Source organism: Campylobacter devanensis, assembly GCF_002139915.1.
In the GTDB taxonomy this organism is placed as follows: Bacteria; Campylobacterota; Campylobacteria; order Campylobacterales; family Campylobacteraceae; genus Campylobacter; species Campylobacter devanensis.
Genome location: NZ_CP018788.1, coordinates 115,344 through 230,686 on the forward strand (window position 1 = coordinate 115,344; position 115,343 = coordinate 230,686).

Consider the following 115,343-nt stretch of genomic DNA (forward strand, 5'->3'; position numbering starts at 1 on the left):
CCCTCCATAGTAGCCATATGGTGAGAGTAAAATGTAGAAAATGTCCCCATAATACCGAATGTTCCGGCTTGTTTGCCTTTATATTCGGCTCCCATTGACTCGCAATTATCTTCTAATAAAATTATATTTTTATCACAAATCATAGCTTTAATAGCATCAAAATCATTTGGATTTCCGAGTAAATTGACACACATTATCATCTTTGTTTTATTGCTTATAGCATTTTTTAACGCTTCTAAATCATAATTTAGTGTATGTAAATCTACATCAACAAATTTGAGTTTAAGGCCATATTGATGAAGTGGGTAATATGTAGTGCTCCAAGATACGGCTGGGACTATTACTTCATCGCCTCTTTTTAGTTTATTATTTTTGGTATAAAATAGCGCTGCAGTTGCGATTAAATTCGCTGTCGAGCCTGAGCTTGTCATAACGGCGTATTTTGATCCGACAAATTTAGCGAAATCTTTTTCAAATTCGGCTACTTTCTTGCCCATTGTAAAGATATCGCTTTTGATAACTTCATTAATGGCGTTTAACTCTTTTTCATCCCAAGTTGATGATGCCAAAGAATACCCTTGCATAAATACTCCTTATAAAAATTAAAAGCTTAATTATATCAAATACTACTTAAAACTAACAAATAAATTTAAATTAAAACCTATAACTCACTCCAAGATATGCCCCCATATCAAGCTGTTTTAGTCTAAATGGCTTATCTTCTATCTTACTTATAGGTTGCGCCACCATAATCAAAGCTTATATCCAAATCTTTACTTTTATACATTGTACGCATAATTTTAGCTCCAAATTCTATATCCATCTATCACCTATTTCATACAAAGCGCTAGCTAGTTCGATATTATAGCTTTGCTACCACTTGATTTGCCGCCATGTTCATATGATATAGAGTATCTGTGTGTATTGTTTATTTGATAGCCAAATTTAGGGGATAATAAGAGATTATTATCAGATTTTAAATCATAATTATCATCATCGACCAAGCTATGATTTAAGCCACCACTAAATCCGATGAAATACCCATTAGCTAGGGCAAATGTAGCACTTAAAAATAGCATAAGAATTGTAGATTTGAATTTAAACATATTTATCCATTTATTTTTTGATTAGGGATTATAATGGCATTTTTATAAAATAAGGCTGAATTTGGTCAGCAATCTAGTTAATTTGGATATATTTTGTATTAAATCTATTTATATCTATTTTATTTTTTATTAGATATAATTGGCGAATTTTATATTTTTGAAGGATTTGGGGTTGCTTAGCTTTATTGTGCCTGTATTTTATAAAGATTATAACTCTTTTATATATAATAGAGCTGTAGAATTGATTAATAAATTTAGCAATCATCCAAAAATTGAAATAGTCATTGCCGATGCTAGTAAAAATCCAAATTTAATAGCTCACGCTAGTAATATCAAAATTATCACTCAAGGATAAATATCATAAAAAATTCTAAATTAAATATGGAGAATAATAAGAAATTTTTATTTGGATTTTCTATTTGGAAGCGTAAATTTATGGTGCCATTTTTGGGTGGAAATTTAAATTTCATAAGCACATTTAGCAAAGATCCACTTCTTTTGGCATTAAAAAAGGGATTAAATCCTAGCTCACTAGTCTATATCTGGGGCAAAAAAGAGTATCCAAAACTACAAAAATGGTGCGATGAAAATGGTGTGAGTATAATAAGGGTAGAAGATGGATTTATCCGATCAATCGGGCTAGGGAGCGATCTTACTAGGCCTTATTCTTTGGTTTTTGATGATGTTGGGATATATTTTGATACTACAAAACCAAGTAGATTAGAAAATATATTAAATTATCATAAATTCAGTGCTTATGAGTTAGAAGAGGCAATAAAATTAAAACAAAATTTGATAAATAGCAAAATTTCAAAATATAATGATGATAAAGATGGTATAATTACGCCTAAAAATAGCAAAAAAATAGCCTTAGTTATCGGTCAAGTCGAAGATGACGCTAGTGTAAAAATCGGTGCTGATGGGATGAAAAATATCGAGCTAATCAAACAAGCTAGATCAAACTCCCCTAAAGCTCATATCATCTACAAGCCCCATCCTGATGTGCTAAGTGGCAATAGAATAGGCCAAGTAGATGAGAGCGAGGCGCTAAAATATTGCGATGAGATCGTAACTGGGGTGAGTATGCCTGTGCTACTTGATATAGCTGATGAGATTCACACGATGACCTCTACAAGTGGCTTAGAGGCTATATTGCGTGGTAAAAGGGTTATTTGCTATGGTAGGCCGTTTTGGGCTGGATGGGGGTTGAGCGATGATAAAAAGCCACTTCCAAGGCGTTGTAGAAATTTAAATATAGATGAATTAATCGCTGGAGCCTATATAATCTATCCTAGATATATCTATCCGGTGAGTTTAGAGACTTGTGGGGCTAGTGATTTGGTTTTGGCTTTACAAGGGCAAAAGCAAGAGCTTCAAAAGCCGATAAATGCGGTTTTACATAAGATCTGGTCGCTATATGCTAGAATAGGGCAGAAAATTTTATATGTAGTTTTATTTGTGGTAAAAAGATGAGATTAGAAGAGAGAATTACTGGTATTAAAGGCAAAAATGTCTTGCTTTTACAAGGTCCTATGGGGGATTTTTTTAATAAGCTTGATAATATTTGTACCAAAAAGGGCGCTTTTGTAACTAGAATTGGATTTAATGCTGGTGATGCCTATTTTTCTAAAAGTAAAAATTATATCGCATATAAAGCCAAACCAAAGCAGTGGCCTAAATTTATAAATAAATTTTATCAAGATAATAATATTGATATTGTCTTTTTATTTGGGGATTGTAGATTTTATCACAAAATGGCTATTAAGATAGCTAGGAATTTGGGGATTAGTGTTTATGTCTTTGAAGAGGGGTATTTGCGTCCTGGATTTATCACAATGGAGTCTTATGGGGTCAATAACCACTCTAAAATGCCTAGAGATAGGGAATTTTATGATGCTTACAAGCCACTAACCAAGCCATTTTCAGCTAAATCCACCTCTACTTATGCCTTGATGGCGTGGTGGGCGGTGCAGTATTATCTCATAGCAAATATATTCTATTTTTTATATCCTAACTACATTCATCATCGTGATTTTTCGCCTATTAGAGAGGGGTTTTATGGGATTCGCAATCTTTTTAGAAAGATTAAATATAAATTTAGCGAAAAAAATTTAAATGAGCGTTTAAATGGGGAGCTAAGTGGGAGATACTATTTTGTAGCACTTCAAACTCATGATGATTTTCAGGTTAGAACTCACTCTAGATTTAAGACTATGGAGAGCTTTATTGAGTATATTATCTCATCATTTTCTAAGAATGCGCCTAAGGATATGATTTTGATCTTTAAGCATCATCCGATGGATAGAGGCAAGAAAAATTATAGCTCATATATTGGCTATTTAGCTCAAATTTATAAGGTTGAAGGGCGTGTGATGGCTGCATTTGATGCTCATTTGCCTACAATAATCAAAAACTCAAAAGCTGTAATTTTAATCAATAGCACCGTCGGGCTAAATGCCCTAAGCTACTCTAAGCCTGTAATTTGCCTTGGAAAATCTATGTATGATATCAAAGGCCTTACTACAAAAGATATAAATTTAGATAAATTTTGGACTATTCAATCTAAGGTTGATAGCGAGCTTTATGCCAAATTTAGGGCATATTTGATAGATAATACACAGATAATTGGGAGCTATTATCTAAAAGATGGGGTGGAATTTAAATAATTTTTGGATTGATTTGTAACTAATCTAAAAAGAAATCCTGATGTATTTTCTAAATGGTGGAATTTAAATAGTTTTTGGGCTGATTTGTAACCTTATTTTGCTATAATTTATCAAATAATTTTGCGGAGGATATAGTGCTAAATGTCATAAGGGCGCTATTTTTTAGAGAGCTAAAAACTAGATTTGGCAAAAATAGGCATCTAGGATACTTCTGGGTAGTTGGTGAGCCACTGATGCAAATCCTTGTGATAACTACTTTAGTAACCTTGATCCGTGAGTATATCACGAATTTATCTATCCCTGGTGGGACGCCTGTTTTTATGTTTTTGGCTTGTGGGATAATTCCTTTTTTTATGTTTAGAAATATTGTTACGCAGCTTATGGGCGGGATAGCTGGGAATTTAACTCTATTTTTTTATAAGCCTGTTAGGCCAATTCATGTATTTTTAGCTAGAACTTTGCTTGAGTTTTATATGTACTCTTTGATATTTTTTTGTGTGATGGTTTTGGCTGGGTGGATAATGGGCTATGATGTCTTGCCTAGGGATTTTTTGGCTATGTTTGTTAGTTTGGCCTTGATGGTGCTATCTGGATTTAGCCTTGGTGTGATATTTGCGATTATTACGCATTTTATGGAGCCGCTTAAGATTGTTTTGACATATTTTACAGCTGCTTTGTATATGCTATCTTGTGTGATTTTTCCCATTTGGATAATTCCATCTAATATATTACAATATATGCTTTATAACCCTATGCTTCATATTTGCGAGAGTATAAAATATTATTATTTTGATGGATATCCGCTAGCTGATGGTGTGAATTTGGCTTATCCATTGGTTTTTAATGTAGTGCTATTATTTATAGGATTTTGGTTTTACTATTATAAAAGAAGAGAATTGGTAGCGAGCAGACCATGATAAAATTAGACAATTTAACCAAATTTTACCCACTAAGCAATGGCGATAAGCACTTTGTCTTTCGTGAATTTACCTTCACATTTCCTGATGATTGTAGTATAGGCTTAATCGGTAGAAACGGCGCTGGTAAATCCACTCTTATGCGACTTTTGAGCGGGGCTGATATCCCAAATGCTGGCAGAGTCATCACGGATAAGAAAATCTCATGGCCGGTTGGTCTAGCTGGTGGATTTCAAAGTTCACTTTCAGCTAGGGATAATGTGAAGTTTGTAGCTAGAGTTTATGGATATAGGGGCGAGGCCTTAGAAGAGAAGGTGCGTTATATTGAGGAATTTGCTGAGATTGGTAAATACTTTGATGAACCGATGAACACCTACTCATCAGGTATGCGATCACGCATAGGATTTGGGCTTAGTATGGCTTTTGACTTTGATTATTATTTGATAGATGAGGCCGGGGCTGTAGGCGATGCTAAATTTAAGAAAAAAAGCGATGCTATATATAAAGAAAAACTAAGCAATTCCAAGGTTATAATGGTATCGCACAATATGGCCGAGATAAAGCAGTGGTGCGATAAGATAATCTTAGTAAATAGCGGAATGACTACAGTTTATGATGATGTAGATGAAGGAATTGAAATGTATAAAAGGATATGCAGTTGAATAAAAGAACTATGATTTTAAGATCTATTAAGGATCTAAAACAACACAAAGAGCGTCTAAATAGACTTGATAGTTTTAAAACTGTGATTTATATAATGATTGTGGTGATATTTTACTATGCCTTTATCGCTGCTGATAGATATGTTAGTAATGTCTCTCTAAGCGTTAAATCCACAGATGGTGGCTCGCCAATATCTTTAAGCGGGATAGAGAGTTTGGTAGGGGTGGCGTCTAGCTCAACTGAAGATATCAAGCTTTTACAAGAGTATATAAAATCCTTTGATATGCTCCAAAAACTTGATGAAAAGATAAATTTAAGATCGCTTTATGAAAAGCAAAAAATAGATCTATTTTTCCGTATCTACTCATCAACTAGCAAAGAGAGCTATCTAAAATATTATAGAGATAGAATCCATATATTATTTGATGATACAACAGGGCTTTTAAATGTCGCTGTAGAGGGCTTTAGCCCTGAAGATGCTCGTAATATCTCGGCCGCTATTTTAGAAGAGAGTGAGAGATTTATAAATGAAATTTCGCATAATATCGCTAGAGAGCAGCTAAGATTTGCCCAAGGTGAGCTAGAGAGTGCTAAACAAAAGTATAAAGATGCCAAAAATGAGCTTTTGGCTTTTCAAAATGAGTATGGAGTCTTTGACCCTCAAAGCCTAGCTAAAACCAAGGCTGGATTTATCACCGAAATAGAGCTTCAAATATCTAAAAAAGAGACTGAACTCAACACTATGAGAAGTTATCTTAATGACAATGCGCCTGAAATTGCAGCTTTAAAAGCTGAATTAAGAGCGCATAAAGAGCAGTTAGAAAAAGAAAAACGCAAGGTAGCATCCAATGCTTCTCAAGATAAATTAAATGATGTTGTAGCGCAATTTGAGGCTTTGTATCTGAATTTAAGCTTTGCTGAGGATGTATATAAAACCGCTATCACAGCTGTTGAGACAACTAGAATTGAGATCGGTAGAAAGGCTAAGCAAGTAGTAGTGATCCAAAGCCCATATGTACCAGATAGCGCTGCGTATCCAAATAAAATGTATAATATCATCACGATTTTTGTGATTTTGACGCTGATATTTGGGGTTGTGAGGCTAGTTCGTGCTATCATCGATGAGCATAGATATTGATAGATGAAAAAACCATATAAAAATGGAATTTTATTAGCAGCGACTAGTAACTCCGCCTTTGCTATCGGGACAATGGTGGCAAATATCGCTGAGGTAATGGGCGGTGAAGTTGATATATTTTATATCGTTCATGATGGATTTACGCAAAGTGAGCTAGAAGCGTTTGCTAGGGTTGCTGGTGGGGCGAAGGTTAAATTTATTAGCTTTACCAAGGATGATTTTGCTAAGAGATTAAAGCCACACACAAATAACCAAAATATCTTAAATTCGCCCTTTTTCTCTCGCTGGACACATATGGCTTATGGGATGTTTGAGCCACTTTTGTTGCTTGATGAGTGTGAGTGTATAGTCTATCTTGATTTTGATATTTTGCTACTTAAAGGAGTTGGTGAGCTATTTAGATTGAAGGGTTATCACTTTAGCGCTCATAGGGGTAAGAGTCTTTTAAATCCAACACTTAGGGATTATAACGGCGAATTTAAAGATTGTAGAGTTTATAGAAGTGGGATTGTGGCCTACTATGATACAATCCCAAACCCAAAAGAGTGCTATAATCAAATCTATAATTATAGCGCAAAATATGGAGCCAATGACCAAGGCGTGCTTAGCTTATTAATCTTAGATAATAAATTTAAAGTCAAAAATCTAGGCTATGAATACACTAGTAGCACATTTTGGCGTAAAAGCATAGGAGCATCGATAATCCACGCTTGGGGGCGAGATGGGCGGTTTTGGAATAATGAGCTAGTTTATCAATTTTGGGGCGAAATTTGGGATAAATACTACCAAAAATGGCTAAAATGCGGTGGCAGCGAGTATAAAGGTGGCTTCATTTGTAAAGCCAATTACGCCATAGAGAGAATAAGATATCACCTAGCTTACAAACTTGGTTATGCGATGATAGAAAATCACACAACTATATTTGGCAAGATTAAATTGCCTTTTATTTTATTAGCTATCGCTTTAAAGCATAGAGGTCAAAAGATAGAGTATCTCCAAATTATCCAAACCAAACCAAATTTAAAAGTCCCACCAATAGAGCATTACGAAGATTATAAACCCGCCCTAGCTGAAAAACAAAGCGCACCATACAGACTAGGCCAAGCCCTTATCAAAGCCACCAAAACTTGGTATAAAGGCGGATTAATAAAATTATATTTTGAAATAAATGAGATAAAAAGGGATAAAAAGGGATAAATTATCAAATTTTAATTATAATTAAAGCGTGAAAATCAAAAAATTTAGCTAAAATTTAAAAATTTCAAACTTAACTTTTAGTGGAGTAAAAAATGTCAAAATTAAACATAGACCAAAAAAAGATTAAACAATTATTTGAAGATAAAAGATCTGATTTTTTAATACCTGATTATCAACGCCCTTATGCTTGGGGAGAAGATGAGTGTCAAACTCTTTGGAAAGATATTTTTGATTTCGCTTTTCCAGATAAAAAACCTGAAAATTTTAATTCTGATGAAGAATATTTTTTAGGCCCTATTGTAACTTTTGAGAATAATAAAAAGCTTGAAGTAATAGATGGGCAACAAAGGCTTACTACTTTAATGCTATTACTTAGGGTTTTTTATAAAAGACTTGAAAAAATGGAAGATGAAAATTCTATGCGAACAAAGCAAAACTTGGCACAATGTATTTGGAAAAGTGATGAATTTGGCAATGAAAACAAAGAAAAATTAAAAATAGATTCTCAGGTAGCCTTAGATGAACATAAGAATGAATTTTTAGAAATTCTAAAAACTGGTGATGCTAAAGATTTTAAAAGCCAGTATGCCATAAATTTTAGGTATTTTGAAAAAGAAGTAGATGAATTTTTAAAAGAATATCCTAATTATTTCGCTTATTTACCAACTAGAATTTTAAATAATTGTATTTTGTTGCCTATTGAAGCAGATAATGAAAAAACAGCACTTAGGATTTTTTCTACTTTAAATGATAGAGGCAAGCCACTAGCTGATGCAGATATTTTTAAAGCACAATTTTATAAATTTTATGTAGCAAAAAATCAAAAAGATGAATTTATAGAAAAATGGAAAAATTTGGAAATTTTATGTAAAGAGGTATTTTCTAAAAAAGATAATACTTCTACTGATGAAATTTTTAATCGTTATATGTATTATCAAAGAGCTTTAAAAGGTAATAAAAATAGCACAACAGAGGGTTTGAGAGATTTTTATGAAAAGGATAGTTATGCTTTATTAAAAAGCGATAGGACTTTTGAAGACTTGCAAAACTTGGGTAGCTTTTGGCAAGCAATTTCTATTCAAGATAAAAATTATTTTGATGAAAATACTTTAAGATGGCTTTTTATTTTAAACTATGCCCCAAATATAATGTGGGCAAATATCACTTCTGTATATTTTATGAAAAATAAGGATGAGCAAAATAAGCTTGATAATATAAAATTTGCTAAATTTTTAGAGAAAATAACAGCGTTTATTTTTGCATATTCTTTTATATATCCTAGCGTCTCTCAGCTAAGAATACCTATTTATAGCGTTATGGTAGATATTATTAACGACAAGGAAATGGATTTTTCAAAGTTTTTGTTTGAAAAAGAAAATTTAAAAACATTTATACAAACTCAAAAATTTAGCAATAATAATTCAATAACTCGTTCTATGCTTACTTGGTGGTTTTTAAAAGATAGTACCCAGAAAACACCGGGATTAACTGAGCAATTTCAAATAGAACATATTTACGCAAAAGAAAGAGCAAAAAGAGAAAATTTTAGTGGCAATGAAATAGAATTTATTGGCAATAAAGTCCTTTTGGAGAGAAAAATAAACATTAGAGCAAGTGATTTTAGTTTTGCTGACAAAGAAAAACATTATAAAAAATCACAAAATAATGAATTAAACTCTATACATAAAAACTATAGTGAATTTAGCAAAACCGAAATAATAGAAAGAAATAATAATATTATAAATGATTTTATTTCTTTTGTAGAAAAAAACAATTTAATTAAAACAACAAGTTAATTTTAGTTGTATTAAAAGGATAAGAAATAAAATCTCATATAAAAACCGCTGAAATCATACTCTCAGCCTTGCCTTATACACAAAAGTTTCGTGGGCAAGTTTTTGTGATAAAATATGGTGGTGCTCAAGCTATGGTTGATGTAGCTGAAGCAGCTAGAAAAACTCTAGACAAGCTAAGAGCTGACCTAGGTTCAGTACAAAATCAATTAGTAGCTACTATAAATAATATTACAGTTACTCAAGTAAATGTAAAATCAGCCAAATCTCAAATAAGAGATGTAGACTTTGCTAGCGAGAGTGCAAACTTCTCTAAATTTAACATACTAGCCCAAAGTGGAAGCTACGCTATGAGTCAGGCAAATGCTGTCCAACAAAATATATTAAGACTACTACAGTAACTTAAATTTACTCGCAATGCTTAGTCATTGCGAGGGTTTATTAAATTCTAGTAATATTTATCAAATAACACTTATGTAAAAAATTACTTTATATTTATTAAAAATTTGCAATGACGATTTAAAGTATAAATTTGATTTAAATCATCCTAATTTTTACTAAACTTAGATAAAATTACCTAAATTTAAATAAAATCAAATTGTATAAAATTCAAAAAAAGGTTATAAAATGAACAATATTTTCACAATTCCAGCCACTGGTTATGCGATGTTATCTAAGGATTCTAAATTCACTCCAATTGAATTTACCCGTCATAGTGTAGGAGATAATGATATATTAATTGAAATTCTATATTCGGGAATTTGCCATAGCGATATTCACACGGCCAAAGATGAATGGGGTGGTACGAGCTATCCATGTATTCCAGGTCATGAGATCGCAGGTCAGGTAATAGCTGTAGGTAAAAATGTAACTAAATTTAAAATTGGCGACTATGCTGGAGTTGGTTGTATGGTAAATAGCTGCGGTGAGTGCGAGGCGTGTAAGGCTAGTCAAGAGCAGTTTTGTCAGCAAGGAAAAACAGTTTATACCTATAATTGCCCTGACTTTTTCCATGGTGGCAAGATAACATTTGGTGGATACTCAAGCAACATTGTAGTAAGTCAAAATTTCGCTATTAAAGTTCGAGCAAACGCCCCATTAGATAAAGTAGCTCCACTACTTTGTGCTGGAATTACTACATATTCACCACTTAAATTTTCTAAAATTAAAGCCGGTGATAAGGTTGGTGTAGCTGGATTTGGTGGGCTTGGAATGATGGCGCTAAAATACGCAGTCAAAATGGGCGCACAAGTTAGCGTATTTGCTAGAAATGAGAATAAAAAGGCCGATGCTCTAGCCCTTGGCGCTACTAGTTTTTATACAAATACAGATAAAAATATCGTTAATGAAAGATTTGATCTGATTATCTCGACAATTCCAACATCATATGATGTTATAGCATATATTGATCTGCTTAAATTTGGAGGAGAGTTAGCTATTGTAGGGCTGCCACCTTATAAAGAAGCACCAAGTGTGAGTATAATTGATCTAGTACATAAGGCTGGTAAGAAAATTTATGGTTCATTAATTGGGGGAATTAAAGAGACCCAAGAGATGTTGGATTTTTCGCTTGAAAATGAGATTTATCCAGAAACTATACTTATTACTCCAAATCAGATTGATGAGGCGTATGAAAAGCTAACAAACGGCTCAGGGCAGTTTAGATATGTGATTGATATGAAGGCAAGTAACTAGAGTGGCGTTTGCGATTTTTGCTATTTCAATGGCGCTAATTTATACTAGGCCGTTTGGACTTCCAGTGTGGGCTAGTGCGGTTGCAGGTGCGATAGCGGCTATGATGTTTGGCGTGGTGAGCGTCTCATCTGCCTTTGGCGTATTAGCAATGGTATGGGATTCTACTTTGGTGCTAGTGGGGCTAATTATCATTGCTATGGCGTTTGAGCAGATGGGATTTTTTGACGCTTTGGCTGGGAGAATTATTGGAAAATTTGCTAAAGGTAGTGGTGGAATTTATAGGATTGCAACGCTTAAATTTTTTGCTCTTATGATGGGATTGGGTCTATTTGTAGCTACATTTTTAGCAAATGATGGAGCAATTTTAGTGCTAACCCCTTTAGTTTTTGCACTATTTTCTAATACTAAAGATGAGCTAAGTATAACCACACCCTTAGTGGCATTTTTATTATTTTTTGGTTTTTTGAGTGATTTTGGTTCTAATGCTTTGATTATCTCAAATTTAACCAATATCATAACTGCAAAGCTTTTTAATCTCTCATTTAAAGAGTATTTTGAGGCGATGGTTTTAGCCCAAATTTTTGCTTTTATTGCTGCGTGTGGGTTGTTTTGGTTGGTGTTAGCTAGGCGACTTCCTGCAGTGCTAGAGTTTAAGCTGCCAGCTAGAAGGATTGGGTCTGGGAGATTTTTGGCGTGTCTATTTTTGCTGATTTTGTTGCCTATTGGGAGTATGATTTTTGAAGAGATGGAGTTGCCAATTAGCCTATTTATCTTGCTGGTTGCACTAATTTCTATAATGATGCAAGATAGTGGCAAATTTGCACTTTTTAAGCGTGCACCTTTTGGCGTAGTAGTCTTTAGCGTAGGGCTTTTTGTGATGGTTTATGGTGTTGGAATGGCTGGGATTTTGGAGTTTTTACGCCAAAATATCCAGATGCTTGCTGGGCTTGATAGATTTAGTTCGCTTCTTGGTATCGCACTTGGTTCAAGTATTGGCTCAGCATTAATTAATAACTTGCCAATGGTAATGCTAGGAGATCTTGCACTTAGGGATTTTGGTGCTGATATGGGGCTGATTTATGCTCATTTACTAGGGTGTAATATCGGTTCAAAGCTTACGCCAATTGGTTCGCTAGCTACGCTTTTATGGCTTGCAAACCTTAAGCTTCGTGGGGTGAAAATATCCCTTTTAGATTATTTTAAATTTACTTTTATTTTTAGCCTTGGCGTGCTATTTGCAGCAGTTTTAGGCTTGTGGATTGGAGAGAGTTTTGACATTTAGAACGCATTTAGCAATTGGAGCCCTTGGAGCGATGGGCTTTGTGGGCGCAGTAGATTTAAGCGGTGTGGCAAATTTAGATAAAACACAAACTGCTTATGTGGTGGGGTTGATTTTATTTGGTTCTGTTTTGCCTGATATTGATGAGCCTAGAAGCTTTATTTCACGCAAATTTCCACTGATTTCGCAGATTACTGCGACATTTTTTAAACATCGTGGACCAACACATTTTTTATTTATTCCGGTGCTGCTTTTTGTAGCGTGGGCGATTTTTGGGCAGATTGCATGGGGGGCGCTAGGATTTGGTATGATTATGCATCATGTCGGGGATATGCTAACACCTAGTGGAATACAGGGATATTTTTATCCATTTAAAAAGCGTTTTGTGGCTCGAATTTTGCCTAAGAAAATAGCAGTAAAGACTGGCTCAACAGTTGAGATGGCCTTAGTTTTGCCAGCTATTTTGGCAGTTGATGGGTTTTTAGGAGCAAAGATTTTGGGCTTTGATATTGATATGGGTAGGATACTTGGAATTTTAAATTTGATTTAAATTTACCTACTTAAATCTAAAGATATATAACAAAAGTAATATAAATAACTAATGTAAATTTAATATATAATTTACCATTAATTAATTATATTTTGCGACAATTTTTCGGTAAATTTAAAATTAGGTTATCTATGATTAGAGTTGTTCTTTTGTGTTGGATTATATTGCTTGGATTTAGTGGTTGTGCTGTGCCAAATGCCCTTTCTATCGCTGTTATGCCTGATGATTATATAAGCAAATTTGGGGTGAATAAATGCGATCAGAGCTACTTTGAAAATGAGATTCAAAAGGCCAAAGATAATAAAGATCCGATATATACTGCTATAAATGCTGCTTCAATAGCTAGAGTTTGTCAGGAATTCGCACTTAGCAATGAGCTTTTGGATATTGCTGAAGATAAGTATAAATATGATGTGGATTTAGAAAGTACAGGCAATAAGATAGCTAGAAACCTTGTAGGGATACTTTTAAATGATACATTTAGTGATTATGATGGAAATTTGTATGAGAGAATAATGGTAAATCTCTATAAGGGACTGAATTTTATGAGTTTAAATGACTTTGAAAATGCTAGAGTGGAGTTTAATCGTGCTTTAATCCGTCAAGATATGGCTAAGGAGTATTTCGCTCCACAGATCCAAGCGGCCAAAGAGGAGCTAGAGAAACAAAAAAGCGACCCAAATTACAAAAAGAATTTAAAAAATACTAAATTAGTATATGATGAGTATTCTAGGCTTTTTAAGGAGTTTAAAACTAGTGAAAATTTCATCAATCCATATGCTACTTATGCGGCTTCTGTCTTTTTCTATTTAGATAAGGATTATAAAAATTCAGCAGATAAATTCCGTGAAATAGCTATCGCTAATCCTAAAAATAAAGCGATATCAGCTATAAACAAAAGATTGCAAACTAGAGCCAAAAATGTAAAATCTAAGGGCAAAAAATATATATTTTTAGCTTATGAAGATGGCCTTGGGACTATAAAAAATGAATTTGCTATAAATATTCCATATATTATTAGCGATGGGGTGGCAACTTTGAGTTTATCTTTGCCGATGCTTAAAAAGCGTGATTTTAGCTATAAAGATATAAGCATAAATGGGGTTAAGGCGACTCAAATTAGTAATTTTGATAATATTTTTGCTACTGAGTTTAAAATAGAGCTTCCTTGGATAATCACTAAATCTATATTATCAGGCACTATCAAATCCGCAACTAGTGCTGTCGTGGCTGATAAATTTGGTGGGGTAGCGTCTTTGGCTACAACTTTTTTGCTTTCAGCAACAAATAAAGCTGATATAAGAGTGTGGCAAACTCTACCGAAAATAGCTAGTATCGCTATGGTAGAAAATAAAGGCTCATATACAATCAAAGATAGTAGCGGTAAAATCATAGCTAGTGATAAGATAGATAAGAGCAAAGATGCGTTGATCTGGCTGAGATCATCAAATAAAGATATGGTAAAATCCATTATAATACAGAGGTGAAATATGAAAAAATTAGCAATGTTTTTGGTATGTGCTATGCTGTTTGGCTGTGCTGGTAATAGCGATATAGTCTTAGGGGATAGTGGCTATAACTCGAATTTAGTTAGCTTAGAGGCGATAGATAGGGATATAGTCCAAGGTATCAATCACAGATTTAATGATCTTGGGTTATTGGAGTTTCAAGTTATTTTAAAAAGTAATTCTGAAATGGATGTGGCGTATAAGGTAGTTTGGCTAGATGAGAGTGGATTTGAGCTTAGGAATTCAATCGATGAGAGCTATAAGATTTTACGTCTCAATGCTAATCGCCAAATCTCTATCAATAAACTAGCTCAAGACAAAAGAGCTAAAAGCTTTAAAATTTATCTAACTACAAAGGGGTTATAAGATGAGAAAATTAACTTTAATGAGTGTGGTGGCGGCGACTTTGTTGCTTAGTGGATGTACTAATCAGCCATTTTATACAGATAATAGCGCCAAGGTCAATCAAGGTGATACTATTACCCTTGGGTTAAGCAATGAGGATTTTGAGTTGGCGGCTGAAACTATGATAAATAGTTTGCTTAGTGATCCGGCATTTGCTAATCAAAAGCCAGGGATCAGAAAAGTTGTAGCAATAGGAAGAGTAGTCAATGATACGGCTCTTAGGCTAGATACTGATAAACTAACTAGGAAAATCACTCAAGCTATGAGAAGATCGGGTAAGTTTATACTCACTTCTGCGGTGGCATCTGGTGGGGCGCTTGATAGTATGAGCGAAGATGTTAGAGAGCTAAGGGGTAATGATGAATTTAATCAAAAAACAATAGCCAAAAAGGGAACTCTAATCTCGCCTGATTTTTCGCTATTTGGTAAAATTCGTCAAGATAATATAAGATTAAGCAACGGCAAAACAAAGGTTGAATATCTATTTTTACTTGGTTTGACTGATCTAAATTCGGGTCTAGTGTATTGGGAGGATGAAAAGACAATCAATAAAGCCGGCTCTAGCGATAGCGTAACTTGGTAAGATATTATAAAGGATAAGAGATGAAAAAGATACTATTATCAATGGCAGTTTGTGCGGCTTTGGCTTTTGGGATGGGGGATAAGGCTAATGAGATAACTCAAGCCGATGTGGATATCCAAAACAAATTAAGCGATGCTAGCACGCAAGATATAACACCTAAAAGCATAGAAGATTTTTTTGATGAGTTTAAGGATGAGTTTGGTATAGAGTATGGTATCACAAAAGATGGCAAGACATTTTATACCGGAGTTAGCGATGTAACGCTAAGCCCAACTGATAAAAGCTTTGCTAAATCTTTACAAAATGCCTATAATAGAGCTCTATTAAATTTACAAGGTGAGTTTGTCAAAGATGCCTTTGGTAGGATAGCTACAAGTAGCATAAGCAGATACAAAGCAGATCAATCAGACAACGCTAGGGAATTTGAAGAGTTGCCAAAAGGCGGGACTATCTCTCAAATTTTTGATCAGCTAACGCAGCTAGCGGGTGCTGAATTAAATAGGGCTTTAAATGATCTAGGTGTAGATAGCCAAGGGCTAGAAGAGGTGAGAAAAAAAGAGCTTTTAAAAGATGAATTTACTAAAAATATCGTTACAAAAGCCTTTGGCAATATGAGTGGATTGGTGCCGGTAAAAACGGTTGTAACACAGACAAAAAGGGGTAATTATAGAATTGGTGTTATCGCTGTAATGAGTGATAAAACTAGACAAATCGCAAAAGATATGAAAAATAAAACCTCTTCACTCATAAAAGCAAAAGGTGGTAAGCCAGTAGTAGAGTATCTACCAAAAGAAAAAGCCGGTTTTATACAAGAGTATGGAATTAGGCTAGTATATGATGAGAATGGTGCGCCTATAATTTTAAGCTATGGAAATTGGGGTTATATCCCAGATGCTAATAGCAAAATAGCAGATAGACAAGAGAGTATAGCCAAAGATACCGCCGCAGCACAAGCTGATGCGGCTATAATAGAGTTTATCAATACTAGTGTATCATTTAGCGATGAGAAAGAGACAGGTGAGGCAATAAACCAAAATATAAAAGAGACAAAAAATATTCTCTCAGGTGATACGCAAATTCAAGAAGAGACATTAGAAAATATGATAGATAGAGTCTCTAAAACCATACAAGCAAAAGCTTCAGGTCAAATCCGTGGGATACAAACGCTAAAAAGATGGGATTATACTGATGAAAATGGCGTGGAATATGTAGGCGTGGTGAGATACTACTCTTATGCTAATTATCTAAATATCACAAACGCCATATCAGATAAAAAGGGCTCAAGCACTACTTCAAATTCCGCTACACCAGCTAAGGCTACTCAAAGAAGCTCAAAAGTGGTAAATACGATAGATGATTTTTAGGATAGAGTATGAAAAAATATCTATTTATATTTGCTTTTTTGGCTTGCGCTTTAAATGCTGAGGTTCTAACTCACACTAGCACTAAAACAGCTATGGGAGAAGGTCATGGCCTTACAAGAGAAGAGGCTATAAATAACGCTATTATAGAAGCTATTGGTAAGATTAACGGGGTGAATATAAACTCTATAAAAAAATCAAATACACAAGCGATAAGCGATAATAGCGGCTCAAATATCGTAGATGCCTATTCAAATGATATCAGCAAAGCCACAAAAGGCAGAGCCGATAGCTATGAGATTATCAGCACTAATCAAGATAGCACAGGCAAGTGGGTAGCAGTAGTCGAGATAAAAAACTCAAAAACCACCAAAAGCTACAAAGCCCCAGGTCTAGATAATAAGCAAAGAAGAAGCTTAGCGGTATTTAATGCTAGTTATGGAGATACTAGAGGGCTTGGCGAAAACCTAAAAACTCATATAATCTCAAATTTAACTAAATCAAGAAAATTTAATATCCTTGATAGAGATAATGGTGGATATTATGAGATGGAAAAGGCCTTAATAGATAGCGGCGATACCAAAAGAGATGAGATTTATAAGCTTAAAAATGTTCTTGGTAGTGATTATCTTATGATTTTTGATATTAAGGCCGCACAAGCTAGAACAAAACAGAGTAATCTAACTGGCCAAAATATCACAAAAGCGGAATTTGCAGTGGATTATCAAGTGATTTTATTTGCCACTAGGGAGGTAAAATATAGCAATACTCTTACAATGAGTGTAAGCGTAAAAGATGATCTAAAATCAAATGAAGCGGCATTCAAAAAAATCGCTGATAAAATCACAAGCGATATATTAAATGCTATTTATCCATTAAAAATCGCTAATGTAAATGGACAAGAAGTGGTATTTACACAAAATTTAAATGTAGGCGAGAGATTTGAGTGCTTTTCTCAAGGCAAAGCTCTAAAAGATAGTTACACCAAACAAAGTACAAGCGATATGAGAGTAGAGAGCAAAGTAGGAGAAGTCGAGATAACAAGAGCTACACCAAAGCTAAGCTATGCTAAAATCATAGATGGCCAAATGAAAGAAGGCTACATTTGTCGTCCATTAGGCGGTGGTTCTGGCCCAGGATATAGCGAAGGTCGTGATGCAAACTACCAATTAAATGATGGCGGCGGCGTGAATTTGGGATTTTAAGCTATTTTACAAACTTTGCGAATTTAAAAAATTGAGTATTAAAAAATTCGCAAAGTTGAGAATTTGAAGTTAATACTTTGCGAATTTACGCAATTGTGCGGAATTTGGCTCTATTTTGAATTTAGCTTATAGAAAATTTTTTGTGTTGTATTTGGTAAATGTCGTTTTCATTTTATAAGCTTTTAGCAAGACGCTTAAAGGGCTCTTTTGATGTTTTCTAGCGTATATTATCATCTCTCCTAAAATACAGCAAAGCCCGAAAATATCATCTGGAATTTCGCTATTTAAATTTAGATTATCTAGTGGTTTATCTATTAAATTTTTTATCACAAAATAGCCAAAAACGCTTTTTAAAGCTTTTAAAATCTCAAAGCCTAAAGTAGCAAAAACCTTATACTCATTTATATCATTTCTCATAGCCATCAGCTCATCTTTAAACTCTGGTGTGCTAGCAGCATACTCCCACCAAATATCATTGATATTTCGATTTTGGCTATCGGTATAGCTTTTTAAAAACCGCCAAGGCTTTTCGCCATAATGGATGATTTTCGGCTCTTTATAGCTTTGCATAAACTCAGCCCTAGAGCAGTTAAGGCGGTGATTTTGCTCATCTTTACAGATCGCAAAACAGAAGCTAATAGATGAAAAATTATAGCTAATAGGTAGCTTTAAGAGCTTATTTGCTGGTATTGTAGCGTTTAATAGATCTTGATCGGCGGCTTTTATATAGGTGGCATTTTGGGCTAGGGATTGGCATTTTTGTTCTATTTTATTCTCTATATAAGCCTTTGTGTTGATGAGTAAAAATCCAGAATTGAAGTAGTCATTTGTAAATTTATGGGTGATTATATTGTTATTTTGTTTGAATTTGATCTTTCGTTTTTTGCTTCCGGGGTCATTGATAGCAGCTAGGATACTCTCTTTTAAATCAATAGCAAAAAGCTCCCTTAAGTCGCAAAGGCAGAGCATATCGGAATCTAGATATAAGCATCTATCCACGCTTGGGTTGAGATAGTTTTTGAGTTTTAATCGGTAATAAGGCAAAAAGTTGCTATGTGCTGCCCCAGAAACTGGAAAATCACTAAACTCATCATCATTTAAAATATGAGTGACAATCAAGCAAGGGTAAATCTCATTAAGGCTCTTTTCTAGGGCTTTTAGCTTATTTTGTGTGGCGGTGGAGATTTGGTCGCTTAATATGTGAAATACATAGCCTTCAGCTCTATTTTCAGCGCTTAAATCATCGAAATTTAAATTTTCATAGCTACTAAATGAGCTATTAGGTGGCATTTGCGGGGTAGGTTTTTGACAAAAATCTTTGAAATTTAGATTTAAATTTGTATTTTTGATAATGCTATTTATAAGCACTGCTGTGTATTTGATATAATTTTCATCTGCGCTAAATACTATATGGAACATTTTAAGCCTTTTTTATGTATAATTGCGCCAAATTATAGCAAAATATGGTAATTTTAGAGGTTTTGGTGTTTGGAGATTTGTCTTGAATAGTGTGAAAATATCTATAATAATACCAGTTTATAATGTAGAAAAATATATCAGCCAATGCTTAGACTCAGCAATAAATCAAAGTTTAAAAGATATAGAGATTATCATAGTAGATGATTGTGGAAGTGATAAAAGCATGGATATCGCCAAAGAGTATGCTAAAAATGATAATAGAATAAAGATTATTAAAAATAGCTACAATCAAGGGCCATTTACTAGTAGAAATAACGCTGTTTTAGCAGCTAATGGCGAGTATTTGGTATTTTTAGATTCTGATGATTTTTTGGATTTAAGGGCTTGTGAGATAGCTTATAATGCCACTAAAGATGGGTATTATGATATAGTTACATTTGGGAGTTATTATTGGAATAATAATAGCGCTAGTGTGTTTAGCGAGTTTGAGAGATCTAGCTTTGATAGTGGGAATGAATTTGGTAGTTGGCTTTTTAGAAGTAAAAATATATCTTGGAATATCTGGGGTAGACTGATTAAAAGGGATATCTATCAAGCGAATTTGGATTTTTTAATGAGTGTTAATGCAAGACTTATAATGGCTGAGGATGTGCTAGCTATGTTTGTGATTTATCATAATTGCCAAAGGCTAAATTTCATATCTGATATGCTCTATTATTATAGATATAATCCAAGCTCAAGCACCAATGACAAAAGTATAGAAAATTTAAAAAATTGTATAGATAGCTTTGAAGTAGCAATTGCCAAGATGAGAGAATTCGCATCAAAAAATCAATGCGATAAGAGATGGCAAAAGCTCTATATATCACTTGGCATACATGAGTGCGATATCCTTAAAAGGAGATTGAAAATCAAAGAGGGCAAATTTGGACCGATGGATAAGATTGGGGCTTTTATAGAGGGTAGGTGGTTTGTGATTAGACGCAAATTAAGAGTTAAATTTGGGATTTAAAGGAAAATAATGTCTAATCCAAAAGTATCAATAATAATCCCTGTATATAATGTAGAAAAATATTTAAGAGAGTGCCTAGACTCAGTAATTAATCAAACTTTAAAAGATATAGCAATAATCTGTATAAATGATGGTTCAACTGATTCTAGTTTAGAAATTTTAAAAGAGTATGCTAAAAACGATAGTAGAATTCATATCGTAGATAAGATAAATGGCGGACTTGGTGCGGCTAGAAATTCAGGTATAAAATATCTAATAGATAGCAATATAAATCCTAAATATATCTATTTTGCAGATTCAGATGATTGGCTAGATATTCAAGCTTTAGAAAAATTATATAATAAATCACAAGAGTCAAATTCAGATATATGCATAATGGAGGTTGCGCGATATATTGAAGCAACTAATAAAATAGATAAAAAAGATCCTTGGTATACAAATAAATGTTATAAGATTAGAAAAAATGATGTATGCAGTTTTGATGAAATTAAATCAGTTTTATTTTCTAGTTGTTGTATGGCATATTGTCATTTGTATTCATATGAATTTTTAATAAATTATCTATGGAAAAATGAAGAATTCTATCCGCAAAATTTACTTTTTGAAGATATATATCCGCATATCAAATCCTTAATACTAGCTAAAAGAATCGCATTTTTAGATGAAGCTTTATATTATTACCGTATTAGAGAAGGCTCTATAATGACATCTAGTGCAAAAAGCAAAAGAACTTTTGATATTTTTAAAACTTTTGATTTAATAGAAAATTTCTTAATAGAGCAGAATTTAATGAATGAATTAAAAATTGATTTTTATAGTTTTATATGCGGTGCTATAGATTCTAAGCTATCTTTAACTAACTATAAGGAGGAGTTTGTCAGAACGTCTAAATATTATTTAGATAAATTTGATGGCTCATTAAATAAAGATAAAAAAATTAAAAAACAACATTTAAAATTAATGCTAAATTTAAATAACCCATATGATAAAAAACTAATTAAAATAAAGAATAAAATTATATATAGATTTAATAGGTTAAAGTGGAGTTTGGGGGTTGAATGAAAAATAAAATATTGATGATATACGATGATATTAGTTATGGAGGTGGTGCTGAGAGAGTTATATGCAATTTTAGTAATTCTTTAATTGCTAGTGGATATGAAGTGATGGTTTTTAGTATTGCACTTAGTAAGCAATGTCCTTATGAATATCACCAAGAAGTTGTAATTAGATTTATTAAAGAAAATGCAAAACCTAAAGGATTAGCAAAGATTTTACACGAGATAAAAAGATTAATAATGCCTATAAAAAAATGGAATGCAATCAAAAAAAGAGCCGTGTTTAAGCAAGCAATAAATGAATTTAATCCGGATTTTATAATATGTCATACTCATTTTGATAACAGTTTGACTAAAATATTTAAAAAAATGCAAGATAAAATTATTAAGGTCGTACATAATTCTTTTGATGCTTATGAAAAATGGCAAATAGATCTAAATATTTATAAAAATATTGTTTTATTATCTAATCATGATATTAATAAATTTAAAACAAAATACCCAAATTCTAATTTTTATATAATCCCAAATTTCATTCCAAATATCTCAAATTTAAACACCAATTACTCTCAAAAAGTCGTACTTTCTATGGGGCGTATGGCAAATACGGATCAAAAAGGCTTCCTACGCTTAATCGATATATGGAAGTTAATCCAAGATAGTGGGGAATTTAATGATTGGAAGCTACACATTGTAGGTGATGGCGATCTAAAAGAGCAGATAAAAACTAAGATAGAAAATCTAAATTTATCTAACTCTATAATCTTAAAACCATTTACTAAAGATGTAGAGAGTGAGTATCTAAGCGCTAGTATATATGCTATGGCAAGCCACTTTGAAGGTCTTCCTATGGTTCTTATAGAGGCGGGGTCTTATGCCTTGCCAACCATAGCCTTTGATATTGCAACTGGCCCAAGCGATATAATAGAAGAAGAAAAAAGTGGATATCTAATAGAAGATAATAATCTAGATGAATATGCTAATAAACTAAAAATATTAATGCAAGATGAGAGCTTAAGAGCTAAAATGGGAGCAAAAAGCAAAGAGATAGTCAAAAATAAATTTAGCAAAGAAGTCGTGATGAAGCAGTGGATGGAGCTGTTTGAAAGGATTAAAAATAATGCCTAACCCAAAAGTATCAATCATAATTCCAGTTTATAATGTAGAAAAATATATCAGCCAATGCTTAGACTCAGCCATAAATCAAAGTTTAAAAGATATAGAGATTATCATAGTAGATGATTGTGGAAGTGATAAAAGCATGGATATCGCCAAAGAGTATGCTAAAAATGATAATAGAATAAAGATTATTAAAAATAGCTACAATCAAGGGCCATTTACTAGTAGAAATAACGCTGTTTTAGCAGCTAATGGCGAGTATTTGGTATTTTTAGATTCTGATGATTTTTTGGATTTAAGGGCTTGTGAGATAGCTTATAATGCTATCAAAGATGGGGGGGGGTATGATATAGTGCAATTTAGTGCTTATAATTATGAAAATGGCAATACTACTATATTCGATAAAATTTTAGAAAATGATAGCTTTGAATCTTTAGAAGAGTATGCTAATTATATGTATAGACAAAAAGGCTATCCGAGATGGAATTTGGCTTTTATATTGATAAAAAGGGATATCTATTTAAAAGCTTTTGAAATTTTAGATCTTAAATGTAGGATTACGATGGCTGAGGATGCCTTGATGAGTTTTGTGCTGTGGAATTTATCTAATAAATTTTGTCATATTTGTGATATTTTGTATTACTATCGTCAAAACGAGAATTCAACAACTAGAAGTAAAAATGATGAAATAATTAGCAGAAATTCAAAAGATAGAGTTTTTGTTATTCATAAAATAAAAGCAATTTCAAAAAAATATAAATTTAATAGCAAAATTGCTAAAGTATTTGTTGAAAATTTAAAATACTATGAATATTGTGATAGGCTAATGTATTGCAAAATAAATAAAATAGTTTTTAAAATTTATGATAAATATTTTAGATTTAAACGAAGACTAAGAGTTAAATTTGGAGTTTAATACTTATTAACATAATGCTTTGATTAAAGATTATTATGCTCATTTTATTTACTTGTAGCGATGGCAATCTGACAAATAAGCTAAAACTATATAGTAAAAACTACTACATAATAAGTTAGATAGTGAGATTAAAGCCCTAAACCTCCCACCCATCTAATGCATTTTGTAGCGTATCAATCGTAGTTTCTACCATTCCAGCCAAGCTAAAAAAGTAATACCCATGCTGGCGTACATATTCAAAAATTTTCTTATCACGATCGCCTTTATTATTTTCAGGTTTTACCATTAGCGCCATAAATTCTAGCTCTTGATGAATACAAAAGTTATATGCGGTATACATATAGACATCATTAAAGACTTTATCACTCTGTAGTGTCGCCTTTAGTCGCTCGATTCTATCTTTTAACTCATAAAATTTAGCATATCGTGGCTCCTTGTTAGCGGCTAAATCTCTATCGGCACTCTCTACTAGCTTGCTAATTTTCTTAAATAGTTCAGTAATTAATGCTTGTCTATCCTTGCCAACTTTGATGAAATTTTCTATTATTGCTCTTTGTTCGCTTAGTTTTTGTTGGCTAAGTTTAGGTGAAATAGGCTCTGGTTTTATCAGCTCTTTTTTAACTCCAGCACCTATTAATTGGCTTACAAGCTCACCAAAAGGCATCTCAATAGCTCCTTTAATCCTAGAGCCGCCCTCAGTAGCATTATATACTTTTACATCTGTATAGGCATTTAAAGCATCAATCATCGCTTCAAAATAGTTTCTAAAAAGATCCCAGGTTTTAGTGGATTTTACCTGCGTTTTGCCGCCGTAGCCTAGCACGGTTGTGATATTTGGTGTATACTCTTTAGAGGCGATAGTAGGTGAGGTCTCGCCAAATACCATTCCCTTAGCATGTGTGGTACCATCGCTTGCCATTGCTAAATCTTGCCCGATAAATATGATTTGTTTACAGCCTAGTTCTATAGCCAAATCAAATGCAAAATGCGCTGTACTAGGACCTTTACACATATAGTTTTTACTATCCTCGCCTAGGGCGTACTCAAATTTAAGTGGCTTATGAGCAAAAACTGCATTTCTACCTTTTAAAAGTCCGATGGTATTTGGATGAATAAGTGAACTAGCTACAAAGGTTATACCATTATCAAATTCACTCGCTTTAGAATTAAAAAATTCACCACTTTCAACAATTCTCTCCATTGTAGTAACAAAATCTGGCTTAAGGTTATTAAGCTTTAATATCGGATATGAAGCATCAGCAGCGATAAGAATAGCATATGGCGCAACCTCTCTTAAAAGCTCAAGCTGCTTAGTTAGACTAGGTCCAGTAGAGACTATGATGGCGGTTTTATTGCGGTTAGTATTTAGATTTAAAACATCTTTTAGGCTATAATTGGCATAAAAATGCGGCATATTTGCTACGACATGCTTCATCCCTATAAGGGTATCTTCGGCTGAAGTTCCGGCTGATTTGATACCTAAAAGCTGGGTGTTTAGTAGGCTTTTATTTATAGCATTTGCGCTAGATTCATAATTTTTAGCATAGTAATCATTATAGATATGAAAGTTATAACTTCGAACATTATAAATAACATCTTTTGAGCCACAAATTATATGTAGATATGACTCATTTAAGTAGCTAGTACAAAGTGGCACAAAGCGATTCTCACGCATATCTTTGCTAAAATCATTTAGATGAAGTACTATAAAAAATATCTCAATCTCAGGCTCAAATACTATAATTTTTTTATGATTTTTATTTTCTAGTAGGGCTTTGTAGAAGTTGCCATTACCAAGACCATAGAAAAATAGCGATGGATAAAGAGAATACTCTTTTTTAAATTTGTTTAGCATATCGTTAGTATGAGATGCTGGCGAGCCGCTATAAAGTGGCTCTTTAGTGTGAGTGTTGATTATATTGATATCTAGGCTACTTTTACCAGCAAATACATCAAATTTACTATTGCTTTTTAAGTCATAAACTGCCTTTGCTAGGTTGAAATTTATCTGACAAAGGGCAATTATATTATTTATAAATAGTGTTGTTCCGCCATTTGCTCTTATATCTTTATCGATTGCTTGGTGAAACTCTTTAACTGCATTTGGGTCAACTTGGTGGTTGTAATTTTTATTAAATATATTATCCATTCCATCGCCTTATTAGATTGTGTTTGATTTTTAAGCTATCTAGCCATTTAGCTATTATGAAATTTTCAGCCTCATCAATGCTGCTAGGCTGAGTGTAATATCCTAAAATTGGTGGAACAATCCCAACGCCAATACTAGCAAGTTCGGCCATCTGGCGTAATGATATAGCATTTAATGGTGTTTCACGCACAGCTAGGACTAAATTTTTGCGCTCTTTTAGCATTACTGCAGCTGCTCTTAAAAGAAGATTATCGCTAATACCGCAGCTGATTTTAGCTAAAGTATTTATAGAACAAGGCGCAACTATCATAGCATCAAACATCGCTGAGCCGCTAGCTGGAGCTGCGCTAATATCATTTATATCATAAATTTGAATTTTGCTATCAATTTTTTGGCTTAAATTCTCTTTTTGCATAGATAGTGTAGCGTTTTGAGTTATAATTAGGTTAGTATCTACGCCTAGAGAATTTGCATTATTTGCTAGCTTGATTCCAAGGTGAGCGCCACTGGCTCCGCTGATTGCTACTATTAGCTTCACTCTATTATATGTCCTACGAATTTAGAGTAATTATCTATTATATCTTTACCTTTTCTAAAGCCTAGAGCGCACCCTTCAAAGGCAAAAAACATTCCAGCTTGATAGCTATCGCCGTTTTCATCTTTAGCAAAATCAGCAAACTCTTGATATAAAAATTTGCCACTTGCATACTCTCCATCATTTTGTATCTCTATGCTACCATCGCTATTTATTATAGATACATTTGCACCCTCTCTGGCTAAAAATGGCTTTTTGACCTGTTTTTTACCCTTTAATGGCTCAAAGCTTGATTCTAGAAGTAGCGGATGATTAGGATATAAATCCCATAAAATTTTCATAATTCCTTTACTTTGAAATAATAAAGTATAGGCTGGATTTAAGATTATAGCCTTTTGGTTTTTGATTATGTTTTTTATGATTAGTGCTAGGTCGCTCTCATCAATAGCAATCATCTCCCATGGAATTAGTTTAAACCAATACTCCCAGTTTTGCTCATTCCAAAATATCCCATTTTCATCATCAAAGCTCACTTCGCTAGCAAAGGCAAAATCACACTCAAATCCAGCATCTCTAGCTGCAGATTCTAGCAATCTTGTAGTATTTTCATCTTCAACACTTCCGGCTATAGAGCTAAAGAGAATCTTCCAACCTTCATAATATTCATCAAATGCGCTAGTATCTTCTTGAAGCGTTACAAGGCGTTTGAAATTCTCTACTAAAGCCTCATATACATCATTAAACTGAGCTGCTTCATCAAGATTGTTAAATTTAAGCATTGCCCATTGGATTATTGCTGTTTCAAAAAGACTCGTAGGCGTATCGGCGTTAAATTCAATTAATTTAATAGGCTTACCATCTACGCCACCAGCTAAATCAAATCTACCATAAATATGCCAATGAACATCATTTTCCCAGCTAGCTTTAATAGTATCAACTAGATTAAATGGAATCCCAAGCTCATGGAATAGATCATTATTAATAACATACTCAGCAGCCGCTACATACATATCATATAGCTCATTTGTCGCTTCATAAAAGGCCTCGGCTTCATCTTGGGTTATGCTTACTAGCTCATTAGATATATATCTGCTACCATCAAGATCGGTATGCCAGCCAAATCCGATACTCTCTAAATATCCATTATCAAGTGGTTTAATTTTTTTAAGCTTCACTTTTGTCCTTTTAATAGATTGATTTTAAATGCTTATTATATTTTAATAAATTAAATTTGAGCTATATTTTATAAATGATTTTACTATAGTTTTTTATCATTGTAAGGAGTCTAAAAAGTGTGGTAATTTGTAGCAACAATCAAATATTTTACTTATTTTTATATTAAATCTAAATTTTATATAAAATTTACTGAATTTAGATAATAATATTTAATTTTGCTAAATTTAGGCTCTCTTTTTTATCTCAAGTCTCTCAAAGTCAAACTCATCAGGGTGATTTATAGCATAATTAAACTTATTTCTATCAATTTTTTTATCCCAGATTCCTACGATTAGACAAGCGACTGCATTGCCACAGAGATTTCCCACCGCACGCATCTCACTCATAAATTTATCAACCCCAAGTAGCACCGTCACAGTTACCACAGGTATGACATCATGCATAGAACCAAGCGTCCCAGCTAACACCACAAATCCAGATCCCGTTACGCCCACAGCGCCCTTACTAGTAACCATTAAAATCAGTAAAATACTAAGCAAATGTGAAAAACTAAGCTCTATATCAAAAGCTTGAGCCAAAAATATAACGCAAGATGATAGATAAATATTTGTACAATCTAGGTTAAAAGAGTAGCCAAAAGGGGTGATTACGCCGACGCAGCCTTTGTGAATTCCGGCACTTTCTAGCTTTTTCATAAGTGGAGCTAAGGCGACTTCGCTTGAGCTAGTAGCGAAGACAACTAGCACCTCTTTTGCGATAAAGCGCATAAATTTAAATATATTTACCTTAGCTAAGTAGCAAATCACGCCAAGCACAACAAAGATAAATATCAAACACGATACTAGCATAGTCCCAAGCAGACTTAGCATACCAATGAGACTCTCAATCCCAAATTTACCGATGAGATAGGCCATCGCACAATACGCCGCTAAAGGGCTAAGCCACATAAAAATACTAAGGATTTTTAGCACCCAGTGTTGGGCTTTTTCAATAGGTTTTATGAAAAAATCTTTAATTTTCTTTGGTGCGAAGCTTAACGCAATTGCTGAAATTAAAGCCATGAAAAGCACTTGAAGTGTATTAGCTTTGATAAATGGGGTGATAACGATACTTAGGGCTAAAAGGGCATTTTTAAACACACCTAAAACAAAGCCAAATCCGCTAAGCGTACTTAAATCATCATAGGCAAAAAGCGGAGTTTTTGGCACTGCGTTTGCTAGTATCGACCAGATCGAGCCTACATCTTTTGAGACCCCAGAGAATTTCTCTACGCTACTAGGATCAAAGGAGTTAGCATCTAAATGCATTCCTACACCAGGCTCTAATAATAGCGAACCTAAAATACCAACAGCCAAAGCCACCGTGCTAACTACTTCAAAGTATATAAAGCCCTTTAAACCTATACTTCCAAGGTCTTTCAAGCTCTCTAAACCCACAATGCCAGCAATAATAGTAAGAAAGATAATGGGCCCTACCATCCACTTTAAAATCATGATAAAATAGTCAATTCCAAATTTACTATCAATGCCAATTTGCGGAAAAAAATAACCTACGAAAATACCAAGCACTATTGCTAAAACAACCCAAAATGCAAGATTTTTAAACACTCCAAGCATACTAAAACCTTAAAAAATAGAAAATTCTAGCACAATAAAACTTAAATTTAGCAAGAAATCAAGGTGAATTTCAGATATAACTATATCATCGTAAAAATCAATATCGCATTACAAATCAAAATAATTTATTATCTATGTCTTTAAAGCCATAGGCCAATCTCTGTGGTATAATCTGAAATTTCATATGAAATCACCAAAAAATGAGTTTAATAGCAATATTATAAATATTTTTTAGCTAATTTTATAAAAATAAATTTAAATTTAACAACTGCTAAACAATTTAGACTTATAATATTCCCTTATTATTTTAAGGAGAAATTATGAAAAAATTAGCCCTAGTCTGTCTGTGTGCTTATGCGCTCAATGCTGCTTCGTTTAATGCGCCTATGAGTGAGTATATAACAGAGCTAAAATCCGAGGCTCTAAAGCTAGATCCAAATTTTAAAGATTTTGATGCTTTAAGGGGTGAGAAAATCTTCACAACTAAGCATATAGGCAAAAATTCTCAAGAGCTTTCTTGCCAAAGTTGCCATGGTAACGACCTCAAAAAAGAAGCTACCAATATATTCACTAACAAAATTATCCCACCTCTCTCGCCAAGTGTTAATCCATCTAGGCTAAGCGATGTCAAAGAGGTGAAAAAATGGCTAAAAAGAAATTTCAAAGATGTCTATTTAAGAGAGGGAACCGCCATAGAAAAGGGCGATGTCTTATACTATCTAATCAAACAATAAAGGATAAAAAATGAGATTTTTACTATTTGTATTTATAGCGATTTTAAGCTTAGAAGCAAAGGGGCCAGATGTAAGGCCGGTTGATAATGAGCTATATAAAAAAGAGTGTGCCACCTGTCATTACGGCTATCAGCCTGGACTTTTACCGACCCAGTCGTGGGAGTTTATAATGCAAAATTTAGAAAACCACTATGGGAGCGATGCGAGCATTGATGATGAAACGAACAAAAGCATTCTTAGCTATCTTTTGGCAAATGCTAGTCAAAATGCGATGAACTATAAAAGAAGTGCGAAAATCACAAATTCCCTAGAAAACGGCGTTTTATACAAGTCAATAACTGAAATTCCATATCATATCAAAAAGCATAGAAAGATAGAAAAATGGATGATAACGCAAAAAGAGGTCAAAACTCTATCTAACTGCACCGCCTGTCACAAAAAAGCCGATCAAGGCATCTATGGCGATGATAGCGTGAATATACCAAATTACGGGGTTTGGCGTGATTAAAAGCTATATTTGGAGTTTTGCGGCGAGATTTTCCCATCTTGCCTTGATACTTAGCTTTGCTCTTGCTTATGTGTTTAGCGAATTTGATGATTTAGTGTATTTTCACGCTGCTTTTGGCGTGATATTTGGTGTGGCGATCGTATTTAGGATAGTTTGGGGATTTGTAGGGACAAAATACTCTAAATTTAGCGATTTTAAATTCCAAGGATTAATTAGCTATTTTGGCTCATTTTTGGGTAAAAAAGAGAGATTTATCGGTCATAATCCCGCTTCAAGTATAGCAATTATCATGATATTGGCTCTTGGATTTGTTTGTGTGGTATCTGGATTGGTGCTTTATGGAGTGGATAAAAATAGTGGAATTTTCGCTTTTTTATACGATAGTTATGCGAAATTTGAATTTACAAAATCCATCCACGAATTATCAGCAAATACACTTTTGTTTGTAGCGATTATCCATATTTGTGGGGCTTTGATAGATAAGTTTATACACAAAAATGATTCTGTAAATTCCATGATAACAGGCTATAAGCTCACTCAAAATGATGAGAGCATAAGAGCAAATTTAGCTCAAAAAATATTTTGTTTTGTCTGGATTTTGGCTATTATCGCAATATTTTTATATATCTTTAATAAAGATAATTTTATCTTAAAATCTCACGCTTTAAAAGTAGATTATAGCGCGCAAAATGCCGTATTTGCCAAAGAGTGCGGTAGCTGCCATATGATCTATGCGCCATTTTTGTTGCCTAAAAAATCGTGGGAGATTATGATGGCAAATTTAGAAGATCACTTTGGTGATGATGCTAGTGTAGATGAAGAGACAAACAAAGAGATATTAAATTTCCTAAGATCCAATTCGGCTGAACAAAAAGGCAATAAAACAGCATTTAATATACTAAAATATGCTCAAAACGACCAAAATATCGCCATCACTCAAAATTCATATTGGATAAAAAAGCATAGAAAAATAGATGAAAAAATATTTTCAAAGAGCGATATCAAATCCAAAGCAAATTGCGCAGCTTGTCATAAGGGGATCGAAAATGGGATAATTAGCGTGATTGAGTATGAAAAGATAAGATAATTTTTTAATTTAATTTAATTTAATGCTATAAATCGCCGCTTTGTTCATCTGATAGTGATAAATTTAGAAAATAGATTTTAAACTATTAAACACTTTGGGCGATTTTTTCCATCTTAACTAGTAGTTTTGATCGCTCATTATCATCTACATTTCCATATAATAGCTGATTCATCGCTTGCATAAAGTCAAATGTAGCAAAGAGTTTGGCGTCATTATTTGCCTCTTTGGTGGCATTTGAGATGGCTGAGTTTATATCGCTAGAGTTGTTTTTTATCCCTTCTAAATTTTGTAAAATTTCATCAAATTTGCCACTTTCATCAAATTTGGCTTGATTTGTGGCTATTTTTATTAATTTTGTGGTTAGCTCATTGTCTATTGTCATATTCTAGCCTTGTATTGTGAATTTGCACAACACAAGCAAATTTTAGACCAAAATATCAACCGCCAGTGGCTTGGGTTGAGCCACTTCCGCTTCCACCACCGAAAAATCCGCTTCTAGCGTTGCTACCGGCTTTTGTAGCAGAAGTTGCGGTGGAGGCTTTGTTAAAGCTATTTACACTTCTGTTGTATGCGCTTGGGTTGTTGTATGCGCCTTGGCGTGAGTTTTGGTAGGTTGGGTTATTAAAGAGTTTTGAGCCGATCCAACTACCTATGATCGCACCAGCCGCACTAGCTAGGATCGCTTCGCCTAGACCTAAGCCACCATTTCCGCTACTTAAATTTGAGTTTGTCAGACCGCTTGTGCCGGCGTCTATTTTGGCGTTTTCTTCTTGAAGAAGTTTGTCTATTTCAGCTTGGCTTAATAATCTTTCGCTCATTACGCCATTGGCATCGCTCTCACGCAAAAATACTCTAGTATCATTGCTTGGGAATTCATCTGCTATTTTATAGCTTCCATCACTTGTTTTTTCTATAAATACGGTTGCGCCTTGTTTTTGGATAGTTTGGGCTGTGTTTGTGCTATCAGACTCGCCACATCCTGCTAAACCAAATGCTATTATAGCGCCCACACCGCTAGCTATGCTTATATCTTTTAATCTTTTGATATGCTTCATCTTTACCCTTTAAATTAAAGTGAAATTATAAAAATATAGATTAAATTCAAATTTAACTTATCCCATATTTTATCTTATACTCGCCAAATTCATTTTTAGCAAATATATCTTTGTTATAGTGTTTTTCTATAATTTGCCAAAATTTGGATTTGCTAATGCCTATAAAATTACAAAAATCCTCCACACATCTAGGGTCTAGTGCGTGGTCTCTCTCTTTGACTAGCTTTATTGCTTTATCTCTACTCATCAGTCCATATCTAACTAGCCTAGCAGCGTAGTCAGTAGCCATGGCGTGGCCAAATTTAGGATATTTCATCCAAGCATGGACGATATATGCTACGCTATCTACTTGATCGAAATCCTCTACAGTGTGAGCTCTATCCCATTCGCTCTTTAAATCGCTAAAGCCTCTGCTTTTAGCAAAGATATAATTAGAGTATGAATTCCACTTGATAAAATAGCTTAGATATATAGGTTCAAGGCTATCTATATCCAAATTTGAGCTATTTGGGTCATAGAATAATTGTAGATCTTTAAGGTCTATATCTACGCCACTTAAATCAATATCACTTGCTACGCCATTTAAAAATATATCTTTAGCACTTGGAGTCTCTACTGCGTCGCTACCACCATACTCGTAGCTCACATTTTCGCCATATACCAAAAGCGGAGTATTAAATTTCGCCGCCATGGCAAATGGATAACTATATATAAGGCGATCTATATACCATGTTGGTTTGCCGTATTTTTCAAATGTGTAGAGCATTAGGGCTTTTTGGGTTTTGATATTTGGTTTTAAAGATATTATATGACAACCAAATTCTTCGCTTAAATTTCTTAAATTACTCTTACCAGCTTTTGTCATTGTGAAGTTATCCTCAACGCTAAAAAGCACCGGATTCATCCCTAAAACCTCTTTCATTATATGGACTTGAAAGTGGCTATCCTTACCACCACTTACAGCAATAGCGCAGTCATAGTCATTTTTGCCATTTCGGCCTCTGTGCTTATCGCATAAAGCTTCAAGCTCTTTAAATCTAGATTTGTAATCGATATTTTTCTTATTTTCGTGATTTATACACGCACTACATTTAACTCTTCCATCATCTAAGGTAGTAAATTTAATCCCCGGTCTGCTATCAGGCATAACGCAAAAATCACAATATCGCATTACCCCCCCCCTAAAATTTTTATTCATCTGTAAATCCTTTTTAAATTATTTAAATTTGAAGTTGCGTTTAAAAGCAACATATCAGCTATAACTAGCCTTGCCATTGCCGTAGCTACCACGCTCCCACGCACTCCAATACATGGATCATGTCTGCCACGCAGCTGGCATATCGTCTCATCACCATTTAAATTTAGAGTTGGTTGAGCCTTAAAAATACTCGGCGTTGGCTTAAAATAGCTCTTAATCACAATATCGCTTCCATTGCTAATACCGCCTAAAATCCCGCCACAATGATTGGTTATAAAGCCACTTTTATCCATATAATCATTATTTTGACTTCCAAGCATATTAGCCACGCTTATCCCATCTCCTATCTCTACGCCCTTTACTCCATTTATCCCCATCATAGCGCTAGCTAAGGCAGCATCAAGCTTATTATATAGCACTTCGCCTAGTCCAGCGGGGGCGTTTTTGATGATAGTTAAAACACTAGCCCCAAGGCTATCATTAGAATTTTTGGTATTTAATATTAGCTCTTTAGCACTCTCTTCTGTGGCTTCATCAGCCCAAAAAATCTCACTAGAATTCGCAAATTCAAAGTCGATTTTATCAGCTTTTATATCGCCAATTTGCCTTACGCAACTTTGGATATCTATATTAAATTCTCTTAAAAGCAACCCCGCAAACGCTCCACCAGCAACCCTTGCTACACTCTCTCTAGCACTACTTCTGCCACCACCCCTATGATCTCTAATCCCAAATTTAGCAAAATATGTATAATCAGCATGCCCTGGGCGAAATAGATCTTTGATATTATCATAATCTTTGGAGTGTTGAGAGGTATTAGCCACTATAAAGCCAATAGGACAACCGGTGGTAAAACCATCATAAATTCCGCTTAAAATCTCTATCTTATCACTCTCTTTTCTTGAAGTGGCGTATTTGCCACCGGGGCGACGCCTATCAAGCTCACTTTGGATAAAGCTCATATTGACTTTAATGCCGGCTGGAATTCCATCTATAACCCCACCTATAGCTACGCCGTGACTTTCGCCAAATGTGCTTAATCTAAATTTAGTCCCAAATGTATTCAATAGCTATCCTTTCATTGAATTTAATATCTCTAAAGCCTTTAAAGCGCAAGCCTGCTCGGCTGATTTTTTGCTATTTCCTATGGCTCTTGCGATCTCTTTGCCCTCTAATATCACCGCCATTTCAAAGCTCTTTTTATGATCTGGTCCACTTGAGCTTATTAGCTCATATTTTGGTGCTAAACCTATCTTGGCTTGAGTGAGCTCTTGAAGAGTTGTTTTGTAATCTTTAGTTAGATTTAAGCTGATATCGGGGAAATTTGCTTCTAATAAAGCTATAAATATGCTCTTCACTTTTTCTAATCCACTCTCTAAATATATAGCCCCCATCAAGGCTTCTAAAGCATCGCTTATTAGGCTTTGTTTCTCTCTGCCGCCGTTATTTTCTTCAGCGGTTGAAAGATATAAAAACTCGCCAAGTCTTAGCTCTTTGGCTATCTTAGCAAGGCTATCTTCATTGACTAGTGAGGCTCTCAATTTGCTTAGGTCGCCTTCGCTTTTGCCTTTAAATTTGTGATATAGATACTCCCCTACTATCAAGTCTAGCACCGCATCACCTAAAAACTCAAGCCGTTCGTTATTAATAGAGCTTTTGATGCTTTTGTGAGTTATGGCCTCTTTTAACAAATTTATATTTTTAAATTTATATTTTAAAAGCTTTTGAATCTCTCTTAGTTTATCCATAATAATCCTTTTTAATCCTTTGTAAGCTTCATCGCTGCATCTTTGGCTAGTTTGTCACATAACTCATTTTGTGGATGGCCGGCGTGGGCTTTGATCCAATGGGCTTTGACTTTGTGAATTTGAGTTAATCTATCTATCTCTTGCCAAAGCTCTATATTTTTGACATTTTTAAAGCTCTTTTTCTTCCATCCATCTAGCCAAGAGTTAATCCCATTTGCAGCGTAACTACTATCGGTGTAGAGATTGACAATACAAGGCTCTTTTAGGGCTTTTAAGCCATTGATGATGGCCAAAAGCTCCATTTGGTTATTTGTAGTATCTCTTATGGCTCCGCTATCATTTTTGGTATATTTTTCATACTCTAAGATATAGGCCCAGCCGCCATTTCCAGGATTATTTAAGCAACTACCATCGCTAAAAAGAGATACTATTTTCATCGCTCTCCTTTATAACATTTGGGATAATAGCGCAACTCCCTAGCCTAGCGCAGTGATTACACCGATAAAAAAATAGAGGATATGAGCCTTTACACTCCTTACAGATATAGTTAAAACTTAAAGTAGCATTAAGGTTATTATCCCTAGCGACCTTTAAAAGATTTAGATTAAAATCAGTGATTTGAGCGTTATTTAGCCCCTTAGCGCCATAAAGTTCTTTATACTCATCACCATCTAAAACTCCATCATTTAGATACAAAATATCTAGGCAGTGAGCTAAATCTGGCTTTATATTTATTAAATTTACATCCTTGCCATTTATGATAAAAAGCTCTAAAATCATACGACTAACTAGCTTAAAATCATTAGCAAATTTAGCCATTTTAGCAACTTTTTGTTCAAATTCCATTTGGCTATTTTTAAGCTTTAGCGCCTTTGTATAGGCAATCTCTTGGGCAACATCTACGCCTTGTTCTTGTAATGCATCAAGCACTTCTAGGCTCTTATCGTGTAATCTAAGCTTTTCAAATCCAAGCCCAAGGTGACTAAGCGCATCAATATTTTTAGGACTAATCTTAATAGCTTCTAAAAATACTTCTATAGAGCGCTGCATAAATCCAGCTTTTAAATAGGCTTTACCTAAATTTAAAAATATTAACTCTTTTTGAGATTTTGTGATTGCTTTTTGAAGAGCGATTAGATAAATGGCTATAGCTTTATTAAACTCTCCGCTTCTAGCAAAAATTCCAGCAAGTGCATTAAGTGAACCTGAATCAATATCAAGGCGAATTAGCATATCTTGATATTTTTGGTCTAGATTGCTTTGAGATTGAAATTTATTGACAAATTTATCTATGCTATTTTTTTGATCTTTAAGCGAAAAAACTCCCCAAAAATAGCTAAAAATAGCCACCAAAAGAAGCACGCTAAAAAGCACAATAAGTCCAAAAATAGGATCTCTATACTCAATGAAAAAAAAGTCCAAACTAAACTACCTTGCTAAATTTAATGGCGATTATAGCTAAATCAATGTATAATCTCGCTTATGATATCTAAAAATAGTATAGAAAATTTAAAAAATATAGTTGATATTGCTGATGTTGTAGGCAGTTATATACCGCTTAAAAAATCTGGTGCAAATTTTGTATGTGTCTGTCCATTTCATAATGACAAGCATCCATCAATGTCTATAAGTCCTAGCAAAGGGATATATCATTGCTTTTCATGTAAGGCCGGTGGAGATGCGATTAAGTTTGTAATGGAGTATGAGAAGCTAGGATATGCTGAGGCTATTGAAAAATTAGCAAGCATATATAATGTCGCATTAGAATATACAAGCAGCAAAAATGAACCAAAGATAGATAAGAAAATTTTAGAGAATTTAAATTTGCATTATAAGACGCTTTTGTATAAAAATCCTGAAGCTCTAAACTATCTAAAAAGTCGCTCCATCACTGATTCTATCATAGAAAAATGGGAGCTTGGTTGGGCGGCATCTTCGCAAAATACACTAAATTTACTTCAAAATGAAAATATCGAGCCAAAAGAGGCCTTAGAAGTAGGCGCTATAAAAGAGAATGAAAATGGATATTACGCTAGTTTTATCAATCGCATAACATTCCCTATATACAATCATCTTGGGAGTTTAGTAGGCTTTGGAGGTCGCACCATTAGCGATAATCCGGCTAAATATATCAATAGCCCACAAAGCCAAATTTTTGATAAATCTAAGATATTTTACGGATATGACAAGGCCAAAAGCGAGATATATAGATCTCAATCAATGGTGATTTGTGAGGGTTATATGGATTGCATTATGCTACATGCTGCTGGGGTAAATAACGCTGTAGCAGTGCTTGGCACGGCTCTAACTCAAAAGCATATCCCATTAATCAAAAGGGGTGATATCAAGGTTACTTTAAGCTTTGATAGCGACGCAGCCGGAGTTAATGCGGCCTTTAAAAGCTCAAAATTGCTAGTAGAGCATCAAATCGATGGTAAAGTTGTCTTAATCAGCGGTGGTAAAGACCCAGCCGAGCTAGTAGCAAGTGGCAAGGAGATGGAGCTAAAAGAGATATTAAAAGGTGGAATGGAGCTTGGGGAGTTTTATATAACTCAACTTGTAAAAAATTTAAATCCCAAAACCCCAATAGAGATAGCAAAATCACTAAAAGCTATTCAAGAGTTTAGCTTTGGTTTAAATCCAATTGTAGCTGATGCGTATGTGCCTTTAGTATCTACACTTTTAAGGATCGATCCGGGCTCATTTAGACTAAGTAAGACTACAAAAAGAAGAGATAATTCAAATTTAGCAAAAACTCAAACAAATACTCAAATTCAAAATCTTCCAGTTATAGAAAAAAAGGATATCGCAGAGCTATCAATTTTAAAAAATATGCTTAAAAATCCTGAGTATTGTCAGATTGTAGAGCAGTATTATGGGGTTGAAATTTTTAAAGATAAGGCTACATATAGAGCAGTTGTAGGTTCGCAAAGTCAAAATAATGAGCATATAAGAGAGCTAGAGTTAAGCCAAAATTTAGAAGAGTATAAGAGTGTAAATGAGCTTCATAATGCTATTAGGCCACTTGCTATTAGGTATTATGAAGGGCTTTTAAAGGGTGGCGGGCTTAGTATCGAAGAGATTATCGAGTGTAAAAAAAGAATATCAATTTTAAAAGGAAAAAGATGAAAAGAAAGTGTTTAGCACTATTTAGCGGCGGGCTTGATAGTATGCTAGCTATAAAATTAATTACAATGCAAGGTATTGAGGTTCATGCTTTAAATATAGATATAGGATTTGGCTCAGACCCAGTTAAAAATGAAACTCTAGCCAAAAGAGCAGCGATGGCAGGGGCTACATTTGAGAGTGTAAATGTGCGTAGCAAATATCTCCAAGATGTGCTATTTAATCCTAAATTTGGATATGGGAAGCAGTTTAATCCATGTATTGATTGCCATGGATTTATGTTTAGAACGGCTATTTCTATGCTTGATGATTATAACGCTAGTTTTGTAATTAGTGGAGAAGTCGTAGGCCAAAGACCGATGAGTCAGCGAAATGATGCGATGGTACATGTCAAAAATCTAGCCGATGATAAAGATGATATCGTGCTTAGACCATTATGCGCTAAGCTTTTAAAGCCGACAATGCCAGAGCGTGAAGGCTGGGTAGATAGAGAAAAATTGCTAGGATTAAATGGTCGTGGTAGAAACGCTCAGCTAAATTTGGCTAAAGAGTTTGGATTTGATGAGTTTGAAAGCCCTGGTGGAGGCTGTCCATATACGATGGAGGGCTTTAGTAATAGAATTAGGGATTTTATCAAATTTGATAATAATATGAGTGAAGATGACCTTCAAAGCCTAAGATATGGCAGGCATTTAAGGCTACCAGATGGCGCTAAAATGATAATTGGCAGGGATCAAAATGATAATGAAAAGCTTGAAGCTTTAAAACTTCAAAAGATGGATAGTATAAATTATGATGGAATTATAGGAGCGCATAGTTTTATAGATAAAAATGCAAGTGATTTAGATAGAGCTTTGGCTGCAAAATTAGCAATTAGTTATTGCAAAAGCGAACCAAATGTAGTGTATAAAGCCAAAATAGGTGATAAGATTATAGAAGCTACAAAATGCGATAAGAGTGAAGCTGCAAAATATTTTATCTAGGATTGGCGTGGGTAAATTTCAAAAAGTTTATATAGAAATTGGCGATGTTTGTGGGTGCGAGTGTAGCTTTTGTCCATCTCTAAATTTAGCTAAATTTGGCTCTATGGATTTGGGGCTTTATGAGCAGATTTTGTCACAGATAAGGGGCAAGACAAGGGCGATTTGCCTTCATCTATTAGGCGATCCGCTAGCGAATTTAAATCTAAATAAATATCTAAGCTTAGCTTATGATAAGGGCTTTAAAATAGATCTAGTCACAACGGGTAAATACCTTAGAAAGCATGATTTTAGCACACTTAGTAAGGCTCATCAAATTTCATTTTCTCTAAGTGCCTTTGTAGATAAAAATGCTAAATTTAGCAAGAATCATATAGATGATTTACTAGCTTTTTGTCAATTTACTCAAGAGATAAAAAGTGAAATTTTTATCAATTTTAGAATCCAAAAATTTATGATAAATGAGCCTAAATTTGAGATGATTAAGGCTAAATTTGAGCAGTTTTTTGGAGTGAAAATTGGTTGTAATGAGAGTAGAGTTCGCCTAGCTTATAAGATATTTTTGGTTTTTAAAGAGTATTTTGAGTGGAGAGAGCCAAACTCACAAAATCCAAGTAAATATTGCCACGGCCTAATCTCACAAATCGGCATTAAAAGTAGCGGAATCGTGGTGCCTTGTTGCGTAGATGCTAGCGCTAGTATAAACTTAGGCAATATCGGCCAAAATAGCCTAAATGAGATAATAAATTCCCCAAAAGCTAAGGCTATAATAGATGGATTTAAACAAGGAAAAGCGATAGAAAATCTATGCCAAAAATGCGAGTATAAGGCGAATTTGGATTAAATCGCTTATTGTTTTGAAAATTTTCAAATCACAATAAACTCATTCTTATCCAAGATAAAATTCAAATTATTTAAGCAAAATTTAAATCCACCACTAAAATTTAACTTTTTAAATTAATTTTAAGCCAGAGAGCCTTAAATTTCAGCCCTCTAACCTTTTTAAACCTAGCAAATTTAATCTATAAAATCTCTATAAATTCACTAAAAATTCGCCCTTATATGTGCTTTATAGTTACTAATATACTCATCAATCTTTGGATTTTTAACTACATCATTACAAATAAAGCTAGGTAGCGCCTTCATACCGCAAAACTCCATTGCCTTATGCATAGCAAAGGTTACGCCATCGCACCCACGCCCTTCAAAAAACTCATTTTTGTCATTAAAGGCAGTAATTGGCGCATTCCAAGTGGTGCTTATCATGTATTTTTTATTTATAGCAAGTCCGCCTGTGCCATATCCGTGCTCAGGGTCGCTTGCGTGCCTGCCATCGCTTTTTAGCAGGTTTGCTGCTGCTGCCATGAAAACTTCATCAAGGTATTTTTTTACTATCCAAGGCTCACTCATCCACCAGCCAGGATATTGCCAGATTATCACGTCACTTTCTAGCACTTTTTTTACCTCAGTTTCTATGTCGTAGCCATCATCTATTTTGGTACGGATAACCTCATATCCCTTAGCCTCTAGCTCGCTACTTGCTACATCGCAAAGCAAGGTGCTTAGCTTGCCGCCACTACTACCAAAATTTTTACCACCATCTAAAATTAATACTTTCATTTTTGCTCCTTTATAGTTTTTATGAGTTTGGCTGGCACGCCTGCTACTATGCTCATAGGCGGCACATCCTTGCTCACCACAGCCCCAGCAGCCACCACGGCACCATCGCCTATGCTAACGCCGCCTAAAATCGTAGCATTTGAGCCTATCCACACATTTGCGCCGATTTTTATCGCCTCCATGTGTAAATCACCCCTATGCTCTGGCAACAAATCGTGATTTAGCGTAGCTAGCACGCAAGCATGCCCTATTAGCGTATTATCGCCTATATAAATTCCGCCTTGGTCTTGGAAATGACAAGCGCCATTTATAAATACATTTTTGCCAAGGTGAATATTTCTGCCAAAGTCGCTATAAAAGGGCAAAAACACTCGCAAACTTTCATTTTTAGGCTCTTTTGTAATTTTGGCAAAAAATTCTCTTATTTTTTCTTCACTGCGCCATTTTTTATTCATTTTAGCGCAGAGTTTGCGAGTTTTTGCGCTGATTTCGCACATGAGAGTAAACTCAGCACTTTTAGAGCTTAATTTGCCCCCAGAGTTTAGAAGTTCAAAAAGTCTAGCATTAAGTTCTTTTTTACTCATTTTCTAAGCCTAAAAGCTCTTTGGATCGATCACGAAGCGATATCTAGCTCTTTTTGCTACTACATCACGCCAAGCCTGATTTATCTGTTCGCCAGTGATTTTTACTATATTTGGGCGAACTCCAGCTTTAGCGCAAAACTCAGCCATTTCCGCAGTCTCTTTCATACCACCAATTAAACTAGCATTTAAATTTACTTTTGTGCTAGCTAGATTTAAGGTTTGGGTTTTTTGGCTGAAATTTATAGGCATACCAACTAGAGTGAAATTACCAAAAGGCTTAACCATCGCAATATATGGCTCCATCTCAAATTCATAAGGAATAGTGCTAAGCGCAAAATCAAATTTAGCCCTAAACGGTGCTAAATCATCGCTACTTTTTACTAGCACGGCTTTTGCGCCCCAGCTCTTTATATCTTTGATTTTACTCTTAGTAGTTGTAAATGCTGTTACCTCCGCACCCTTAGCAATAGCGATTTTAATCCCAAGATGCCCTAGGCCGCCAATACCGATGATCGCTACATTATCACCTTTTTTCATATATTTCATTATAGGCGAGTAGGTGGTGATTCCAGCGCACATTAGCGGTGCTGCCTCATCCCAGCTAAGCTCATTTGGGATATGGATAGCAAAATGCGAATTTACAACAAAATAATCGCTATATCCGCCCTGACTTATGCCAGTAGGCTCTTTAGGATATGGATGCCCGTAGGTAAAAATCGTATTTGGGCTGTATTGCTCCTCGCTCCCAGCCGTAGCGATATCTGTGTTATCTACCATGCAACCTACGCCTGCTCTATCACCGATTTTGAAGTTTTTGACATTTTTACCCACTTCACGCACTAGACCCACTATCTCATGACCGGGTACTTGTGGATAAATTTGCTTACCCCAATGCCCTAACTCTGTGTGTATATCGCTATGGCAGATACTAGTAGCCATCACTTCTATTAAGATATCATCATCACCAACAGCTCTACGCTCAAATCTCCATGGCCTTAGCTCACCACTCTCATCAAAAGCCGCCCAACCTTTACAAGCGATATTTGGCTTATTTGCTGCGCCAAAAATATTTGTACCAGCACCGATTGCTACGCCAGCAACGGCTGCTTTTGCTAGGAATTCCCTGCGCTCTTTGTTTTCGATTTCACTCATTTTTTGCTCCTTTAAAAAGATATGAAAAATTATAAAACATTACACCAAGTGTAAGTCAAGAGGTTTTGAAAAATTTTAGTAGAATTTCATTATTTTTAGCGTTAAGCATTCAATAAGAAAAAATAGTTTACAATAAAGAGTTTATTTATAAAAATTGGCTATTTTTATTTTGAAAGTAGAAATATGAAAGATATTTTAAATTATAAAAATTATTCTTATAACAATTTTTCATATTTACACGGTATGACAGCTTATTTAGCAATGTTTCCGCCTAATATTCCAAATTATTTAATAAATAATTTTTCACAAATAGGTGATTTAATTTTAGATCCATTTTCTGGCAGAGGAACAACTCCTTTTGAGGCTTGTAGGAACGGAAGAATTGGTATTGGGAATGATTTAAATCCATTAGCATTTTGCCTTACAAAAAGCAAAATTAATTTACCAAAAATTTCTAATATATTAAAAAGAATAAGCTTATTAAAGAATCTTTATTATGAGCAAGAAGAATATTATATTAATTCAGTAAATCTTATTGCTGAAGACATAAAGATGCTTTATGAGGAAACAACCACATTGCCTCAATTGTTTTTTTTGAAAAATACCTTAAATAGACATAGAAAAGTTGATAATTTTATACTGGCAGTTTTGACTGGAATAATGCATGGAAAACATAGAAAAGATGGAACATCTATTTATTGCAGTATTGATATGCCAAACACTTTTAGCATGTCACCAAACTACATAAAAAAATTTATTGAAACACATAGATTGCAAAAAATAAAGCAAAATGTTTTTGATCTATTGGCAGATAGAGTAAATAAACTTTTTAGAATAAAAAATTATGATGAATCTAGGATGAATGAATATTCTAAAGGTTATTGCTTTAATAAAGATGCTATAGAATGTAGTAATGCTATTTTAAAAAAATATGGCAAAAATAGCATTCAACTTATAGTGACATCGCCTCCGTATTTAAAAAATATAAACTATGGAAAATATAATTGGATTAGACTTTGGCTTTTAAATGAAGATGTAAAAAAAGTAGATACAGATGTAAGCATTTATCATCAAGCGCAAAAAATTAGGGGCATTAAAGACAATTTGCCATTTAAACAATATGCTATCTACATGCAAAATCTTTTTAATAGTTGGTATGATATATTAAAGCTAGGTTCCTATGCTTTTGTTGTAATAGGAGATGTTGAAAAACAAAATTTGGCTAATGATACTTGGAATTTTATCGAAAATAATGGGGGTTGTAAATTAAAGTATATAGATATAATAGCAGATAATATAGAGGAAAAATGTCTTAAAAAAGTTACAAGAATTTGGGGTAAGAAAAGTGGTAAAGCCACTAAAATAGATAGAATATTAATTTTGAAAAAGGAGATATAATGTCGATTGTAGATTCAATCAATAAAAATGTAAAAATAGGTTTTTTTGAAAGCATTAAACAGGATAAAAATTTTGTAGGTAAGCTATATGATTTAAACTATGAAATAGCAAATGTTTTGGTAAATGATTACCAAAAAAATAATGTTCATGGAATTCCACATGGATCTTTACTAATGGCTATTTATGATAATGAAAATACTAAAAATATAGAAGGAATTTTATTAAGAGTAATAGATGTAGCGGATATTCCACAGAAAAAAGAAATAGTTGCTAGCATGACAGATGGATTTATAGCCCAAAAAAATATTGAGGAAAATGCTAACCCTGACCCATATACTAAAAACTTTTATCAGTTTAGCGGATTGCGTTGTAGGACACTAGGAACTTTTTCTTATGATAAAGATAAGAAACTAGTCTTTGGAACTGATGTTGAGAATTTCTTAAGTCCGCATAATTATCAAGTATATAAACCAGAAAAAGAGCAATTAAAAATTATAGTGAATGAAAATGCTAAATTAAATAATGATGAGGCAACAGAAATTATTGGAGAACTTAGATATTCATCTAGTAAGTCCTATGATTTAGATGGTCTATATGCTCCAGAAGTATTGTTACGTACTAATGATATAGTAGCTAGAAGAACAGCATTTTTTGGTATGACGAGAACTGGAAAATCTAATACTATAAAGATTATAATAAGTGCAATACAAAAATTAAATAAACAAAGAAATGAAAAAATTGGGCAAATAATTTTTGATATAAATGGTGAATATACATTTAAAAATGAGCAAGATGATTGTTGTATATATGATAAATTTTCAAATAATGCTGTAAGATTTACTACTTCGCTAAAAAAAGCAAATGATTATGAAGATGTTAATATTATACAATACAATTTTTATAATGATGATACCTTAGAAGAATCATTTAACTTATTGTCAGATGAGGTTATGGGTGTTAAAAATGCAGATTATTTTTCAGCATTTTTTAACGTAAAATTATTTGAAGATATAGAAGATAGAAATTCAACAGAATATAGGAATCAGCAAAGAAAAAGAGCTTTGTATAAATGTATACTAAAAAAAGCAAATTTTGATGTTCCTAGTAATTACAAAATATATTTTTCAGGATTTACCGGTGGTCAGCCTGTAAATAGTGGTGGCTTAACAATAGATGAAGCAATTAAATATTTTGATAAAGTAGATTTAAATTCTATAGACGAAAAATACAAAAAAGATGAAGATTGGAATATTATGTTTAAAGTATTTAAAGGCACAAATGCTTCCGGTTTTAAAGCATTAATGAGACATAAATATTTACATTCACAATTTGGTAGAGAAGACTACAAGCAAAAGATAGATGCTTTATTAAGAGTAGGTAAAATAGTTTTGGTAGATTTATCTAATGCTTCTACAGAAACACAACAAAAATATATAGATAAGTTATGTACTTATATATTTAGTCATTCTATGGATAAATTTACAAATGGGGAAAAGCCAGAATATATACAAATGTATTTTGAGGAAGCTCATAATATTTTTCCAAAAGATGATAAAGATTTGAAAAATATATATAATCGTTTAGCAAAAGAAGGAGCAAAATTACAAATCGGCATAAGCTATTCTACACAAGAAGTAAGTTCAATTTCTCCTAGCATTTTAAAAAATACACAAAATTGGTTTATATCACATTTAAATAATAAAGAAGAAATTAAAAAACTTAATAGTTATTACGATTTTGAAGATTTTTCAAATAACATTTTGAGAAATAGCGATGTAGGTTTTGCTAGAGTAAAAACTTATTCTAATAATTTTATTATACCTGTACAAATAAATAAATTTGAAAAATAGGAAATTTTATGGGATATCTGGGAGAAAAAGCATCAAAATTCGCGCATCAGTATGTAATAGAAAGTCCTTTGGTAAAGAATTTTTTATCTCGTTGTGATAGAACAAGTGAAAAAACGCCAGAAAAAATTGATCAAAAGAATTTTGTAGTAGATATAGACTCTATAAAATCTGAGATATCAAATGAGTTAAATAGAGTTGTTACAGTAGATGCTGGGTATCAAGAAATTATTTTAGATGATAGTTATCCAACGAATAGATTATGTTATTATAGCATTGGAATTCTTTGCTTTTCAGTAAAAGATCTTGATAATTTAGAAGAACAGCACACAATTAACCCAAATGATGTAGGCAGGTTAAAAAATATAGATCGCTTTCATTTCGTATTGCCTGTGCAAAATATTAAATTAAAACAAAAAGATTTTATAACCACTATAAGAGAAACCATTTATCAATCTTTTAAAGACAATAAATTAGGTGGTGAAACAGAAGATTCTAGTAATTCGCTTTTAAATACGATAAAATGGCTAATATTTAAATCTTATGCAAATGGAGATGGAAGTATAGAAATTCGTTGCCCATCTTGCGGACACTCATCTCAATTTAAAAATAAAACCAATTTTTATGCTGATAGTAAAAATGATTTTACAGATTGCGATTGCGGAGAAAGAATTTATATAACCGATTGTTTTCAAATGTATGATTTGATAGATGAGATAAACGGATCTGGACCTATTATTTCATATGTAATGAGTGCTTTTGAAGTGGTGTTAATTTTTACTTTAATCAGATATGCTTTAGAAAATAATTCAAAATGGCTCAGCGAAACTCTTTTTATAAAAGATGGATCTTTGGCTTTATTTAGCAAATTGGATGATTTTTCATACAAGGTAATTAGACCTTTTTTGCAATTTATGTATGAAAAATCTAAAAATGAAAAAACAAGCTATATTAACTTAATAGGTCTCGAAAAAAGCGGAATGTTTATGGAACATTTAAGAAATACAGAAGCAACGATTAATGAAAATACTATACTTACTCCCAGTATTGATTATATAAAAAAGTTTATCACAGGAGATAACAAAACAAATTTTGGAGAAAGAACATATTTTGGCATAAAGTCTTTTGTTAAAAAGAATAAAGATTTAGCATTTGTGCTTGACATCTCTATACCTTTTGGCACAAATGCTCAATATGGAAAATATATAGAAAATCCAAATATAAATGATTGTTTAAACATTCAAAATATTTTACAATTATTATTTAAATTGAAGTGCAATATGTATGATAAATCATTTATTCCTATTGCAATTCTAAATAAACTCGTATCATTATCTAGCGTACCAGGCAAAAAAATATTGACTATGTTTACAAAAGATGAATTATTGTGACACTAAAAGCTATGATAGTATTGTAAAGTTATAGGTAATAATATTTTTTTGCTCATTAACTCTTTTTTTTAGAATCAAGCTGAGGAATGCTAAGGAATTCTAGAATTCCCTAAGCTATTTTTCTATCTTACAGATAGCCTTATTTTTGCATCACCTGTGCCTAGTAGCTTTTTTAGTTCATCTTTGCTTATGCCATCTAATTTGCCAAGGCGAGTTAAGAGCCATGAGTTTGTATCGTAGGCTAGCACAAAAGTTTGACCGCTATAAAGAATTATATCGCAAGGCTGCATTGTGATTTGCTCATCATTTCGTGGTAGTGGTGATGGAAGTTTGCCGCTTTTTTCAAAGCCACCATAATCACTAGCATTTATAATGATATCGCCTTTTTCTAGCTCTTTATATAGAGCCTTAGCCGAGCTATTTTCAGCCAAAACAGCCTTTAACTTTTGCTCTTTTATGGTAACAAAAATCTCCATTTTCTCTCCTAAAACAAAGCTAAAAAGACAAAAAAGCGATAAAATCACTCGCATTTTTTGCCACCTTTGGCGTGTGGGTCGCTTTTGGCTTTTATGGCAGTTTCGTAGAATTCAATTTTTTTATCCACGCAATCAAGCGCTGATTTTATCTCATCAAGCTCATTTAAAATTCTGCTTTTTTCTTCTTTTATCATCGCTAGGCGAATTTCTAGCGTGCTATCGCCTTTGATAGCTAAATTTATATACTCTCTAAGCCGTTTAACGCTCATACCCATTTTACGAAAACGCACAACCCATTCTACCCACTCTATATCGCTCTTGCTAAAATACCTAATACCGCTAGGGCTATGCTCAACCAAAGGAAAAAGCCCATTATCACACCAATAACGCAAAGTGCGTGGGCTTACGCCTGTTTTTTGTGAGACTTCTATGATTGTGTATGCCATTATTTGCTAGCCTCTATTACAGCGGCGGTGGCATTTAGTGAGCGTGGATAGCCTATAAGAGCGATATTTGCGTTGATTAGGGCGATTAATTTTTCTTTATTTAAACCTTGAAGAAAAATAGCTTTTGCGTGAGCTTTCATCTGTGCTGATGTATCTCCTTGAGCAGCTAAAAGAAAAAATGTGATAATCTCACGCTCGTCTAGGCTTAAAATCTCAGTTCTAGTGTAATAATCCCCAAAGCAATTTTGGCTTAAATACCTGCCGATTTGTGCGTAGTCGCCACTCATACTCTGCGTAGTAGCACTGCCAAAAAGCTCTATTTGTAAATTTTGCCCATTTTTAAGTCTATTTTCATCACTTTCTAGGGCAAAATCTGTGATTTTAACCCCTTTACGCTTATAAATTTCACTTGTAACAAAGATAAATTCCCTAATCCTAGCCATACCAAGATAAGCCGTGCTTTGGCGTAAAAGCTCCATTATCTCATCAGCTTTTAACTCACTTTTTTCTACTCTTTCTTGCCATAGTCTAACTGAACCAGATGCTATTATCGCAGCTAGATTACTAAGCTCAATTTGCCTAGGGCTAAGCCCAGCTTTTATACTGTCATTTTTACTACTTTTCTCAAAGTTTTCAAATATCGCTTTAAGCGTTGTATCTTCTATATCTGCACTCATCAAAACACCCCCAAACACCGCAAAAACAGCTAAAATCTTTTTCATTGAAGTTCTCTTAAAGCACTTTCAAACTCTTCGTCGCTTACTTTTTCTAGCCAAGTGGTTTTATTTGGCATTCCCATGACTGAAATGTGTGCCATTTGCGTGGTTTTGCCACCTGCGTGAAAATGTTTAGCGTCGCTATCTATTTTGATAATTGAGCCGGGCTGTGCTTTTATGGCTTTTTGCCCCTCTATTTTTACTACGCCCTCGCCACTTAGGATGATTAGCAGCTGACCCTTTTCGTGTGTGTGCCAATGCGTGCGAGAACAAGGCTCGAAAGTTACTAAACTAGCATTAGCACTTCTGCCACCCTGTGCATCATCAAAGGTATTTAGATAGGTAGTGCCGGTGAAGTATTTGCTATACGGATTTATCTCACCACGCTCAAATGGCAAATCCTGCGAAAAAGCCGCAGCAGCTGCGCTAAGAGTTAAAATAGTTTTTTTCATTTTGCTTCCTTTTTTAAAAGTTTAGCAAAAATTATAAAACATTACACCAAGTGTAAGTCAAGAAAATTTAGAAAAATGTTGTAAAAATATGATTAATTTTGCTAAAGTGTTGGCTTAAGCTAGTGGTCATAAATACGCAAAAGCTCTTAGAGATTATATGATATTTTAGCAAAGCATCACAGCGATAAAATCTTAAAAATAATAATAATTTGAGTTTAAAATAGCTTTTGGCTTCTGTGATAAAATTAGTGTAATTTTTATATCAAACATTGGTTTTATAAGTCATCTTTAATACACTTAAAGAGTGCTATATTAAGCTACAATCTATTTTTGCTGATTTTCATCTATATAATAAAATAATTTTAACTTAAAAATTTACTATTTATATAATTTTGGTTAAATTTAGCCAAAACTAAATTTAACCATAGAGAATTTATCTAGTTTTTTGTAAAGCCTTAGTTAGATAGCTCTCTGTGCTAGTAGAAATATCAATCATAGGATAAAGATAGAAAATTCCGTGCGAAGTAAAACCAGAATTTGTATTTGCCAACTCATTTTGACTTAACTCATCATAAAGCGCATACTCAGGTTCTACTAAAAATTCAATCAAACCAATACTATCAAAAAGTACTTCATTTGAGCCAAAAAGATTCAGCTCAAATGACTATTTAAATTTAAAAACCAAGGACGAATTAGAAGCACTTATAGCGAGGCAATGACTCTAATACAAACACAGTTTTGCCCTGGTGTCGGAGCAAACTCGCTACTTTCATCAATATCAACAATTTTAAAGCCATTTTGGATTAAATTTGCTTTAAATATATCTTGGTCTATAAATCGTCGGTAGTGACCATCGCTGATGAACTCACGCTTGCTAATGGCTTTGCCAATACCAAATTTACTATCATTTATACTTCTAGCCTCTACAACAAAAAGACCGCTAGACTTAAGTAAATTTTTGACATTTTTTATCAGCCCTTGCTCAGCGATATCATCAATAGCATGTAGCGTAAAACGGCTATAGCATATATCAAATTTATCTTTTAGGTTAAGTGGCGCAGTAAAATCAGCACAAATCCAGCTAGCTTTTTGGTTTTGTTTTTGCAAACTCTCAATAGCAATATGCGAACCATCGATAGCTACAACATCAATACCTTTAGCGTTAAAGTATAAAGAATCCCTACCATTACCACAGCCAAATTCGATCAAGCTTGCTTTGTTTTTATTGCGCAAAAAATTATCAAATATAAATTTAGCAAATTTGCTAGGCTCTTTAATCTCATCGTGTTCTAAGCTATAAAACTCATCCCAATATGCACTATCTCTAAGCATTACTCACCGCCCCAAAAGTATCACGCCCCAAGCTAGCACCGCCGTGCAAATAGATATAAATACAGCCGCACTCCCACAATCCTTAGCTACCTTAGCTAGTGGATGAAAATCAGGACTAACAAGATCTATACAAGCCTCAATAGCGCTATTTACGCACTCCATTGCAAGGATAAAAAGCAAGCTCATTCCAAGTATAATCTGCTCTATGCTACTAAGTGGCAAAAACCAAATAGCTATAAATAAAGGAGTAATAATAAATAACTCAATTTTAAATGAGCGCTCATTTTTCCACATTGCGGCTAATCCGCTAAGTGCGTAAATAGTATTACTATAAAAGTGATATTTAGGTTTCATTTAACTCCTTTTAGCGATACCCTTTCTTTTTAGCCCCGGCTAAAATCACCTTAACTTGCGGATCATAAAAGGCTTTGGTGCTGCTATTTGTATTATAATCATCGCCTTCATTCCAAGTTAGCAGATCTATATCTACTTTTTTGCCATTTTTATCTATTTTGAATTTAGCTTCTTTTACAAAATCATAAAGATAATAAGCAAAACTCAAGGCCGATATATTTCCGCTTTGAATGATTTGATTAATCTGAGCTATAATTATATCTTTTTTATCGTTTAAATCTTCTTTAGAGTAGTATGGAACATAATAGCTAGTATAATATCCACTTTGTTTAAACGGCTTTAAGGATTGGTAATTTGAGCTTTCTATAATCAAATTTGATTTATCAAATTTAATCTCATCGCAGATTTTATCTAGCTCTTTTAGGGCTTATTTTTCATTTTCTTTGGTTAGATTTTTAAAATCTAGCCAAATATGTGGGCTATGCCCCCCCCCATTTTGATTGTTAGTGATTTGAAGCATATCTTTTAAATTTAAACCAATGCTATATTTCTTGCCATCATGCCCAACATCAAAATAACCATCTATAAAATGCACATCAATCTCAAAATTTTGATAAATATTTTTAAAATCTGCCAATTTTTTTGGCTCATTTGTTCTATGTAGCCAAATTTTACTTGGTGAAGCAAATGGATAATCAATTTTTAACTCTTTATCATAATCTTTTCCAGAAAAAATTCTAATCCTATTAGCATCAAATTCATCGCTAAACAGACTCCTACTAAGATCCAAGTCATTGCTAAAAATACCCAAAATATCCATAAATCCATGTATAAAATCATCACTCATAAATGGCTTATTTTGGGCTTTTTGGATCTTTTGTATTAGTTGTGGATTGCTAGATTTAAATTTATCGCTTAGATATATCATAAATGGAATTTCAATCATATATCTAGATGCCATAGTGGAGGTATGCCCTTTAAACTCTCTAAAATCATATACTTCATCAGCATGATCGCTAATATAAAAGATAATCGCATTTTCATCTTTATAGAGTTTAAAAATTTCACTTACTACATAGTCATTATAGGCTATAGCATTGATATAGTTTAGCTTCTCTTTTAGCCCTTTATTGCTGATTTTATCACCATTTGGATAGATATCTAAATTGGCATTTTTAAGCTCATCCATATCAAAATATCTTACATTTTTGTTATTTTTATCAAATCTATTAGCGTAAGCCATATGTGTCCCCATAAGGTGAAATATATGAAATTCCCTATCAGCTTTGACTCTGTATTTGCTATACACTTCTAATAACTTTTCATCAAAATCATTTTTTAACTCAAGACTAGTGCCAACCCTAGTAAATTCTCTAATATCAGCCCTACTAGATATAACCTCAGGTATATTACCAAATACAGATACGGCTTCTTGATTGCTAAACCATTGTGTTTTATATCCGGCGATTTTCATTAAATCTATGATATTCATATGCTCATACCATTTGGAGCTTTGGCTATTTTCATAGTTACTAAATGTTAAAAGCTTAGCCAAGGCCGGATTAGTATGCGACTCAGGCGCAATGGTATCACTAAACTCAAAGAGATTGCCACTAGCTTTTAAAGCGTTTAAATTTGGCGTGGTATCAAGTTTAAATCCATATAAGCTTTGGTAGTTTCTTTGAGTTGATTCACTAATGATTAATACCACTTTTGGAATTTGGCTTTTTATAGTTAGGTTATAATCTTGTTTCATTTGTGTATCTAGGATTTTGGCTAACTTTTTAAATTCATTTAGATAGCTATTTTGCTCTGTGATTGTATCTTTGATAGTTACAAACCATCCACCAAGGATAAATTTATTAGGCTCTAGGTATCTTGTCCCTTTGGAGAAAATGACAATTGATATGATGAGAAAAAGAGCGAAATATATTTTAGGATTTAATGGTTTTGGGCTAAATTTTATAGGAAAATAGAAAAACAAAATAGAAACCCCAATAAACCCAAACACCGCCAAAGCTACATTAAAACTAAAATAGCTTTGCATAAACTCAATCGCCTCATTAGGCTCAGTAGAGAGAAAAGTATCAAAGAATATAGGATTTAAAATGTTTGAAAAATTCATAACCAAAAATATCTCAACAACACCGATAATAGCGTAGATAAAGACAAAGCTAAGTTCTAAAATATTTTTGAGTTTAACAGGCAAGAAGCTAAAAAGATAAAATAAGCAAAAAACTAATCCAAAAGTTTGATAAAATATCTTAATAAAGTGCTTTATACTCCCCCCCTATACTTAACTCTAGCAGAGACAAAAGCATAGCATTGATAATAGCAATATACCAAATTCTACGATTTAATATCACATTAAACCTCCTTAATGTGTGAAATTTTGAGCCAGAATTATATCTAAAATAAATTTAATATTACAACTAAATAATCATAAATTTAAGTTATAAATAAAATATATTTTATATTAAATTTGATAAAATAATGGGTCTAAAATCCCATAATTAGGCGGTCAAATGTCCTCTAAGCAACTATCTTTAAAAGCCCTTAGCGTGCCTATATTTTTTGAATTATTTTTGCGGTATTTATCGCTTATTATCAACACCTTAATGGTCGCAGCGCACTCAAATTTCTTAGTTGGTGCTATGGGTGCGGGTAATCAAATTTTAGATATTTTTATCACGATTTTTACCTTTTTAAGTATTGGTTGTTCTGTAGTTATAACTCAAGCTATCGGCGCTAGAGATAAAATTTTAGCCCGCAAAGCCATCCATCAAAGCCTATTTTTAAACTCTATTTTAGGCTTAATTTGTGCTGCTGGGATAGTGTGGCATGGTGAGTTGATTTTGGAGCTAATGAATGTCCCAAAAGAGCTAATGGCTCAAAGCTCAATCTATCTATATATGCTTGGAATTTGCCTATTTTTTGATGCGGTTGGGATAGTTTTAGCGTCGATAATTAGGGTTTATAATAGAGCTTATAGCGTTATGTTTGTTACTATTTTGATGGATGGAGTTACGCTTATTGGCAATTATTATGTATTAAATTTCACCCAAAGTGAGCTTTTTGGTGTTGGATTATCCACTATAATTGGCCGTGTGGTGGCTATAATTATTTTGATATTTATACTCATTTATATACTGAAATTTATACCTAAATTTAGCGAATTTATCAAGCTTGAAAGAGCCGTTATAAGCAAAATTATCAAAATTGGCGGCTGGGCAGCTGGGGAGAATCTACTTTGGATAGTCCAATACACAATCGCATTTGGTTTTGTCGCTAGTTTGGGCAAAGAGAATTTAAGCGTCCAAACTATTTATTTTCAAATTTCGCTATTTATAATGTTGATAGGTCAAGCAATCAGCGTGGCAAATGAGATTATAATTGGCAAATTAGTCGGCGCCAAAAAGCTACAAATAGCATATAAACACACTTGGCGAGCCTTGTATGTTAGCGTTTTGGCGTCATTTTTGGTAGCATTTGCTAGCTTTTTAGCCCAAGATGAGACAATGAACGCACTAAATTTAAATCCAAGCTTAAAAGAGCTGATGATACCGCTATTTACGCTATCAATCTTCCTTGAAGTAGTAAGGACATTTAATATCATAATGGTAAATTCACTTCGTGCTAGTGGCGATGCGAAATTTTGCTTTTTTAGTGGAGTGGTGTTTATGTTTGGGGTTTCGTTGCCTGTGGGATATATTTTATGTTTTAATTTTGGGCTTGGCATTTTGGGAGTTTGGATTGGATTTTGTGCTGATGAGGCGCTTCGTGGATTTGTAAATTCTTGGCGTTGGAAGAGCAAAAAGTGGCAAACCAAAGCCGTTGTATAAAATAAGATAAAAAATATATTAATTAAAATTAAACTAAATTTAGACGAAAAAAATGCGAATATTGAGCCTTTAAACCATCGTAAAATCGGAATTTAAGTTTATTTTTATTGACAAACAAATTAAATTTCATTACAATTTCATTTACATTTTTATCTTTTTGGGGAAGGAGGATAAAGTGCAAAGTAGTAGTAAAAACTCTACATTTATGTGGTTTTTAGTTGTTGTAGTTATCATTATCGTAGCTGCTGGATATACTTTTTACAATGCTAAAGGTATGTCGTATTTTAGCGATGATAGTGCCGCCTGTAATAACTGCCATGTCATGAATGATGTATATGCTAGTTGGCGTAAAAGCGCCCACTCAAGAGAGATAAACGGCAAGCCAATAGCAAGCTGTAATGACTGCCATTTGCCTAATGAATTTGTAGATAAATGGATAGCCAAAGCCCAAAGTGGCGTATCTCACGCTTATGCATTTACCTTTAAGCTAGATGATTTACCGCAAAATTTCACTGCAACTAAAATGAGTAAAAATATGGTTCAAGCAAACTGCGTTCGCTGCCACTCTCAAATGGTATCAGTAGTGGTAAATCCAACAACAAAGATAAATCATGCTAATGAACAGCTAAGCTGTGTTAAATGTCACGCTAGTGTAGGCCACACTCGTGGATTTTAGGCTGATTTATGAACTTTGGCAACAAAGTAAATTTAATTTCACAGAAAGGATATAGAGTATGAAAAAGGCTCTTTTGGCGATATTAGCCATTATTGTTTTGATCGGCTTTGTTTTATTTAACAAAGACATCTCAAGCAAAAAAGCTCAGCCTGATATGGCTGGTGCAGTCTCTAAAGATGTGGTGACTATGAGTGATGATGATCCACGCTTTAATGTCTGGGGTAAAAATTTCCCTGAACATATGGATATGTATCAAACAGTCGAAACCGAAGCACCGTTTGAGACTGAATTTGGCGGTAATCACTCTTATTCTAAATTGATTAGATATCCGCAACTTACAATTTTATGGGCGGGATATCCATTTTCAATAGATGCAAATGAAGAGCGTGGCCACTTCTGGATTCAAGTAGATCAAATGGATACAGCAAGAAACAATAAAGATTTCTTAAATTCACATGGTTTTGCTGCTTTTAATGGTCAGCCAGCTGCTTGTATGAATTGTCATAGTGGTTGGACAAAATGGCTAGAAAATAACGCTGCTTTGGGTGATACTCCTCGTGAAAAATGGGTTTCATTTAATAGTGCTAAATACTGGACAATGGTCAAAAATATACCAGCATTAGAAGGCATCACAGAAAATAGCCCAGAACACAGCGGCCCTCACGGCGGTAAAAGAATGGGTGTTGCCTGTGCTGATTGCCATGTACCAAATACAATGGAACTTCGTGTAACTCGTACAGCTCTAATTAACGCTTTGACAAAATGGAGAGGCTATGAGCCAGATCCTGTAACAGGTGTGAAAGCTACTAGAAGTGAGATGAGAAGCTTAGTTTGTGCGCAATGCCATGTTGAGTACTATTTCCGCCCAACAGGTGAAAAAGTCAAAACTATCGGTGAATCAATCGCTAGTGATACAGATAAAAAATGGTGGAACGGCACTCAAAAAACTTATGATGAATTCGATAGCTGGAGAGATGGCAACAAAGCTACTGAAATTGAAGTTGCAGGTATTGAGCTAGTATTCCCATGGAAACAATGGGGCAAAAATAAACCATTTAGAATTGAGATGTTTGATGAGTATTATGACGAGAATGTAACTCGCTCTATATTCCCACAAGATTGGGCTCACAAAATTACAAAAGCACCAATGCTAAAAATCCAACACCCAGAAACAGAGCTATACTCAAGCTCAGTTCACGCAGCAAATGGTGTAAGTTGTGCTGATTGCCACATGCCATATGTAAGAAAAGGCTCAAGCAAAGTGACAAATCACAATGTTACTTCTCCGCTTAAAGATATTAACGCTGCTTGTAAAAGCTGCCACACTCAAAGCGAAGAGTATTTAAAAGCGCAAATTCAAGATATCCAAAGATCAATCGCATTTGACCTAAGATCAGTAGAATACGCTACAGTAAGCCTAATCAACGATATCAAAAATATGCGTGATAGACTAGCTGCACTTCCTGAGTTCCAAACAGATGGAAAAGCAGATGACAAAAAAATCTCTGCAGTATTAAAAGAGGTTTTAGAACTACACAGAAAAGGCCAAATGAGAGGCGACTTCGTAGGTGCTGAAAACTCAACTGGTTTCCACAGTCCAAGAGAAGCTAGTAGAATGCTACTTCAAGCGCTAGAAATGGCTAGAATGGGTCAAACTAAACTAGCTGAAATAGCGCTACAATACGGATTTAGCGATTTTAAAACTAGCAATTTAGGTTTTGAAGATATCCAAAAGTTAAATCCAGGTGAAATTCGCTACAAAGTAGATCTAAACGACGCTCGCCAAAGCACAGCTAAAGGTCATAAAGCTGGTGATAGATATTATGAACATGATAATATCAATGATGGCCCAAATGCGAAACTTTTAGAGCTAGACAAAAACAACAAACCTTATAATCATAAGGTACTTGACTAATCTATAAGCTAGATAGGGCGGGGCTTAGGCTCCGCCTCTTATATTTATAAATCAAATTTCATTCTATTAAATCTAATAATCATAATACAACTATTATCACTTTTTATATTAATAAAAAAGAATTTATATGTTCATAATTTTGATAATTAATATTATTATAAGTCTTCTTTAGCTACTATTTTGCAATTAAATCAACAAAAGGAAAAATAGATGAAAAAATTACTTTTAACTGCGGCTTTTGCTTGTATGGCTTTAGCTAATGAGATAAATTTATATAGTGGCAAAGGTCTAGATCCAAAACTTGCTAATATGTTTGAATCCCAAACGGGAATTAAAATAAATATCATAAAAGATAAAGAACAAATGGCTAAAATGAACGCACCAGACTCTAAGGCTGATCTATTTATGGGTATGGATGTAAGTACATTTGCCAAATTACAAAATGATAGCAAGCTTGCTCCAGCTAAATCTAAAATTATAGATAGTATCGTTCCAGCAAATTTAAAAGATGAAAATAATGAATGGATAGGGTTATCTAAAAGAGCTAGAGTAATTGTCTATAACAAAAAGGCAATTGATCCAAAACTAATCCAAAATTACGAAGATTTAGCAAAACCAGAGCTAAAAGGCAAGCTATTAATGCGAACATCAAATGTCTCATTTAATAGATCCTTACTAGCTTTTATCATTGCAAATGATGGCGAAGATAAAGCCAAAGAGTGGGCCAAAGGCACTCTAAATAACCTAGCTAGAGATCCAAAAGGCGGCGATAGAGAACAGGCTCGTGGCGTATATGAAGGAATTGGAGCAGTAGGCGTGATGAATAGCTACTATATTATCACGCTACTAAATTCTAAAAAGCAAAGCGATCAAGAAACGGCCAAGAGTCTAGGCGTAATATTCCCTAATCAAGATGGCCGTGGAACGCATATTAATATCACTGGAATCGCTCTTTTAAAATCTAGCCAAAACAAAGACGCAGCAATTAAATTTATCGAATTTATGCTAAGCAAAGAGGCTCAAGAGATTTTAGTATCTACAAGCCACGAATACCCAGTAAATAAAGATGCCAAACCAAGTAAAGAGATTGCAGCATTAGGCAAATTCAAAGAAGATAGCATATCGCTTAATAAAGTTGCTAATGAGCTAGAAAACGCACAAAAAATCTATAAAGAACTAGGTTGGAAGTAATCTAACACCATTAAAAGCATTATACTAGTAAGCTGTGGTGATTTTATATTTTTATGGTGCAACTAGCCACGGCTAAAGCCTTGCTTTGTGGAATTTGTTTTAAATTTGCTTTTTTATTATATTTAGTAATTCCACAAGGCAAACCCATTATATCCTATTTTTTTTAAGATCTTTTTTATGATTTAAATTTGGCATATCATTAAATAGGTGTAACAATCTTACGCCATTACACAAAATGCCTCAAAAATTAAAATTTGGAATGCTATTTGCTTAATAAGCCAAAATTAAAATAAATTCTAACACAAAGGATAAATTATGATGGGAGCATTATGGTCTGGAGTTACTGGTCTTCAGGCACACCAAGTAGCGATGGATGTCGAAGGTAACAACATCGCCAATGTAAATACCGTAGGCTTTAAATACTCTCGTGCGAGTTTTGCTGATCTATTTAGCCAAACTCAAAAGGTAGCCACCGCCCCACAAGGCGACCTAGGTGGTAAAAACTCTATGCAAATTGGCCTAGGCTCCACGGTTAATACAGTTACTAAAATCTTTAAACAAGGTACAATCCAAACTACTGATAAACAAAGCGATATGGCTATCCAAGGCGATGGGTTTTTTGTCGTATCAGCTGATGGTGGCAAGACCTATATGTATACTAGAAATGGCGACTTCAGCCTAGACTCTAAAGGTAATTTCGTAGATCGTAACGGCTATGTAGTCCAAGGCTGGATGAGAAACGAAGATACCGGCACCATCGATCCTACTAGCCCATTAAGCAATATCATAATAGAACCTGGTATGGCTATGGAGGCTAATCCTACTAGTGAGCTAGCTATAATAGCCAATCTAAACTCAGGCTCAAACATCGGAGCTAAAAACTCACCTATCTATACTCTAGACCATTATAATGATTTTTTAGATGCTAATGGTAATGGTCTATGGGAAGATGGCGAAACTAAGAATCCAAATGACCTAAGCAACAACACCTACTACATAAACTCAAATAAAGAAGTAGCAGTAAAAGAAGCCGGCGTAGACCTAGGTGTAGTATTTAACGGCTCAGGTGAAGGGCTAAACCTAAGAGAGGGCCAAGGTATATGGGTTAGCTACGCTGATGCAAAGGCTACATTTGGCGAACTTCCAAATAATGCTGGGCAAGGCACTAACAAATATAAGCTACATATCTCAATCAACGGTATAGAGATACCAGCTACTGAGTTAACTAAGATGGATGAAGTAGTTAAAAAGATAAATGACTATACGCCTCAAACTGGAGTTATAGCTACTTTAAATGGTGATAAAGGAATTCAGCTAACAAATACAAATAACCAAGGCACTACCGATGCTACTAAAAATATCAAGATTAAAAAGCTAGAAGACGATACCACATCTATCCGGACAACTAGCGTAATCACAGCCTATAAGTATACCTACTCTTCAGGCGCTGGAAAGACTGCTGATCATAATTACAATGACGGAGCTGCTAGAGTGGTAAAGACTACAGAGGATCTAAGGCGTGCTATGCAAACAGATGCTAGAGAGTATGTCAATTATAGTGGCTCTAATGTCTCAAATGCCGTAAATGGTGCAACATATATCACAAATAAAATATTAGGCATTATTGACGCAGCCGGAAATGTACAAACAGCTAAACAAAATGTACGAAATCAAATACAAAGAGCATTACAAGACGGACAAGCTACATTTAATGGTTTTAAAAATAATGGTGCCATAACAGAACCGATTTCTGAAGCTGCAGTAGGCGTAATGGTAAGTATATTAAATTCATCAGATCAAATAATGCAAAATCAGCAAATCACCACTATAAATGATCTAAAAGAAGCTATAAGAGAGTTAGTAACTAATGACAAATTGGCTGAATTCGCCTCAAGAGAGTGGGATTCTCCACTAGATGCTGATGGTGATGGTAACTTTAATAACAATACTGCAAATGATTTGCCTGCCCCAGAAGCAGATGGTTCTCATGCTAATGGCACATATAGAGATATAAACCTAAATGATGGTGTGCAAGTAACTGTAAATGAAAAAGGACAATTTGTCTTTAGAAATCCAGCTGGTGATGCAAGCTACGGCCAAAATGATGGACACACTATAGTCAATCAAAATCAACAAGGTGGCACAAAGGTAGAAGATAGCGCAGATGCCTACACTGATACCAATGGTCAAAAGAAAACCCCAGCAAATGCAGACACATACACCAACGACTACGCTATGCAAATAGCAGTAAGCGGCTATAGTAATGCAGCTCAAAATGTAAATGAAAACTCAGCTCTAGCTGATGTATTTAAGGCTCTTGGCGGGAGTCTGGCCACAGGTACAGGTGAAAAGGTATCGAGCAACCTAACAATGTCTAGCCATGCAGCTACCACTGAGATATATGATAGCCTAGGGTCTAAGCATGAGATTAAATTTGAGTGGAGAAAGGTAAGCTACAGTCCAGAAAATGGAACCGAGTGGTCAGTCCTAATCCAAGTCCCAGAACCAGGTGTACTAAATACTGATGGTAGCGGATTTTCTAATGTAGTATCTGGTTCAGCTAGATTTAATAATGATGGAACCTTGCTAGGATTTACACCTACTACTTTATCATTTACGGCAAATAACGGCTCAGCACCAGGACAAGGTATAGAGCTAAACTTTGGTAAAATCGGTGACTCTAATGGCCTAAGAAGTAACGACAACCCAAGCGCTACTGATAATATAATCCAAGATGGCTATACTGCTGGTAACCTAGTAGGTACTAGAATTGATGAGGCTGGTACTATCATAGGTAGCTTTAGCAATGGTAGAAGCTTTGGACTAGCACAAGTAAGCCTAGCAGTCTTTAGTAATAACGAAGGCTTAGAGAGTAGATCTGGAAATATCTTTAGTCAGACTGCCAATAGTGGCGATCCTATCTTTGGCGCAGCTGGAACTAGCAGGCGTGGGACTATTACAGCAAGTGCTTTAGAGATGAGTAACGTGGATTTAAGTAGGGCGCTAACTCAGCTAATCGTAGTCCAAAGAGGCTACCAAGCCAACTCTAAAACAATAACCACAAGCGACCAGATGCTTACTAGCTTATTACAAATCAAACAGTAGGCTTGATAACATTGCGGGGTTTCCCCGCTTTTATCGATATAGAGCTTTTGCTAAATATTTAGCAATATTTTGAGTTTAAACCCTTACTACGCTAAAATTAACCTAATTCATTGGAAATCATTATACCGCAATTGAAATCAAAAATAATCAAAAAACTAATAAAGTATGATAAAAAGGGAATTGAAACGAATTATAAAAGATTGATTGAAACTTAAAAAAGCTTAATTGGTGGAGTTAAGCACAGCCAAAGCAAAAAGCGACTTAAAAAGAAGATTTAACATATTTATCCTTAAGAAGTGAATTTTGGGTATTATTTTACAATTTTAAATACAATATTTGGTTAAATTTGGCTTTCTTGCGGCGAGGTTGATTAAAATTCGCCGCAAAAAATGGCGGCGGATTAAGCTAGATTGCTTATTGGTTCATCATTTATATAGGATTTTAAGATATCTTTTAGCTTTGTATCTAGCTCTTGGGGTTCTATGATTTTGATATATGGGATCCAAGCTTTTATAATGTTTAATAGCTCATCATCAAAAGCAAACTCTACATCTAGCAAAATTCCGTTTTCATCATCTTTGATTAATTTGTAGCTTTTAAATACTTGCTTACGCTCAAAATACTCCCTAGCCTTGGGCAAAACTAGGATTTTAGCGTTTTTTAGGCTAGTGCTAAACCATTTGAGATTATTAGATTCTATCCGCTTTAAAAATGTATTTGAGGGGGTAAAGTGCTGGTCTAGTGGCTTGTAGCTTTTGATTTTAGATAGGGTAAAGTGCTTTAATTTGGCCTTTTCATCACCTAGGAGATACCAGACGCCAGCTGTATTTATGAGCTTATAGGGCTTGATGGTGCGCTGTGAGTCATTGTAGTAAAAGCTGATCACGCAGTGCTCTAAAATAGCATCGCTTAGGAGTTCAAATAGATCTTTTAACTCTTTGGAGTCTTGCTTTGGTTCGCTTGATACGATAAGGCTTTTAGAGATTGTGGTGCTTAGTATATCAGCTATCATTGGGGTGTCTAGCTTGGGGTATAGATCGGCTACACCGCTTCTTTTAGCGAAGGTTTTGATATCCCCAAAGCTTAGCAATCCATCTTCGTATTCTGTGCGTGAGATATAGTATTTTCCATCTTTGCCTTTTTGTATATCTACGGCGCAATACTCTTTTAAGCGTGCTATGTCTCTTTGTAAGGTTCGCAAACTAAGATTAAACTCACTGCAAAGCTCGCTAGGATTTAGCCCTTGACCCAGATATAGCATTTTGAGCATTATCATGAGTCTGCGGATCATATTTTCGCCATTTGAGCCATTGGAATTCATCGGCCGCCTTTGAGTTTGCCTATGAGTTTATCTATGAAATTTCCGCTAGAAGGGATCATTATTGTATTGCATTTTGGGCAGGAATAAAAATTTATCACACAGCCAGCGGTGATCACCTTTTTCTTGCCACATTTTGGGCATTTTAGGGTTTGGATATGTGGGACAAAGCCGTTCATTTTCTCTCCTTTTTTAAATTTGTTTTGAGCGATCTATTTTGGACTCTTTGTATAGGGCGTTTAGCTTGGATTTTAACTCCAAACAAGTTATCAAAATACTCTCTTGACCTATGCCTAAAATCGCATTTCTGATCTTTTGGGTCTCTTTTATGGTGGCGTTTTTGCCGTGGATATTTTCGTTTCTAATATCTTTTAAAATATGCATAAAATTAAGTATTTTATAATAAAAGCCATTTTTTATGTCATTTGGGACTAGGTTTTCAAAGGTGCTAGATATCTCGCTTTGCTTCATCAAATAGCCATATGAGCCTAAATTTGGTTTATGTGTGAAAATATCTTTTAGCTGATATTTGATCCCTTGGACATCATATCTGATGGTTAAAAGTCCAGAATTATTATAACACAAATAGGCAAAAAGAGCTTTAAAAAGAGAGTAAAATTCTCTCTCAACGCTCTTAGAATACTTCACCAAAATAGAGCTAAAATCATTTGACATATTTTTTTGGTTTTGTATGTATTCGATCTCGGCCAAAACTACCGCATCTATGGTATCGCTCATCAGTTTATCGATATTTGTGCCAAAGCAGTATCTAGATAGGGTTTTTTTGGTTTTTAGATATTTTTTGGTTTTATAGATATCTGTGTGGTGTAGGGTTTCATCTTCGAAATAGTTTTGGTCTTGGTCGATGATGAGCGGATATACATAGTTATTGCCATATAGGGCGTAGGTGTGATTATCACGCAAAGGCAAGGTGATACGGGACAAAAAATAATCCCTCACACTCTCAAATTCATTTCTATAAATTTCACGCATATCTGTGATAACAAACCAGCTCTCTACTAGCAAATTTTGCTCTTGATAATATTTAGGCGCTATGGGGGTGTGGTCATCGCTACTGATCTTTACCACCTTAGCGACATATAAATTTGAATAATCCGTGATAAAAAGCTGAGTGAAGCTATCAGGATTTGTATCACTATATATCTTTTCTAATTCGCCCTTAAAGGGGTGTGGCATATTGTTGTTTTTGACTCGCACCTTGCCAAATGCCACCTTGCCACACTCTTTTAGGAGTTCTAAATGCTCCTTTATCAAATCGCTATTATATCTTGGGTTGTATAGGATTAGGAGGTTATGCATAATTTATCCTTTTATCTCTTGAGCTTTTGCTTTCATAAGCTATTTTACTTCAAAGTTGAAAAAACCAGTTTTTTGGACAGCAGAGTTTGCCTCTTGGATGGCCTTTGTACTGCCTTTTGGTTTTTTGGGCAAGTCATCATCACCATCTAAATCAATGGTTTTTCTAAGGTCACTTAATTGCTCTATATCTTTTGTGGTGATTTTGTTAGCATCAGCATCCCAATCATACACAGCACCAAAAATAGCATCAATAGAACTTTTAAGCTCTTTAAAAGCCTTTGTTAGCTCTTTGAGAAGTTTTTTACACTCATCGCTATAAGTGCTACTAAATATGCTTTTTAGATTTTTAGCGTATTGATCTACTTTAAAAGTATGTTCTTCGTTTTCTTCATCATCGATATATGCCATCTCTATGGTTATAGAGTGTAAAACTGAGAAAATTCTGTCATTATCATCTTGCTTTTTTACCAAAGCTTTTTCGTAGCTTTGATATACTCTTATTAGATTTGTCATTACATTTTCTTGGCTTTTTGAGTGCTTATTGTTTATTTGAGAGAGGATAAAGTCAAATAAAGAAAGCTTATGATATCCATACTCTTCTATATCCGTTGAGCTATATAGGCTAATTCCCTCATACTCTATACCCTCCATATCTAGGGTATCTTTTAGATTTTCTAGCACTTCATCTAAATCGCTTTTAGGTCTTTTATCAGCTTTTGTTATTATGAAATATAGCTTTTTGTTCTCTAATCCTATTGAATTTAAAAACTTTATATCGCTTTCAGTGATATTGCCCCCACTTGCATCACAAGATATGAGCCAAAGCAAGCTTGAAGAGTTAGCTAGAAATTCTTTAGCTGTATTGAAATCTTGGGCTCTGTTGCCATCGCTATTTGGATTGTATCCTGGGGTATCTATAAAGCAGATATTTTGGTATTTAGGGTCATTAAACTCACTGCTAACTACTAAAAAAGGTAAAATATCTTTTAGATTAAAGCTAAAATTTAGTCTATTATCTGCATTGTGTGTAAGACGAGAGAGAATATCAGGGGCAATTTTGCCTAGATTTGCCACTCCATTGTTTTTAGAAATTCCGATAATCTGGTCTTTATCGCTTGACATTACATAGCTTGGAATTGCTGTTGTAGGGTCTATAGAGATAGGTAGTTGGATATCTTTTGATTTTAAAAAGCTATTTACAAAAGCTGATTTGCCTGCGCTAAATCCACCGCCAACTGCTATAACATGCTTTGAAAAAAGCTCAGCATAAGCTGCGATAATAGCCATTTCACTCTCAATAGCTTTTAAATTTAATACCAAATCTCTTTCGTTTTCTACGGCTATTTTTTTGGTAATATCATAAAAGTTATTTAGATATTTATTGAAACTGCTTAGAGTTTGATTGTTTGGCTTGGCTGATAAAATTTCGTTTATTATTTGTAGTTCTTGCATTGTCTCTCCTATTAATTATTCTTTATACCATTTTGGTAGTCGTTTTTTATTTGGTAGTTGTTGTTTAGCAACAGCACCCCTAGCAGCACCAACAGCACTCAAAAGACCAGCAGCAAACGTATCGACAACATCAGCTCCACTAAAAAACATATTTTCCATATTCTTTACATTAGATACATCCCAGTTATCGAGCGGTTGGTTAAAGCTAGTGGCACCAGCGAACATATAGCTCATATCAGTTACATTAGATACATCCCAGTTATCGAGCGGTTGGTTAAAGCTAGTGGCACCAGCGAACATATAGCTCATATCAGTTACATTAGATACATCCCAGTTATCGAGCGGTTGGTTAAAGCTAGTGGCATTGTAGAACATATAGCCCATATCAGTTACTTTAGACACATTCCAGCTAGATATATCTGAGTTAAAATTTACAGCACCAGCGAACATATAGTTCATATTGGTTACATTAGATACATCCCAGTTAGATATATCTGAGTTAAAATTTTCAATACCTATGAACATATTTCTCATATTTGTTACATGAGATACATCCCACTCCTCTATACCGCTAAAATCGCTTCTTTGACTATCTTTAAATAACTCATACAAATCACTCACTTCGCTTATATCTATCTCGCTTAGCTTTACACTCTCATGGGAGACTAGCTCTCTAAGCTCTTCATTGGTTTTTGGGTGGTATTTATACTCAGCACTACTTGCTTTTTTAAGCTTTTCATTTACTGGTTGATTTTGTATTATATTTTCTAACTCTTTGGCTTTTAGGATTTCGTTATTAACCTCTTTGAGTGGTAGAGTGTAGCTACTAAGTGATAACTCTATATCATTTTGGCTTAAAAATGGATTTTTGATACTCGCTTTGGCTTTTTGAAACTCGGCTTCTATATTGTTTTTTAGATTATTAGCCTTTGTGATTTGATCTTTGGAAATTTGTAGATATTTGTTTTTATCATTATTATCTACTTTTTTTGGTTTGCCGTTTGGAGAGTATAGGTTTTTTTCTATTAGATTTTTAAGATTTAAATTATCTTCTTTTAAAGCCTTTAATTCACTATCGAAATTTGAATTTTCATTTAAAACATTAAAGAGAATTTTCTCTATTATTGCTTTATCTTCTTCACTACTCCAAAGTAAGTGAGCTAGAAGAGCTAGATCGTATCTCTCCACTGCATCTCTATCACTTAGTAAAGCAGCAGTTTGGAGTAGCTCAGCGCACTGCTTCCAGCGTCTGTCTGATATATAGATAGGTTTATACTCATCACTAGATAAAAGCTTCTTGCGATACTCTTTATCTTGGTTTAGTAGTTGGATTTGGGATTTTAGATCGCAGATTAGATCCATTGTGTTTTGCTCGAATTTTATATCTTGGGATTTGATGGCTATCTGCTCTAATTCAGTAATGCTAAAAGGCTCTAAGGGCTTTATATCATTGGATTTTTTGCTTTTGAAAAGCTTTTTGAAATTCTCACGCTCTTCTAATGGCTTTACAAAATACCTTAAAATCATCCTATCATATAGGGCTTCTAGACCTTGATTATCTGGTGGAAACTCATTACTAGCACAGACTACGCCTTTTAATGGGACTTTAATATCTTTATTACCATCTCTATAAATTCTTTCATTTATTATAGTAAGTAGTGTATTTAAGATAGCTGGTGAGCTCTTCCATATCTCATCTAAAAAAGCAAAATGAGCAGTTGGCAAGTATCCATCTGTTTTTCTTGTTAGATTATTTTTTTTAAGTTCTGCTATGTCTATTGGCCCAAATATCTCTTCTGGTGTTGAAAATCTATTCATCAAATAGGCAAAAAAGCCGTTATTTGACTCTTTACTTTCATCTTGTGAATTATCTGTGATTTTAAATGCTAGGCTAGCTCTCCTTGCTATCATAGATTTAGCAGTTCCAGGAGGTCCATAGAGAAATATAGACTTCCCAGCAAACATAGATAGTAATACTAGTTTTAGGCACTCTTCTCTTTCGAATAAGCCAGAGCTTAGCTCTTTTATGATATTTTCTATTTTGGTTTTATACACTAATCATCCTTCATTTGTTGTTTTAATTCACATAGAATGCGAATATTTTTTGTATTTGAGTCATAGACCCAATGCTTGTCAAAAAAATCCTTTTTGCCAGAATTGCCATCGACATCTAGTAGATAGAATTTGTTTTTTTGTTTGCGTTTTTCTTCTATTTGTTTGTGTAGGTTGCTGTCTATGTAGCCAAAGTCCCCATCGCTAATTACTAATAAATCAGAGTTTTTGTAATTTTCTTTGTTCATCTGCTCTACACCTACTCTAAGTCCAGCACCTACATCGGTTCCGCCATTAAAGCTTAGCTCCAAAAAATCATTAATTTTATTTATCCCCATAGCTCCGCTCATATCGGTACATATAGTGCTAGTGCTAAAATTGATTAAATAGCAATTTCTATTTTCTTTTTTAGCCTTAGCAGTTAGCATAAGGGTGATGGCCTTGGCTATGGTCTCAGGGCTGCCTTGCATAGATCCGCTAGTATCTACGCATATGATTATAGGACCCTTTTGGTCTTCTTTTTTGCGCTCTTTTTCTATCTCCTTTTCTATCTCTTTTTGGCCCTCTTCTTGGTTGCTTATAAGGCCTTGTTTTTCGAAACAAAATAGCCTATTTTCTATATATTTCAAATCAAACAAAAGCTCCAAATCCTCATCATCCAAAAGCGACATCTCTTGTGGGACGATATTTTCTAAATCATTGCCTAGAGTGATACCTATAATCTCTTCTTTATATCGTTTTGTAGGTGTGGTCTGCGTGTAAGAATATGCGGTTAATTCCATGATTTTTTCTTTATATAGCTCTTTTTCTTCATTTTGCATACGCCCCAAAATATCGCAAATATCCATAAGAGCTTTATTGTTTTTAATCATATTAAAATAATTTAAAATTTGAGCTATGCTATATCTGTTTAGATTGCCTTTTTGGTTGCCAAAGCCTTTTGAGCTTGCTGCTATATCACTTAGATCGCCGAAGTCGCCTAGCACCTTTTTTTGGTATTTTAGGTCGCCTAGATTGTCTAAATTTAAGGCGTTATTGACCATATCTACCGCATCGCCAAATAGCCCATTCTCACCGAAAAGCTCTGGCGCTTGCTTCTCTAGCTCTTTGGCTTTTAGCATAGCGTCAAACCACGCTTGCATACGCTTAAGAAAGTCATTGCTCATAGAGTTTTTGGTATTTTCTACCCATTTTTGGGTTTTTTCATCTAGGGTATCGCTCCATTTGCTTATAGTGAAATTTCTTAGCTTTGAGATCTCATCAAATTTAATTTTTGGATCATCGGCTGATTTATCTGGATTTTTCGGATTTAAAATTTCATTTTTATTTTGCTCTATAAAATCAATTTTTTGATTTGGATTGAACTTTTTAAAGCTAGACAAATCATCTTGAATTTGCTTTTCTAAGCCCTCTAGGGAGTTTGAATTTTTCATACATTTATGCTCAAAAAGCGTTAATTTCTCCTCTTCAAAAAGGTGGATTGGCTAGCTTGGCCTCTATCTGCTTTGTCTCTTCTTCTAGACTCTCATCAAATTTCGCTTTTATCTCTGGGTCTTCTAAGAGACCGTGAGTGTTTAATGTATTGTTATTTTCTTTTTTCATCGTTTCTACTCATACCATCGTGGTAGGGGATTTTGGGCGGAGCCTTCAAAGGCTAAAGTTTTATTTACATTTATCGATATTTTCCAAGATGCTAGTGGCTGGTTAAATGATTTAGCATTATAAAACATTCTACTGATATTTATCACATTAGATACATTCCAATCATTTAAAAACTGATTAAACGACTCATTACCTAAAAACATACCGCTCATATCAGTTACACTGGATACATCCCAGTTATTTAGTGGTTGGTTAAAGATGGTTGGTGTTTTATTGTTATAAAAAAATCCAAAACTTGTATTATTATATGTTGTAGCAAACATACCGCTCATATTTGTTACTTTAGATACATCCCAGTTATTTAGCGGTTGGTTGAACCTAAAGGCACCTTGAAACATACCGCTCATATCAGTTACATTAGATACATCCCAGTTATCGAGCGGTTGGTTAAAGCTAGTGGCATTGTAGAACATATAGCCCATATCAGTTACTTTAGACACATTCCAGCTAGATATATCTGAGTTAAAATTTACAGCACCAGCGAACATATAGTTCATATTGGTTACATTAGATACATCCCAGTTAGATATATCTGAGTTAAAATTTTCAATACCTATGAACATATTTCTCATATTTGTTACATGAGATACATCCCACTCCTCTATACCGCTAAAATCGCTTCTTTGACTATCTTTAAATAACTCATACAAATCACTCACTTCGCTTATATCTATCTCGCTTAGCTTTACACTCTCATGGGAGACTAGCTCTCTAAGCTCTTCATTGGTTTTTGGGTGGTATTTATACTCAGCACTACTTGCTTTTTTAAGCTTTTCATTTACTGGTTGATTTTGTATTATATTTTCTAACTCTTTGGCTTTTAGGATTTCGTTATTAACCTCTTTGAGTGGTAGAGTGTAGCTACTAAGTGATAACTCTATATCATTTTGGCTTAAAAATGGATTTTTGATACTCGCTTTGGCTTTTTGAAACTCGGCTTCTATATTGTTTTTTAGATTATTAGCCTTTGTGATTTGATCTTTGGAAATTTGTAGATATTTGTTTTTATCATTATTATCTACTTTTTTTGGTTTGCCGTTTGGAGAGTATAGGTTTTTTTCTATTAGATTTTTAAGATTTAAATTATCTTCTTTTAAAGCCTTTAATTCACTATCGAAATTTGAATTTTCATTTAAAACATTAAAGAGAATTTTCTCTATTATTGCTTTATCTTCTTCACTACTCCAAAGTAAGTGAGCTAGAAGAGCTAGATCGTATCTCTCCACTGCATCTCTATCACTTAGTAAAGCAGCAGTTTGGAGTAGCTCAGCGCACTGCTTCCAGCGTCTGTCTGATATATAGATAGGTTTATACTCATCACTAGATAAAAGCTTCTTGCGATACTCTTTATCTTGGTTTAGTAGTTGGATTTGGGATTTTAGATCGCAGATTAGATCCATTGTGTTTTGCTCGAATTTTATATCTTGGGATTTGATGGCTATCTGCTCTAATTCAGTAATGCTAAAAGGCTCTAAGGGCTTTATATCATTGGATTTTTTGCTTTTGAAAAGCTTTTTGAAATTCTCACGCTCTTCTAATGGCTTTACAAAATACCTTAAAATCATCCTATCATATAGGGCTTCTAGACCTTGATTATCTGGTGGAAACTCATTACTAGCACAGACTACGCCTTTTAATGGGACTTTAATATCTTTATTACCATCTCTATAAATTCTTTCATTTATTATAGTAAGTAGTGTATTTAAGATAGCTGGTGAGCTCTTCCATATCTCATCTAAAAAAGCAAAATGAGCAGTTGGCAAGTATCCATCTGTTTTTCTTGTTAGATTATTTTTTTTAAGTTCTGCTATGTCTATTGGCCCAAATATCTCTTCTGGTGTTGAAAATCTATTCATCAAATAGGCAAAAAAGCCGTTATTTGACTCTTTACTTTCATCTTGTGAATTATCTGTGATTTTAAATGCTAGGCTAGCTCTCCTTGCTATCATAGATTTAGCAGTTCCAGGAGGTCCATAGAGAAATATAGACTTCCCAGCAAACATAGATAGTAATACTAGTTTTAGGCACTCTTCTCTTTCGAATAAGCCGCTTTTTAAAGTTTCTATAGTCTCTTTTATGCGTTTTTCATAGTTTGGCATATTTATCCTTCTATTTGGTTTAGTTGGTCTAAAATGGATCTATATCTGGCTAGGCTAGACTCTTTATCTTGGGCATCTTTGGCTAGTTGCTCTATCTTTTCTTCATAAGAGTTTATGAATTTATCACCTATATTAGCATTTGAAATAGCTTTATCAAGAGTAGCGCAAATTGCTTTTATATCAGCGTTTGTTCTACTTCTTAGCTCACTTTGAAAGCTTTCAAGCGCATTTAAAAACTCATCACGCTCATAGCCCACTAGTTTGCCTGATTTTTGCAAGGCGGCAGGCAAGGTAGTATCATAGCTAAACTCAGGTAATGAAATATTTGCTATTATATTTCTTACACTTTGCTTTATCATATCAGCGTCCAAGGCTTCATCTCCTACGCTTTCTTGAAGTGAAGTTAGCAGGTCTTTTAAAATAGTTTTTTTCCACATTCTTATATTGTCGCTATATACATCTCCTAGTATATTGCTTATTTCTATAACAGCATCTTGAGCTGCTGTGCGAAGTGATGAAGCATTTAAAGTATCTATTGATACTTGATAATTTACATCTTTATATTTTTTCCACAAAAAACCTAGCACACGACCATCTTCAACCCTTTTGGTTTTTGTTACAGTCTCAGAGCCTTTTGCATTTTCACTAGCACTTGAAATGCCACCAAAAAGAGCTTTTATTTGAGTGTTTAGCTTTTCTTTTAGCTTTGAGCTTAGCTCAGCTCCGCTATCTTCAAAGGCTGCGTTTGCGTTTATTACCACCTTTGATTTTACGCTTTTGATTTTTTCGATTTGCGCTTTTAGCTCCTCTATATCAGTTGAGTTTAGCACTTCTATTTTTTTATTTATTATCGCACCAATTTCATTTTTGTATTGATTTAATGCGCTTTTTTTACTAGAAATAAAATCATCCATTATACCTTTAATGATTTCATCTTTTTCTTTGCGAACATTTTCTAGCACTTTTAAAATCTCATCTATATTTGAGAGCTTTTTGAGATTTGATATAGCTGTTTCTTTATTAGAAAAATAATCAGGATAATGCTTTTTAAATAAGCCCAAAGCATGAGTAGCATTTTCATCTTGTAAATTATCATAATTATTTATGATCTCTGTGCTTATACCAGAGCTATAAAGCACATTAAAGCGAGTTAATTGCTCATATATTTTATCATTATAAGAGCTTTTTTTATTTTCAAATACAGTTTTTTGTTGTCTTGAAAGTGGAGTAAGTGCTCTTTGAATAGCCTCATCTAATACTCCATTTCCTATTATCTCTGGTGCACTTAGCTGTAAGTCAAACTGCGATGCTACTATGTGAAACTCTTTAATTCCATTTTTTTCATTTACATTGCTTAAAAGCTCCAAATCAACATCATTTAAAAACTGCCCAGCAGGAGATACCAAAAATACTACATCGCACTTAGCAATAAGTTCTTTTGTGCGATCCTCTCTTGATACGATAGGATCATTTACGCCTGGAGTATCTATGATTTTTACATCTTTTAGCATCTCTTCGTTTAATTTAAGCGTGATTGATTTTGTAAAAGGCGTGTATTCACCACTAGAGCCTACATAGTTTTTTAGTTTTTCATTTAGTTCATCATAGCTAGAGCAAGTCAATATTTCTTTCTCTCCAATAGAACTAGCATTTATACCACTTTTCTTTATTTGCTCATATTGCTCATAATAAGCATAAAGAGAAACTTCGTCTTTTAGTTTTTTAATAGCATCTTTTCTAGCCGATTCTTGTAGCTTGCTATCGCTTTCGCCTTTTCTATTGTTTTGTTTTAATTCAGTAAATTTTGCATTTTGATGATCTTCTAAAATCTTTTGGCAAGTAGCATGATTTGATTTTATTGTTTCTATTTCATCTTGGCTATAATACTCTATGCTTGCTTCAAACCTATCACCATACTCTAAAACAGTAAGTGCCGCAGTCATCGGAGTAGCAGCCTTTGGCAATACATTTTGCCCTTTAAAAACAAGAGCATTTAAAAGTGAGCTTTTCCCAGCTTTCACACGACCTAAAATTCCTATTTTTAAATCTCTTTCTGGCTCCATTTTTTCATCAAGCGCCTCTTTTAGCTCAGCACTTGGCCTTATGCCGTGTTCTTTTTCGATACCTTGAAGCTCGCCTACTAGGTCATTTTCTTGCACTAGATTTTCTAGTGTCTGGCTCATTTTTAGTAGATTTTCCATTTTTTCTCCTTTTTAGATATTTTTGATTAGAGCTTGGATCTCGACTCTTCTATCTTCAAGATATGAAATTTTATCTTCTACTTCACTTATTGCTAGTTCTTTTTCTTTTTGGGCGTTTTTTATCTCATCTTCTTTTTCTGACATTTTTTGAGTAAATTCTTGGCTTATTGCGTTTATTATCTCGTTTGTTGTTTTGGCGAAATATTCATTTAGCTTAGGGCGAATTTGGGATAATATGCTAGGGATTACTTCGTTTCGGACTTGTTCTTTTACGGCTTCTAGCCTTTTTGAGTCTGCTATTTTGCCAAAGATTCCAGGCAAAATAGCAAAAACAGCACTTAAAATTGTCCCTACTATCGGATTTATAGTAAAGCCTATTTTAGCCAAGGCTTGAGTGGCTAATGCTCCACCACCTATACCTATTGCACTACTTACTAATGCACTACTTGATTTTTTATTGATATCGCTGTTTAATAGAGTATTTGCGACAAAACAAGCCCCAGAGACAATCTCTTTTAACCCATCGGCCCAAGTCTGTATATCAGAGGCTTTCATATCTATATTGCCTATACTAAGCTTGAAGTTATCAATCACATTTTGTTGGATACCGCTTAATCTCTTTTGAATTTCAGATGGTAGAACCGAGTTTATAATATTATTTATAGCGCTTTGTATATCTCCACCATTTAGCGCAGATTGGGCTAGTGTGGTGGCGTTGTTACTAAGTGCGGAGCTAACGACGCCAATGATGCCTTCTATATTGGTATCATTGTATTTGCTATTGGCGTTATCTATGGCTTTTTTCTTTTCTATCTCTATTTGAGATATACCATTTTTTAGCTCATCGATAGCATTTATAGCATCTTGTTTATCATATCTTAGAGCTGAAATTGTGGTATTGATGGTAGATTCCATCTCTTTTAAATTCATACTTATATGTGGCTTATAGATACTCTCAAACAGAGATTCTATATCAATATCTTTTAAGATTTTCTCTAATTTTGCTCCCGAATTATCATCTAATAACTCTATATCTTTGCTATATCCAAATTCCATTTCTAGCGTATCTTTGGCATAGCTTTTGATCTGTTCTATATCTCTTTGTGGGAGTAGATTTGTCTTGCTTATACATAGTTGAAATTCCTTGCCTCTTGTGTGAATTCCATTTAATTCTGTGATATAAGTTTTGGTTATGGTCTTTTCATCCACACCTGAGAGCAAAGCGATGAAATACACTCCGCTTGGCATATATCTTGATATCGCCTTATTATGCGTATCAATCGGCGCATTAAATCCAGGCATATCTACCAATACGATAGGATCAATCTCTTTTAATTTTTGATTATTTAAATATAATTTGATGTGGTTATAAGTTTGTGCTTTTTCTTCTACTTTTTTAAGATCTTTTATATCAAAAATCTCTATACTATCATCATCTTTGATTGCTTCTATTTTCTCATCTTGGCTATATCTTAGCTCCGTAGCGATAGCAGTTTGAGGTGTGATACCGATCCCTAAAACCTCAGAGCCTAAAAAGCTATTTATAAGACTTGATTTACCAGAGCTAAATCCGCCGATTACAGGCACCAATAACTCTTGATTTTCAATACTTTTAGTAAGCAGACTTAACTCTTGGATCTTGTCATTTAGACAATCTGTATTTTGAGCGATATTTATGGCTTTATTGCCACATTCAATGTATGATTTTTGTTTGTTTGTCATTATTTCTCCTAAATTGTAAAAAGATTTATAATTATATCCACGCCCTATAAAAATAAGATTATATTTAGGTTAAGAGTATGGATTTAAGCTTTTTATAAGTAAATGATTAATTTTCACCACCCCCATTAGCGTAATCCTAGCCACGCCAAATTCTCATAAATCAAATTTATAAGAGTTTGGCGGATTTGACATCAAAATTTGATTATACCCCCCCCTGTCTTAAAACCTACTGATAAGAGCGCTTTTATCGCTCTTTTTCACCAGTATTGGTATCGCAAGGCTCTGATTGGTTTGTCTCGCAGGCATTGGTATTGAGTGGTTGTGCTTGATCGGCGCCACAAGGCTCTGATTTGTTGGCACCTTCATTAAATCCAGCATTCATAGACATAGCACCAAAAATCTTAAGCAAAGCCTCCCTCATCTCTGGCGATACCTCATTGAGATCTAAAATCGTGCGGTGATCCACCTCTTTGCCTGTGATCTTGGTTTGTAGCTTATCAAGAGCAGTTAGCGTAGTCTCTTCGACTCTCTCAAGCGCATCATAAGACTTCCAAAGACCATTTTCGAATTTATCCAATAAGGTATCTTTGATGGAGTAATCATCGCCATATATCTTTCTGGATTTTTCCACCTCTTTATCTAGCCATTTTTTGGCCATGAAGCCCGCTGCACCTAGTGCGATCGCTGCTATTGCGTATTTTGCTTTCATTGTTTGCTCCTTGTAGGTTGATTTATAGACAGAATTATAACAAAGCCATATGACACAATTTGTCGTTTTATATAAGATTGTGAAATTTTGTGCGGTATTTTGTTTGGTAAATTTAAAAATTTAGATTGGATAAATTTAGAATCTTTGGATTGAGATATCTAGAATTTCAATTCTTTGGTATTTAAAAGGGATTAAAGAATTTAAAAGGGTTCAAAAAAAGGTAAAGCTTAAAAACCCAAATAATATAAATAAGATTTATAAAATTCAAATAATATTTTAGAATTCAAATTTGATATTTGCTATACCATTGATACGTAGTTTCTACCATATCTAAAAGAGGCTTCTACATATGGCCTAGAGCTTATAATACTACCAAAGTCATATCTAGCTAATATACCACACCGATATATCTACTATTTTTTTATCCATATACTTTATAAATAGCTCTTTATATGTATGCTTTTTAGCTCCATTTAATAGATTAAAATCCTTTCCTAACTCATCAAATTTATTTAGTAGCTTAATGGCATCTCCTAGCCTTAAGCACATTATAAATTCCAACTCTAAACTCTTCTAATTTTTATTTATGTTTTTGCCATATTTGTCATAAATAGTAATTGAAAAACCTTGCTTCCTTTAGGATTGATATAAATTTCAAGCTCCTTAGTATTCCCCACAACAGCAAAATATCTTTTATTTATTATCTCTAAAAGCTCGATATCTTTATCACTCAAACAAGCCTTTGAAATATTAGCCATAATAACTCTTTTAATAGTGACTTAATTAGTAGTAAAATTTTTTTGAGAATTAATAGTATTTTTTCAAAATCAATTGAGAAAAAACAGCAATAAAAAACCCTCTCCAAGTATGAAAAATAGGCAATAAAACTGAATAAATAAAAAAGGATTTGAACAGATATAAGATATTAAATGGTGGGTTAAGCTCACCAGTTATATAGTCGTGTAAGTATTATATTATCAGTATTTTAGAAATATAAAATTTATAAAGTAACCTAATAAGTAACTTATTTACTTTTTATTGTTTATTTTTTATTTTTATGGAGAGAGTTAGATTATAGAATTAAAATGATTACTTTTCCCCAACTTTTCCCTACCATAGGGAAAAGTTCCCCAGCTATGTTACCACCGATATTAGAAGGCAATTTTTTTAACCACTTTTCCCTATTTTTTGGTTACTGTGTAAAGAACCAATAAAAAAAGAGGAATTTCTTCTTTATTGGTAGATAAAATCTCAGCCAAATTCTAAATAAATTCCAAAATTTTATATCAAATTTAACAAAACAAGCTATAATTCTACAAAGACTTGCACCTCTATCTCTAGGGGCGGTTAGATTATTTATCTAACAAAATAACTATATAATAAATTGCTTGGAGTGTGTAAGCAACTATCATAATCACTATTTTCAAGTCTTTTAGACTCATTTTGCTATTTTGGATTTTAGTCGCAAGGCTAGGAGACAAAGTAGCTTTTTCATTAGCTTCTATCTTAGATCTTGGTTTGATGGCAGATATAAATTTGGCAGTAAATCAAGCCGATGGTAGGGACGCCCACACCCCCTACACTCAAGCCCAAAGTCTTGACGGGCGACTGGTTCAAAAGAACATTTCATCAGCTATGATTACAATTGTATCACATAATGTTAAATATGATGAGAATGATTGTAAAAAATCAAAAAATTAAAAAGCAGAATTGGAGCATTAATGATGCTATTTATAATAAAATTAATAAAACTTGTTGGAGTTATTAATGAATAAACATAGCGAGTTAGAAATTTTTAAGCTCTGCGAGAGATTAGCAGAGCTTTTAGGTGATAAGGAAGCCATAGCAGATTTGAATATATTATTAGAGCGACATCCTGAGATGTTTGTAGGCAAAGAGCAAGTTTATAATTTAATTAAAAAAGTCATAAATGATCCAGAAATAATTATCAAAAACCCAACTCCAACAAATGATCAAGATTACATTGCAGGTAGTAGATTAAATGAACAAAAAATGGGCGAAATAGATATACACAAAGATGAAAACATTAGTAAGATATATTACACTAATGAAAAAATATTAAAAAAATAGGGCAATTAGATAAAAAAAGAAGTTGTATATAAGAAGCCGATGGTAGGGACGCCCACTTCCTACACTCAAGCCCAAAGTCTTGACGAGCGACTGGTTCAAAAGAACATTTCATCGGCTCTTGCAAAAGCAAGAAGATTATTATATTATAAATTAACTAAAAATCACAAAATCAAGATCTTAGCGGAAATAGATAATGGTTTTTACTGGTAATCAAAAATTTAAATATAGCGAATTTTTTTAATTTTACCAGTAAGAAAAAAGATTTTTTCTTACTGGTATCTTGGCTAAATTTACAACAAACTAGCATAAAATCAAATATTTTATAGTAAAATACAATAAATTTACAAAAATGGATAATTATGAAAAGTTTAACATTTGATGAGATTTACCAGGATTTAAAAAGCCTAGAGTATGATTATTTACAGCCTACACTTGATAGGATACTAGCAGAAGAACCACGATATATAGAGAATTTTAATAAAGTATTTGCAAATTTGACTGATAATGCGTATCTTGAGCTCAAACAATTGTTTATGGAGTTTGGTTTGGATTTTATAGATTTTAATAAGGAAATTCAGGCTAAGAAAAAAGCTATTTGGAAAATTCGATGCTCTTTAAAAGATGGTTATACACTAGTACCGCTTATCGCTTCAGCGACATTTACAGCACTTAATGATTACATAGAGAATTTAAAAAAGCAAAAGGAATTAGGCATACCTATTGTTGATATAGGTAACATTCACGGCAAAGAGACAATTGAGACTTTAAACAAAATTAGCTCTATACTCAATCAAACGAATTCAAATTACAAATATATCAATTTGCAAGCTTTGAAAAATGATTATAATGTAAAATTAGCTCAAATAGCTAAGAAGTATAGGATTAGTCTTGGAAAATTTAGAGCATTTGTAGCTTTTGAGCAAATTTTTAAAACGACAAAAAGCAGTAAAAAAAGAAAAATAAAAATAATTTAGTAAAAAACGCAATAATTTAGATTTTTTATGCTATACTTCCTTTCAAGATTTAGAATTTAATGAAATTCATAAAAATCTAATAATCAAGAAAGGAATTAAGATGGCAGGAATTGATATTCTAAATAGCACTGACTACTTAACAATTAGTGATGTAGAAACTATATATCACATTAAAAGAGCCAATCATGCCAAGCTAAGAATGGCTAAAAATCAAAACCCAAACAATCCGTTTTTATTCTCAAAGATAGGTAAAATCATACTATACAAACGCTCAGATATTGAAAATTTCATAAATGGAAATATAAGGAGATATGATGAAAATGGAATATAATTCCACGCAAAGCGTGGAACAAAACATACACGATATTATATCTAAATTTGGCTTAGAGGCTACTTCTGAAATGATAAATAATACAAAAGATGAGTGGATAATACCAAATTTCTTAGCCCCACAAACTATAACAATGATTTACGCTTCAGCTGGTGCTGGTAAAAGCTTATTTACGCTTTATTTGACTAAATTTTTACTACAAGAGAATAAATTTAGCCAAATCCACTACCTAGATGCAGACAATAGCCCACGAGTGTTAAAAGACCGCAATCTAAATCAAATTCTAGATAGTTTTAAAGATAGCTTTCACTACTACTTTATAGATAAACCAAAAAACGGCGATATTCTAACTAATCTCTCAAAGTCAAACGACTTAGATGGCGTGCTAATTATCATTGATAGTATAAGAAATTTTATCAATGTTGATTTTACCAAAGATGATAAGATAACTAGCTTTTTAGATAAATTACAAAAGTTAAGAAATTTAGGTGCTACAATAATCTTTTTACACCATCAGCCAAAGCAAATTGATGATGAGAATAATAAAGCTTATAAAGGTTCAATAGCCTTTATGGATAGTGTAGATGAAGGTTATTATCTCTCTTTGATTAAAGAGCATAGTATTCTTGGATTAAATGAGTTATTTTTTACTCTTGAGCCACAGAAGTTTAGATTTGATATGGCTATATCAAATTTTATAATCAACACTGATAACTTTGGCTTTAAAAAAGATGATAACTTACTTTTTGCTAGTAATGATATAGCTCGATATACAGCGGAATATGTGATTAAAATTTTGCAAAAACATGCAAATGGATTGCCAAAAAGCAAATTAATCAAAGAGCTAAAAGATTTAGCCTTTAGAGATGATGTCGAAGTGTATCGCAAGAATTCCTTATGGAGATTTATGGATAAATTTAAAAATCGCCTTTGGACTATCACTAGAGAAGCTAAGCATAATACGATAAGATATAAGTTGATAAACTCCCAGTTTTAGCTTTACTAAATTTACTCTACTTTTTAGTGTAGTATTTGAGTATTTATAAATTATTGCTAATAAAACGTAAAAATCAACTTTTATATTTTTTTATTTTGTCAGGATAGCAACTTACGCCAATTTTTGACCACATTTTTTAAAATGAAGTCAAAAAGCATAAGTTGCATTTCTGCGAAGCTCCTAAAAAATTCCACTAAAGAAAAAACTAAATTAACAAATGGTATTAAATAAAAACCTAGCATAACTTTTAAAAATTTTTATATTCATAAATGAACAAAACCAGTTTTAAAATCGATTTAAAATAAATCAAATAGCTTTAAAATATTTAAAACGATTTAAAAGCAAATTTCGCAAGTCAATCTTTAAATTTTTTATTTTTCTTTAGTGAAATTTTTAAGAGCGTCGCAGACTTAGAGTTTTATGCTAAAAATGGCTTGGGGTCATTTTTTTGGCATAAAACCTTATCCTGCCAATCTAAAAAATATAAAAGTCAAAATTTGGACTTTTTGCCTAGAAAAATATAAAACCCAAATTCTTTGCTTTAAATCTAGAGCTAAACTGGTTTGAACAAATTTAAAATTTTGATTGAAATTTATAAAAACCATTAAAGAAAAAATCAAGAAATTTTAAAATTGTTTAACCACTAAATCGCGGTATTATGTAGCAACCGTAAATAACTTCTATAAAATAATCAGATAAAATTATAGCCATATTAATCGCATATAGCAATTGCAGTAAAAAGGGAAAAATATGGCAGAATCTCATGTAATATCGGCTTTAGTAGCTAAACACGCAGATCTTCAAGGCAAGATCAAATCATATCAAGAAGCTATCAAAGAAGAGAGAGATGAAATTTCAACTATCTCAAAAAGTATAAAGATATTTGATCCGAACTACGACTTAAGAAAAATAGCACTCAAGAAAACGAGAGAAAGATATTTTAAGCACAAAGAGTTAACAAAGCTTGTTATAGAGCATATAAAAAGCAACGACAATGTCGATATAAATGAATTAACAGAGTATGTAATGAAAGCAAAAGCTCTGTCGCAAGAGCTTCATAAATCGATATACGGCGGAATTTACACCGTTTTAGAGAATTTAGTCCGTCAATACATAATAGAATGTCGTGTTATAAACGATGCAAAACAATATCGTATAAAAATCCTAAATGCCTAATCTCTCAGCTACTCTATGATTGCCTTGCCAATAACCGCAGAATTCGTTTGAAATTCCACTGTCTAAGCACTTTTTTAAAATGTCTCTAAAGGTAAAGCCGTTGTTAAATCGCCTTGTATCCTCTCGGTAAGCTATCTCATTAGCATAGTTTGACAGATACAATGTGCCTAATTTATGACATTGTCCGTATTGAAGTCTGCAAAATCTTGAATTGTAGCTTTCGCTTTGATTGTTATTCTCTCCGTTTATACCGCAATACTCTACGGAGTGATTAACCACTTTGTGATCGTAATGAGCGATAAAATTTAAATATCCGATATTCTCATCGGTATGCACTTCACTACCTCTTACGATAAATCTATAAGCTATACGACTAAGCTCTATCGGGTTTTCGCTTCTTAAAATAAAAGTTCTCGTGTGATTTGCTCCGATACCGAATTCGCTTCTTTGCCTAAGCGATATAACCACTCTTTTATTAGGCTTATATACCTTTTTACGATCTATTCTCTTTTCTAGTCTATTTCTAGGACGGATATAGCCGTTAACATATACGCCGTCCATTTCGACTACGCCTTGAAACGGTTGCGAATTATCATAATCCATTAAGCTTTCACGAATTTTATGAAGCAATACCCATGCAGTTTTGTATTGAACGTCTAAATCGCGAGAGAGTTGTAATGCCGAAATTCCTTTAGCGGCATTAGCAAATATCGCAATGGCGGTAAGTATAGTCTGAAGTGGTAGCTTATGTCCATGAAAAAATCGTGCCACTAGTAACGCTAAAGAAACTTGCGCACTCCTTGTATTTAAACTGTTTGCGAGAGGCTATGAAGTAAATTTTGCCCCCACTGTCGCAGCAAGGACATACCGGGTTGCCTTTGGTTTCAAACCAGCGAACTTGTCTAAAAGTTGCGATGGCCTGAAAATCGTTCATCTTCGCAATTTTAATAAGAGATAGCTTACGAGCTTTAGCCGATAGTAAAAAGTGTTGTGCTATATTTAATCTCCCTATTTTTATAGTTATATTATACATAATTATACCTATATTGAAGCTTAAAATTCATACATAAAAATATTCATGGTATACATATATACATCTCTTTTATATTTAAAGATATTTAGATATAATACAAGCATTGATATAAAGGGCATAAATATGAAGTTATCGCAAATTTTAAAGAAGACGCATACTCTTATAGAGAGCAAAGAGATACAAAATATTTCGCAACAAGAGATGGCAAATAGACTTGGAGTGTCTTTGCGAACATATACAGAGTGGCTAAGAGATGTTAATCAACCGTTAGCAATGAGGGCTATTTTGGATATGCTTTCACAGCTTAACGATGATGATATTGTAAGAATTGTTAGAACTTGGGAAGCAAGAAAGAGTATATCTAATGTTGCCGAATAAAATCCTTACATATATATCGCTCTTTTCATCTGCTGGGGTCGGTTGTTATGGTTTTAAAGAAGCTGGTTTTGAATGTATAGCCACAAATGAAATTATAGAACGTAGATTAAAAATTCAAATGATAAATAATAAATGTAAATTTCAAAGCGGCTATATATTAGGAGATATAAGAGAAAAAGACATAAAAAAACAAATTAAAAATCAAATAGAAGTTTATAAAAAATTAGGGAATGATAAGGTAGATGTTTTAATAGCAACGCCTCCTTGTCAAGGTATGAGTGTCGCGAATCACAAAAAACAACCCAACGAAATAGATAGGAATTCTCTTGCGGTTGAAAGCGTTAATATGATAGTTGATGTTAAACCTAGATTTTTTATTATAGAAAATGTTTCGAGCTTCTATAAGACTGGTTGTATAGCACAAAATGGTAAAGTTACGCAAATAGGCGATATGATAGAGGCAAATTTGGCTGAGAATTACTGCATATATAATGAGATTATAAATTTTAAAAATTATGGAGGCAATTCATCTCGGACTAGAACTTTGGTTATTGGAGTTTGTAAAGAATTAGCTAATTTCATATCTCCTTTAGAACTTTTCCCTGATTTTACAAAGCAAAAAAGTCTAAAACAAGTTATAGGCCATTTGCGAAATTTGCAATGGGGCGAATTTGATAAAAATGACTTTTTTCATAGCTTTAGAACATATCCAGTACACATGAGAGAGTGGATAAAGGATATAGCCCAAGGGCAGAACGCCTTTGAAAATAAAGATGAGAGAAAACGCCCACATCAAACTATAAATGGCAAAATAGTTCTAAACAAAGCAAAAAACGGCGATAAATATACTAGACAAAAATGGGAATCGGTAGCACCTTGCGTTCATACAAGGAACGACCAACTCGCTAGCCAAAATACTATTCATCCAGTAGACGATAGAGTTTTTTCTATAAGAGAACTTATGCTTATGATGAGCATTCCTGATAATTTTAAGTGGATTGATGCTTCATTAGAACAACTTAACTCTTTAAATGACGATGAAAAAATAAAAACAAGCAAAAAATACGAAATTAATATTCGTCAAAGTATAGGAGAAGCTGTTCCTACTGCAATTTTCAGACAAATAGCCTACAAAATATTAAATTTTATGCGGAAACAAAAGTTAAAACAAAATGAAATTACTAATATAATCGCTAAACATGGCTTAATAAATAACAATAAGTTAAAAGAATACATTATTAGCAATAAAGACAATATAGACGCGGCCTCATTGTCTGCTATTGCCGAGATGTCCAATGCAAAAAGGGAATCTCATTCTGCATACTTTACAAATAGATTTATCGTTAATGAAATAGCCAAGACTCTACCGACTTTTAATAAAAACTCAATTACAATTATTGAACCTAGTGCTGGATGCGGTAATTTCTTGCCTATTATTTTTAAAAAATATGAAAGTGTGGATCATGTAAATTTAAAACTTATTGATATAGATGGTGACAGCTTAGAGATTTTAAAAATACTATATTATGATATAGTCCCAACAAATTTTAATTTAGAGTTTATAAATACAGATTTTATGGAATATGAAGCAAAGGCAGATTTGATAATTGGCAATCCCCCGTTTTCCAAACTATCTAAAAATAGCAAATATAGAGTTCAATTAAGCGATGAAATCAGTAGCTTAGCTGGTGCTTTTTTAGAAAAATCACTTAAAATTTCAGACTATGTGTCCATGATAATGCCGAAAAATTTATTAAATACAAAAGATTATAGAGGCACTAGAGAACTTCTTGCAAAAAAAGGAGTTAGTAATATTTTAGACTTTGGAGAGTTTGGCTTTAATGGAGTATTGATAGAAACTATAAATATAACAACCGGCAAACAAAATGAGATTAATGTCAAATCTCTACCTCTAAGGATTAATTTAAAGCAGAAAAAAAACTATATTTTTGACAAAGACTTGCCATACTGGGTCATTTATAGGAACTTTTTCTTCGATACTATTCTGAGTAAAATGGATTTTGGAATTTTCGATGTTTTTCGCGATAGGCAGCTTACGAATTCAAATACATCCACCAATAAGACAAAGCAGGCCATAAGGGTTTTAAAATCGCGTAATATTGCAGATGATGGAAAAATAATACAAATTGACGGTTATGATAGCTATGTTGAGAAAAACAAACTTGATAAATTTGCCGCATCTAAGTTCTTAAATCGAGATGATGTTTATTTAACCCCAAATATGACGTACAATCCACGTCTTGTAAAAAAAGAAAGTGGTTATGTGGTAAATGGCTCGGTGGCTATCCTTATCCCAAAAATTTCTAAAAATTTAAGCAGTAAACAGCTAAAATATATTTCCAGTAGTGATTTTAGAGAATTTTATAAAATAGCACGCAATTATCAAACAAGAACATTAAATGTTGATAGCGTTAGCTGTTTTTGGTTTGGAGCTTTAAAGGAGGAATATTGTGACGAGAGAGGAAGTTTTTGAATTTTTAAATTCTAGAAATTATGATGTTAGAATTAGTGGCAATGCTAGGTGGATAGATCAAAAATGCACGGCTGACGTAATACTTATAATAGCTGATTGCATCTTACAACACACTGGTTATAACACAGAAACTGAATTCACTGTATCTGATATTTGGCAAGATCAATACACTAAAGATAATGTTGAAGCAATATTTTTAAAGCCAAATCTTGATTCTAATATGGCGAATAATGAATATAATAAATATTTTTCCCAACCTATCAATCTTTTGGAATATAGTGGGGCTTTATTGGATATTGGAACAAATTCGAGGCACAACTACAAAATTAATAATCTTGAACTTTTAGAGTTTATTGCACTTCGGGAGACAAATTCACTATTTTTCTTAACCAACTATATCAGAAAAGTTTTGCAAGATAGTGGAATTTATGACAGTTTTCAAAATTTCTTAGACAATCAAACACATAATGATTTTATACAACTCAAACAAACCTTTATTGACTTTACGATCACTCATACAAGAATCAACAAATGGCTTGAATGCAGACGAATATTTACCAAAATTTTAAATCCTTTAGCTTTCTCCCTACAAAAACTTGGAACAAGAAGAGGATTTCCGTCATCAACACCTATTACATTAGACGAGTTAAGATATAATAGAATAAACTGGAGAGATGAGCTTAGTGGTAAAAGCAAAAATATAACAAGACAAGAATATAATGAGCAACAACAGCAAGTCGACGCTACATCAAGATATAACGTAGAAAGAGCCAAAAGAATTGTAAGACGCTTTAATGCACAATATCACAATTCAGTATCTGAGGTCTTGCAAGATACAGAGTTGGTTAATGCTACGCAGATTCATCATATTTTTCCAGAGTCTGAGTTTCCGTCAATTAGCGACTATATAGAGAATTTGATTGCGCTAACTCCAAATCAACACATCAGTATGGCACATCCAAACAATCAAACAAGATATATTGATAGGGATTTCCAATACATTTGTTTATTAGCAAAAACCAAAACTATAATGAATGACCTTTTAGGCGAATCAAGAACTGAGACATATAATTTTGATAGTTATAAAACTGTTCTAAATACTGGATTAGGAACAGATGATTTTGATGCAATAGAATATTTAAATTTTGCGTCCTTGTTGGAAAAAATAGATTTATTTTATTCAGACTTTAATACAGATTCTTATGGATACTTATTGGAGCGCAACAGACCATTGTTATAACTTTAAAATATTAAATTATCAAAAATATAGGTGTATTTGCTGCATAATACCGCTAAATCGAGTAGAAAATTTTTTAAATTTGCTACACGTATACACATATAGGGAAAAGTGGTTAAAAAAATTGCCTTCTAATATCGGTGGCAACATAGATGGGTAACTTTTCCCTATGGTAGGGAAAAGTGGGGGAAAAGTCCAAAAAAGTTAGGGAAAAGTAAAATTAAATCCCAAGTGGCTCAATAGAATTTAGATAATCTCCATACCACTGCATTAGCCTAGCTTTTTGTTCTATGGTTGCTTTGTCTCTTTCATATGAGCGTTTTACTGCGTTTAACTCTTTATGAGCTAAAACACTCTCAATTGTTTCTTCGCTTATGCCTAAATTTAAAAGCTCGGCTTTACTTTTAGAGCATATAGTTCTAAAAGTAGCTCTAAATCCGTGTGAAGTAGCAATGCCACTATATCTGTTTTTACTACCCAAATTTCTTATAGCTTTGCTTATTGTATCTCTATGTAGATGTCCGTTTGCATTAAGGGCTGGAAAGACAAATGGGCTATCAATAATTTTAAACATATGTTGTTCTTCTAATATTTTAAGAGCGTAAGAGATTAGTGTAACTTCGTGTACTGATTTAGTTTTCATCTGGTTTGCTGGAATAGTCCAAATTTTATTTTCTAAATCTATATCGCTCCATTTAGCGCTAACTGTATTAAATGGGCGATTAACGCAAAGAATTTGTAAATAGATAGCTCTTTTAGTTGATAAATCAAGCTTATTATCCATCTTTAAATCTATGATAAACTCTTTAATTTTTTCTTTATCGGTTAAGGCTGGAAGTCTAGTATCTACAAATTTATCAAGCGTAAAGCGACTAGCAGTAGGAAATGCTCTATGTAACTCTTTACTTGGGTTATAGGTGATATGCTCATCTCTTTGAGCTAAGCTAAAAACCTTATCAATATCATTGATTAAGCGGTGGATTGTCTCTAATCTTGAAGTGCGTGGGTTATTGGGATTAAAAATAGCATTTAAAACTGCAAAAATATCAGAATATTTTATAGTTTTTATATCTTTATTGCCAAAGCTTGGTAAGATATAGTTTTGGTGTTGTTTGGTTATTTTAGCGATATAGCTTTGGCTTATACCATTTTTTAATTTTTGCTTGATATATGTGTTAAATAAATTTTTATATAGATATTTTTCATCTTTACCCAATATTTTATAGTTTTTATATCTTTATTGCCAAAGCTTGGTAAGATATAGTTTTGGTGTTGTTTGGTTATTTTAGCGATATAGCTTTGGCTTATACCATTTTTTAATTTTTGCTTGATATATGTGTTAAATAAATTTTTATATAGATATTTTTCATCTTTACCCATAATTGTATTTATATCTTTACCGCTCTCAAGCTCTTTTAAAATCTTTAAGGCATCACGCCTAGCTTCAGCTACGCTATAAATGCCTTCTCTAAACTCGCCTATTTTTTTAAATTTATTTCTTTGATATTCTACTGAAAAAGTTTTCATACCACTTGGATTAATCCAAATATAAAGCTCTTTTGGATTACCAACTTTCTTTTTGTATTGTTGAGATAATACTTCTAGGTTTCTTATATCTTTATCTAGCAAATTTGCCTTTGAGATATTTGCCATTCTAATCCTTTTTATAGAAAAACTACGCTAATGATTATCTACTACGCTAATAACTACGCAATTTATTTGGAAATAATTATATCGTAAAAGAAAACAAAAAGAAAAAAATCCTATAAAAGTGCGATTTTATGAGAGTTAAAAGGAAATAAAAAGAAATAAAAGAAACTTAAAATAAACTTAAATGGTGGAGTTAAGCGGGATCGAACCGCCGACCTCTTGAATGCCATTCAAGCGCTCTCCCAGCTGAGCTATAACCCCATTTAAAAAATAGATTGTAATGATACATTTATTTTGCTTATAATTTTATGAAATTTATGAAATTCAATAAATTAGATAAAAATAGATAAAATTTTTTAAAATTTAGTAAAATCAAATTAAATTTTAAGGTTTCTTTTGCTATTATTCAATTTCCAAAATTGATGCGGGGATAGCTCAGGGGTAGAGCACAACCTTGCCAAGGTTGGGGTCGCGAGTTCGAATCTCGTTTCCCGCTCCATATTTAGCCCAGGTGGTGGAATGGTAGACACAAGGGACTTAAAATCCCTCGGAAATTACTTCCGTGCCGGTTCAAGTCCGGCTCTGGGCACCACTAGCATATGGCGACATGGCCAAGTGGTAAGGCAGAAGCCTGCAAAGCTTTTACCCCCAGTTCGAATCTGGGTGTCGCCTCCATATTTACAGGATTTATATGCGTTATATATTTTGTGCTTTTATCTTGTTATTATGCGGATGTTCTAATACTTGGCACGGAGTCAAAGAGGATTCTAAAGATGCCTATGAATGGTCTAAAGAAAAGGTCAATCAAGGTGCTAGCTGGGTAGAACAAAAAACTTCTAAATAATATACTCGGGAGATGGCTGAGTGGTCGAAAGCGGCGGTCTTGAAAACCGTTGAGGTGTGAAAGCCTCCAGGGGTTCGAATCCCTTTCTCCCGGCCACTTTTTGTAATCTACGCTTTTAAGGCTCTTTTTTTATGCGAAGCACTACAAAGATCCATGGATTTGCTAAATTTAAATTAATCATTATTTTAGCCTTTATGTCTAGCATTGCACCGCTATCTACAGATATGTATCTGCCAGCGCTATTGCATGTTCAAAGTAGCTTTTTAGCTAGTGAGTTTCTTACTCAGCTTAGTCTTGCTAGTTTTTTTATAGCATTTGCTTTGGGGCAGCTTATCTATGGTCCTTTAAGTGATACATTTGGGCGTAAAACTCCCTTGATAATTGGAATTTTGATATTTATTGCTTCAAGTCTTGGGTGCGTGCTAGTGGATAATATCTATATTTTTATTACTTTGCGATTTTTTGAAGCGCTTGGCGGTTGTGCTGGTGTGGTGATTGCTAGGGCTATTGTCAATGATAGTTTTGATATCAAAGATGCTGCTGGAGTGTATGCTTTAATGATGGTATTTTCATCACTTGCGCCTATGTTATCGCCGACATTTGGCGGGCTTTTGCTTAGCTATTTTTCGTGGCAAAGTATTTTTGCGGTTCTTTTTATGTTAGGGATTTTGCTACTTGGGTTTATTATTTTTGGACTTAAAGAGACTCAGCCAGTACGAACTAAATTTTCTCATCAAGCTACTATTGCTAGTTATAAATTTGTCCTAAAAGAGCAGATATTTATACTTTATAGTCTGCTTGGCGCATTTGCTTCGGCGGTGCTTTTTGCCTATATTACTGGTTCATCTTTTGTATTTATGGGGCATTTTGGCCTTAATGGGACGCAGTATGGGCTTCTTTTTGGTATTAATGCACTTGGATTTGTGCTATTTGCTAATATTAATGCTAGGCTTACTAGAAATTTTGATTGTCAAAATTTGCTTAAATTTGCCCTATTTATAATGCTTGGAGCGCTTGTAGTAGTAAGCATTGGAGCGCTTTTAGGGCTTGGATTTTGGATTTTTGAGGCTGGAATTTTTGTAGCTATTAGTATGCTTGGATTTATTTTGCCAAATGCTACAACATTAGCAATGGCAAGATTTACAGACCACTCTGGTACCGCCTCAGCTGTGCTTGGGACTATGCAGTTTGGATTAGCTGGGGTAATTGCTTTTGGGGTTGGAGCGCTTGGGGCAAATACTCCGTTATTTCTAGCTCTAGTAATGTTAGTACCGTGTGCTTTAGCAGTTATTTTACGCTTTAAAACAATATAGCTAATATAGATTTTAGCTCTTACTAAAATCTATATTATTTTAATCTTTATATACACACTCAGCAAAGATAAATTTATGCTCATTAGGGAGTGCATTATATATTGCATTTGCTAGATTTCGAATTTCCCAAAGGGCGCTTTTAGAACTTCTTAAGGTTATGAAATTTTGTAAGCTTCTAGCGTTTATACTCCAGCTTAATTCTGTTTTATAGCTCTCTGGAAGGCAGTATTTGGCTATATCTAAGCTTGTGTTTTGGTTTAGAATTTGGCGTAAGTTTTCAAGTGCGTTTATGCTTGCGTTATCTACAAATTCATTGCCAGTTAGCACTATATATCTACTTGCGTTATCAAAGTCATTAGGCTTAAACTCGCTTTCGTTTTTTAGCTCTTTTAATGTGTAGCGCGTGCTTTTTACGCTTAGGCTAGCTATGCGGTGGCGAGCTAACTCTTGGAGGCAAGCTCTGCTAATGCCTTTTATATAAAAGTTATAAAATAGATGCTCTAGCGTGCTTGCGTGTTTGAGTTGATTGCCTACTCTATCGATTAAAGCTAGATCTATTTCGCCGCCATTATCGCCTTTATCGAAGCTTTGCCAGCAGGTACGAATAGCGTTAGAACAAACCCATAGTGGCGTGTGATTTAGCAGTGTTACTTCCATTTTTTGCCCTTATTTATAGATTACTACTTGTTCTAAACTTTGGCGAATTTTAGCTGGTGCTTCTTCATCGCTATATCCTAAAGCAATTACAAGAACAGGTCTAAAATTCTCTCCTAAATTTACAAAATCATTTAATTTATTTGCATCAAAACCAGCTACAATGCAGCTTTTAATACCTAGACTTTGAGCGATATTGACCATATTAGCACTTGCCATATAGCATTGTAGTGATGCGTAGTGCATTAGTTCTTCATCGGTTTGCGGGTTAAACCTTGCTGCGAAGTGATCAAGGGCTTTTTGAAGTCTCTCAGGAGTGCGTGGTTTGCGATCTACTTGAGTTCTTATAAAATCACAACCCTCTTTTAGATCGTTGCGTGCGATGATGATTATAGCGTGGCTACATCCGCTTACTTGGGCTTGATTATTACAGATTTGCCCTAATTCTTTTAAATCGTTTTCTTTGCTAACAACCATAAATTTCCACGGTTCCAAACCGCATGAGCTAGGACTTAATCTAGTAAGATCTAAAATTTCGTTTATAGTCTCTTGATTAATTTTTTGGCCATTAAATTCTCTACATGAATAGCGTTCTTGCATTATTTTCTTCATTGTTTTTTCCTTTTTGGTTTGTGCTGATTTTGATTTGAATTTTGTAGATTATAGCGGTATTTTATCAATAGTTGGTGAATTTGGGTTAATGGATTAAACTCTAATATTTTTGTATAAATTTACTATTGCGAGCTAGATACATAATAATCAAAGATTTTACTATTTGATTATATAATAAATTAAAAGTCAAATTAAGCAGTAGATCTATAAGATTAACTGCTTAATTTAGTTAAGAATTTAACAAGATATTTAGATAAATGCAACTAATAAATCAACCTAAATTTATCTATTTTTTTGCCATTCTTTTGCGTACTGTTGGGTCTAAGTAGCGTTTTCTTACTCTAATATTTATTGGAGTAACTTCTACTAATTCATCTTCTTCAATCCACTCTAAAGCACGCTCTAAGCTTAGTTTGCGTGGTGGGACTAGCTTGATTGCGTCATCGCTTCCGCTAGCTCTTACATTGGTTAGATTTTTACCTTTAATTGGATTTACATCCAAATCATTTGGTCTGCTATGTTCGCCAATAATCATACCTACATAAACTTTTGTTTGCGGATCGCAAAATAGCACCCCACGATCTTGGAGATTAAATAAAGAATAGGCTAGAGCCACGCCATTTTCCATGCTTACTAACGCACCATTGCTTCTATGTTCAACTGTGCCAGTAAGTGGTCTAAACTCTAAAAAGCTGTGATTCATAACACCTTCGCCTTTTGTATCGGTCAAAAATTGACTTCTAAAGCCGATAAGCCCACGAGCTGGAATCTCAAATTCGATTCTAGTTTGACCATCGCCAGTAGGATTCATACTAACCATCTCAGCTTTTCTTTTGCCAAGTTTTTCAATTACTGCTCCAGTACAATCATCTGGTGCATCTATTACAAGTAGCTCAAATGGCTCACATTTTACTCCATCGATCTCTTTTATAATTACTTCTGGCCTACCAAGACAGAACTCAAAGCCCTCTCTTCTCATATTTTCAGCTAGAATTGTAATTTGTAATTCACCACGACCGCTTACTTTAAATTTACCTTCGCCTATATTTTCATATTTCATAGCGATATTGGTTTTCATCTCGCTCTCTAGGCGTTCATCAAGTTTATTTGATGTTACATATTTACCCTCTGTACCTGATAGCGGGCCATCATTTACGCTAAATACTACGCTTAAAGTTGGCTCTTCTATATGAAGTGGATCAAGTGGCATTGGTGAGTTAGGATCTACTACGCTATCTCCTACATCAAGAGCATCAAATCCGGCAATTGCTACGATATCTCCGCTACTTGCTGTATCTATATCTGTGCGTTCAAGTCCTAAAAATCCAATAAGTTTGCTAATTCTACCTGTGGTTTTGCTACCATCTGCTTTAGCTAGCATTACATTTTGGTTTTTGCTAATTGTGCCATTAAAAATTCTTGCAATACCGATTTTACCTACATAATTATCATAATCTAGTGTGAAAACTTGAAGTTGTAGTGGATTTTCATCTTTGCCACTTGGAGCTGGAACATGATTTATAATAGTTTCAAATAAAGGCTCCATATCGGTATTTTCATCTTCTAGCTTATGTTTAGCATAGCCATTTTTTGCTGCAGCATATACGATTGGGAATTCAAGCTGTTCATCATTGGCATCAAGTGCAACAAATAGATCAAAAATCTCATTGATAACTCTATCAGGATCGCCAGCTGGTTTATCGATTTTATTTACTACAACGATTGGGCGAAGACCTAAAGATAGGGCTTTTTTTACAACGAATTTGGTTTGTGGCATTACGCCTTCTTGTGCATCTACAAGAAGTAAAACTCCATCAACCATCTTTAAAACACGCTCAACCTCACCACCAAAGTCGGCGTGTCCTGGAGTGTCGATGATATTGATTTTATAATCTTTATAGCGAATAGCTGTATTTTTGCTAAGAATTGTGATACCACGCTCACGCTCGATATCATTGCTATCCATAACTCTTTCACCTATATTTTGGTGTTCTGTAAATGTGCCTGATTGTTTAAGTAGCTCATCTACCATTGTTGTTTTACCGTGGTCAACGTGTGCGATGACGGCGATATTTCTGATATTTTCCACTAGATTTTCCTTAAATATTTTCAAATTTTTAGGGGCGATTATATCTAAAAGTTGCTAAATTTGCTTTGAATTTAATAAAGATAATATAAAGCCTAAAATTTGGAATAGAATTTGCTATATAAGGCCAAAATTCTTAAACTAGGATAGCAAATGCAAGGTTTAAACGAAGCGCTATTAAGCTCAAGTAATTCCACTCAAGTCCAAAGCAAACCTGTTAAAACTGAACAAAATGAAGGCAATGATAGCTTTTATAAAATGATTGAAAATAGCGTAAAAGAGTATGAAGATTCTAAAGCTTCACAAAACTCTCAAGAAAATAATCAATCAAAATCGCAAGAACAAAGCACCAATCAAACCACACAAGGCTCTAGTACAAACTCTAGCGATAAAACTGCTCAAAACTCTAATCAAACAAATAGCGCTAAAACCGATAGCTCACAAAGCGATAAAATGGTTCAAAATAGCACTTCAAATTCAGCCCAAAGTAGTCAAAATACAGATGAGATTATGCTAGAAAATGCTGATTTTATAACGCTTTTAAGCCTTTTAGAAGCTAGTGATGGTAGCACTAAAACAGGCGCTAATCTGCTAAGTTCAAGCTTAAATAAATTCTTAGCTACTGAACAAAATATCAAAGAGCTAAAAGGGGCTAAAAATCTGCAAGAATTGCTAAATTTAAGTGAAAAATTTGGCCTAGGTCTAAGCAAAATAAAAATCTCAAAAGATGGTCTTGAAGCACTAAAAAATGAGTTTAAAAACCTAAATGCTAAAGGGTTTTTTAATCAAATTACAGCACTAAATCAAGCTATTGATTTAAATGTAATTACTAAAAAAGATATAGAAAAGGCACTTCAAAAAACACAAAAAGATGATAAAAGTGTCTTAAGCAAACTAATGCAAGGTCAAAGTGTAGAACTAAGCGATGATATAAATTCAGTCAAAAAGCTACATCCAGAAGCTAAAATCGATACTCAAAAAATCACCCAAAAGCTTGCTCAAACTGCTGAGCAAAAGCTAAATCAACCTTTTGAGCTAAATAAAGAGATTAAAGATACTAAAACTACTACAACAACTACACCAAATGCTACAAAATCTCAAAGCATATCTAGCATTGATGATTATTTAGCAAATATTATGCAACGAGCAATGAAAGAAAGTAGCGAACAAAGTGCCAAAGCGGCTATGGCAGCTACTACTGATTTAGCTAGTAGCAGTGTAGAGACAAGTTTAAGTGAACAAACCACTCAGGGCATAGAGCCAACTAGCCAAACAAATTCTCAGGTAAAAGATATTGTAAATAGTGCTAAATTAAATGCTAAAGAGTTAAATTTAAGACAGGTTTTTGATAATTTTACAACTCAGCTTCAAGAAAAAATTAGCGAATACAAGCCGCCAATTACAAGATTTCACCTAACGCTAAATCCAGGAAATTTAGGCGAAGTCGAGATTACTCTAATTAATCGTGGCTCAAATTTGCATATAAATTTTAACTCCAACAATCAAACTATGCAGCTATTTATGCAAAACCAGGCTGAATTTAGAACCAGCCTTGTAAATATGGGTTTTAGTGAGTTATCAATGAGCTTTAATGATAATGCTAATAAAGAACAAAGCCAAGGTCAAAATAAAAAGGCAAAATTTGTTAGTGAAGATAGCGAGCTAACAGAAATAGCTCAAAATGAAGAGAGTGTTTTAGAAGTAATACTACCAAAGTATTTCTAAATTTGGAATGCAAATTGCTTTAAAGTAAAAATGTAAGAAAAAATTAGGAGAGCATCATGGCAACATCTATTAATCAAACACCGCAATTTACCACTGATATCTGGGCTGCGAATGAGGCTGCACAAAAGGCTAGCAATGTAACAGGTGGAGTAAATCCAAATTCGCAATTAGATAAAGATGCTTTCTTGAAGCTTTTATTAGTTGAGTTGCAACACCAAGACCCAACCGAGCCGATGGATAGCGCAAAAATGCTAGAACAAACCAGTCAGCTAGCTACAGTTGAAATGCAAGAAAAAACCAACCAAGTTATGAGCCAATTAAGCGCGCAGATGCAAGCAAGTGCTTCACTAAATGCTATGAGTGCATTAGGCAAGATGGCAAATCTAGCTAACTCAGTAGCCAAAGATACGCCATCATCTCAGGTTGATTTTAGTCTATTCTTCCCAGTTGATGCAGTTAGCGGAACAATTGAGATATATGACTCAGTAGGTAATGTCGTTCGTAATGTCAGCATAAGTGATATTAAATCTGGTGTAAATCAATTTAGATGGGATGGTTTAAGCAATAGCGGAGAACCAACACTTCCAGGTGAATATTTAGTAAAAGCTAAATATATAGATGCTAATGGCGGCAATAGAGAGACTGTTTTAGGTCAGTATCCAGTCGAAGCTGTTAAATTTGAAAAAGGCGTAGCATATATCAAAGTTGCTGGTGAGTTTGTAGCGATGGATCAAGTTAGAGAATTTACTGAATCAATTGTACATAATACAGTAAATTCAAATCAAACTAATTCAAGCAATAAAGAAGAAGAATCAGAAGATGAAGATCTAAGTGATAAACCACAAGATGCTAAAGATAAATTAGCTAAAGATGAGAGTCAAAAAGATGAGGTAGTTAAGTCATGATGATAGGATTTTATAATGGCGTAAGTGGTGTAAAGACTGCTGAATTTGGTCATAGTACTATTGGAAATGATATCTCAAATATTAATACAGTTGGCTATAAAAGATCTACAGCAGAGTTTAAAAGTCTATTTTATAGTACTTTAGCAAGTGCATCTAGCTCGCCGGTAAATTCGCAAATCGGACTAGGCTCGACCAAGATGGCTACATCTTTGAATTTCACTCAAGGGAACCTTCAACCTACTGATAATGTTTTTGATATGGCAATTGATGGCGATGGATTTTTTGGGTTAATGGGTGCTAATGGCGAGCAGTATTTTACTAGAAATGGTGAATTTACCAAAGATAGCGATGGAAATTTAGTAAATAGAAGCGGTATGTATCTACTAGGTACAGTCGCTCCGCTAAGTAGCGCAACATTAGGAGAGAGTGCATTAAATAAACTAGGAGTAACAGGTGGAAATGTTGAGGCTTATAGTATCCCAATTGGCGATAGTATTAAGCTAGGTAGCGTAGACTCTCAAGGTAAAATTCAGCTCCCAGATATACTATATACACCATCGTCGCCAACAACACAGGTAAGCTACTCAGGCTATTTAAATTCAACTATTTATACTGAGCCTCGTAGTGTAGAGCTTACTAGTGAGAGTTTTGCAGTTGAAGCTAATAAAGATACTAATAAAATCACTATTACTGGCGATTTAAATTTAACTCCAGAGATCCATCATCCAAATAAAGCTAATAACGAGGTAATGATCACTATCACAGATGCAAAAGGTCAAAGTGTACAAATAAAAGCCTCAACTCAAGCTGATGGAAAATTTTCAGCTGAATTTGACAATAGCAATGCAACGACCAAGTTAGATTTAAATGGTGAACTAACCTACTTAGCTAGTGCAATGGTAAAACAAGAAGTAGCTACTCCGCAGACATTTACTACTGATATTTGGGCGCCAAACGGGGATAAAAATATTTTAAAACTTGAATTTACTAAGCAAGTTCCGCAAGGTCAGCAAATCGCATTTGATGCTGTTGTAAGCGTGATTGGCCCAGATGGAAATATTATCAGTGCTACACAAGGCGAGCTAAGATATAATCAAAAAGGTGCATTAGTTAGTAATACTTTAGGCGCTATTAATAATGGTGGGGCAAATTTAGAACTATCACTAGGAACACCATATAATCCAGCAGTGCCAAATACAGGCTTTGATGGATTAAAGCCAGCTGAGCAAATTAGCGCTGAATTAAGCGTTTCAAAAAATGGCAGATCTGAAGGTTTGCTAACTGAATATACAATGAGTGATAGCGGGGATATTTTGGCCGTTTTTGATAATGGCGATATGGCAACAGTAGCAAAGGTTGCCCTATATCACTTCCAAAACAATCAAGGCCTAAACAAAGCTAGCGAAAATACTTATCAAGCTAGTGCAAATTCAGGTGAGCCAATATTTTATACTAATGCTAATGGCGAAGTGATTTATGGGGCAACGATTCGTAATCATATGCTAGAGATGAGTAATGTGGATTTAGGTGTATCGCTAACTGATATGATCGTGATGCAAAAGATGTTTGATGCTAGCTCAAAATCCATAACAACTGCTGATGAGATGATAAAAAATGCTATAAATTTGAAAAGATAAGAGCTTTGGCGGTTCTTTTATTTTAGAATTCTAAATTTATTTGGAATTCTAAATTTTCTAGAAATTTAAATTCATTTCAATCTCTAATTTCCTAAAACTTGAATTTATCTAAAATTTCAAATTTGCCAAAACACTAAATTTTTAAAATTCTAAGAGTATTTTTGGTCTTAAATTAACTGAAATTAATCTTAAATAAATTAATTAATCTATTTTTATAATTTCATTTTTTTTGATAACCTACCGCCAAAGTTTTGCGGGAGAGATTATGCGGATAAAGGTTAATAAATTTGTTAGAGAGTATTTAGAAGAGCTTAATGTATTAATAATTTATTCAAATGGCAAGATTTGTCGCTACAAAGATGATGAAATGATAAAAGTCCCAGATAGTGGCTTTATGGAAGAATACTCTACTATATATCAAGGTAATAACGCTTGTCAAATGGGGAGTTTTAGCTATTCAAATGCGATTATTCCAAGACTAGATATCAAAATGGGAAGGTATTGCTCTATTGCTGTTGGGTTAAATTTCATAGCAGGAAAGCACCCTTTGGATACTATCTCAACTTCATCTTTTATCTATGATCCAAATTTTTATATCTTTAAAGATGCTAGTATAGAGCGTATCAAAAAGTCCAAAATATCAAAAATCATCTAAGCTACAAACTAGGAAATGCTCTAATACAAGCACATAAACAATGGTATAAAGGCGGATATATCAAATTTATATTTGAAGCCATAAAAATCAAAAAAGAGCATAATAAAACTAAAATATAGCTTTAAATTAAATTAGTGAGATAAAAATTTAAGCTTTTTAAGTAGAATTTCCCTTGCGATAGCAAAACCTTAAATTATATTTAAGGATTATGAGGTGGTGATGAATTTTAATCAAGAAGTCTATAATTTGTTAAGATTGATACCAAAAGGCAAGGTGGTTACATACTCTCAGATTGCGCTGTGTTTGGGTAATGTGAAGTTGGCTAGGGCTGTTGGCAACGCTCTACACAATAATCCCAACCCAAAGCTATACCCTTGCCACAGGGTAGTAAATCGCAAAGGCGAATTATCTAAGGCATTTGCGTTTGGTGGGAGTGGTGCGCAGATGAAAATGCTAGTTGATGAGAATACCCAATTTGATAGATTTAATCGTGTTAGGCTCGATATTTGCGGGTTTGATATTGAGAAATTTATAAAGTCTCAAAACTAGATGAATTGTTATAATCTTAATTTATTATTAAATATTTCTATTAGTTTTAATTTCTAATTTCATTTTTTTTTTTTTTTGATAAACTGCCTGCTTTTGAAATTAAATTTTAAAAGTTGGCAAAATGAAAAATATCATACTTCTTGGCGGTAGCAACTCTGTGATGGTAAATGGGCTACAAAAAGGTCTTAGAGAGTATGCGAATGTGACAAATTTGGCTTTAGGTGGTACTACTTCTTTACAAAATTTATATGAATTAAAACGAGAAAAAAATCAAGAAGCTATTAAAAATGCTGATTTGATAGTAACTGAATCTGTGATTAACGAATTAGATAATCATAATATTATAGAAAACCTTTCTTTAGAGATAATATTTAAAAATTTACAATATTTATACGCAACTTTATATGAGCTTAAAAAGCCGGTTTGTATATTGATTTTACCTTATAGGACTAGAGATTATCAGATAATTATCAATATGCATAGATTTTTGGCTAATTATTTTGGGTTAAATATTATAGATATGCAAAGTTATTATGAAAAAAGCGAGATAATCCAGTTTGGTAATAAATTTGGCGGTCATCAGCTTGCGATAGTTAATCGATATGTCGGCAAAGAGATTGCTAAAAATATTGATTGCTTTAAAGCTTCAAATAAGAATTTAGATCTCAATCTACCTGAATTTAAGATATTAACCCCACAAGATATGAAAAGAGTTGGGAATTTTAAGATTTTTAATCCTAAAAATTCAATGTATGATGAGATTGTTTATAGGCTAGAGAGCGATAATTATTTGAGTTTTGAAGGGTATGAAGGGTATCAAATTATTGGGATGCATGGTTGGAATTTGGAAATCAATGGAGAGATAACAAAATTAAATTGGGCTCAAACAATATCGCATTGTGCTTCTATACATTTAAAAAATAAGGATAAGAATATTGTTAAGCCAACTTCAAAGCTTAATATATTTTGCGAAATACAAGCCGAGCCGATAATAGATAGTAGTTTGATAGTCAAATTTAATGATGAAAATTTAGCAAATAGTGAATCTTATATTAACGCTCGTCCAAATACCACAAATAGCGTATCTTTACCATACTTCGATTTAATCGCATTTTTCTTATGTAAGCCAAATTCAAAAATGAAATTATTTGATTTAAACCTTATCCCAAGTGATAAAGATATAGAGATTGATAGGGATATAGACCGCTCTTATCTGATGCCAAATATCGTATTTTTCAAAGATTCTATGGAGTTTATAGATGAGTATATCGGGCATTTATATCCTAATATCACAAAACACATTGATAGAGTCCTAAGCCCTCAAATCATAAATAGGCTTAAAGAGCAGTTAGCCACGCCATCGCAATCAGCTCAACCATCTCAACCAACTACGCCACAACCAACCCCGCAAGAGCAGATAAACTCACTCAAAGAAGAGATAAATAAAAAAGATAAGGCTATAAAAGAATTTAGCGATAGATTAAGTGCCCAAGAAGCTAGCCTAAAATCAACAAATGAAATTTTACGCAAAAGGGATATGGAGATCAAAAATTTAGAGATAACTAGCCAAAATATCAAAAACCATCTAAGCTACAAACTAGGAAATGCCCTTATAAAAGCTCATAAACAATGGTATAAAGGCGGATATATCAAATTTATATTTGAAGCCATAAAAATCAAAAAAGAGCATAATAAAACTAAAATATAGCTTTAAACCAAATTAGTTAAATTTTTTAAGCTTATATAAGTTGATATAAGCTTAAGATCAAATCTAAGATTTAGCCCCAAAAGGGCTAAATCATCTCACGCTTCTAAAATCGCCCCATTACTTGCATTGGTAACTAGCTTTTGGTATTGTCTTAGCCAGCGACTATCTACCTTTTTACCAGCGTATTTCCACTCTTTTTTTCTAGCGTTAATCTCATCATCGCTTAAGCGAACATTTATGCTGTATTTATCTACATCAATATCGATGATATCGCCATCTTTTAATAATCCTATCATACCGCCCTCAGCAGCTTCAGGGCTTACATGGCCGATACTTAGGCCTCTAGTGGCGCCGCTAAATCTCCCATCAGTAATTAAGGCTACATCAGCCCCAAGCCCACGCCCCATTATAAGGCTAGTTGGGCTTAGCATCTCTTGCATTCCAGGACCTCCTTTTGGCCCTTCGTATCTTAAAACAACCACATCGCCCTTTTTGACCTTGCCGCTACTAATGCCTTCTATGGCTTCATCTTGAGAGTTAAAGCAGATCGCTTTGCCGCTAAATTGTCTTGAACCAACTATTCCAGCAGTTTTTATCACGCAGCCTTGCTCGGCTAAATTGCCAAATAAAATAGCTAGTCCGCCTACTTTTGAGTAGGCGTTTGATACTGTGTGGATGATATTTTGATCCAAAATTTCAGCATTTTTGACCCTATCGCCTAAGCTCTCACCACTTATAGTAAGAGCGTCTAAATTTAGCAATTTATCATCGAATTTAGCTATCTCATTTATAACCGCACTTAGCCCACCAGCCTTGGCTATATCTTCCATGTGCACACTAGGTAGGCTTGGGGCGATTTTGGCTATATGCGGGACACTGCGACTAATGTCATTTAATTTTGCTATATCTAGTGGTGCGCCAGCTTCACGGCTGATAGCTAGCATATGTAAAATTGTATTTGAGCTACCACCCATTGCCATATCTACGACCATTGCGTTGCGGATGGATTTGGTATTTATGATATTTCTGATTTTATATCTCTCATCAAGGGCGATTTGGCAAATTCTTTTCGCAGCTTTTCTGATTAGCTCTTCACGCTCTTTGGTTAGAGCTAGGATAGTTCCATTGCCTTTTAACGCCACGCCCATCGCTTCACAAAGGGTATTCATAGAATTAGCTGTAAACATTCCAGAGCAACTACCGCCACCAGGACAAGCGTTACACTCTATATGTTTAAGCTCTTTTTCATCTATTTGCTTTGTCTCATACGCTCCAACAGCTTCAAAAGCTGAGTTTAAATCCAAGGCCTCACCCCTAAGCCCAACTCCAGCAGCCATTGGCCCACCGCTTATAAATATAGTTGGAACATTTACTCTTAAAGCCCCCATAAGCATTCCAGGGACGATTTTATCGCAGTTTGGCATACAAACTAGCGCATCAAGGCAGTGAGCATTCATCACGGTTTCAACTGAATTTGCTATTATCTCACGGCTTGGGAGAGAGTAGAGCATACCGCCATGCCCCATAGCGATACCATCATCTACGCCGATACAGTTAAACTCAAAAGGCACGCAGCCGTTTTTGCGAATTTCATCTTTTAGGATTTTAGAGTATTTATCTAAGAAAAAATGCCCTGGAATTATCTCTATAAAGCTATTTGCCACGCCTATAAAAGGCTTATCAAAATCCTCATCTCTTAGCCCAGTTGCCCTTAGTAGCGATCTATGCGGGGTTTTGGTATAGCCTTTTTTGATATTGTCACTTCTCATTTTATCTCCTTAATCTATATTCTTTTTTGGCTTACATAGTAAAAATAGATAGATATATCCTACCACTCCAGCGACAAAACTAGCCAGTAATATCGCTAATTTATCAGCGTGATAAAATACCGGGCTATCATTATAAGCCAAAGCGCCTACAAATAAACTCATTGTAAAGCCAATTCCAGTTAATATACAAACTCCATAAAATTGCAGCCAATTTGAACCTTCAGGAAGTTTAGCAAATCCAAGCTTGATAAAGATAAAGCTAAATAAAAATACGCCAAATTGCTTACCAAAAAATAGGCCAAAAAATATACCCATACCGACTGAATTTATAAGCTGTTTAGGATCAACTCCAGCTAGGCTAACTCCAGCATTGACAAAGGCAAAAATCGGCAAGATAAAGTAGCTTGTAACGCCGTGAAGATCCTTTTCAAGGTCTTTTAACATACTTGTGCCAGCACTATCTCTCATAGGGATGAAAAATGCGGCTAAAACTCCAGCTATGGTAGCATGGACACCACTTTTTAACACGCTAAACCAAAGGATTAAGGTAAATAGCAAAAATATCGATTTTTTATTTACTTTTAAGCGGTTTAGGATAAATAAAATAATTAAGCAAATAAATGAAATTCCAAGCGAAGTAGTAGATAGCTCAGTTGTATAAAATAGCGCTATAATCACAATCGCACAAAGATCATCTATAATAGCTAAGGTTAGCAAAAATATCTTTAAAGAGCTAGGCACTCTATTACCAAGAAGCATAAGCACCCCAAGAGCAAAGGCAATATCAGTAGCAGTAGGTATCGCCCATCCTCTTATAGCAAACTCATCACTATAATTAAACCCCCAAAATATAAGAGCAGGACAGATAACTCCGCCAAGGGCACCTATAATCGGTAGGGCTATTTGTCTAGGATTGGATAGCTCACCTTCTACAATTTCACGCTTTAATTCTAATCCCACAACAAAGAAAAATACCGCCATAAGGCCGTCATTTACCCATAAAATCAGCGGTTTAGCTAGGGTAAATTCTCTAAATCCGATGCTAAATTCAGATCTTAAAATCCCTTGATAGAAGTGGCTTAAAATGCCATTTTGAAACACCAAGGCCAAAATCGTAGCAATAATTAGCAAAACGCCGCTAAAGCTCTCATGCTTTACAAAGGTTTTGATAAAATTTAATTTCATTTTTGCTCCTGTCTTATAATCTCTTTTATTAGTAGTTGAGGGATGATTAACCCACGAAATGAATTTTTAGCAATTGTTACTAAGATATCAATACTCTCACCACTTTTTGGTAAGTAGTCAAAGTTAAAAAATATCGCTTCTAGTGTTTTGTTATCTTTTTGCAGTATGATTTTTAGGTGAGATTCCTCCTTGCCAATTTTCTTAGCTGATTTTACCATTGCGCCTTTTAGCTCAAAAAGAGGGCGTGGATTTTTCTGTCCATACGGCTCAAAAAATTCCAAAATCTCTATTAGCTCATAATCAATCGCTTCAGGGTTAATCTGTCCTAAAACCTCATCATTTGTGCTAAAATCATATAGTTCTTGCAAAAAGCAAGATTGATTTATTGCAGTTTTAAATTTGTTTAAATTAGCACTTTCTATCACTATTCCAGCAGCGCCTTTATGCCCGCCATATCCACATAGTAAAGACTCTTGAGAGGCAATTAGTGAAAGAATATCAAATTTACCAACACTCCTAGCGCTACCTTTGGCCTTATCTCCATCTATACTAAAGACAATTGCAGGTTTTTTATACTTTTTAGCCAAGCGACTTGCGACAATTCCGATAACTCCCTCGTGCCACTCATTACCCCATGTAACGATAATATCTTCATTTTCATCTATATCATTTTGGCTAGATTCAAAAAGCGCTTTTTCTTGAGCTTTGCGTGAGGCATTGAATTCGCAAATTTTATCTAGATATCCATTGGCTTCTTTTAAATTTCTAGAGCGTAAAAACTCATATGATATGGTTGCATCATCTATTCTGCCTGCTGAGTTTATTAGCGGAGCAATTAAAAAGCTAATATCATCAAATTCAAATTTTTCTTTATTATAGTAATTTTTTATCGCTTCAAAACAGGCTCTTTTGCTAGAGTTTATCCGTGCTAAACCTAAACGGACTAAAATTCTATTTAAATCTCTTAATTCCATCATATCTGCTATTATAGCTAGAGTTAAAAGATCAAGAAATTTGGCCATATCATAGTTTCTTAGTTCACATACCTCTTTTAGTGCGCCAATTAAATACCATGCTACTTGAGCGCCACAAATTTCGATATTTGGAAATGGGCAGTTAGCTTGCTTTGGATTGATTATTGCATATGCTTCTGGTAGTGTAGGAAGTGGCATATGGTGATCAGTGATGATTAAATCAATCCCTTTTGCTTTACAAATTTTAGCAGCTTCAATAGCGCTAATTCCATTATCTACTGTGATGATTAAAGTGGCATTTTCTAATTCGTTTATAATCTCTTCATTTAATCCGTAGCCATCTTTAAATCTATTTGGAATTTTGATAATAAAGTTAGCAGACATATCAGTTAAAAACTCAGCCATTATAGCTGTGCTTACGATTCCATCTACATCATAATCGCCTACTACTGCTATTAGCTCATCGTTTTGGATGGCTTCTTTGATTCTTTTGGCTGCCTTGAAAGTATCTTTTAACTCACAAGGCAGTGGAATTTCGGAGAGTTTAGTATGGATATCGTTACTAAAACGACTACTTAATAGCTCTTTGATTGCCTCTTTATCTAGCATTTTTATATTCTATTCCAGCTTTTATAAATCCTAGTATTGCAGGGTTTGGCTTGGTTAATCTAGATGTAAATTCTGGATGAAACTGAACGCCTAAGAAAAATGGATGATCTTTGATCTCTACAGCTTCTATAAGTCCATCACTCTCACCGCTTACTATTAGGCCGGCTTTTTCAAATTCGGCTCTATATTTTGGATTTGCTTCATATCTGTGGCGGTGACGCTCTTTGATCTTATTTGCATTATTATAGATTTTTGCTAGTAGTGAGCCTTTTAGCAAGTCGCACTCATATCCGCCAAGTCTCATAGTGCCACCAAGTGGGCTCGTGTGAGTTCTTAGCTGTTTATTTCCATTTGCATCAATAAAGCTATCTATTAGATATATAATAGGATTTTTGCAATTCTCATCAAATTCGATTGAGTTTGCATCTTCTAATTTTAGTACATTTTTAGCAAATTCTATCATGCTAAGTTGCATTCCAAGGCAGATTCCTAGATATGGGATTTTGTTTTCTCTAGCGAATTTGATAGCTTCTATTTTGCCACTTACGCCACGAGGCCCAAAGCCTCCAGCGACCAAGATAGCATCGCAATCTTTTAATGTTTCAGCAACATTATTAGAATCTATTTTTTCACTATCACACCATTGTATATTTACTTTTGTATCTAAATTGGCTCCAGCATGAATAATGCTTTCAGTTAAGCTTTTATAGCTCTCTTTTAAATCTATATATTTGCCCACAAATGCAAGATTAACCTCTGTGCTAGGAGCTATTACTCTTTTTACTAGATTATCCCAGTTTTGCATATTTGGCTTAGGATTTTTAAGATTTAAATTTTGAGCTATTGGCTCAAGGATATTTTGGTTTAAAAAGCTTAATGGGACTTGGTATATGCTTTGCATATCTGGGCTTTCTATGACTGCATTTCTTTCTATACCACAGCTTGCTGCTATTTTATCTTTTAGCTCTCTATTTAGTGGCATTTCAGTACGACAAATGATCATATCTGGGCTAATACCTATGCGTCTTAATTCGCCTACGCTGTGCTGAGTTGGCTTGGTTTTTAGCTCGCCAGCTACCTTGATATATGGCACTAAAGTAAGATGGATAAACATCCCATTTGACTTGCCTACTTCGCTTCTAAGCGCTCTAATAGCCTCTAAAAATGGAAGACCCTCGATATCGCCTACAGTTCCGCCTATTTCTACTATTAAAATATCATTGCCTTCACCAGCTTTTTTAATACGATCTACTATATCGCCTACGATATGTGGGATAACTTGTATAGTCTTTCCTAGGTAATCACCACGACGCTCACGCTCTATAACTGAGCTATAAACCTTACCAGTTGTAAAGTTATTATCTTGAGATAGATCCTCATCTAAAAATCTCTCATAATGCCCTAAATCTAGATCTGTCTCAGCGCCATCATCAGTGACAAAGACCTCGCCATGTTCAAGTGGGCTCATAGTTCCAGGATCGACATTTATATATGGATCTGCTTTTAGCATACTAACCTTATAGCCTACATTTTTAAGCAGTGTAGCAATGCTTGCTGCTGCGATACCTTTGCCTAAACTACTTAATACTCCACCTGTAACAAATATATATTTCGTCTCTTTACTCATAACTATTCCTTGATTAATTGGGCGATTATATCAAAATTATTTTTACTATCTTATTAAAGATTATAATTATTTTTTATATTTTTATAAAACAAATTATCATACAATAAATAATATAGAGTAATTAAGGAAAAGTTATGAAATCAATCAAATTATCACTTATTCTTCCTATATATCTGTTTGGTGTTACAGATTTTGAGCTTATTAATTATAATGATAACAGCGTAAGCGGTGATGGCGTATTTGTTGGGGTTATAGATAGTGCGATAAATAAAGATCACCCTAGCTTATCAGGGCAAATTCAAGATCAAATTTATTCTGGATATAAAGGCGGTGATTATACTCCAGATTTTTCAGTTGATACCCATGGTAGCCATGTAGCTGGGATTATACTAGCTAAGCCAAGTGATGGAGTAAGCGGAGTTGCTACAGATGCCAAGGCTTATGGCGTTCAGATAACTGGGCATAATACCGATGGTTCATCTAAATTTACAGCTCCAAATGTATATGAGTATTTCAAAGATAAGAATATAGCAGCTATTAATAATAGTTGGAATGCTACGGTATATCCGCTATCTGGATTAAATTCGCTTACTAGTTCATCGATTTCATTTCTAAAAAATGCTAATAATCCAAATGATTATATCCCGTTAATTCAAAGAGATTCAACTGCAAGTGATCTTATAAAATTATCTAAAGAGAAGCAAATTCTTAGTGTTTTTGCCTCTGGTAATGAGGGGATTATATCTCCTGGGATTATGGCTTTAGCTCCATATTATGATGAAGAGATCAGATCTATAATTGTAGTAACGGCTCTAGATAGCGCACAAGTTAGCAAGGATAGTGATGGTAAATTTATAGTAACTACAAAAAGAGATGATAATTATGATTATTTAAGCGCTCCTACTACATACTCTAATGGACTAAAGGGTGTTTATAATTTTGGTTTAACAGCACCTGGAACTGGTATTAAGAATGTAAATGCTAGTTATGGTACTACTGATATTTTAACAGGTAAGCTAGATAAGGATTTATATAGAGTCTCTAGCGGCACATCTATGGCAGCCCCTATGGTAACTGGCGCTGCTGCTTTAGTAGCTCAAAAATTTCCATTTATGAGTGGCAAACAAATAGCAGATACCTTGCTCTCTACTGCTAATAAAGATTATATAGGGCCTAAAATTATAGTAAAAGAGACGGTAACTGGAAAAACTCTTTGTGATGGTAATGTTCTTTGTTCTAGCTCAAAGAGATACACAATATTTTATGTAGATAGCAAAATTCCAAAAAACGAAGATGGTAGTGTAAATGAAAAAGCCGTTGAGAAGGATTTATTAAATTCTGGATATTTTGGTATAAATTGGAAATATGATCGTATGAGTGGTATGGCTGCCATTGATGATGAAGACTATCCATGGGTTCAAGAGGTTACGAAAGAGGATCTATTTGGTCAAGGAATTTTAGATATTGATAAGGCTTTAAAAGGTATAGGAATCTTAGATGCAAATAGATTAAGCGATGCAGATGTAAGAAGTGAATTTGGCGAAACTGCGGTATATTACGCGCTAGATACTAAGGGCAGTGATACTGAATTTGGCAATGATATAAGCCAAAGAAAATGGGAGGCTAATACTCATAACCCTGAAGCTAATAATCTACCTAAGAATTTAGATAATTTAAATGTAGGGCTTATCAAATCTGGGAGTGGAGTTTTAACTCTAAGTGGTGCTAATAGCTATGAGGGTGCTACTGTTATAAATGCTGGTGGTATAAGACTACTAAGCAAAGATAGTAAAACAGCACAAATAGCCGGAAGTGTCTATGTCAATAACGGCTCAATTCTAAGCGGTAATGGGGTTATTAAGCAAAATTTAACCAACGATAACTCAATCATTCGCCCTGGCAATGGAGATTTAAGCGATTTAATAGTAGATGGCACATATATGCAAAAAGGTCAAAACTCAAAGCTTATTTTGGACTTTGGCAATGATGATAACTCGCAATTAATTGCTAAAGATTATAGCATTAGTGGTGGAAATTTGGAGTATAATCCATTAGCACAGTATTACACAGTTAATAAAGAGATTAAAATTCAATTAGGTGGTTTGGCTACTCATATAGGTAATTTTGCTAATGTTGAGATAGCTAGTAATAATAGTATTAGTTTTGAGATTAAGCTTGATAGCGATAAAACTACGATAAATAAAGATCCAATCTCCATACCGCCAATCCATGAAACCGAGGTGCCATCTAATCCGCAAAACCCAACTCCACCATCTAGTGAGAATGTAACCCCACCGCAATCAGAACAACCAAATACACCATCACAACCAGTTGCCCCTAGTGAGCCAAATAATAATCAAAACAATAACCAACAAGCTCCTAATAACAACCAAAACAACCAACAAAATGGCAATCAGCAATCCCCTAGCAATAGCCAAAATAGTGGTTCTCAAAGCTCAAATAGCTCTCAAGGTGGCACAACTTCGCCAAGCAACCCACCATCTAGTGAGAATGTAACCCCACCGCAATCAGAACAACCAAATACACCATCACAACCAGTTGCCCCTAGTGAGCCAAATAATAATCAAAACAATAACCAACAAGCTCCTAATAACAACCAAAACAACCAACAAAATGGCAATCAGCAATCCCCTAGCAATAGCCAAAATAGTGGTTCTCAAAGCTCAAATAGCTCTCAAGGTGGCACAACTTCGCCAAGCAACCCACCATCTAGTGAGAATGTAACCCCACCGCAATCAGAACAACCAAATACACCATCACAACCAGTTGCCCCTAGTGAGCCAAATAATAATCAAAACAATAACCAACAAGCTCCTAATAACAACCAAAACAACCAACAAAATGGCAATCAGCAATCCCCTAGCAATAGCCAAAATAGCGGAAGCATAATAGTAACTCCTGTAGTTAAACCAAATGCTTACAATAGCAACTCTACTACGCTTAGTCAAACTATGAGAAATATCAGAAGTAATGTAAATTTAAGTAGTAAATATAATCAATTTTTCAATACCCTTGATAGTAGCGATTCTAATACATATCAAGAGACTATGAGCCGTATAGAGGGTAATTCTGTATTTGATTTAACATCAATTATTACGCAAAATCACACTAGTTTTTACCAAAACAATATGCTCTTTAGCATAAATCCAGTAAGTTCAACTCTATTTTCTTATAACTCAAATCCATACGATAGTGGAATTTTTGTCGCGTCTGTGGCTAGTGATTATGCTATAGATTTGGGATTTGATAGTTTAAAACCAAAAAATTATTGGTATATCAATCCAACTTATAAAAGATATAATGGCAATGGATTTGATGGATATCAAAGCGGCGTAAGTGTGAATTTAGCTCATAAATTAGATGATGGGATTATATCTTATGGAGTTGGGGCTAGTAAGTCTAGCTTGGATTTTGATATTGGTGCAACAGCTAAGAGTTCAAATTTTGATATAGCATTAAATTATACTCACGATTTTGAGAGCTTTAAGCTCCTTAGTGGCGGTTCGTTTATGGTTTCATTTAATGAAAATGAGCGTATAGTAGCTAATACCTTAAGTAGCGATTATAAGAGTTATAGCAGTAGCTTGCAACTTGGTGTAGCTAAGGATTTTAGGCATTATAGTATTGTTGTTACTCCGCTTGGATATTTAGGCTATGGTAAAATTTATCAAGAGAGCTTTAAAGAAAGCGGTGGTATATTTGCTAAAAATTACGATAGTATAAATCACGATTTATACACAGTTGGCTTGGGGTTAAATTTAGCCTATGAAGGTAGCGATGAAAAAAGTAGATATACAGGTTATATTATTTATGAAAGAATGCTAGATGGCTACAATATGGACGCTAGTGCTGAGTTTAATGATTTTAAGGGGCAAAAATTTAGTCAAAGATATCACTTAGATAAAAATAGGTTAAATCTTGGCGTTGGAGCTGAATACACCTTTAATAGTGGTTATTTTGCTAAATTTGGCATTGGTAGCGAGTTTGCTACAACTAGTGATAATTATAATCTCTCAGTTACATTTGGTAAAAGATTTTAATTAAAACCTACTTCATAAATTTAGGCTTTTTAGCCTAAATTTAATTATTAAAAGATATAATCTTACATTTATTTTAAGGAGTTTTTGTGAGATTTATTATTTTTTTTATGTTTTTAGCTAGCTATGCTTTTGGTATTAGTGTTACTGATATGCGTGGTAAAACCGTACAAATTCCATCAAATTTAAATAGAATAGCTACTATTAGCGATGGCTTTGTTGAGAGTGTTATGACTCACCTTGGTGAGATTCGCAGAGTTAGCGCAATTGCGTCTTGGTCGCTAAAGCGTGATTATAGATATAAGATTAAAGGCATAAACGAAGAGCTTGAATTTACTGGATTAAATACTATGAGAGCTATGCATCCATGGCTTGATGCTTTGCCATGCTTTAACTCACCTCAAGGCAATATTATCAACTATGAAACCCTAATGCAATCAGCCCCGCAACTTATTATAGTTCGAGTAGGGGATTGTACTATTGGTGGAGCAGATAAGGCGGCATTAGAAAAAACATTATCTATACTAGAAGCCTCCAAAATTCCTTTAGTTGTACTATACTCGCCTACATATACTAAAAATTTAGCTACGATAAAAGATGAAATGAGAATTATTGGTGAGATTTTTGGAAAGAGTGAGCAAACCTTAAAACTCTATGAGTATTTAGTTGGGATTGAGAATTTAATAAAATCTCGCACCCAAACTGCTACAAATCAGCCAAAAATGCTATATCTAGGCCTAAGTCTAGCAGCTAAGAAAAATGGCGCTAGTGGTATCACATATGGAATTGATACTCCAGAATCTCAGCTCTTAACTACTACTATAAATGCTCAAAACGCATTTAATTTGGCTAAAGGCTCTAGGATAATGATTAGTGCAGAACAGATATATGCGCTTGAACCTGATGTTATATTGCTACCTACATATAATGGCTATCATCCAACATTTGAACTTTATGAAAATGAGAGTTATGCTAATTTACGTGAGTTAAAGGCTGTGCGTCAAAAACGAGTATATTCACTTCCATGGACGCCGATGAACTGCTCAAGGCGTCTAGAATATCCTTTGGAGCTTTTAATAATTGCAAAAGCAGCGCATCCAGATAAATTTGCTGATATAAATATTGGTGAGTTTGCGCTAGAGTTTTACCAAAAATTATATGGGGTAGATATAGAGGCTGCTAAAATGCTTCGTTCAGCACAAATTTTGGATTGGACTGAGCAGTTTTGAGAGTTTTTTTAGTTGTAGTTTTGCTCTTTGTTTTATTAATTTGCGCATCAATTTTTGCCTTGCTGAGTGGAAATTTAGCTCTAAGCGTAGCCGATGTGATGGGCGTGATTGCTTATAAGCTTTTTGGAATAGGAGAGCTAAGTGCAACTGGAGAGATTGTGGTATGGAATCTTAGAGTGCCTAGGATTTTAATAGCGATTTTAGTAGGAGTTTCTTTGGCGTGTGCTGGAGCGATTTATCAAAGTATTTTTAGAAATCCTTTAGTTGAGCCATTTATCTTAGGGGCTAGTTCTGGGGCTAGCTTTGGGGCTAGTCTTGCGATTTTATTGCCAAGCATCTTTTTTTCACTTGAGCTTAGTGCTTTTACTTTTGGACTGTTGGCGGTATTTTTAGCCTATACTTTAGCTTTTGAAAGAGGTGTTACAAATAGTGTTGCACTTGTGCTTTCAGGGGTTATTGTGGGGGCGATTTTTAGCTCGCTTGTTGGAATTATGAAGTATTTAAGCGAGGATGCTCAATTAAGAGAGATTACATTTTGGATGATGGGTGGACTATATCACGCTAGTTGGGATGATATAGCTGTAAATGGACTATTTGGTATACCGTGTTTTATCATTGCTTTTGCTCTTTCGTGGAAGCTAAATTTGCTTAGCCTTGGCGATGAAGAGGCTAGATCACTAGGTGTAAATCCTCAAATTTATAAAGCTATTTTTATCGTTATAGCAACTTTGCTTAGTGCTTTAAGCGTAGCAAGTGTAGGGATTATAGCGTGGATTGGACTAATGATGCCGCATGCTGCTAGAATGCTAGTAGGTGCTGATAATAGAGTGATTTTACCTGTAGCTGGACTGATGGGAGCGATTTATTTGCTGCTTTGTGATACTTTATCTAGGACACTAAGCAGCGGAGAAATTCCTGTAGGGATTATTGTTTCGCTACTTGGGGCGCCGTTTTTACTATGGATTTTAAAGGTTAGAAGTGCAAAACTATTTGGATAAATTTGTAGTTGAAAATCTTAAATTTAGCTATGGAAACAACCAAATTTTGTGTGGAATTTCATTTGAGCTTGAGCGTGAGGATTTGCTTGGATTGATGGGATCAAATGGTAGCGGTAAAACCACATTGATACGTTCTCTTTTGGGATTTTTAAATGCTAGTTATTATGAGTATAAAATATTTGGAAGTGAGTTTAAAAGTCTTAAAATCAGTCAAATTTCAAGATTAATATCCTATGTTCCCCAAGCCCATAATCTACCATTTAATTACACTCTTTTTGATATGGTCTTAATGGGAAAAAGGCCGCATTTTGGCGGGGTTTTTGGTTTTAGTAAAGATGATATAAAAGCTGTAGAAAACGCTATGGATATTGTGGGAATTTTACCTTTAAAAGATAAGAGTTTTAGCTCTCTTAGTGGTGGACAAAAGCAGCTAGGATTAATAGCTAGGGCCATAGCCCAAGACTCGCCTATAATGATTTTAGATGAGCCAACTAGTGCGTTAGATTTTAATAATCAAATTTTGATTTGGAAAACTATGCACGCCTTAGCAAAAAATGGTAAAATTATAATAATTTGTAGCCATGAGCCAAATCATATATTTTGGTTTGCCTCTAAGGTTTTAGCTATTAAAGATGGAAAGGCTTTAGCATTTGGCAAAAGTGAGATAATAAATGAGATTTTATTAGAACAAATTTATGGAGCAAACTATAAAATTTGCTCCTTAGCAAATCAAAAAATAATATACTATTCAATCAATTAATAAAGGAGAAAAAATGGCAAAAGTAGCTGTGATGATGGCAAATGGTTTTGAAGAGATTGAAGCGCTTAGCGTGGTTGATATTTTACGCAGAGCTGGTGTAGAGACTAGTATGGTAGCACTTGATAACTCTTTAGAAGTAAGCGGTGCGCATGGCGTAAGCCTAAGAGCTGATGTATTATTTAATGAGTATGATTTTGCTAGTGCTGATATGATTGTTTTACCTGGAGGGCTTCCTGGAGCAGAGTATCTAGCCAAAAGTGATAAACTTGGTCAAAAATTAAAAGAAGCCAAAGCAAATAACAAGAAGTTAGCAGCTATTTGCGCAGCTCCTTGGGCGCTTAGCACTGCTGAGGTTTTAGGTGAGCATTATACTTGTTATCCAGGATTTGAAGATACAGTAAATCACGCTGGATATAGAGCTGATAAAAATGTCGTAATAGATGGAAACATCATCACCTCAAGAGGTCCAGCTACGGCTATGGAGTTTGCTTTAATGCTTGTTCGTGAGCTATGTGGCGAGCAAAAATATAGCGAACTAAAATCTGGGCTTT

General features: G+C 34.0%; 107 protein-coding genes, 5 tRNA genes and 1 pseudogene (2 of these 113 cut by a window edge). 62 read left to right on the forward strand and 51 right to left on the reverse strand.

Features of this window, described 5'->3' with window-relative positions; genetic code table 11:
- Positions 1-584, reverse strand: partial view of a DegT/DnrJ/EryC1/StrS family aminotransferase gene (locus tag CIGN_RS00630; protein ID WP_086301949.1) — the 5' portion only. It extends 646 nt beyond the left edge of the window; 584 of the gene's 1,230 nt are visible here — the first part of the coding sequence; its start codon is at positions 582-584; its stop codon lies beyond the left edge, outside the window.
- 267 nt (positions 585-851) lie between these two features.
- Positions 852-1,106, reverse strand: a complete 255-nt coding sequence (locus tag CIGN_RS00635) for a hypothetical protein (RefSeq protein ID WP_086301950.1) — start codon at positions 1,104-1,106, stop codon at positions 852-854.
- 172 nt (positions 1,107-1,278) lie between these two features.
- Here CIGN_RS00635 and CIGN_RS00640 point away from each other — a divergent pair, with 172 nt between their 5' ends.
- The 17 genes and pseudogenes from CIGN_RS00640 to CIGN_RS00720 all read left to right on the forward strand — a co-directional run bounded on the left by CIGN_RS00640 (position 1,279) and on the right by CIGN_RS00720 (position 18,066).
- Entirely contained in the window at positions 1,279-1,461 is a 183-nt protein-coding gene (locus CIGN_RS00640) for a hypothetical protein (RefSeq protein ID WP_086301951.1), read from the forward strand.
- A 26-nt stretch (positions 1,462-1,487) separates the two neighbouring features.
- A complete protein-coding gene (locus tag CIGN_RS00645) occupies positions 1,488-2,579 on the forward strand; it encodes a capsular polysaccharide export protein, LipB/KpsS family (RefSeq protein WP_086301952.1) in 1,092 nt (363 codons plus the stop codon).
- Positions 2,576-3,772 (forward strand): capsule polysaccharide biogenesis protein, encoded by a 1,197-nt coding sequence (locus CIGN_RS00650; protein ID WP_086301953.1) that lies wholly within the window; start codon positions 2,576-2,578, stop codon positions 3,770-3,772. The genes CIGN_RS00645 and CIGN_RS00650 overlap by 4 nt, the downstream gene beginning before the upstream one ends.
- 134 nt (positions 3,773-3,906) lie before the next feature.
- Entirely contained in the window at positions 3,907-4,689 is a 783-nt protein-coding gene (kpsM, locus tag CIGN_RS00655; RefSeq protein WP_086301954.1) for a capsule polysaccharide transporter KpsM, read from the forward strand.
- Positions 4,686-5,351, forward strand: coding sequence for an ABC transporter ATP-binding protein (locus tag CIGN_RS00660; RefSeq protein WP_086239058.1), 666 nt, complete (start codon positions 4,686-4,688; stop codon positions 5,349-5,351). Before kpsM ends, CIGN_RS00660 begins: the two co-directional genes overlap by 4 nt.
- The gene (locus tag CIGN_RS00665; RefSeq protein WP_434780847.1) at positions 5,348-6,490 is read left to right on the forward strand and encodes a KpsE/RkpR family capsule polysaccharide export protein; all 1,143 of its coding nucleotides are present in this window, start codon (positions 5,348-5,350) and stop codon (positions 6,488-6,490) included. Before CIGN_RS00660 ends, CIGN_RS00665 begins: the two co-directional genes overlap by 4 nt.
- Positions 6,491-6,493: 3 nt before the next feature.
- Entirely contained in the window at positions 6,494-7,687 is a 1,194-nt protein-coding gene (locus CIGN_RS00670; protein WP_086301955.1) for a DUF8374 domain-containing protein, read from the forward strand.
- A 92-nt stretch (positions 7,688-7,779) separates the two neighbouring features.
- On the forward strand, positions 7,780-9,483 hold the full coding sequence (locus CIGN_RS00675) for a DUF262 domain-containing protein (protein ID WP_086301956.1): 1,704 nt from the start codon (positions 7,780-7,782) through the stop codon (positions 9,481-9,483).
- A gap of 119 nt (positions 9,484-9,602) precedes the next feature.
- Positions 9,603-9,881 (forward strand): annotated as a pseudogene (locus CIGN_RS00680) (flagellin); the annotation flags it as partial.
- A 226-nt stretch (positions 9,882-10,107) separates the two neighbouring features.
- Positions 10,108-11,175, forward strand: coding sequence for an NAD(P)-dependent alcohol dehydrogenase (locus tag CIGN_RS00685; RefSeq protein WP_086224986.1), 1,068 nt, complete (start codon positions 10,108-10,110; stop codon positions 11,173-11,175).
- A gap of 1 nt (position 11,176) precedes the next feature.
- Positions 11,177-12,457, forward strand: a complete 1,281-nt coding sequence (locus tag CIGN_RS00690; protein ID WP_086301958.1) for an ArsB/NhaD family transporter — start codon at positions 11,177-11,179, stop codon at positions 12,455-12,457.
- On the forward strand, positions 12,435-13,004 hold the full coding sequence (locus CIGN_RS00695; RefSeq protein ID WP_141081323.1) for a metal-dependent hydrolase: 570 nt from the start codon (positions 12,435-12,437) through the stop codon (positions 13,002-13,004). Before CIGN_RS00690 ends, CIGN_RS00695 begins: the two co-directional genes overlap by 23 nt.
- A gap of 131 nt (positions 13,005-13,135) precedes the next feature.
- Positions 13,136-14,491, forward strand: a complete 1,356-nt coding sequence (locus CIGN_RS00700) for a COG3014 family protein (RefSeq protein ID WP_236844762.1) — start codon at positions 13,136-13,138, stop codon at positions 14,489-14,491.
- Between the two features lie 3 nt (positions 14,492-14,494).
- Positions 14,495-14,878, forward strand: a complete 384-nt coding sequence (locus tag CIGN_RS00705; protein WP_086301959.1) for a YcfL family putative periplasmic lipoprotein — start codon at positions 14,495-14,497, stop codon at positions 14,876-14,878.
- A 19-nt stretch (positions 14,879-14,897) separates the two neighbouring features.
- Positions 14,898-15,500, forward strand: a complete 603-nt coding sequence (gene lpoB / locus CIGN_RS00710; protein WP_434780851.1) for a penicillin-binding protein activator LpoB — start codon at positions 14,898-14,900, stop codon at positions 15,498-15,500.
- A gap of 20 nt (positions 15,501-15,520) precedes the next feature.
- Complete coding sequence (locus CIGN_RS00715) at positions 15,521-16,864, forward strand: DUF6844 domain-containing protein (protein ID WP_086301961.1); 1,344 nt, start codon at positions 15,521-15,523, stop codon at positions 16,862-16,864.
- Between the two features lie 8 nt (positions 16,865-16,872).
- Positions 16,873-18,066, forward strand: a complete 1,194-nt coding sequence (locus CIGN_RS00720) for a CsgG/HfaB family protein (RefSeq protein ID WP_086301962.1) — start codon at positions 16,873-16,875, stop codon at positions 18,064-18,066.
- Between the two features lie 126 nt (positions 18,067-18,192).
- Here CIGN_RS00720 and CIGN_RS00725 read toward each other — a convergent pair whose 3' ends face one another.
- Positions 18,193-19,485, reverse strand: coding sequence for a glycosyltransferase family 8 protein (locus CIGN_RS00725; protein WP_086301963.1), 1,293 nt, complete (start codon positions 19,483-19,485; stop codon positions 18,193-18,195).
- Between the two features lie 91 nt (positions 19,486-19,576).
- Between CIGN_RS00725 and CIGN_RS00730 the strand changes: the two genes are divergently transcribed.
- From CIGN_RS00730 to CIGN_RS00745, 4 genes are read left to right on the forward strand one after another with little or no spacing between them, the layout of a single operon-like run.
- On the forward strand, positions 19,577-20,497 hold the full coding sequence (locus CIGN_RS00730) for a glycosyltransferase family 2 protein (protein ID WP_187692243.1): 921 nt from the start codon (positions 19,577-19,579) through the stop codon (positions 20,495-20,497).
- Positions 20,498-20,506: 9 nt separating this feature from the next.
- Positions 20,507-21,559, forward strand: coding sequence for a glycosyltransferase family 2 protein (locus tag CIGN_RS00735; RefSeq protein WP_086233499.1), 1,053 nt, complete (start codon positions 20,507-20,509; stop codon positions 21,557-21,559).
- Entirely contained in the window at positions 21,556-22,683 is a 1,128-nt protein-coding gene (locus CIGN_RS00740; RefSeq protein ID WP_086301965.1) for a glycosyltransferase family 4 protein, read from the forward strand. The genes CIGN_RS00735 and CIGN_RS00740 overlap by 4 nt, the downstream gene beginning before the upstream one ends.
- The gene (locus tag CIGN_RS00745) at positions 22,676-23,590 is read left to right on the forward strand and encodes a glycosyltransferase family 2 protein (protein WP_143297678.1); all 915 of its coding nucleotides are present in this window, start codon (positions 22,676-22,678) and stop codon (positions 23,588-23,590) included. The genes CIGN_RS00740 and CIGN_RS00745 overlap by 8 nt, the downstream gene beginning before the upstream one ends.
- Positions 23,591-23,726: 136 nt before the next feature.
- On the opposite strand, the gene CIGN_RS00750 is transcribed toward CIGN_RS00745, so the two are convergent.
- From CIGN_RS00750 to CIGN_RS00765, 4 genes are all read right to left on the reverse strand, one after another.
- Positions 23,727-25,739, reverse strand: a complete 2,013-nt coding sequence (locus CIGN_RS00750) for a motility associated factor glycosyltransferase family protein (protein WP_086301967.1) — start codon at positions 25,737-25,739, stop codon at positions 23,727-23,729.
- On the reverse strand, positions 25,732-26,277 hold the full coding sequence (locus tag CIGN_RS00755) for a UbiX family flavin prenyltransferase (protein WP_086228380.1): 546 nt from the start codon (positions 26,275-26,277) through the stop codon (positions 25,732-25,734). The genes CIGN_RS00750 and CIGN_RS00755 overlap by 8 nt, the downstream gene beginning before the upstream one ends.
- Positions 26,274-27,449: a glutathionylspermidine synthase family protein gene (locus tag CIGN_RS00760; RefSeq protein ID WP_086301968.1), complete on the reverse strand. Its 1,176-nt coding sequence runs from the start codon at positions 27,447-27,449 to the stop codon at positions 26,274-26,276. The genes CIGN_RS00755 and CIGN_RS00760 overlap by 4 nt, the downstream gene beginning before the upstream one ends.
- Positions 27,450-27,674: 225 nt before the next feature.
- Entirely contained in the window at positions 27,675-29,066 is a 1,392-nt protein-coding gene (locus CIGN_RS00765) for a cation:dicarboxylate symporter family transporter (RefSeq protein ID WP_086224972.1), read from the reverse strand.
- A gap of 320 nt (positions 29,067-29,386) precedes the next feature.
- Here CIGN_RS00765 and CIGN_RS00770 point away from each other — a divergent pair, with 320 nt between their 5' ends.
- Genes CIGN_RS00770 through CIGN_RS00780 form a run of 3 tightly spaced genes read left to right on the forward strand, consistent with a single transcriptional unit; the run spans position 29,387 to position 31,395 of the window.
- The gene (locus CIGN_RS00770) at positions 29,387-29,800 is read left to right on the forward strand and encodes a DUF1924 domain-containing protein (RefSeq protein WP_086233493.1); all 414 of its coding nucleotides are present in this window, start codon (positions 29,387-29,389) and stop codon (positions 29,798-29,800) included.
- 10 nt (positions 29,801-29,810) lie between these two features.
- Positions 29,811-30,308 (forward strand): diheme cytochrome c, encoded by a 498-nt coding sequence (locus CIGN_RS00775; RefSeq protein ID WP_086301969.1) that lies wholly within the window; start codon positions 29,811-29,813, stop codon positions 30,306-30,308.
- The gene (locus CIGN_RS00780; RefSeq protein WP_086301970.1) at positions 30,301-31,395 is read left to right on the forward strand and encodes a cytochrome b/b6 domain-containing protein; all 1,095 of its coding nucleotides are present in this window, start codon (positions 30,301-30,303) and stop codon (positions 31,393-31,395) included. The genes CIGN_RS00775 and CIGN_RS00780 overlap by 8 nt, the downstream gene beginning before the upstream one ends.
- Before the next feature lie 85 nt (positions 31,396-31,480).
- On the opposite strand, the gene CIGN_RS00785 is transcribed toward CIGN_RS00780, so the two are convergent.
- From CIGN_RS00785 to CIGN_RS00815, 7 genes are read right to left on the reverse strand one after another with little or no spacing between them, the layout of a single operon-like run.
- Complete coding sequence (locus tag CIGN_RS00785) at positions 31,481-31,777, reverse strand: hypothetical protein (RefSeq protein ID WP_086301971.1); 297 nt, start codon at positions 31,775-31,777, stop codon at positions 31,481-31,483.
- A 55-nt stretch (positions 31,778-31,832) separates the two neighbouring features.
- Positions 31,833-32,450: a UPF0323 family lipoprotein gene (locus tag CIGN_RS00790; protein ID WP_086233489.1), complete on the reverse strand. Its 618-nt coding sequence runs from the start codon at positions 32,448-32,450 to the stop codon at positions 31,833-31,835.
- 52 nt (positions 32,451-32,502) lie between these two features.
- A complete protein-coding gene (locus CIGN_RS00795; protein WP_086303182.1) occupies positions 32,503-33,621 on the reverse strand; it encodes an N-acetyl sugar amidotransferase in 1,119 nt (372 codons plus the stop codon).
- 23 nt (positions 33,622-33,644) lie between these two features.
- Positions 33,645-34,715 (reverse strand): chorismate synthase, encoded by a 1,071-nt coding sequence (aroC, locus tag CIGN_RS00800; protein ID WP_086301972.1) that lies wholly within the window; start codon positions 34,713-34,715, stop codon positions 33,645-33,647.
- 3 nt (positions 34,716-34,718) lie between these two features.
- A complete protein-coding gene (gene rnc / locus CIGN_RS00805; protein ID WP_086228372.1) occupies positions 34,719-35,396 on the reverse strand; it encodes a ribonuclease III in 678 nt (225 codons plus the stop codon).
- An 11-nt stretch (positions 35,397-35,407) separates the two neighbouring features.
- Positions 35,408-35,833 carry a ribonuclease HI gene (rnhA, locus tag CIGN_RS00810; RefSeq protein ID WP_086226075.1) on the reverse strand — a complete coding sequence of 142 codons (426 nt, stop codon included), beginning with the start codon at positions 35,831-35,833 and terminating at the stop codon, positions 35,408-35,410.
- Positions 35,811-36,818: a tetratricopeptide repeat protein gene (locus CIGN_RS00815; protein WP_086301973.1), complete on the reverse strand. Its 1,008-nt coding sequence runs from the start codon at positions 36,816-36,818 to the stop codon at positions 35,811-35,813. Before CIGN_RS00815 ends, rnhA begins: the two co-directional genes overlap by 23 nt.
- A gap of 60 nt (positions 36,819-36,878) precedes the next feature.
- On the opposite strand from CIGN_RS00815, the gene dnaG reads away from it, so the two are divergent.
- From dnaG to CIGN_RS00830, 3 genes are read left to right on the forward strand one after another with little or no spacing between them, the layout of a single operon-like run.
- Positions 36,879-38,525, forward strand: coding sequence for a DNA primase (gene dnaG / locus CIGN_RS00820; protein WP_086301974.1), 1,647 nt, complete (start codon positions 36,879-36,881; stop codon positions 38,523-38,525).
- Positions 38,522-39,505 (forward strand): ATP-binding protein, encoded by a 984-nt coding sequence (locus CIGN_RS00825; RefSeq protein ID WP_086290702.1) that lies wholly within the window; start codon positions 38,522-38,524, stop codon positions 39,503-39,505. Before dnaG ends, CIGN_RS00825 begins: the two co-directional genes overlap by 4 nt.
- Positions 39,480-40,346, forward strand: coding sequence for a radical SAM/SPASM domain-containing protein (locus CIGN_RS00830; protein ID WP_181892506.1), 867 nt, complete (start codon positions 39,480-39,482; stop codon positions 40,344-40,346). The genes CIGN_RS00825 and CIGN_RS00830 overlap by 26 nt, the downstream gene beginning before the upstream one ends.
- 200 nt (positions 40,347-40,546) lie before the next feature.
- Here CIGN_RS00830 and CIGN_RS00835 read toward each other — a convergent pair whose 3' ends face one another.
- The 3 genes from CIGN_RS00835 to CIGN_RS00845 are packed head-to-tail and all read right to left on the reverse strand — an operon-like array spanning position 40,547 to position 42,858.
- Positions 40,547-41,122 carry an NAD(P)H-dependent oxidoreductase gene (locus CIGN_RS00835; RefSeq protein ID WP_086301975.1) on the reverse strand — a complete coding sequence of 192 codons (576 nt, stop codon included), beginning with the start codon at positions 41,120-41,122 and terminating at the stop codon, positions 40,547-40,549.
- A complete protein-coding gene (locus tag CIGN_RS08435; RefSeq protein ID WP_086235123.1) occupies positions 41,119-41,706 on the reverse strand; it encodes a DapH/DapD/GlmU-related protein in 588 nt (195 codons plus the stop codon). Before CIGN_RS08435 ends, CIGN_RS00835 begins: the two co-directional genes overlap by 4 nt.
- A gap of 9 nt (positions 41,707-41,715) precedes the next feature.
- The gene (locus CIGN_RS00845) at positions 41,716-42,858 is read right to left on the reverse strand and encodes an NAD(P)-dependent alcohol dehydrogenase (protein WP_086301976.1); all 1,143 of its coding nucleotides are present in this window, start codon (positions 42,856-42,858) and stop codon (positions 41,716-41,718) included.
- A 183-nt stretch (positions 42,859-43,041) separates the two neighbouring features.
- Between CIGN_RS00845 and CIGN_RS00850 the strand changes: the two genes are divergently transcribed.
- From CIGN_RS00850 to CIGN_RS00860, 3 genes are read left to right on the forward strand one after another with little or no spacing between them, the layout of a single operon-like run.
- Positions 43,042-44,256: a DNA methyltransferase gene (locus CIGN_RS00850; protein WP_086253187.1), complete on the forward strand. Its 1,215-nt coding sequence runs from the start codon at positions 43,042-43,044 to the stop codon at positions 44,254-44,256.
- Complete coding sequence (locus tag CIGN_RS00855) at positions 44,256-46,106, forward strand: ATP-binding protein (protein ID WP_086301977.1); 1,851 nt, start codon at positions 44,256-44,258, stop codon at positions 46,104-46,106. Before CIGN_RS00850 ends, CIGN_RS00855 begins: the two co-directional genes overlap by 1 nt.
- Before the next feature lie 8 nt (positions 46,107-46,114).
- A complete protein-coding gene (locus CIGN_RS00860) occupies positions 46,115-47,494 on the forward strand; it encodes a DNA double-strand break repair nuclease NurA (protein WP_086301978.1) in 1,380 nt (459 codons plus the stop codon).
- A 122-nt stretch (positions 47,495-47,616) separates the two neighbouring features.
- Here CIGN_RS00860 and CIGN_RS00865 read toward each other — a convergent pair whose 3' ends face one another.
- The 9 genes from CIGN_RS00865 to CIGN_RS00900 all read right to left on the reverse strand — a co-directional run bounded on the left by CIGN_RS00865 (position 47,617) and on the right by CIGN_RS00900 (position 53,479).
- Positions 47,617-47,970: a cyclophilin-like fold protein gene (locus CIGN_RS00865; RefSeq protein ID WP_086303184.1), complete on the reverse strand. Its 354-nt coding sequence runs from the start codon at positions 47,968-47,970 to the stop codon at positions 47,617-47,619.
- 44 nt (positions 47,971-48,014) lie between these two features.
- A complete protein-coding gene (locus CIGN_RS00870; protein WP_086301979.1) occupies positions 48,015-48,416 on the reverse strand; it encodes a MerR family transcriptional regulator in 402 nt (133 codons plus the stop codon).
- Positions 48,416-49,138: a carboxymuconolactone decarboxylase family protein gene (locus tag CIGN_RS00875; RefSeq protein WP_086301980.1), complete on the reverse strand. Its 723-nt coding sequence runs from the start codon at positions 49,136-49,138 to the stop codon at positions 48,416-48,418. Before CIGN_RS00875 ends, CIGN_RS00870 begins: the two co-directional genes overlap by 1 nt.
- Complete coding sequence (locus tag CIGN_RS00880; protein WP_086243996.1) at positions 49,135-49,584, reverse strand: cupin domain-containing protein; 450 nt, start codon at positions 49,582-49,584, stop codon at positions 49,135-49,137. Before CIGN_RS00880 ends, CIGN_RS00875 begins: the two co-directional genes overlap by 4 nt.
- Positions 49,585-50,017: 433 nt before the next feature.
- The gene (locus CIGN_RS08140) at positions 50,018-50,194 is read right to left on the reverse strand and encodes a hypothetical protein (protein WP_181892507.1); all 177 of its coding nucleotides are present in this window, start codon (positions 50,192-50,194) and stop codon (positions 50,018-50,020) included.
- Between the two features lie 92 nt (positions 50,195-50,286).
- On the reverse strand, positions 50,287-50,916 hold the full coding sequence (locus CIGN_RS00885; RefSeq protein ID WP_086301981.1) for a class I SAM-dependent methyltransferase: 630 nt from the start codon (positions 50,914-50,916) through the stop codon (positions 50,287-50,289).
- A gap of 3 nt (positions 50,917-50,919) precedes the next feature.
- Positions 50,920-51,270, reverse strand: a complete 351-nt coding sequence (locus tag CIGN_RS00890; RefSeq protein WP_086301982.1) for a diacylglycerol kinase — start codon at positions 51,268-51,270, stop codon at positions 50,920-50,922.
- Between the two features lie 10 nt (positions 51,271-51,280).
- Positions 51,281-51,643, reverse strand: coding sequence for a hypothetical protein (locus CIGN_RS00895; protein WP_086301983.1), 363 nt, complete (start codon positions 51,641-51,643; stop codon positions 51,281-51,283).
- 54 nt (positions 51,644-51,697) lie between these two features.
- Complete coding sequence (locus CIGN_RS00900; protein WP_086301984.1) at positions 51,698-53,479, reverse strand: phosphoethanolamine transferase; 1,782 nt, start codon at positions 53,477-53,479, stop codon at positions 51,698-51,700.
- A 316-nt stretch (positions 53,480-53,795) separates the two neighbouring features.
- Between CIGN_RS00900 and CIGN_RS00905 the strand changes: the two genes are divergently transcribed.
- The 5 genes from CIGN_RS00905 to CIGN_RS00925 all read left to right on the forward strand — a co-directional run bounded on the left by CIGN_RS00905 (position 53,796) and on the right by CIGN_RS00925 (position 61,999).
- Entirely contained in the window at positions 53,796-55,112 is a 1,317-nt protein-coding gene (locus CIGN_RS00905) for an MATE family efflux transporter (protein ID WP_086235117.1), read from the forward strand.
- Between the two features lie 205 nt (positions 55,113-55,317).
- On the forward strand, positions 55,318-55,788 hold the full coding sequence (gene nrfH / locus CIGN_RS00910) for a cytochrome c nitrite reductase small subunit (RefSeq protein WP_086303185.1): 471 nt from the start codon (positions 55,318-55,320) through the stop codon (positions 55,786-55,788).
- A 58-nt stretch (positions 55,789-55,846) separates the two neighbouring features.
- Positions 55,847-57,703, forward strand: a complete 1,857-nt coding sequence (locus tag CIGN_RS00915; protein WP_086301985.1) for an ammonia-forming cytochrome c nitrite reductase subunit c552 — start codon at positions 55,847-55,849, stop codon at positions 57,701-57,703.
- 210 nt (positions 57,704-57,913) lie between these two features.
- A complete protein-coding gene (locus CIGN_RS00920; RefSeq protein ID WP_086301986.1) occupies positions 57,914-58,894 on the forward strand; it encodes an extracellular solute-binding protein in 981 nt (326 codons plus the stop codon).
- A 315-nt stretch (positions 58,895-59,209) separates the two neighbouring features.
- A complete protein-coding gene (locus CIGN_RS00925; protein WP_181892508.1) occupies positions 59,210-61,999 on the forward strand; it encodes a flagellar hook-basal body complex protein in 2,790 nt (929 codons plus the stop codon).
- 400 nt (positions 62,000-62,399) lie between these two features.
- On the opposite strand, the gene CIGN_RS00930 is transcribed toward CIGN_RS00925, so the two are convergent.
- The 13 genes from CIGN_RS00930 to CIGN_RS08150 form a co-directional block, all read right to left on the reverse strand.
- Positions 62,400-63,320: a helix-turn-helix transcriptional regulator gene (locus tag CIGN_RS00930; RefSeq protein WP_086301987.1), complete on the reverse strand. Its 921-nt coding sequence runs from the start codon at positions 63,318-63,320 to the stop codon at positions 62,400-62,402.
- Positions 63,317-63,496: a hypothetical protein gene (locus CIGN_RS00935; RefSeq protein ID WP_086224945.1), complete on the reverse strand. Its 180-nt coding sequence runs from the start codon at positions 63,494-63,496 to the stop codon at positions 63,317-63,319. The genes CIGN_RS00930 and CIGN_RS00935 overlap by 4 nt, the downstream gene beginning before the upstream one ends.
- A 13-nt stretch (positions 63,497-63,509) precedes the next feature.
- Positions 63,510-64,637, reverse strand: coding sequence for an HP0729 family protein (locus CIGN_RS00940; protein ID WP_086301988.1), 1,128 nt, complete (start codon positions 64,635-64,637; stop codon positions 63,510-63,512).
- Between the two features lie 39 nt (positions 64,638-64,676).
- Positions 64,677-66,089: a dynamin family protein gene (locus CIGN_RS00945; protein ID WP_086301989.1), complete on the reverse strand. Its 1,413-nt coding sequence runs from the start codon at positions 66,087-66,089 to the stop codon at positions 64,677-64,679.
- A gap of 15 nt (positions 66,090-66,104) precedes the next feature.
- Entirely contained in the window at positions 66,105-68,144 is a 2,040-nt protein-coding gene (locus tag CIGN_RS00950) for a BspA family leucine-rich repeat surface protein (RefSeq protein ID WP_086301990.1), read from the reverse strand.
- Positions 68,144-69,574, reverse strand: coding sequence for a VWA domain-containing protein (locus CIGN_RS00955; protein WP_236844763.1), 1,431 nt, complete (start codon positions 69,572-69,574; stop codon positions 68,144-68,146). Before CIGN_RS00955 ends, CIGN_RS00950 begins: the two co-directional genes overlap by 1 nt.
- 34 nt (positions 69,575-69,608) lie before the next feature.
- On the reverse strand, positions 69,609-69,743 hold the full coding sequence (locus tag CIGN_RS08395) for a hypothetical protein (protein WP_257789254.1): 135 nt from the start codon (positions 69,741-69,743) through the stop codon (positions 69,609-69,611).
- A gap of 5 nt (positions 69,744-69,748) precedes the next feature.
- Positions 69,749-71,902, reverse strand: coding sequence for a BspA family leucine-rich repeat surface protein (locus CIGN_RS00960; protein ID WP_086301991.1), 2,154 nt, complete (start codon positions 71,900-71,902; stop codon positions 69,749-69,751).
- Between the two features lie 2 nt (positions 71,903-71,904).
- A complete protein-coding gene (locus CIGN_RS00965) occupies positions 71,905-74,103 on the reverse strand; it encodes a dynamin family protein (RefSeq protein ID WP_086229311.1) in 2,199 nt (732 codons plus the stop codon).
- A gap of 12 nt (positions 74,104-74,115) precedes the next feature.
- Entirely contained in the window at positions 74,116-75,825 is a 1,710-nt protein-coding gene (locus CIGN_RS00970) for a dynamin family protein (protein WP_086301992.1), read from the reverse strand.
- A 244-nt stretch (positions 75,826-76,069) separates the two neighbouring features.
- Positions 76,070-76,534 carry a hypothetical protein gene (locus tag CIGN_RS00975; protein WP_086301993.1) on the reverse strand — a complete coding sequence of 155 codons (465 nt, stop codon included), beginning with the start codon at positions 76,532-76,534 and terminating at the stop codon, positions 76,070-76,072.
- 384 nt (positions 76,535-76,918) lie between these two features.
- The gene (locus tag CIGN_RS08145; RefSeq protein WP_180381652.1) at positions 76,919-77,083 is read right to left on the reverse strand and encodes a hypothetical protein; all 165 of its coding nucleotides are present in this window, start codon (positions 77,081-77,083) and stop codon (positions 76,919-76,921) included.
- Positions 77,084-77,118: 35 nt separating this feature from the next.
- Entirely contained in the window at positions 77,119-77,292 is a 174-nt protein-coding gene (locus tag CIGN_RS08150) for a hypothetical protein (RefSeq protein WP_180383468.1), read from the reverse strand.
- A gap of 685 nt (positions 77,293-77,977) precedes the next feature.
- Here CIGN_RS08150 and CIGN_RS00980 point away from each other — a divergent pair.
- The 6 genes from CIGN_RS00980 (at position 77,978) to CIGN_RS01005 (ending at position 82,103) form a co-directional block, all read left to right on the forward strand.
- A complete protein-coding gene (locus CIGN_RS00980; RefSeq protein ID WP_115633444.1) occupies positions 77,978-78,235 on the forward strand; it encodes a hypothetical protein in 258 nt (85 codons plus the stop codon).
- A 66-nt stretch (positions 78,236-78,301) separates the two neighbouring features.
- Positions 78,302-78,625, forward strand: coding sequence for a hypothetical protein (locus CIGN_RS00985; protein WP_236844764.1), 324 nt, complete (start codon positions 78,302-78,304; stop codon positions 78,623-78,625).
- Between the two features lie 359 nt (positions 78,626-78,984).
- Complete coding sequence (locus tag CIGN_RS00990) at positions 78,985-79,599, forward strand: hypothetical protein (RefSeq protein WP_086301994.1); 615 nt, start codon at positions 78,985-78,987, stop codon at positions 79,597-79,599.
- A gap of 100 nt (positions 79,600-79,699) precedes the next feature.
- Complete coding sequence (locus tag CIGN_RS00995; protein ID WP_086301995.1) at positions 79,700-79,930, forward strand: hypothetical protein; 231 nt, start codon at positions 79,700-79,702, stop codon at positions 79,928-79,930.
- Positions 79,914-80,927: an AAA family ATPase gene (locus CIGN_RS01000; protein WP_181892509.1), complete on the forward strand. Its 1,014-nt coding sequence runs from the start codon at positions 79,914-79,916 to the stop codon at positions 80,925-80,927. Before CIGN_RS00995 ends, CIGN_RS01000 begins: the two co-directional genes overlap by 17 nt.
- 750 nt (positions 80,928-81,677) lie before the next feature.
- Positions 81,678-82,103, forward strand: a complete 426-nt coding sequence (locus tag CIGN_RS01005; protein ID WP_086301997.1) for a hypothetical protein — start codon at positions 81,678-81,680, stop codon at positions 82,101-82,103.
- On the opposite strand, the gene CIGN_RS01010 is transcribed toward CIGN_RS01005, so the two are convergent.
- Both CIGN_RS01010 and CIGN_RS08280 read right to left on the reverse strand, forming a co-directional pair.
- Positions 82,092-82,874, reverse strand: coding sequence for an IS1595 family transposase (locus CIGN_RS01010; RefSeq protein ID WP_236844765.1), 783 nt, complete (start codon positions 82,872-82,874; stop codon positions 82,092-82,094). The genes CIGN_RS01005 and CIGN_RS01010 overlap by 12 nt on opposite strands.
- Entirely contained in the window at positions 82,849-83,136 is a 288-nt protein-coding gene (locus tag CIGN_RS08280) for a transposase (protein WP_309543861.1), read from the reverse strand. The genes CIGN_RS01010 and CIGN_RS08280 overlap by 26 nt, the downstream gene beginning before the upstream one ends.
- Positions 83,137-83,259: 123 nt before the next feature.
- On the opposite strand from CIGN_RS08280, the gene CIGN_RS01015 reads away from it, so the two are divergent.
- From CIGN_RS01015 to CIGN_RS01025, 3 genes are read left to right on the forward strand one after another with little or no spacing between them, the layout of a single operon-like run.
- Positions 83,260-83,514, forward strand: a complete 255-nt coding sequence (locus CIGN_RS01015) for a transcriptional regulator (RefSeq protein WP_086233458.1) — start codon at positions 83,260-83,262, stop codon at positions 83,512-83,514.
- A complete protein-coding gene (locus CIGN_RS01020; RefSeq protein WP_086301998.1) occupies positions 83,501-86,008 on the forward strand; it encodes a DNA cytosine methyltransferase in 2,508 nt (835 codons plus the stop codon). Before CIGN_RS01015 ends, CIGN_RS01020 begins: the two co-directional genes overlap by 14 nt.
- The gene (locus tag CIGN_RS01025; RefSeq protein ID WP_086301999.1) at positions 85,986-87,248 is read left to right on the forward strand and encodes a restriction endonuclease; all 1,263 of its coding nucleotides are present in this window, start codon (positions 85,986-85,988) and stop codon (positions 87,246-87,248) included. Before CIGN_RS01020 ends, CIGN_RS01025 begins: the two co-directional genes overlap by 23 nt.
- A gap of 217 nt (positions 87,249-87,465) precedes the next feature.
- Here the strand turns inward: CIGN_RS01025 and CIGN_RS01030 are convergent, their stop codons facing one another.
- The 3 genes from CIGN_RS01030 to CIGN_RS01040 all read right to left on the reverse strand — a co-directional run bounded on the left by CIGN_RS01030 (position 87,466) and on the right by CIGN_RS01040 (position 89,156).
- Complete coding sequence (locus tag CIGN_RS01030) at positions 87,466-88,461, reverse strand: tyrosine-type recombinase/integrase (RefSeq protein ID WP_086302000.1); 996 nt, start codon at positions 88,459-88,461, stop codon at positions 87,466-87,468.
- Positions 88,398-88,898, reverse strand: coding sequence for an Arm DNA-binding domain-containing protein (locus CIGN_RS01035; RefSeq protein ID WP_086302001.1), 501 nt, complete (start codon positions 88,896-88,898; stop codon positions 88,398-88,400). Before CIGN_RS01035 ends, CIGN_RS01030 begins: the two co-directional genes overlap by 64 nt.
- Positions 88,899-89,080: 182 nt before the next feature.
- A tRNA-Ala gene (locus CIGN_RS01040) sits at positions 89,081-89,156 on the reverse strand.
- A 163-nt stretch (positions 89,157-89,319) separates the two neighbouring features.
- Here CIGN_RS01040 and CIGN_RS01045 point away from each other — a divergent pair.
- The 6 genes from CIGN_RS01045 (at position 89,320) to CIGN_RS01065 (ending at position 91,052) form a co-directional block, all read left to right on the forward strand.
- Positions 89,320-89,394, forward strand: a tRNA-Gly gene (locus CIGN_RS01045).
- Between the two features lie 6 nt (positions 89,395-89,400).
- A tRNA-Leu gene (locus CIGN_RS01050) sits at positions 89,401-89,487 on the forward strand.
- A gap of 9 nt (positions 89,488-89,496) precedes the next feature.
- Positions 89,497-89,570, forward strand: a tRNA-Cys gene (locus CIGN_RS01055).
- Positions 89,571-89,586: 16 nt separating this feature from the next.
- A complete protein-coding gene (locus CIGN_RS08155) occupies positions 89,587-89,739 on the forward strand; it encodes a hypothetical protein (protein WP_179186992.1) in 153 nt (50 codons plus the stop codon).
- A gap of 6 nt (positions 89,740-89,745) precedes the next feature.
- Positions 89,746-89,835: transfer RNA gene (locus tag CIGN_RS01060), tRNA-Ser, on the forward strand.
- A gap of 35 nt (positions 89,836-89,870) precedes the next feature.
- Entirely contained in the window at positions 89,871-91,052 is a 1,182-nt protein-coding gene (locus tag CIGN_RS01065; protein WP_086302002.1) for a multidrug effflux MFS transporter, read from the forward strand.
- A 39-nt stretch (positions 91,053-91,091) separates the two neighbouring features.
- On the opposite strand, the gene thyX is transcribed toward CIGN_RS01065, so the two are convergent.
- The 3 genes from thyX to typA all read right to left on the reverse strand — a co-directional run bounded on the left by thyX (position 91,092) and on the right by typA (position 94,407).
- On the reverse strand, positions 91,092-91,709 hold the full coding sequence (gene thyX / locus CIGN_RS01070) for an FAD-dependent thymidylate synthase (RefSeq protein WP_086233453.1): 618 nt from the start codon (positions 91,707-91,709) through the stop codon (positions 91,092-91,094).
- Between the two features lie 9 nt (positions 91,710-91,718).
- Positions 91,719-92,318 carry a nitroreductase family protein gene (locus tag CIGN_RS01075; RefSeq protein WP_086302003.1) on the reverse strand — a complete coding sequence of 200 codons (600 nt, stop codon included), beginning with the start codon at positions 92,316-92,318 and terminating at the stop codon, positions 91,719-91,721.
- 286 nt (positions 92,319-92,604) lie between these two features.
- Positions 92,605-94,407, reverse strand: a complete 1,803-nt coding sequence (typA, locus tag CIGN_RS01080) for a translational GTPase TypA (protein WP_086251142.1) — start codon at positions 94,405-94,407, stop codon at positions 92,605-92,607.
- Between the two features lie 150 nt (positions 94,408-94,557).
- Between typA and fliK the strand changes: the two genes are divergently transcribed.
- The 7 genes from fliK to CIGN_RS08285 all read left to right on the forward strand — a co-directional run bounded on the left by fliK (position 94,558) and on the right by CIGN_RS08285 (position 101,583).
- On the forward strand, positions 94,558-96,129 hold the full coding sequence (gene fliK / locus CIGN_RS01085; RefSeq protein WP_086302004.1) for a flagellar hook-length control protein FliK: 1,572 nt from the start codon (positions 94,558-94,560) through the stop codon (positions 96,127-96,129).
- A 56-nt stretch (positions 96,130-96,185) separates the two neighbouring features.
- The gene (locus CIGN_RS01090) at positions 96,186-97,034 is read left to right on the forward strand and encodes a flagellar basal body rod modification protein (protein ID WP_086226041.1); all 849 of its coding nucleotides are present in this window, start codon (positions 96,186-96,188) and stop codon (positions 97,032-97,034) included.
- Positions 97,031-98,671 (forward strand): flagellar hook-basal body complex protein, encoded by a 1,641-nt coding sequence (locus CIGN_RS01095; protein WP_086302005.1) that lies wholly within the window; start codon positions 97,031-97,033, stop codon positions 98,669-98,671. The genes CIGN_RS01090 and CIGN_RS01095 overlap by 4 nt, the downstream gene beginning before the upstream one ends.
- Before the next feature lie 265 nt (positions 98,672-98,936).
- Positions 98,937-99,326 carry an LbetaH domain-containing protein gene (locus CIGN_RS01100; protein WP_086302006.1) on the forward strand — a complete coding sequence of 130 codons (390 nt, stop codon included), beginning with the start codon at positions 98,937-98,939 and terminating at the stop codon, positions 99,324-99,326.
- Positions 99,311-99,445 (forward strand): DUF8374 domain-containing protein, encoded by a 135-nt coding sequence (locus tag CIGN_RS08550; protein ID WP_491844266.1) that lies wholly within the window; start codon positions 99,311-99,313, stop codon positions 99,443-99,445. The genes CIGN_RS01100 and CIGN_RS08550 overlap by 16 nt, the downstream gene beginning before the upstream one ends.
- Positions 99,446-99,545: 100 nt before the next feature.
- Positions 99,546-99,875: an MGMT family protein gene (locus CIGN_RS01105; RefSeq protein WP_143297679.1), complete on the forward strand. Its 330-nt coding sequence runs from the start codon at positions 99,546-99,548 to the stop codon at positions 99,873-99,875.
- 121 nt (positions 99,876-99,996) lie between these two features.
- Positions 99,997-101,583, forward strand: a complete 1,587-nt coding sequence (locus tag CIGN_RS08285; protein ID WP_236844766.1) for a DUF8374 domain-containing protein — start codon at positions 99,997-99,999, stop codon at positions 101,581-101,583.
- Positions 101,584-101,678: 95 nt separating this feature from the next.
- Here the strand turns inward: CIGN_RS08285 and ilvD are convergent, their stop codons facing one another.
- The 4 genes from ilvD to pyrG are packed head-to-tail and all read right to left on the reverse strand — an operon-like array spanning position 101,679 to position 107,747.
- Positions 101,679-103,352, reverse strand: coding sequence for a dihydroxy-acid dehydratase (gene ilvD / locus CIGN_RS01115; RefSeq protein WP_086302008.1), 1,674 nt, complete (start codon positions 103,350-103,352; stop codon positions 101,679-101,681).
- A gap of 9 nt (positions 103,353-103,361) precedes the next feature.
- Positions 103,362-104,537 (reverse strand): Na+/H+ antiporter NhaA, encoded by a 1,176-nt coding sequence (gene nhaA, locus CIGN_RS01120; protein WP_086302009.1) that lies wholly within the window; start codon positions 104,535-104,537, stop codon positions 103,362-103,364.
- Positions 104,534-106,120: a single-stranded-DNA-specific exonuclease RecJ gene (recJ, locus tag CIGN_RS01125; protein WP_086241438.1), complete on the reverse strand. Its 1,587-nt coding sequence runs from the start codon at positions 106,118-106,120 to the stop codon at positions 104,534-104,536. The genes nhaA and recJ overlap by 4 nt, the downstream gene beginning before the upstream one ends.
- Positions 106,110-107,747 carry a CTP synthase gene (pyrG, locus tag CIGN_RS01130; RefSeq protein WP_086302010.1) on the reverse strand — a complete coding sequence of 546 codons (1,638 nt, stop codon included), beginning with the start codon at positions 107,745-107,747 and terminating at the stop codon, positions 106,110-106,112. Before pyrG ends, recJ begins: the two co-directional genes overlap by 11 nt.
- A 134-nt stretch (positions 107,748-107,881) precedes the next feature.
- Between pyrG and CIGN_RS01135 the strand changes: the two genes are divergently transcribed.
- From CIGN_RS01135 to CIGN_RS01155, 5 genes are all read left to right on the forward strand, one after another.
- Positions 107,882-111,808 (forward strand): S8 family serine peptidase, encoded by a 3,927-nt coding sequence (locus CIGN_RS01135; RefSeq protein WP_086302011.1) that lies wholly within the window; start codon positions 107,882-107,884, stop codon positions 111,806-111,808.
- An 86-nt stretch (positions 111,809-111,894) separates the two neighbouring features.
- The gene (locus CIGN_RS01140) at positions 111,895-113,034 is read left to right on the forward strand and encodes an ABC transporter substrate-binding protein (protein ID WP_236844767.1); all 1,140 of its coding nucleotides are present in this window, start codon (positions 111,895-111,897) and stop codon (positions 113,032-113,034) included.
- Positions 113,031-114,032, forward strand: a complete 1,002-nt coding sequence (locus CIGN_RS01145) for a FecCD family ABC transporter permease (protein ID WP_086282721.1) — start codon at positions 113,031-113,033, stop codon at positions 114,030-114,032. Before CIGN_RS01140 ends, CIGN_RS01145 begins: the two co-directional genes overlap by 4 nt.
- On the forward strand, positions 114,013-114,792 hold the full coding sequence (locus CIGN_RS01150; protein WP_236844768.1) for an ABC transporter ATP-binding protein: 780 nt from the start codon (positions 114,013-114,015) through the stop codon (positions 114,790-114,792). The genes CIGN_RS01145 and CIGN_RS01150 overlap by 20 nt, the downstream gene beginning before the upstream one ends.
- 13 nt (positions 114,793-114,805) lie before the next feature.
- A protein-coding gene (locus tag CIGN_RS01155) for a DJ-1 family glyoxalase III (protein WP_086282722.1) crosses the window boundary here: on the forward strand, positions 114,806-115,343 show its 5' portion. 8 nt of this gene lie beyond the right edge of the window; only the first 538 of its 546 coding nucleotides appear in the window; its start codon is at positions 114,806-114,808; its stop codon lies beyond the right edge, outside the window.

What these genes read in the sequence shown, in the direction of transcription:
- CIGN_RS08435 (WP_086235123.1), bottom strand. Translation starts at nt 41,706, where the DNA reads ATGAGTAAAAAAGAACTTAATGCTAGACTTTTTGAACTTCTAAACTCT.
- CIGN_RS00945 (WP_086301989.1), bottom strand. Translation starts at nt 66,089, where the DNA reads ATGCAAGAACTACAAATAATAAACGAAATTTTATCAGCCAAGCCAAAC.
- CIGN_RS08145 (WP_180381652.1), bottom strand. Translation starts at nt 77,083, where the DNA reads ATGTGCTTAAGGCTAGGAGATGCCATTAAGCTACTAAATAAATTTGAT.
- CIGN_RS01000 (WP_181892509.1), top strand. Translation starts at nt 79,914, where the DNA reads ATGAAAATGGAATATAATTCCACGCAAAGCGTGGAACAAAACATACAC.
- CIGN_RS00930 (WP_086301987.1), bottom strand. Translation starts at nt 63,320, where the DNA reads ATGAATTCCAATGGCTCAAATGGCGAAAATATGATCCGCAGACTCATG.
- CIGN_RS00865 (WP_086303184.1), bottom strand. Translation starts at nt 47,970, where the DNA reads ATGGAGATTTTTGTTACCATAAAAGAGCAAAAGTTAAAGGCTGTTTTG.
- CIGN_RS00660 (WP_086239058.1), top strand. Translation starts at nt 4,686, where the DNA reads ATGATAAAATTAGACAATTTAACCAAATTTTACCCACTAAGCAATGGC.
- CIGN_RS08285 (WP_236844766.1), top strand. Translation starts at nt 99,997, where the DNA reads ATGAAAAATATCATACTTCTTGGCGGTAGCAACTCTGTGATGGTAAAT.
- CIGN_RS01135 (WP_086302011.1), top strand. Translation starts at nt 107,882, where the DNA reads ATGAAATCAATCAAATTATCACTTATTCTTCCTATATATCTGTTTGGT.
- CIGN_RS00795 (WP_086303182.1), bottom strand. Translation starts at nt 33,621, where the DNA reads ATGCGATATTGTGATTTTTGCGTTATGCCTGATAGCAGACCGGGGATT.
- CIGN_RS00745 (WP_143297678.1), top strand. Translation starts at nt 22,676, where the DNA reads ATGCCTAACCCAAAAGTATCAATCATAATTCCAGTTTATAATGTAGAA.
- CIGN_RS00650 (WP_086301953.1), top strand. Translation starts at nt 2,576, where the DNA reads ATGAGATTAGAAGAGAGAATTACTGGTATTAAAGGCAAAAATGTCTTG.
- CIGN_RS08155 (WP_179186992.1), top strand. Translation starts at nt 89,587, where the DNA reads ATGCGTTATATATTTTGTGCTTTTATCTTGTTATTATGCGGATGTTCT.
- rnhA (WP_086226075.1), bottom strand. Translation starts at nt 35,833, where the DNA reads ATGAAAATAGTATCTCTTTTTAGCGATGGTAGTTGCTTAAATAATCCT.
- CIGN_RS00875 (WP_086301980.1), bottom strand. Translation starts at nt 49,138, where the DNA reads ATGAAAAAGATTTTAGCTGTTTTTGCGGTGTTTGGGGGTGTTTTGATG.
- CIGN_RS00925 (WP_181892508.1), top strand. Translation starts at nt 59,210, where the DNA reads ATGATGGGAGCATTATGGTCTGGAGTTACTGGTCTTCAGGCACACCAA.
- CIGN_RS00850 (WP_086253187.1), top strand. Translation starts at nt 43,042, where the DNA reads ATGAAAGATATTTTAAATTATAAAAATTATTCTTATAACAATTTTTCA.
- CIGN_RS01020 (WP_086301998.1), top strand. Translation starts at nt 83,501, where the DNA reads ATGTTGCCGAATAAAATCCTTACATATATATCGCTCTTTTCATCTGCT.
- CIGN_RS00825 (WP_086290702.1), top strand. Translation starts at nt 38,522, where the DNA reads ATGAAAAGAAAGTGTTTAGCACTATTTAGCGGCGGGCTTGATAGTATG.
- CIGN_RS00920 (WP_086301986.1), top strand. Translation starts at nt 57,914, where the DNA reads ATGAAAAAATTACTTTTAACTGCGGCTTTTGCTTGTATGGCTTTAGCT.
- CIGN_RS01105 (WP_143297679.1), top strand. Translation starts at nt 99,546, where the DNA reads ATGAATTTTAATCAAGAAGTCTATAATTTGTTAAGATTGATACCAAAA.
- CIGN_RS00725 (WP_086301963.1), bottom strand. Translation starts at nt 19,485, where the DNA reads ATGTTCCATATAGTATTTAGCGCAGATGAAAATTATATCAAATACACA.
- CIGN_RS00700 (WP_236844762.1), top strand. Translation starts at nt 13,136, where the DNA reads ATGATTAGAGTTGTTCTTTTGTGTTGGATTATATTGCTTGGATTTAGT.
- CIGN_RS00845 (WP_086301976.1), bottom strand. Translation starts at nt 42,858, where the DNA reads ATGAGTGAAATCGAAAACAAAGAGCGCAGGGAATTCCTAGCAAAAGCA.
- CIGN_RS00965 (WP_086229311.1), bottom strand. Translation starts at nt 74,103, where the DNA reads ATGGAAAATCTACTAAAAATGAGCCAGACACTAGAAAATCTAGTGCAA.
- CIGN_RS00790 (WP_086233489.1), bottom strand. Translation starts at nt 32,450, where the DNA reads ATGAAGCATATCAAAAGATTAAAAGATATAAGCATAGCTAGCGGTGTG.
- CIGN_RS00670 (WP_086301955.1), top strand. Translation starts at nt 6,494, where the DNA reads ATGAAAAAACCATATAAAAATGGAATTTTATTAGCAGCGACTAGTAAC.
- CIGN_RS00855 (WP_086301977.1), top strand. Translation starts at nt 44,256, where the DNA reads ATGTCGATTGTAGATTCAATCAATAAAAATGTAAAAATAGGTTTTTTT.
- CIGN_RS00870 (WP_086301979.1), bottom strand. Translation starts at nt 48,416, where the DNA reads ATGGCATACACAATCATAGAAGTCTCACAAAAAACAGGCGTAAGCCCA.
- CIGN_RS00645 (WP_086301952.1), top strand. Translation starts at nt 1,488, where the DNA reads ATGGAGAATAATAAGAAATTTTTATTTGGATTTTCTATTTGGAAGCGT.
- CIGN_RS00890 (WP_086301982.1), bottom strand. Translation starts at nt 51,270, where the DNA reads ATGAAACCTAAATATCACTTTTATAGTAATACTATTTACGCACTTAGC.
- CIGN_RS00685 (WP_086224986.1), top strand. Translation starts at nt 10,108, where the DNA reads ATGAACAATATTTTCACAATTCCAGCCACTGGTTATGCGATGTTATCT.
- dnaG (WP_086301974.1), top strand. Translation starts at nt 36,879, where the DNA reads ATGATATCTAAAAATAGTATAGAAAATTTAAAAAATATAGTTGATATT.
- CIGN_RS00860 (WP_086301978.1), top strand. Translation starts at nt 46,115, where the DNA reads ATGGGATATCTGGGAGAAAAAGCATCAAAATTCGCGCATCAGTATGTA.
- CIGN_RS08150 (WP_180383468.1), bottom strand. Translation starts at nt 77,292, where the DNA reads ATGGCTAATATTTCAAAGGCTTGTTTGAGTGATAAAGATATCGAGCTT.
- CIGN_RS00985 (WP_236844764.1), top strand. Translation starts at nt 78,302, where the DNA reads ATGAATAAACATAGCGAGTTAGAAATTTTTAAGCTCTGCGAGAGATTA.
- nhaA (WP_086302009.1), bottom strand. Translation starts at nt 104,537, where the DNA reads ATGAAATTAAATTTTATCAAAACCTTTGTAAAGCATGAGAGCTTTAGC.
- CIGN_RS01015 (WP_086233458.1), top strand. Translation starts at nt 83,260, where the DNA reads ATGAAGTTATCGCAAATTTTAAAGAAGACGCATACTCTTATAGAGAGC.
- CIGN_RS01075 (WP_086302003.1), bottom strand. Translation starts at nt 92,318, where the DNA reads ATGAAGAAAATAATGCAAGAACGCTATTCATGTAGAGAATTTAATGGC.
- thyX (WP_086233453.1), bottom strand. Translation starts at nt 91,709, where the DNA reads ATGGAAGTAACACTGCTAAATCACACGCCACTATGGGTTTGTTCTAAC.
- CIGN_RS01065 (WP_086302002.1), top strand. Translation starts at nt 89,871, where the DNA reads ATGCGAAGCACTACAAAGATCCATGGATTTGCTAAATTTAAATTAATC.
- CIGN_RS01095 (WP_086302005.1), top strand. Translation starts at nt 97,031, where the DNA reads ATGATGATAGGATTTTATAATGGCGTAAGTGGTGTAAAGACTGCTGAA.
- CIGN_RS08395 (WP_257789254.1), bottom strand. Translation starts at nt 69,743, where the DNA reads ATGAAAAAAGAAAATAACAATACATTAAACACTCACGGTCTCTTAGAA.
- rnc (WP_086228372.1), bottom strand. Translation starts at nt 35,396, where the DNA reads ATGGATAAACTAAGAGAGATTCAAAAGCTTTTAAAATATAAATTTAAA.
- CIGN_RS01090 (WP_086226041.1), top strand. Translation starts at nt 96,186, where the DNA reads ATGGCAACATCTATTAATCAAACACCGCAATTTACCACTGATATCTGG.
- CIGN_RS00715 (WP_086301961.1), top strand. Translation starts at nt 15,521, where the DNA reads ATGAAAAAGATACTATTATCAATGGCAGTTTGTGCGGCTTTGGCTTTT.
- recJ (WP_086241438.1), bottom strand. Translation starts at nt 106,120, where the DNA reads ATGCTAGATAAAGAGGCAATCAAAGAGCTATTAAGTAGTCGTTTTAGT.
- CIGN_RS00955 (WP_236844763.1), bottom strand. Translation starts at nt 69,574, where the DNA reads ATGAAAAATTCAAACTCCCTAGAGGGCTTAGAAAAGCAAATTCAAGAT.
- CIGN_RS00750 (WP_086301967.1), bottom strand. Translation starts at nt 25,739, where the DNA reads ATGGATAATATATTTAATAAAAATTACAACCACCAAGTTGACCCAAAT.
- CIGN_RS01100 (WP_086302006.1), top strand. Translation starts at nt 98,937, where the DNA reads ATGCGGATAAAGGTTAATAAATTTGTTAGAGAGTATTTAGAAGAGCTT.
- CIGN_RS00970 (WP_086301992.1), bottom strand. Translation starts at nt 75,825, where the DNA reads ATGACAAACAAACAAAAATCATACATTGAATGTGGCAATAAAGCCATA.
- CIGN_RS00935 (WP_086224945.1), bottom strand. Translation starts at nt 63,496, where the DNA reads ATGAACGGCTTTGTCCCACATATCCAAACCCTAAAATGCCCAAAATGT.
- CIGN_RS00940 (WP_086301988.1), bottom strand. Translation starts at nt 64,637, where the DNA reads ATGCATAACCTCCTAATCCTATACAACCCAAGATATAATAGCGATTTG.
- CIGN_RS00835 (WP_086301975.1), bottom strand. Translation starts at nt 41,122, where the DNA reads ATGAAAGTATTAATTTTAGATGGTGGTAAAAATTTTGGTAGTAGTGGC.
- pyrG (WP_086302010.1), bottom strand. Translation starts at nt 107,747, where the DNA reads ATGAGTAAAGAGACGAAATATATATTTGTTACAGGTGGAGTATTAAGT.
- CIGN_RS00885 (WP_086301981.1), bottom strand. Translation starts at nt 50,916, where the DNA reads ATGCTTAGAGATAGTGCATATTGGGATGAGTTTTATAGCTTAGAACAC.
- CIGN_RS00975 (WP_086301993.1), bottom strand. Translation starts at nt 76,534, where the DNA reads ATGAAAGCAAAATACGCAATAGCAGCGATCGCACTAGGTGCAGCGGGC.
- CIGN_RS00765 (WP_086224972.1), bottom strand. Translation starts at nt 29,066, where the DNA reads ATGCTTGGAGTGTTTAAAAATCTTGCATTTTGGGTTGTTTTAGCAATA.
- lpoB (WP_434780851.1), top strand. Translation starts at nt 14,898, where the DNA reads ATGAGTGTGGTGGCGGCGACTTTGTTGCTTAGTGGATGTACTAATCAG.
- nrfH (WP_086303185.1), top strand. Translation starts at nt 55,318, where the DNA reads ATGTGGTTTTTAGTTGTTGTAGTTATCATTATCGTAGCTGCTGGATAT.
- fliK (WP_086302004.1), top strand. Translation starts at nt 94,558, where the DNA reads ATGCAAGGTTTAAACGAAGCGCTATTAAGCTCAAGTAATTCCACTCAA.
- CIGN_RS00905 (WP_086235117.1), top strand. Translation starts at nt 53,796, where the DNA reads ATGTCCTCTAAGCAACTATCTTTAAAAGCCCTTAGCGTGCCTATATTT.
- CIGN_RS00990 (WP_086301994.1), top strand. Translation starts at nt 78,985, where the DNA reads ATGAAAAGTTTAACATTTGATGAGATTTACCAGGATTTAAAAAGCCTA.
- CIGN_RS00915 (WP_086301985.1), top strand. Translation starts at nt 55,847, where the DNA reads ATGAAAAAGGCTCTTTTGGCGATATTAGCCATTATTGTTTTGATCGGC.
- CIGN_RS00720 (WP_086301962.1), top strand. Translation starts at nt 16,873, where the DNA reads ATGAAAAAATATCTATTTATATTTGCTTTTTTGGCTTGCGCTTTAAAT.
- CIGN_RS00995 (WP_086301995.1), top strand. Translation starts at nt 79,700, where the DNA reads ATGGCAGGAATTGATATTCTAAATAGCACTGACTACTTAACAATTAGT.
- CIGN_RS00785 (WP_086301971.1), bottom strand. Translation starts at nt 31,777, where the DNA reads ATGACAATAGACAATGAGCTAACCACAAAATTAATAAAAATAGCCACA.
- CIGN_RS01035 (WP_086302001.1), bottom strand. Translation starts at nt 88,898, where the DNA reads ATGGCAAATATCTCAAAGGCAAATTTGCTAGATAAAGATATAAGAAAC.
- CIGN_RS00675 (WP_086301956.1), top strand. Translation starts at nt 7,780, where the DNA reads ATGTCAAAATTAAACATAGACCAAAAAAAGATTAAACAATTATTTGAA.
- CIGN_RS00735 (WP_086233499.1), top strand. Translation starts at nt 20,507, where the DNA reads ATGTCTAATCCAAAAGTATCAATAATAATCCCTGTATATAATGTAGAA.
- CIGN_RS00635 (WP_086301950.1), bottom strand. Translation starts at nt 1,106, where the DNA reads ATGTTTAAATTCAAATCTACAATTCTTATGCTATTTTTAAGTGCTACA.
- CIGN_RS01005 (WP_086301997.1), top strand. Translation starts at nt 81,678, where the DNA reads ATGGCAGAATCTCATGTAATATCGGCTTTAGTAGCTAAACACGCAGAT.
- CIGN_RS00705 (WP_086301959.1), top strand. Translation starts at nt 14,495, where the DNA reads ATGAAAAAATTAGCAATGTTTTTGGTATGTGCTATGCTGTTTGGCTGT.
- ilvD (WP_086302008.1), bottom strand. Translation starts at nt 103,352, where the DNA reads ATGAGAAGTGACAATATCAAAAAAGGCTATACCAAAACCCCGCATAGA.
- CIGN_RS00880 (WP_086243996.1), bottom strand. Translation starts at nt 49,584, where the DNA reads ATGAAAAAAACTATTTTAACTCTTAGCGCAGCTGCTGCGGCTTTTTCG.
- CIGN_RS00740 (WP_086301965.1), top strand. Translation starts at nt 21,556, where the DNA reads ATGAAAAATAAAATATTGATGATATACGATGATATTAGTTATGGAGGT.
- CIGN_RS08280 (WP_309543861.1), bottom strand. Translation starts at nt 83,136, where the DNA reads ATGTATAATATAACTATAAAAATAGGGAGATTAAATATAGCACAACAC.
- CIGN_RS00775 (WP_086301969.1), top strand. Translation starts at nt 29,811, where the DNA reads ATGAGATTTTTACTATTTGTATTTATAGCGATTTTAAGCTTAGAAGCA.
- CIGN_RS00960 (WP_086301991.1), bottom strand. Translation starts at nt 71,902, where the DNA reads ATGCCAAACTATGAAAAACGCATAAAAGAGACTATAGAAACTTTAAAA.
- CIGN_RS00770 (WP_086233493.1), top strand. Translation starts at nt 29,387, where the DNA reads ATGAAAAAATTAGCCCTAGTCTGTCTGTGTGCTTATGCGCTCAATGCT.